Annotated in this window: 110 protein-coding genes and 3 tRNA genes (1 of these 113 cut by a window edge); 42 read left to right on the top strand and 71 right to left on the bottom strand. The window is 54.5% G+C overall.

Annotation, left to right across the window (positions count from 1 at the left end):
* The 4 genes from CNE01S_RS00560 to CNE01S_RS00545 form a co-directional block, all read left to right on the top strand.
* Positions 1-937, top strand: partial view of a PqiB family protein gene (locus CNE01S_RS00560; protein WP_061272232.1) — the 3' portion only. The gene continues 1,697 nt to the left of window position 1, outside the view; only the last 937 of its 2,634 coding nucleotides appear in the window; its start codon lies beyond the left edge, outside the window; the stop codon is at positions 935-937.
* A gap of 78 nt (positions 938-1,015) precedes the next feature.
* On the top strand, positions 1,016-2,464 hold the full coding sequence (rsmF, locus tag CNE01S_RS00555) for a 16S rRNA (cytosine(1407)-C(5))-methyltransferase RsmF (protein ID WP_061272230.1): 1,449 nt from the start codon (positions 1,016-1,018) through the stop codon (positions 2,462-2,464).
* 105 nt (positions 2,465-2,569) lie between these two features.
* Positions 2,570-2,809, top strand: a complete 240-nt coding sequence (locus CNE01S_RS00550) for a YebV family protein (protein WP_008453991.1) — start codon at positions 2,570-2,572, stop codon at positions 2,807-2,809.
* A 240-nt stretch (positions 2,810-3,049) separates the two neighbouring features.
* Positions 3,050-3,241, top strand: coding sequence for a YdfD/YebW family protein (locus CNE01S_RS00545; RefSeq protein WP_061272228.1), 192 nt, complete (start codon positions 3,050-3,052; stop codon positions 3,239-3,241).
* Positions 3,242-3,257: 16 nt separating this feature from the next.
* On the opposite strand, the gene CNE01S_RS00540 is transcribed toward CNE01S_RS00545, so the two are convergent.
* The 6 genes from CNE01S_RS00540 to yobA all read right to left on the bottom strand — a co-directional run bounded on the left by CNE01S_RS00540 (position 3,258) and on the right by yobA (position 8,975).
* Positions 3,258-3,791, bottom strand: coding sequence for a GNAT family N-acetyltransferase (locus CNE01S_RS00540; protein WP_174522169.1), 534 nt, complete (start codon positions 3,789-3,791; stop codon positions 3,258-3,260).
* 14 nt (positions 3,792-3,805) lie between these two features.
* The gene (locus CNE01S_RS00535) at positions 3,806-5,053 is read right to left on the bottom strand and encodes an MFS transporter (RefSeq protein WP_061272225.1); all 1,248 of its coding nucleotides are present in this window, start codon (positions 5,051-5,053) and stop codon (positions 3,806-3,808) included.
* Between the two features lie 255 nt (positions 5,054-5,308).
* Complete coding sequence (locus CNE01S_RS00530) at positions 5,309-6,805, bottom strand: SulP family inorganic anion transporter (RefSeq protein WP_061272312.1); 1,497 nt, start codon at positions 6,803-6,805, stop codon at positions 5,309-5,311.
* Positions 6,806-7,346: 541 nt separating this feature from the next.
* Complete coding sequence (locus CNE01S_RS00525; protein ID WP_061272222.1) at positions 7,347-7,691, bottom strand: YebY family protein; 345 nt, start codon at positions 7,689-7,691, stop codon at positions 7,347-7,349.
* A gap of 28 nt (positions 7,692-7,719) precedes the next feature.
* Entirely contained in the window at positions 7,720-8,595 is an 876-nt protein-coding gene (copD, locus tag CNE01S_RS00520; RefSeq protein WP_061272219.1) for a copper homeostasis membrane protein CopD, read from the bottom strand.
* 5 nt (positions 8,596-8,600) lie between these two features.
* Complete coding sequence (gene yobA / locus CNE01S_RS00515) at positions 8,601-8,975, bottom strand: CopC domain-containing protein YobA (RefSeq protein ID WP_061272218.1); 375 nt, start codon at positions 8,973-8,975, stop codon at positions 8,601-8,603.
* A gap of 141 nt (positions 8,976-9,116) precedes the next feature.
* On the opposite strand from yobA, the gene CNE01S_RS00510 reads away from it, so the two are divergent.
* From CNE01S_RS00510 to exoX, 3 genes are all read left to right on the top strand, one after another.
* Positions 9,117-9,347: a DNA polymerase III subunit theta gene (locus CNE01S_RS00510; protein WP_061272217.1), complete on the top strand. Its 231-nt coding sequence runs from the start codon at positions 9,117-9,119 to the stop codon at positions 9,345-9,347.
* Positions 9,348-9,476: 129 nt separating this feature from the next.
* Positions 9,477-10,205: a carbon-nitrogen hydrolase family protein gene (locus CNE01S_RS00505; protein WP_061272215.1), complete on the top strand. Its 729-nt coding sequence runs from the start codon at positions 9,477-9,479 to the stop codon at positions 10,203-10,205.
* Between the two features lie 29 nt (positions 10,206-10,234).
* Positions 10,235-10,906, top strand: a complete 672-nt coding sequence (gene exoX / locus CNE01S_RS00500) for an exodeoxyribonuclease X (RefSeq protein ID WP_061272213.1) — start codon at positions 10,235-10,237, stop codon at positions 10,904-10,906.
* On the opposite strand, the gene ptrB is transcribed toward exoX, so the two are convergent.
* From ptrB to CNE01S_RS00485, 3 genes are all read right to left on the bottom strand, one after another.
* Entirely contained in the window at positions 10,903-12,960 is a 2,058-nt protein-coding gene (ptrB, locus tag CNE01S_RS00495) for an oligopeptidase B (RefSeq protein WP_061272310.1), read from the bottom strand. The two genes, exoX and ptrB, sit on opposite strands and share 4 nt — an antisense overlap.
* Before the next feature lie 124 nt (positions 12,961-13,084).
* Positions 13,085-13,759: a tellurite resistance TerB family protein gene (locus CNE01S_RS00490; RefSeq protein ID WP_061272212.1), complete on the bottom strand. Its 675-nt coding sequence runs from the start codon at positions 13,757-13,759 to the stop codon at positions 13,085-13,087.
* A 123-nt stretch (positions 13,760-13,882) separates the two neighbouring features.
* On the bottom strand, positions 13,883-14,233 hold the full coding sequence (locus CNE01S_RS00485; protein ID WP_061272210.1) for a YebG family protein: 351 nt from the start codon (positions 14,231-14,233) through the stop codon (positions 13,883-13,885).
* Positions 14,234-14,369: 136 nt separating this feature from the next.
* Between CNE01S_RS00485 and purT the strand changes: the two genes are divergently transcribed.
* A complete protein-coding gene (purT, locus tag CNE01S_RS00480) occupies positions 14,370-15,548 on the top strand; it encodes a formate-dependent phosphoribosylglycinamide formyltransferase (RefSeq protein ID WP_061272209.1) in 1,179 nt (392 codons plus the stop codon).
* Positions 15,549-15,615: 67 nt separating this feature from the next.
* Here purT and kdgA read toward each other — a convergent pair whose 3' ends face one another.
* The 3 genes from kdgA to zwf form a co-directional block, all read right to left on the bottom strand.
* On the bottom strand, positions 15,616-16,257 hold the full coding sequence (gene kdgA, locus CNE01S_RS00475) for a bifunctional 4-hydroxy-2-oxoglutarate aldolase/2-dehydro-3-deoxy-phosphogluconate aldolase (protein ID WP_061272208.1): 642 nt from the start codon (positions 16,255-16,257) through the stop codon (positions 15,616-15,618).
* 53 nt (positions 16,258-16,310) lie between these two features.
* Positions 16,311-18,122 (bottom strand): phosphogluconate dehydratase, encoded by a 1,812-nt coding sequence (gene edd, locus CNE01S_RS00470; protein WP_061272206.1) that lies wholly within the window; start codon positions 18,120-18,122, stop codon positions 16,311-16,313.
* Between the two features lie 256 nt (positions 18,123-18,378).
* On the bottom strand, positions 18,379-19,854 hold the full coding sequence (gene zwf / locus CNE01S_RS00465; protein ID WP_008453964.1) for a glucose-6-phosphate dehydrogenase: 1,476 nt from the start codon (positions 19,852-19,854) through the stop codon (positions 18,379-18,381).
* Positions 19,855-20,230: 376 nt separating this feature from the next.
* Between zwf and CNE01S_RS00460 the strand changes: the two genes are divergently transcribed.
* The 8 genes from CNE01S_RS00460 (at position 20,231) to msrA (ending at position 30,405) form a co-directional block, all read left to right on the top strand.
* Positions 20,231-21,100 (top strand): MurR/RpiR family transcriptional regulator, encoded by an 870-nt coding sequence (locus CNE01S_RS00460; RefSeq protein WP_061272204.1) that lies wholly within the window; start codon positions 20,231-20,233, stop codon positions 21,098-21,100.
* 128 nt (positions 21,101-21,228) lie between these two features.
* Complete coding sequence (gene pyk, locus CNE01S_RS00455) at positions 21,229-22,671, top strand: pyruvate kinase (protein ID WP_061272202.1); 1,443 nt, start codon at positions 21,229-21,231, stop codon at positions 22,669-22,671.
* Between the two features lie 221 nt (positions 22,672-22,892).
* Positions 22,893-24,998 (top strand): TonB-dependent siderophore receptor, encoded by a 2,106-nt coding sequence (locus CNE01S_RS00450; protein ID WP_245874420.1) that lies wholly within the window; start codon positions 22,893-22,895, stop codon positions 24,996-24,998.
* Positions 24,989-25,963, top strand: coding sequence for an ABC transporter substrate-binding protein (locus CNE01S_RS00445; RefSeq protein WP_082763176.1), 975 nt, complete (start codon positions 24,989-24,991; stop codon positions 25,961-25,963). Before CNE01S_RS00450 ends, CNE01S_RS00445 begins: the two co-directional genes overlap by 10 nt.
* Positions 25,956-26,711: a class I SAM-dependent methyltransferase gene (locus tag CNE01S_RS00440; RefSeq protein WP_061272201.1), complete on the top strand. Its 756-nt coding sequence runs from the start codon at positions 25,956-25,958 to the stop codon at positions 26,709-26,711. Before CNE01S_RS00445 ends, CNE01S_RS00440 begins: the two co-directional genes overlap by 8 nt.
* A gap of 4 nt (positions 26,712-26,715) precedes the next feature.
* The gene (locus CNE01S_RS00435) at positions 26,716-27,711 is read left to right on the top strand and encodes a FecCD family ABC transporter permease (RefSeq protein ID WP_061272198.1); all 996 of its coding nucleotides are present in this window, start codon (positions 26,716-26,718) and stop codon (positions 27,709-27,711) included.
* A 197-nt stretch (positions 27,712-27,908) separates the two neighbouring features.
* Complete coding sequence (locus tag CNE01S_RS00430) at positions 27,909-29,669, top strand: cytochrome c biogenesis protein DipZ (protein ID WP_245874417.1); 1,761 nt, start codon at positions 27,909-27,911, stop codon at positions 29,667-29,669.
* Between the two features lie 16 nt (positions 29,670-29,685).
* Positions 29,686-30,405 carry a peptide-methionine (S)-S-oxide reductase MsrA gene (msrA, locus tag CNE01S_RS00425; RefSeq protein ID WP_061272197.1) on the top strand — a complete coding sequence of 240 codons (720 nt, stop codon included), beginning with the start codon at positions 29,686-29,688 and terminating at the stop codon, positions 30,403-30,405.
* Positions 30,406-30,460: 55 nt separating this feature from the next.
* Here the strand turns inward: msrA and lpxM are convergent, their stop codons facing one another.
* The 3 genes from lpxM to znuA form a co-directional block, all read right to left on the bottom strand.
* Positions 30,461-31,441 carry a lauroyl-Kdo(2)-lipid IV(A) myristoyltransferase gene (gene lpxM, locus CNE01S_RS00420; protein ID WP_061272196.1) on the bottom strand — a complete coding sequence of 327 codons (981 nt, stop codon included), beginning with the start codon at positions 31,439-31,441 and terminating at the stop codon, positions 30,461-30,463.
* A 123-nt stretch (positions 31,442-31,564) separates the two neighbouring features.
* Positions 31,565-32,887: a murein DD-endopeptidase MepM gene (gene mepM / locus CNE01S_RS00415; protein ID WP_072279067.1), complete on the bottom strand. Its 1,323-nt coding sequence runs from the start codon at positions 32,885-32,887 to the stop codon at positions 31,565-31,567.
* A 15-nt stretch (positions 32,888-32,902) separates the two neighbouring features.
* Positions 32,903-33,847: a zinc ABC transporter substrate-binding protein ZnuA gene (znuA, locus tag CNE01S_RS00410; protein ID WP_061272190.1), complete on the bottom strand. Its 945-nt coding sequence runs from the start codon at positions 33,845-33,847 to the stop codon at positions 32,903-32,905.
* 79 nt (positions 33,848-33,926) lie between these two features.
* On the opposite strand from znuA, the gene znuC reads away from it, so the two are divergent.
* Both znuC and znuB read left to right on the top strand, forming a co-directional pair.
* On the top strand, positions 33,927-34,679 hold the full coding sequence (gene znuC, locus CNE01S_RS00405) for a zinc ABC transporter ATP-binding protein ZnuC (protein WP_061272188.1): 753 nt from the start codon (positions 33,927-33,929) through the stop codon (positions 34,677-34,679).
* Positions 34,679-35,464: a zinc ABC transporter permease subunit ZnuB gene (gene znuB, locus CNE01S_RS00400; RefSeq protein WP_061272186.1), complete on the top strand. Its 786-nt coding sequence runs from the start codon at positions 34,679-34,681 to the stop codon at positions 35,462-35,464. The genes znuC and znuB overlap by 1 nt, the downstream gene beginning before the upstream one ends.
* Positions 35,465-35,519: 55 nt before the next feature.
* Here the strand turns inward: znuB and ruvB are convergent, their stop codons facing one another.
* From ruvB to aspS, 6 genes are all read right to left on the bottom strand, one after another.
* Positions 35,520-36,530, bottom strand: coding sequence for a Holliday junction branch migration DNA helicase RuvB (gene ruvB / locus CNE01S_RS00395; RefSeq protein ID WP_061272184.1), 1,011 nt, complete (start codon positions 36,528-36,530; stop codon positions 35,520-35,522).
* Positions 36,531-36,538: 8 nt separating this feature from the next.
* Entirely contained in the window at positions 36,539-37,150 is a 612-nt protein-coding gene (gene ruvA / locus CNE01S_RS00390) for a Holliday junction branch migration protein RuvA (protein WP_008453936.1), read from the bottom strand.
* An 82-nt stretch (positions 37,151-37,232) separates the two neighbouring features.
* Positions 37,233-37,754: a crossover junction endodeoxyribonuclease RuvC gene (gene ruvC, locus CNE01S_RS00385; protein WP_016536954.1), complete on the bottom strand. Its 522-nt coding sequence runs from the start codon at positions 37,752-37,754 to the stop codon at positions 37,233-37,235.
* Positions 37,755-37,904: 150 nt separating this feature from the next.
* Positions 37,905-38,645: a YebC/PmpR family DNA-binding transcriptional regulator gene (locus CNE01S_RS00380; protein WP_038481812.1), complete on the bottom strand. Its 741-nt coding sequence runs from the start codon at positions 38,643-38,645 to the stop codon at positions 37,905-37,907.
* A 23-nt stretch (positions 38,646-38,668) separates the two neighbouring features.
* Positions 38,669-39,112 (bottom strand): dihydroneopterin triphosphate diphosphatase, encoded by a 444-nt coding sequence (gene nudB, locus CNE01S_RS00375; protein WP_061272181.1) that lies wholly within the window; start codon positions 39,110-39,112, stop codon positions 38,669-38,671.
* Entirely contained in the window at positions 39,112-40,884 is a 1,773-nt protein-coding gene (gene aspS / locus CNE01S_RS00370; protein ID WP_061272179.1) for an aspartate--tRNA ligase, read from the bottom strand. The genes nudB and aspS overlap by 1 nt, the downstream gene beginning before the upstream one ends.
* Before the next feature lie 268 nt (positions 40,885-41,152).
* On the opposite strand from aspS, the gene CNE01S_RS00365 reads away from it, so the two are divergent.
* The 5 genes from CNE01S_RS00365 to cmoB all read left to right on the top strand — a co-directional run bounded on the left by CNE01S_RS00365 (position 41,153) and on the right by cmoB (position 44,751).
* Positions 41,153-41,719: a hydrolase gene (locus CNE01S_RS00365; RefSeq protein WP_061272177.1), complete on the top strand. Its 567-nt coding sequence runs from the start codon at positions 41,153-41,155 to the stop codon at positions 41,717-41,719.
* Complete coding sequence (locus CNE01S_RS00360) at positions 41,716-42,534, top strand: DUF72 domain-containing protein (RefSeq protein ID WP_061272175.1); 819 nt, start codon at positions 41,716-41,718, stop codon at positions 42,532-42,534. Before CNE01S_RS00365 ends, CNE01S_RS00360 begins: the two co-directional genes overlap by 4 nt.
* Positions 42,535-42,604: 70 nt before the next feature.
* Complete coding sequence (locus CNE01S_RS00355) at positions 42,605-43,000, top strand: MAPEG family protein (protein WP_061272173.1); 396 nt, start codon at positions 42,605-42,607, stop codon at positions 42,998-43,000.
* Positions 43,001-43,039: 39 nt separating this feature from the next.
* Positions 43,040-43,783, top strand: a complete 744-nt coding sequence (gene cmoA / locus CNE01S_RS00350) for a carboxy-S-adenosyl-L-methionine synthase CmoA (protein ID WP_061272171.1) — start codon at positions 43,040-43,042, stop codon at positions 43,781-43,783.
* Positions 43,780-44,751, top strand: coding sequence for a tRNA 5-methoxyuridine(34)/uridine 5-oxyacetic acid(34) synthase CmoB (gene cmoB / locus CNE01S_RS00345; RefSeq protein ID WP_061272169.1), 972 nt, complete (start codon positions 43,780-43,782; stop codon positions 44,749-44,751). The genes cmoA and cmoB overlap by 4 nt, the downstream gene beginning before the upstream one ends.
* Before the next feature lie 54 nt (positions 44,752-44,805).
* Here cmoB and CNE01S_RS00340 read toward each other — a convergent pair whose 3' ends face one another.
* Together CNE01S_RS00340 and cutC are read right to left on the bottom strand one after the other, a co-directional pair.
* Positions 44,806-45,084, bottom strand: coding sequence for a YdgH/BhsA/McbA family protein (locus CNE01S_RS00340; protein ID WP_061272167.1), 279 nt, complete (start codon positions 45,082-45,084; stop codon positions 44,806-44,808).
* A 225-nt stretch (positions 45,085-45,309) separates the two neighbouring features.
* Positions 45,310-46,059 carry a copper homeostasis protein CutC gene (cutC, locus tag CNE01S_RS00335; RefSeq protein WP_061272165.1) on the bottom strand — a complete coding sequence of 250 codons (750 nt, stop codon included), beginning with the start codon at positions 46,057-46,059 and terminating at the stop codon, positions 45,310-45,312.
* Positions 46,060-46,150: 91 nt separating this feature from the next.
* On the opposite strand from cutC, the gene CNE01S_RS00330 reads away from it, so the two are divergent.
* A complete protein-coding gene (locus tag CNE01S_RS00330) occupies positions 46,151-47,290 on the top strand; it encodes a MalY/PatB family protein (protein WP_061272162.1) in 1,140 nt (379 codons plus the stop codon).
* Here the strand turns inward: CNE01S_RS00330 and CNE01S_RS00325 are convergent, their stop codons facing one another.
* Positions 47,291-47,857: a VOC family protein gene (locus CNE01S_RS00325; protein WP_061272161.1), complete on the bottom strand. Its 567-nt coding sequence runs from the start codon at positions 47,855-47,857 to the stop codon at positions 47,291-47,293.
* 244 nt (positions 47,858-48,101) lie between these two features.
* Here CNE01S_RS00325 and argS point away from each other — a divergent pair, with 244 nt between their 5' ends.
* The gene (gene argS / locus CNE01S_RS00320) at positions 48,102-49,835 is read left to right on the top strand and encodes an arginine--tRNA ligase (RefSeq protein ID WP_061272158.1); all 1,734 of its coding nucleotides are present in this window, start codon (positions 48,102-48,104) and stop codon (positions 49,833-49,835) included.
* Positions 49,836-49,957: 122 nt separating this feature from the next.
* Here argS and flhE read toward each other — a convergent pair whose 3' ends face one another.
* The 13 genes from flhE to CNE01S_RS00255 all read right to left on the bottom strand — a co-directional run bounded on the left by flhE (position 49,958) and on the right by CNE01S_RS00255 (position 64,754).
* Positions 49,958-50,353, bottom strand: a complete 396-nt coding sequence (flhE, locus tag CNE01S_RS00315) for a flagellar protein FlhE (protein ID WP_061272157.1) — start codon at positions 50,351-50,353, stop codon at positions 49,958-49,960.
* A gap of 3 nt (positions 50,354-50,356) precedes the next feature.
* Complete coding sequence (gene flhA, locus CNE01S_RS00310) at positions 50,357-52,435, bottom strand: flagellar biosynthesis protein FlhA (protein ID WP_061272155.1); 2,079 nt, start codon at positions 52,433-52,435, stop codon at positions 50,357-50,359.
* Positions 52,428-53,579, bottom strand: a complete 1,152-nt coding sequence (gene flhB / locus CNE01S_RS00305) for a flagellar biosynthesis protein FlhB (protein WP_061272152.1) — start codon at positions 53,577-53,579, stop codon at positions 52,428-52,430. The genes flhA and flhB overlap by 8 nt, the downstream gene beginning before the upstream one ends.
* Before the next feature lie 142 nt (positions 53,580-53,721).
* Complete coding sequence (gene cheZ / locus CNE01S_RS00300) at positions 53,722-54,372, bottom strand: protein phosphatase CheZ (protein ID WP_039294603.1); 651 nt, start codon at positions 54,370-54,372, stop codon at positions 53,722-53,724.
* 10 nt (positions 54,373-54,382) lie between these two features.
* Complete coding sequence (gene cheY / locus CNE01S_RS00295; protein ID WP_008453900.1) at positions 54,383-54,772, bottom strand: chemotaxis response regulator CheY; 390 nt, start codon at positions 54,770-54,772, stop codon at positions 54,383-54,385.
* Between the two features lie 19 nt (positions 54,773-54,791).
* Positions 54,792-55,841 carry a protein-glutamate methylesterase/protein-glutamine glutaminase gene (locus CNE01S_RS00290; RefSeq protein ID WP_038481767.1) on the bottom strand — a complete coding sequence of 350 codons (1,050 nt, stop codon included), beginning with the start codon at positions 55,839-55,841 and terminating at the stop codon, positions 54,792-54,794.
* Positions 55,838-56,704 (bottom strand): protein-glutamate O-methyltransferase CheR, encoded by an 867-nt coding sequence (gene cheR, locus CNE01S_RS00285; protein WP_045782963.1) that lies wholly within the window; start codon positions 56,702-56,704, stop codon positions 55,838-55,840. The genes CNE01S_RS00290 and cheR overlap by 4 nt, the downstream gene beginning before the upstream one ends.
* 19 nt (positions 56,705-56,723) lie before the next feature.
* Positions 56,724-58,328: a methyl-accepting chemotaxis protein gene (locus tag CNE01S_RS00280; protein WP_061272150.1), complete on the bottom strand. Its 1,605-nt coding sequence runs from the start codon at positions 58,326-58,328 to the stop codon at positions 56,724-56,726.
* 42 nt (positions 58,329-58,370) lie between these two features.
* Positions 58,371-60,038 carry a methyl-accepting chemotaxis protein II gene (gene tar / locus CNE01S_RS00275; protein ID WP_061272148.1) on the bottom strand — a complete coding sequence of 556 codons (1,668 nt, stop codon included), beginning with the start codon at positions 60,036-60,038 and terminating at the stop codon, positions 58,371-58,373.
* Between the two features lie 124 nt (positions 60,039-60,162).
* Positions 60,163-61,119 (bottom strand): Csu type fimbrial protein, encoded by a 957-nt coding sequence (locus CNE01S_RS00270; protein ID WP_061272145.1) that lies wholly within the window; start codon positions 61,117-61,119, stop codon positions 60,163-60,165.
* Positions 61,120-61,154: 35 nt separating this feature from the next.
* Positions 61,155-63,434 carry a fimbria/pilus outer membrane usher protein gene (locus tag CNE01S_RS00265; protein ID WP_061272302.1) on the bottom strand — a complete coding sequence of 760 codons (2,280 nt, stop codon included), beginning with the start codon at positions 63,432-63,434 and terminating at the stop codon, positions 61,155-61,157.
* Between the two features lie 55 nt (positions 63,435-63,489).
* Positions 63,490-64,209 carry a fimbrial biogenesis chaperone gene (locus tag CNE01S_RS00260; RefSeq protein ID WP_061272144.1) on the bottom strand — a complete coding sequence of 240 codons (720 nt, stop codon included), beginning with the start codon at positions 64,207-64,209 and terminating at the stop codon, positions 63,490-63,492.
* A gap of 14 nt (positions 64,210-64,223) precedes the next feature.
* Positions 64,224-64,754, bottom strand: a complete 531-nt coding sequence (locus tag CNE01S_RS00255) for a Csu type fimbrial protein (RefSeq protein ID WP_061272140.1) — start codon at positions 64,752-64,754, stop codon at positions 64,224-64,226.
* Positions 64,755-65,410: 656 nt separating this feature from the next.
* Here CNE01S_RS00255 and CNE01S_RS00250 point away from each other — a divergent pair.
* Positions 65,411-66,676, top strand: a complete 1,266-nt coding sequence (locus CNE01S_RS00250; protein WP_061272138.1) for a dicarboxylate/amino acid:cation symporter — start codon at positions 65,411-65,413, stop codon at positions 66,674-66,676.
* A gap of 42 nt (positions 66,677-66,718) precedes the next feature.
* Here the strand turns inward: CNE01S_RS00250 and cheW are convergent, their stop codons facing one another.
* The 6 genes from cheW to flhD all read right to left on the bottom strand — a co-directional run bounded on the left by cheW (position 66,719) and on the right by flhD (position 72,145).
* Positions 66,719-67,213, bottom strand: coding sequence for a chemotaxis protein CheW (gene cheW, locus CNE01S_RS00245; RefSeq protein ID WP_016536985.1), 495 nt, complete (start codon positions 67,211-67,213; stop codon positions 66,719-66,721).
* A 28-nt stretch (positions 67,214-67,241) separates the two neighbouring features.
* Positions 67,242-69,260 (bottom strand): chemotaxis protein CheA, encoded by a 2,019-nt coding sequence (gene cheA / locus CNE01S_RS00240; RefSeq protein WP_061272136.1) that lies wholly within the window; start codon positions 69,258-69,260, stop codon positions 67,242-67,244.
* A 10-nt stretch (positions 69,261-69,270) separates the two neighbouring features.
* Positions 69,271-70,200, bottom strand: a complete 930-nt coding sequence (gene motB, locus CNE01S_RS00235) for a flagellar motor protein MotB (RefSeq protein ID WP_061272134.1) — start codon at positions 70,198-70,200, stop codon at positions 69,271-69,273.
* Positions 70,197-71,087, bottom strand: coding sequence for a flagellar motor stator protein MotA (motA, locus tag CNE01S_RS00230; protein WP_061272132.1), 891 nt, complete (start codon positions 71,085-71,087; stop codon positions 70,197-70,199). Before motA ends, motB begins: the two co-directional genes overlap by 4 nt.
* A gap of 125 nt (positions 71,088-71,212) precedes the next feature.
* Positions 71,213-71,791, bottom strand: a complete 579-nt coding sequence (gene flhC, locus CNE01S_RS00225) for a flagellar transcriptional regulator FlhC (RefSeq protein ID WP_039294634.1) — start codon at positions 71,789-71,791, stop codon at positions 71,213-71,215.
* A 3-nt stretch (positions 71,792-71,794) separates the two neighbouring features.
* Positions 71,795-72,145 carry a flagellar transcriptional regulator FlhD gene (flhD, locus tag CNE01S_RS00220; RefSeq protein ID WP_039294637.1) on the bottom strand — a complete coding sequence of 117 codons (351 nt, stop codon included), beginning with the start codon at positions 72,143-72,145 and terminating at the stop codon, positions 71,795-71,797.
* A 938-nt stretch (positions 72,146-73,083) separates the two neighbouring features.
* On the opposite strand from flhD, the gene uspC reads away from it, so the two are divergent.
* Entirely contained in the window at positions 73,084-73,503 is a 420-nt protein-coding gene (gene uspC, locus CNE01S_RS00215; RefSeq protein WP_061272131.1) for a universal stress protein UspC, read from the top strand.
* Positions 73,504-74,321: 818 nt separating this feature from the next.
* Complete coding sequence (locus CNE01S_RS00210; protein ID WP_061272129.1) at positions 74,322-74,825, top strand: non-heme ferritin-like protein; 504 nt, start codon at positions 74,322-74,324, stop codon at positions 74,823-74,825.
* 63 nt (positions 74,826-74,888) lie between these two features.
* On the opposite strand, the gene CNE01S_RS00205 is transcribed toward CNE01S_RS00210, so the two are convergent.
* The 7 genes from CNE01S_RS00205 to CNE01S_RS00175 form a co-directional block, all read right to left on the bottom strand.
* On the bottom strand, positions 74,889-75,140 hold the full coding sequence (locus tag CNE01S_RS00205; protein ID WP_008453864.1) for a DUF2766 family protein: 252 nt from the start codon (positions 75,138-75,140) through the stop codon (positions 74,889-74,891).
* Positions 75,141-75,248: 108 nt separating this feature from the next.
* Positions 75,249-76,223 (bottom strand): ABC transporter ATP-binding protein, encoded by a 975-nt coding sequence (locus tag CNE01S_RS00200; protein ID WP_061272127.1) that lies wholly within the window; start codon positions 76,221-76,223, stop codon positions 75,249-75,251.
* On the bottom strand, positions 76,216-77,193 hold the full coding sequence (locus CNE01S_RS00195; protein WP_061272126.1) for an ABC transporter ATP-binding protein: 978 nt from the start codon (positions 77,191-77,193) through the stop codon (positions 76,216-76,218). Before CNE01S_RS00195 ends, CNE01S_RS00200 begins: the two co-directional genes overlap by 8 nt.
* Complete coding sequence (locus CNE01S_RS00190) at positions 77,186-78,031, bottom strand: ABC transporter permease (RefSeq protein WP_061272123.1); 846 nt, start codon at positions 78,029-78,031, stop codon at positions 77,186-77,188. The genes CNE01S_RS00195 and CNE01S_RS00190 overlap by 8 nt, the downstream gene beginning before the upstream one ends.
* A 2-nt stretch (positions 78,032-78,033) precedes the next feature.
* Positions 78,034-78,987, bottom strand: coding sequence for an ABC transporter permease (locus tag CNE01S_RS00185; RefSeq protein WP_061272122.1), 954 nt, complete (start codon positions 78,985-78,987; stop codon positions 78,034-78,036).
* Between the two features lie 59 nt (positions 78,988-79,046).
* On the bottom strand, positions 79,047-80,636 hold the full coding sequence (locus CNE01S_RS00180; protein WP_061272120.1) for an ABC transporter substrate-binding protein: 1,590 nt from the start codon (positions 80,634-80,636) through the stop codon (positions 79,047-79,049).
* A gap of 234 nt (positions 80,637-80,870) precedes the next feature.
* Positions 80,871-82,022, bottom strand: a complete 1,152-nt coding sequence (locus CNE01S_RS00175; protein ID WP_061272117.1) for a methyl-accepting chemotaxis protein — start codon at positions 82,020-82,022, stop codon at positions 80,871-80,873.
* Between the two features lie 338 nt (positions 82,023-82,360).
* Here CNE01S_RS00175 and yecR point away from each other — a divergent pair, with 338 nt between their 5' ends.
* From yecR to CNE01S_RS00160, 3 genes are all read left to right on the top strand, one after another.
* The gene (yecR, locus tag CNE01S_RS00170) at positions 82,361-82,702 is read left to right on the top strand and encodes a YecR family lipoprotein (RefSeq protein ID WP_061272115.1); all 342 of its coding nucleotides are present in this window, start codon (positions 82,361-82,363) and stop codon (positions 82,700-82,702) included.
* Between the two features lie 140 nt (positions 82,703-82,842).
* Positions 82,843-84,117 (top strand): MFS transporter, encoded by a 1,275-nt coding sequence (locus CNE01S_RS00165; RefSeq protein WP_061272113.1) that lies wholly within the window; start codon positions 82,843-82,845, stop codon positions 84,115-84,117.
* Entirely contained in the window at positions 84,117-84,554 is a 438-nt protein-coding gene (locus CNE01S_RS00160) for a DUF3574 domain-containing protein (RefSeq protein WP_061272111.1), read from the top strand. The genes CNE01S_RS00165 and CNE01S_RS00160 overlap by 1 nt, the downstream gene beginning before the upstream one ends.
* A 47-nt stretch (positions 84,555-84,601) precedes the next feature.
* On the opposite strand, the gene CNE01S_RS00155 is transcribed toward CNE01S_RS00160, so the two are convergent.
* On the bottom strand, positions 84,602-85,783 hold the full coding sequence (locus CNE01S_RS00155) for a NupC/NupG family nucleoside CNT transporter (RefSeq protein WP_008453845.1): 1,182 nt from the start codon (positions 85,781-85,783) through the stop codon (positions 84,602-84,604).
* Positions 85,784-86,133: 350 nt separating this feature from the next.
* Between CNE01S_RS00155 and ftnA the strand changes: the two genes are divergently transcribed.
* Positions 86,134-86,631 carry a non-heme ferritin gene (gene ftnA, locus CNE01S_RS00150; protein WP_061272109.1) on the top strand — a complete coding sequence of 166 codons (498 nt, stop codon included), beginning with the start codon at positions 86,134-86,136 and terminating at the stop codon, positions 86,629-86,631.
* A 42-nt stretch (positions 86,632-86,673) separates the two neighbouring features.
* Here ftnA and CNE01S_RS00145 read toward each other — a convergent pair whose 3' ends face one another.
* The 3 genes from CNE01S_RS00145 to CNE01S_RS00135 form a co-directional block, all read right to left on the bottom strand.
* Entirely contained in the window at positions 86,674-87,249 is a 576-nt protein-coding gene (locus tag CNE01S_RS00145) for a UPF0149 family protein (protein WP_061272108.1), read from the bottom strand.
* A 73-nt stretch (positions 87,250-87,322) separates the two neighbouring features.
* Positions 87,323-88,081, bottom strand: coding sequence for an alpha/beta hydrolase family protein (locus CNE01S_RS00140; RefSeq protein WP_169799391.1), 759 nt, complete (start codon positions 88,079-88,081; stop codon positions 87,323-87,325).
* A gap of 22 nt (positions 88,082-88,103) precedes the next feature.
* Positions 88,104-88,544, bottom strand: a complete 441-nt coding sequence (locus CNE01S_RS00135; protein WP_061272105.1) for a lysozyme — start codon at positions 88,542-88,544, stop codon at positions 88,104-88,106.
* A gap of 148 nt (positions 88,545-88,692) precedes the next feature.
* On the opposite strand from CNE01S_RS00135, the gene CNE01S_RS00130 reads away from it, so the two are divergent.
* A complete protein-coding gene (locus CNE01S_RS00130; protein WP_061272103.1) occupies positions 88,693-89,568 on the top strand; it encodes a BRCT domain-containing protein in 876 nt (291 codons plus the stop codon).
* A 51-nt stretch (positions 89,569-89,619) separates the two neighbouring features.
* Positions 89,620-89,820 (top strand): hypothetical protein, encoded by a 201-nt coding sequence (locus CNE01S_RS24190; protein ID WP_072279065.1) that lies wholly within the window; start codon positions 89,620-89,622, stop codon positions 89,818-89,820.
* Here the strand turns inward: CNE01S_RS24190 and CNE01S_RS00125 are convergent.
* The 6 genes from CNE01S_RS00125 to uvrY all read right to left on the bottom strand — a co-directional run bounded on the left by CNE01S_RS00125 (position 89,783) and on the right by uvrY (position 93,334).
* Positions 89,783-89,868: transfer RNA gene (locus tag CNE01S_RS00125), tRNA-Leu, on the bottom strand. The genes CNE01S_RS24190 and CNE01S_RS00125 overlap by 38 nt on opposite strands.
* 12 nt (positions 89,869-89,880) lie before the next feature.
* A tRNA-Cys gene (locus tag CNE01S_RS00120) sits at positions 89,881-89,954 on the bottom strand.
* A gap of 49 nt (positions 89,955-90,003) precedes the next feature.
* Positions 90,004-90,079 (bottom strand) — tRNA-Gly (locus CNE01S_RS00115).
* Between the two features lie 167 nt (positions 90,080-90,246).
* On the bottom strand, positions 90,247-90,795 hold the full coding sequence (pgsA, locus tag CNE01S_RS00110) for a CDP-diacylglycerol--glycerol-3-phosphate 3-phosphatidyltransferase (protein ID WP_061272101.1): 549 nt from the start codon (positions 90,793-90,795) through the stop codon (positions 90,247-90,249).
* A 57-nt stretch (positions 90,796-90,852) separates the two neighbouring features.
* Positions 90,853-92,685, bottom strand: coding sequence for an excinuclease ABC subunit UvrC (gene uvrC, locus CNE01S_RS00105; RefSeq protein WP_061272100.1), 1,833 nt, complete (start codon positions 92,683-92,685; stop codon positions 90,853-90,855).
* On the bottom strand, positions 92,678-93,334 hold the full coding sequence (gene uvrY / locus CNE01S_RS00100) for a UvrY/SirA/GacA family response regulator transcription factor (protein WP_008453836.1): 657 nt from the start codon (positions 93,332-93,334) through the stop codon (positions 92,678-92,680). The genes uvrC and uvrY overlap by 8 nt, the downstream gene beginning before the upstream one ends.
* A 481-nt stretch (positions 93,335-93,815) precedes the next feature.
* Here uvrY and CNE01S_RS00095 point away from each other — a divergent pair, with 481 nt between their 5' ends.
* On the top strand, positions 93,816-94,040 hold the full coding sequence (locus tag CNE01S_RS00095) for a DUF2594 family protein (RefSeq protein ID WP_061272097.1): 225 nt from the start codon (positions 93,816-93,818) through the stop codon (positions 94,038-94,040).
* A 69-nt stretch (positions 94,041-94,109) separates the two neighbouring features.
* On the opposite strand, the gene sdiA is transcribed toward CNE01S_RS00095, so the two are convergent.
* The gene (gene sdiA, locus CNE01S_RS00090; RefSeq protein WP_061272095.1) at positions 94,110-94,832 is read right to left on the bottom strand and encodes a quorum-sensing transcriptional regulator SdiA; all 723 of its coding nucleotides are present in this window, start codon (positions 94,830-94,832) and stop codon (positions 94,110-94,112) included.
* Between the two features lie 153 nt (positions 94,833-94,985).
* On the opposite strand from sdiA, the gene CNE01S_RS00085 reads away from it, so the two are divergent.
* On the top strand, positions 94,986-96,347 hold the full coding sequence (locus CNE01S_RS00085) for a CoA transferase (RefSeq protein ID WP_061272092.1): 1,362 nt from the start codon (positions 94,986-94,988) through the stop codon (positions 96,345-96,347).
* Positions 96,348-96,368: 21 nt separating this feature from the next.
* Here the strand turns inward: CNE01S_RS00085 and tcyN are convergent, their stop codons facing one another.
* The 6 genes from tcyN to fliA form a co-directional block, all read right to left on the bottom strand.
* Positions 96,369-97,121, bottom strand: coding sequence for an L-cystine ABC transporter ATP-binding protein TcyN (tcyN, locus tag CNE01S_RS00080; RefSeq protein WP_061272090.1), 753 nt, complete (start codon positions 97,119-97,121; stop codon positions 96,369-96,371).
* A complete protein-coding gene (tcyL, locus tag CNE01S_RS00075; RefSeq protein ID WP_061272088.1) occupies positions 97,118-97,786 on the bottom strand; it encodes a cystine ABC transporter permease in 669 nt (222 codons plus the stop codon). Before tcyL ends, tcyN begins: the two co-directional genes overlap by 4 nt.
* 34 nt (positions 97,787-97,820) lie before the next feature.
* A complete protein-coding gene (dcyD, locus tag CNE01S_RS00070; RefSeq protein WP_061272086.1) occupies positions 97,821-98,807 on the bottom strand; it encodes a D-cysteine desulfhydrase in 987 nt (328 codons plus the stop codon).
* 118 nt (positions 98,808-98,925) lie between these two features.
* Positions 98,926-99,726 (bottom strand): cystine ABC transporter substrate-binding protein, encoded by an 801-nt coding sequence (gene tcyJ, locus CNE01S_RS00065; RefSeq protein ID WP_061272084.1) that lies wholly within the window; start codon positions 99,724-99,726, stop codon positions 98,926-98,928.
* 86 nt (positions 99,727-99,812) lie between these two features.
* A complete protein-coding gene (gene fliZ, locus CNE01S_RS00060; protein WP_038481662.1) occupies positions 99,813-100,358 on the bottom strand; it encodes a flagella biosynthesis regulatory protein FliZ in 546 nt (181 codons plus the stop codon).
* 38 nt (positions 100,359-100,396) lie between these two features.
* Entirely contained in the window at positions 100,397-101,116 is a 720-nt protein-coding gene (gene fliA / locus CNE01S_RS00055; protein WP_008453816.1) for an RNA polymerase sigma factor FliA, read from the bottom strand.
* Between the two features lie 387 nt (positions 101,117-101,503).
* Here fliA and CNE01S_RS00050 point away from each other — a divergent pair, with 387 nt between their 5' ends.
* Both CNE01S_RS00050 and CNE01S_RS00045 read left to right on the top strand, forming a co-directional pair.
* On the top strand, positions 101,504-102,460 hold the full coding sequence (locus CNE01S_RS00050) for an ATP-grasp domain-containing protein (RefSeq protein WP_061272082.1): 957 nt from the start codon (positions 101,504-101,506) through the stop codon (positions 102,458-102,460).
* Between the two features lie 4 nt (positions 102,461-102,464).
* Complete coding sequence (locus CNE01S_RS00045; protein ID WP_061272080.1) at positions 102,465-103,181, top strand: class I SAM-dependent methyltransferase; 717 nt, start codon at positions 102,465-102,467, stop codon at positions 103,179-103,181.
* 71 nt (positions 103,182-103,252) lie between these two features.
* On the opposite strand, the gene CNE01S_RS00040 is transcribed toward CNE01S_RS00045, so the two are convergent.
* The 4 genes from CNE01S_RS00040 to CNE01S_RS00025 all read right to left on the bottom strand — a co-directional run bounded on the left by CNE01S_RS00040 (position 103,253) and on the right by CNE01S_RS00025 (position 110,286).
* A complete protein-coding gene (locus tag CNE01S_RS00040; protein WP_061272079.1) occupies positions 103,253-104,380 on the bottom strand; it encodes a DegT/DnrJ/EryC1/StrS family aminotransferase in 1,128 nt (375 codons plus the stop codon).
* Between the two features lie 64 nt (positions 104,381-104,444).
* On the bottom strand, positions 104,445-107,801 hold the full coding sequence (locus CNE01S_RS00035; protein WP_342747923.1) for an O-linked N-acetylglucosamine transferase family protein: 3,357 nt from the start codon (positions 107,799-107,801) through the stop codon (positions 104,445-104,447).
* Between the two features lie 37 nt (positions 107,802-107,838).
* The gene (locus CNE01S_RS00030; RefSeq protein ID WP_061272075.1) at positions 107,839-109,251 is read right to left on the bottom strand and encodes a hypothetical protein; all 1,413 of its coding nucleotides are present in this window, start codon (positions 109,249-109,251) and stop codon (positions 107,839-107,841) included.
* A 201-nt stretch (positions 109,252-109,452) separates the two neighbouring features.
* The gene (locus tag CNE01S_RS00025) at positions 109,453-110,286 is read right to left on the bottom strand and encodes a flagellin N-terminal helical domain-containing protein (RefSeq protein WP_061272073.1); all 834 of its coding nucleotides are present in this window, start codon (positions 110,284-110,286) and stop codon (positions 109,453-109,455) included.
* 414 nt (positions 110,287-110,700) lie between these two features.
* Here CNE01S_RS00025 and fliD point away from each other — a divergent pair, with 414 nt between their 5' ends.
* The 4 genes from fliD (at position 110,701) to amyA (ending at position 114,461) form a co-directional block, all read left to right on the top strand.
* Positions 110,701-112,122, top strand: a complete 1,422-nt coding sequence (gene fliD, locus CNE01S_RS00020) for a flagellar filament capping protein FliD (RefSeq protein WP_061272071.1) — start codon at positions 110,701-110,703, stop codon at positions 112,120-112,122.
* Between the two features lie 9 nt (positions 112,123-112,131).
* The gene (fliS, locus tag CNE01S_RS00015) at positions 112,132-112,542 is read left to right on the top strand and encodes a flagellar export chaperone FliS (protein WP_061272069.1); all 411 of its coding nucleotides are present in this window, start codon (positions 112,132-112,134) and stop codon (positions 112,540-112,542) included.
* Positions 112,542-112,904, top strand: coding sequence for a flagella biosynthesis regulatory protein FliT (fliT, locus tag CNE01S_RS00010; protein WP_061272067.1), 363 nt, complete (start codon positions 112,542-112,544; stop codon positions 112,902-112,904). The genes fliS and fliT overlap by 1 nt, the downstream gene beginning before the upstream one ends.
* Before the next feature lie 69 nt (positions 112,905-112,973).
* The gene (amyA, locus tag CNE01S_RS00005; protein ID WP_061272065.1) at positions 112,974-114,461 is read left to right on the top strand and encodes an alpha-amylase; all 1,488 of its coding nucleotides are present in this window, start codon (positions 112,974-112,976) and stop codon (positions 114,459-114,461) included.
* Positions 114,462-114,601 lie beyond the last annotated feature (140 nt).

Genomic DNA, 114,601 nt, shown 5'->3' with positions numbered 1-114,601 from the left:
ACTGACGCCAAACACCGTATTTTGGGCTGAAGGTGGTGCGAAAGTTCAGCTCAACGGCAGCGGACTGACGGTTCAGGCCTCCCCGCTCTCTCGTGCACTCAAAGGGGCCATTAGCTTTGACAATATGAGCGGCGCGAGCGTGGGCCAGGTGAAAGGCGAAAAACGCGTGCTTTATGCTTCAGAAACCGCAGCGCGGGCCGTAGGCAGCCAGATAACGCTGCACACGTTTGATGCCGGGAAACTTTCAGCAGGCATGCCAATCCGCTACTTAGGTATCGATATTGGCCAGCTTGAATCACTGAATCTGACTCAATCGCGTAACGAAGTGGAAGCGAAAGCGGTGCTTTACCCTGAGTATGTTTCCACCTTCGCTCGCGTCGGCACCCGCTTCTCCGTTGTCACACCGCAGATCTCCGCGGCAGGCGTCGATCATCTCGATACCCTCCTCCAGCCATACATCAACGTTGAGCCTGGCAGAGGCGACCCGCGCCGCGACTTCGAGCTGCAGGAAGCGTCCATTACCGATTCCCGTTACTCCGACGGGCTCAACATCGTGCTGGAAGTGCCTGAAGCCGGTTCGCTCAGCATCGGCACGCCGGTACTCTTCCGTGGCATTGAAGTTGGCACGGTCACGGGCATGACGCTGGGCAATCTCTCTGACCGCGTAATGGTTGGCCTGCGCATAAGTAAGCGTTACCAGCATCTGGTCCGGGACAACTCCGTCTTCTGGCTGGCTTCCGGCTATAGCCTGGACTTTGGCTTAACCGGCGGCGTGGTGAAAACCGGCACCTTTAACCAGTTTATTCGCGGGGGTATTGCCTTTGCGACCCCGCCGGGGATCCCGCTCTCGCCGAAGGCCGAAGCCGGGAAGCACTTCCTGCTGCTGGAAAGCGAACCGAAAGAGTGGCGCCAGTGGGGAACCGCCCTGCCACGCTAAACCATAAGCCCGGGCGGTACGTCGCTCGGGCAATTCCGTGCTAAACTGCGCCCCTTCATTTTTTCAGGGGCGTTTTTCATGGCTCAATCTACTGCCGTTTATCTTCCGCAACCTTTTCTCGACGCGATTCGCGATGCGCTTCCCGCAGACCAGACGCTGGATAGCTTTATCGAATACTGCCAGATGCCGCTGCGCCGCAGCCTGCGCGTCAATACGCTGAAGATATCCGTGGCTGACTTTCTGACGCTCGTTGCGCCTTATCACTGGCGCTTAACGCCGGTGCCGTGGTGTGAAGAGGGTTTCTGGATTGAACGTGAAGATGAAGAAACCCTGCCGCTGGGCAGTAACGCAGAGCATCTGAGCGGCCTGTTCTATATTCAGGAAGCCAGTTCGATGCTGCCCGTTGCCGCCCTGTTTGCCGACGGTAACCAGCCTCAGCGCGTGATGGACGTCGCCGCCGCACCGGGCTCAAAAACGACCCAAATTGCCGCCCGTATGAATAACACCGGCGCAATTCTTGCCAATGAATATTCTGCCAGCCGGGTAAAAGTCCTGCATGCAAACATCAGCCGCTGCGGCATCAGCAACGTTGCGCTGACGCATTTTGATGGCCGCGTATTCGGTGCCGCTCTGCCTGAATCCTTCGACGCCATTCTGCTGGATGCACCCTGCTCCGGTGAAGGCGTTGTGCGAAAAGATCCCGATGCGCTGCGCAACTGGTCCCCTGAAAGCACGGCTGAGATAGCCAATACCCAGCGTGAACTGATCGAAAGCGCTTTTCACGCCCTTCGCCCTGGCGGCACCCTGGTCTACTCCACCTGCACGCTGAATCGCCAGGAAAATCAGGAAATCTGCCAGTGGCTGCTGGATACCTGGCCGGACGCGGTGGAAATTGCGCCCCTCAGCGACCTCTTCCCGGAGGCCACGCGAGCGCTGACGCCGGAAGGTTTCCTGCACGTCTTCCCGCAGATTTACGACTGTGAAGGCTTTTTCGTTGCACGCTTGCGCAAAACGGCCTCTATAGCGCCGCTGCCGGCCCCAAGCTATAAATTAGGGAAATTCCCCTTCGCGCCGATGAAAGGCAAAGCCGCAGCCGAAGTGACCGCCGCGGCGGCGAAATCGGGTCTTACCTGGGGCGATGAGCTCCGTCTGTGGCAGCGCGATAAAGAGATTTGGCTATTTCCGACCGATATTGAGCCGCTTATCGGCAAAGTACGTTTTTCTCGCATTGGCCTGAAGCTTGCCGAACAGCATAACAAAGGCTTCCGCTGGCAGCATGAAGCCACAATTGCGCTGGTAAAAAGTGACAACCCGCTTTGTTTCCCGCTGAGCGAAGCTGAAGCCGAAGAGTGGTATCGTGGCCGGGATATCTATCCAGAAGTGACACCGTCACGTGATGAGGTTGTTGTCACTTTCCAGGGGCAACCGCTTGGCCTGGCCCGTAAAGTTGGCTCGCGCCTGAAAAACAGCTACCCAAGGGAGTTGGTGCGCGACGGCAAGCTTTTCGCCGCACCGCAGGCTGGCTAAAAAAATAAGCACTTTTTAAGTTGGCTATTTGTGCTGCCTTGACTACGCTGAAATTGGGGTGATCGACTGGTCATACCACCCGCCGCAGATAACAAGGAGCCAAAGATGACAAAAACCAACGTCCGGATCGGCATCTTCGAGATCGATGATGCCGAATTACACGGTGAACAACAGGGGGATCGAACGTTAAGCATCCCCTGTAAGTCCGACCCTGACCTGTGCATGCAGCTGGATGCGTGGGATGGTGCAACCTCTATTCCCGCCGTGCTGGACGGCGAACATTCCGTACTTTACCTGCAACACTACGATCGCCAGCGCGATGCCTGGGTTATGCGCCTTGCATAATTCAAGATGAACCCGTCCCTGAGACGGGTTATATAGATGACAAACAGCCGAAAAACGTGGTTTTCAGCTGTTTGGAGTAGACCAGAGAAAATCATTCATTGCTTTTGTTAGACCCAGGTGCAGTTTTTAAATCAATGATTTTTGCCCGTACTTTCTCCGTCCACGAGACGGATTAATTATTTCCCCCACTCCCTTTCGCTCCCCTACACTTAAACCAAACGAAGCGGTTCTGAGGCGCTAATGTTTGCTTTGGTTTTATTTGTTTGTTACCTGGACGGCGGCTGCGACGATTTGGTGCTTGAGGTATTTACCAGCGAGCGCCAGTGCCTGAGCGCAATGAGTGAGCAGCGTATGCGCCACGGTGGATGTTACCCGGTAGAAGAGTTTATCGATGGATTCTGGCGGCCTGCCCAGGAGTACAGCGACTTCTGAGCAGGGCCAGGCGTGATTAGCGATTGTCCGGGCGAAGGAACATTCGTATTTGCTTCCCGTGGTACTCAACGTAGTGCTGGAAAGTAAAGCCGAAGCGCTCTGCCAGGCCAATAGAACGCTGATTATCGTCATCAATAATGCAGCATACCGGCCCGCTGAAATTGTTATCCGCCCAGTTCAAAACTGCGCTGAGTGCCTCCGCTGCATAGCCTTGACCATGTACCGCAGGAATAAGCGACCAGCCTGCCTCCGGGTGTTCCAAAGCCGGCGTGAGATTCCGTTTAACTTCCTGGAAACCAAACGACCCCACGAAACGCCCACTCTGTTTTTCAAACAGCGCCCAGTAACCGTAGCCCAGCGCCTGCCAGTGACCGATATAACGCATCAGGCGTGCCCAGCTCATCTCGCCATCCTGCGGTTTTCCACTGCCGATAAACTTCACCATCTCCGGGTCAGACCAACAGGCAACCAGCGCCTCATAGTCGTCCAGCGTAAAGTGGCGCAGGATAAGGCGTTCCGTTTCAAGACGTGGGGCTTCAGTAATCATCATGACTCCGCTCAGTATTACTCTTGTAGTCGTTGTTTAAGGCCGGATTTGCAGGCGTAAATGATAGCGCACAGCAGCAGGCTAAACAGCATAGTACCCAAAAATACGCCGGCACCGGTCAGGGTCAGCATCACGCCGCCAATTAACGGCCCAAGCGCAATACCTAACGTCGTCAGGGTCGATGCGCCCAGGTACGCGCCCCGATGCTCATCCGGCGCCAGCTGATCCAGCAGAATATTCAGGTTCGGCATCAGGATTGCCTCGCCGATGCTGAAAATAACCGTCACGCTCACCCACACCAGCGCATCCGGCGTGCGTACGGACCAGAACAATAGCTGCGAAAGCGCAAAGATAGCGCCCCCGAGCAAAATGCGGTTAGGCAGACTCACCTGGGCCAGAAAACGAACCAGGAAAAGCTGGGCGATAAGCACCGTACAGGCATTGGACACCAGAATCAGCGTAATCAGTTTTACGGCGGCCTCTGCGTCCAGCGTCAGCAAATAAAGCGGTACCACGGACTCATAATGAACGAAGACCACGGCGCACAACGTGCTGCACAGCAGCGCCGCGACAAACAGTTTGTCCCGGGCGATGATCAGCATAACGTCGCGTAATCTGACTCCGGTTTTTTGTTCACTTTCCTTTGCCACCAGCTTTCCGGCAGGAATAAACAGCAAGGTGTAAATAAGCAGCGGTAGATAGCTCAAGGCGGTGATCACGAAGGTGCCTTTCTGCGAAGTCAGCCCGAACGCAATACCAACCAGCGGCCCGGTAACCGCCGCCACATTCACCAAATAATAACGAATCTGCAGCGCCAGAGCGCGGCGGCGACGATCGCCCAGCAAGTCGCTCATTAGAGCACGCGTTGGCGGTTCTACCCACGCAAAACAGACGCCAACAATCATTAGACCAATGATAAATAACGCCATTCCCGTTGCCAGCCCAAGCAGAGCATACCCTACAAACGACAGCGCGCAGCCCAGGGAAAGCACGCCCCGGCGGCCTAATTTATCCGACAGTTGCCCGCCATACATTCCCAGCACCACCGCCAGAAGCGCGCTGCTGGTCATCGCCACACCCACGGAGATGGGGGAAAGATGATAATTACGGGTCATGATCACCGTCATAAACGGCCAGGCCATAAAATAGCTAAAGCGAATCACCAAGGTAAAAAACAGCAGCGCAATCACCGTAGCCGGGAAGGTTTTGACCGTCGGCCAAAAACCACGCGCAGCGTCCTCACGGACGGCATCGTTTGTCGTCATAAAGTATCCTGTTATTTATCGTTATAGTGGCGGCGGGGCCGCTTACGCTGAGTAAGCGGTTAAATAGTAATAAGTTATTCCGTATTGACTGGCAACGGAAATGTTACTGAAATGTTTATTTCACGAGCTTGTCGTTTAAACAGTCAGCCGGACAGCGGAAAGTAGTGGGAAATTGTGATGTACCGCTCAAAAAATGGCATTTCATGCTGAGAATGTTTAAGGAGAACCGGCAGCTGAACGCCGCCGGTATAATAGCTAAAGTTTTCCGCTTAGACGCTGATGGAAATCGGCGCTGTGGGTGTCCAGGCCAACAATTTCTACCTGCGTCTGATAGCGCTGATAACGCGTTTCTATGGCATCCAGCACGGCAACGGTGGAAGCATCCCAAATTTGTGCCTGGGTCAGATCGATCACCACCCGCGCCGGGTCGTCAGCATAGTGAAAATGCTCGACGAGGTCATTGCTGCTGGCAAAGAACAGCGGCCCACGTACCCGGTAAGTCACTTCGCTGCCGTCAGCCGCCAGTTGCCGCTCGGCACGCACAACATGCGCGATGCGACGGGCAAACAGCATCACTGCGAATATGACGCCGCCCAATACGCCAAGCGCAAGATTATCGGTATAAACCGTTATAGCGACGGTCGTGAGCATCACCAGCGTTTCCGGCACGGGCATACGGCGAAGCGTACCGGGAGAAATGCTATGCCAGTTCAGCGTTTTCACCGCCACAATCATCATGATCCCGGCCAGCACCACCATCGGAATTTTTGCCATCACTTCACTTAGCACGGTGACCAGCAGCAATAGCACCAGCGCTGCCGCCACGGTAGATAGCCGGGTACGCCCTCTTCCCAATTCAACGTTGACGATGGTTTGCCCGATCATTGCGCAGCCCGCAATGCCGCCATAAAAACCGGCGAAGATATTGGAAATGCCCAGTCCCCAGCATTCGCGCCGTTTGCTGGAGGGCGTATCGGTCAGATCATCCACCAGCTTCGCGGTCAGCAGCGATTCCATCAGCCCAACGAAAGCAATACTCAGCGCACAGGGCCAGATAATGCGCAGCGTCTCAAGGCTCAGCGGCACCTTCAGCTCAGTTAACCCAGGCAAACCGGCCTTCATCGGCCCACTGTCACCGACCGTGGGCAATACCCATCCCATGGCTATACTCAGGCCGGTCACCAGCACGATAGCCACCAGCGGTGAAGGCACTGATTTCAGTACCTTCGGCAACAGCAGCACGACGCCAAGCGTCACGGCAAACAGCCCCCAAACCAGCGGCGATTGCCCCCAGACATGAGGCACCTGAGCGAAGAAAATTAGTATGCCCAGGGCATTAACAAATCCGGTCATCACCGAAAGCGGTATATAACGCATCATGCGCGCCAGCCCGGTCACGCCGAACAGGATTTGGATCCCCCCGGCCAGCACCACCGCAGGCAGAATATAGCCAATTCCGTACTGATGAACCATCGGCCCAATCACCAGTGCGACTGACCCGGCCGCCGCAGTGACCATTGCCGGGCGGCCCCCCAGAATCGACATAGCAAAACAAAGCACAATAGACGCGATTAAGCTGACTTTCGGGTCAACGCCCGCAATCAGGGAAAAGGAGATAACTTCGGGGATCAAGGCCAGCGCGGTAACGACCCCGGCAAGCACTTCGCGCTGGATCAGCCGGGGGGAACGAAGCACGGTGCGCAGGCTGTTCTCATGCTCATGTCGAGCGGCAGGCTCAGTTTGGTTAGTCATAATGGGATGCAGGTCTGTTGTCATGAATGCCGCACTTCTCATGGAATGCGGTCAGCGAGGCCGAGAGTGTAACGTTGTCGCGGCAGTGATGCGAGTTTTCGTGACACGTATCACTAGTCTGGATACCTCGCCTGCTCAGCCCCTGCCTTTGCGCAACAAATAATTAACAAGTTGAGCAAAAAACGCTGGACGGCAAGCTATTAAGGTGTGGTATGGTCTTAGCGCAGAGGTCGAGCCAAAGCGTTATGGGAAACGCTTTACGCGCAAGCAGGCTGGCTGATTCCCGAATAAAAAAAAGACCGAACACGATTCCTGTATTCGGTCCAGGGAAATGGCTCTTGGGAGAGAGCCGTGCGCTAAAAGTTGGCATTAATGCAGGCTAAGTCGCCTTGCCTCTTAAGAATAGATTACCGGCGCAGGTTTTCCAGTCCGCAACAAAAGTGGTCAGAAAAAAGCCGCAATAAAGGTGACTATTTATGCAAAAACAGCAATATCCCGTTGAGGTTATTGCTGTTTTTTTATGGCAAAAAATGCGTACTTTTTATTCACCGCAAAGCTTTTGTGCCCGCTCAATGAAGGGATTGAGACTCATCTTCTGCCCAGGATGCTGCGGATCGTCCACCTGAATAACGCTGATTGGCTGCCCGCTCGTTTTACCGCTCTTGATCTGCTGTTCGGCAATGACGTTCAGCGGATACTGCATTAGCGTACTTGGGTTGATGGCAAACAGCGCATTCCCCGTTCTGCAGCTCAACATTACCTCTTCACGGTTGAACGCCCATTTGTCTTTACCCACCTCAAACCGACTCACGGTGATAATTTGCGGGGCAGCCAGCGCAGATCCAGCGCAGGCCAGCAGCAGTAAAGTCAAAATGCTCTTTTTCATGAATCTCTCATATAACCAGTTTGCGCCGTCAGAACGGCTCCCAGGTAGCATATATGCTGACAAGCAGCAGTACCCCTACCGATAAAATCACTTCCAGCCACGTAAGCTGAATGAATCTCCGCTGAGCATCGGCTTGAACAGCGTCAAAACGCGGCACCAGTATATAACGGTTGATCAGCGCCAGCGTAACCATCACAAGCACCAGCCCAACCTTTAGCGCCAGCAGTCGAAAATAACCACTTTCAAGCGGCAGCGTCCAGCCCAGGATCAGCAAGCTATTCACCACGCCGGTCACCAGCACCGCGGCCACTGCGAGATGCCCGTAACGCGAAAAGCGCATCATTGCCGTAATCGCCGGAGTACGCCAGCGCGGCTTATGCGCCATGGACATGCAAACCAGCAAAGGCAACAGTCCCCCCACCCACCAGGCCGCGCTCAGAAGATGAATCGCGTGATTGATCCTCTGAAAGGCGCCCAGCGCGCCGTCATGCATTGCGGCGTGCCCAACGCCAGCCAACATAATCAGCTGCGCGGAGGCTAACAGCAGCAATAAACCCGGCATTGCCCGGGGAGCGATAAACACAACGACCAGCGTGACCGCGCCCAGCAATAGCTGCCATATCCAGACCGAACCAAAACGAGTCGTTAACACCGCCTGCCAGACATCCGGCGAGAGGATATCGCGCCAGCCGTCACCCATCAGCCCGGCCTGAGCCATAAATAACAGGCAGGCGCTAATCAGTGACAGCCAGACAGCAGGCCGCCACTGCGCTTTGAGGCGGCGCATAAGCACGGTCTTAAACTGTTGTGGGGCAAGCAGCGAGCAACTGATGGCGCTGCCAAGCAGCACCATCAATGCGGTGAAATGGATAAAACGCAGCGCGATGTAAAACGCCGACAGCATGGCGATTATTTCACGGAGAAGTGATAGTTACCTTTGGTTTTGTGCCCATCGACTGACACAACATGCCAGTCCACGGAATAATCACCCGGTTTCAAGGCTTCTTCAACCGGCACAATCAGCTGTTTGTTGTCGCTCTCAGCGACCTTCACTTTCCCGGTCTTCACGGCTGATTTCTGCGGGCCGGTAACCGTCACGCCGCTGAAACCAGGCTCAACGCCTTCAGAGAAATTCAGGGTCAGCGCCTGCGGAGATGCGGTCACGGCAGAGTCTGCCGCCGGAGACTGCTGCTTAAGGTGCGCGTGTGCAAACACGGCTGGAGAAACGGCCATAGCAGCAACAAATGCCGCGACGGTTGCGATGCGGGAGGAGATGAACGCCATATTAACTATTCCTTTTTGTTATGTGATAAGGCCGAAAGAATAACCCCGGCCCGTGATCAAGTCGAGACGGGAAAAGCTATTGTTGCTTGTCATCCGGGGCGCAAAACAGTAACTTCAGCGCTGACATTGCAGGAGGATATGATGAGCTACAATCTCGCCGATTTGCCCCAGGAAGAAATGGATAAAGTTAACGTCGATCTGGCCGCTGCCGGCGTGGCGTTTAAAGAGCGCTATAACATGCCCGTCGTGGCCGAAATGGTGGAACGTGAGCAGCCTGAACACCTGCGGGCCTGGTTCCGTGAAAAGCTGATTGCCTATCGTCTGGCCTCGGTTAAACTTTCTCGTTTGCCGTATGAACCAAAGCAAAAATAAAAGCTTAAGAATTTTCTCTTTGATTCAAAACTAGTGCTACTCTCTTCCTTGTTCAGTTGACCACAAGCTTTGGCTCATCCCTCGCGATTGCAGGATGCAATCGTTGGATGAAAGATTAAGGAAGAACCTATGCCACGCTGGAATGTTGCCGCTGCGCAATACGGTGCTGTTGCCGGAAGTTATCAGGCCAACATCGACCACCACCTCGATTTCATTCGCTGTGCCGCCGAACAAGGCATTGACCTTCTGGTTTTCCCTCATCTCTCTTTATCCGGATTACGCCCCGATAACCACCCGCCAGCGTTCACGGATTCGCTGTTTGACCCACTAAGCGAGGCGGCCCGCCGCTACCCTATGACCGTGATCGTTGGCATGTCGCTCGGTGACGAGGCGCATAACATGGCCGGTATGGTGAGTTTTCTGCCGGACGGGTCACGTATCGCCTGCTGCAAACGTCCCGCAGAGGCTTTGGATGCGAAGGCTCAGCCGCCCGTCGCGCCACTGTTAGGGCAACGCTCCCGTAATATCGCCCTGGCCGTTTGCGCCCAAAGCGACGATGAAGCCTGGCCCAGAAGCGCCGCTGACATCGGTGCGGATCTTTACGCCACCGGCGCCGCGATGACAGAATTAAGCTATCAGCAAGATGAAATGTATATGCAACGCTGGGCGCACAAATATGGGCTCACCATTCTGCAGGCCAATTATGCCTGGTCCGGGGTAGAACCTCGCGCCGCTGGCCGCAGTGCCTGCTGGGATAATTTAGGCCAACTTGTCGTCAGAGCCGACCAGGGCGAGTTGCTGGCGATTGGCCGTCGGGACGAGAGAGGTTGGCACGGCGAGGTCATTCCTTTACGCTAGTCGCCTGAAGCCTGTTAACGGAGACTGCGATGCTGCGCATTATTGATACGGAAACCTGTGGATTACAGGGGGGCGTAGTGGAAGTTGCGTCGGTCGATATCATCGACGGCAAGATTGTAAACCCGATGAGCGATCTTGTCCGTCCTGACCGGCCGATAAGCCACCAGGCGATGGCCATCCACAAAATTACCGAAGACATGGTGGCCGATAAACCCTGGATTGAAGACGTAATCCCCCGCTACCTCGGGAGCCCTTATTACGTTGCGCACAACGCCAGTTTTGACAGCCGCATGCTGCCGGAAATGCAGGGGGACTGGATTTGCACGGTGAAACTGTCGCGCCGCCTGTGGCCGGGCATCAAATACAGCAATATGGGGCTGTATAAATCGCTAAAGCTGCACGTGGATACGCCAGCCGGGCTGCACCATCACCGCGCGTTGTTCGACTGCTATATCACCGCCGCCTTGCTGCTGAGAATTATGGATGTGTCGGGCTGGTCGCCGGAAGATATGGTCACGATCACCGGTCGCCCGGCGCTGGTGACCACCATGATGTTCGGCAAATACCGGGGCAAACGCATTGCGGAAATAGCCGAAGACGACCCGGGTTATCTTCGCTGGATGCTTAATAACATCAAGGAACTCACGCCGGATCTCCGCATGACGCTAAAACATTACCTGGCCGCCAGTTCGGCCGATTAATGCACGCGCCCTGGCAACGTCCCCTGAGCCAGGGCAATCAGAAATGCAAACTCCAGCGCTACGCCTTCGTAAGATTTAAAACGCCCCGACTTGCCGCCGTGCCCGGAATCCATGTCTGTGCAAAGCAGCAGTAAGGTCTCATCCCGTTTATAGTCGCGTAATTTGGCAACCCACTTAGCCGGCTCCCAATACTGTACCTGAGAATCATGCAGCCCGGTCGTCACCAGCAGATGGGGATAAGCCTGCTCGCGAACCTGGTCGTAAGGGCTGTATTGCTTCATGTAATGGTAATACTCTTCGTTCTGAGGGTTTCCCCACTCTTCAAACTCACCGGTTGTGAGCGGAATGGACTCATCAAGCATCGTCGTCACAACATCGACGAAAGGCACCTGGGCGACCACGCCATGGAATAACTCAGGACGCTGATTGATTGCAGTCCCCATCAACATACCGCCCGCGCTCCCCCCCATTCCATAAAGCAATTTCGGATCGCCATAGCCCAGCTTGAGCAGCTCGTCGCAGACGTCAAGATAGTCGTTAAAGGTATTCATCTTTTTCAGGTATTTACCGTCTTCGTACCATTTTTGACCCAGCTCACCGCCGCCTCGCACATGGGCAATGGCATAGACAAAACCTCTGTCCAGCAGACTCAAACGGCTGCTGCTAAAATCAGCATCCATACTGCTGCCGTAAGAGCCGTAGCCGTAGACCAGCAGCGGACTTTTGCCCTGGCGAAAATGCATGCGGTGATAAACCAGCGAAACCGGCACCTGAACGCCATCCCGCGCGGTCACCCACAAATGCTCGCTGCGGTAATTGTTAGCGTCAAACCCGGCAACCCTGGTTTGCTTGATAACCCGGCGCTCACCGCTGTTCATATCCAGTTCGAAAAGCGTATCCGGCGTGGTCATAGAAGAATAGCCGTAGCGCAAATGCGAGGTCTCCGGCTCAGGGTTGTAGCCAAGCCAGGTGACATAGGCCGGATCGTCAAAAGCAATCCCCGTGGACTCACGCGTATGGCGATTAATCTGACGCAGGCTGGTCAACCCTTGCTGTCGCTCGGCAACCACCAGCCAGTCGCGAAATAGCGTAAAGTCTTCAAGCATCACTTGATCCCGTGCGGCAATCAGCGTTTCCCACTGTTTTTCGTCCCGCACGGTGCTGCGGTAGAGGCCGAAATTTTTGCCGTCTTTATTAGAACGAATGTAGAACCCATGCTGGTAGTGATCGACCGTGTATTCATGATCTTTTCGGCGCGGGGAAAATACTTGCGGCTCGGCATCCGCCAGTTCTGCGTCCAGGAATAAAGCTTCACTTGTCGTCGCGCTGGCAAGATAGACGACAATAAAATGCTGAGAGGTTGTTTTATGCACGCTGACGTAAAAGGTGTCATCTTTTTCTTCATACACCAGTTGGTCATCGGCCACCGGGTGGCCAAGCGTGTGCCGCCAGACCTGATAAGGTAGTAAAGTTTTGGGATGCTTACGCACGTAGTAAAGCGTGACGGAGTCATTCGCCCACGCAAAACTCGTCGAAACGTTATCCAGCATCTCCGGATACCAGTTCCCGGTTTTCAAATTACGCAAACGAATGCCGAACTGGCGCCGAGAGAGATAGTCCTCCGCCAGTGCCATCACGGCGTTGTCCGGCGTAATGGCAAACCCACCCATCGTGTAGAACTCGCTGTGGGCTGCACGCTGGTTGGCATCAAGCAGAACATCCCACTCTGCCCACTCTTCTCTGACCGCAGATTGTCGCTGATAAATTGCGTACTCATTACCCTTTTCATAAACCTGACGGTAACGATAGCCATTCTTCACATACGGGGCGGAAACATCGTGAGGCGGAACGCGAGCAATCATCTCTTTTAGCAATTGATCCTGCAGCGCACGCTGGCTCTCCATGATCTTTTTACCGTAATCGTTTTCCAACTCGAGGTATTTCAGCACTTCGGGATCGGCGCGGTCATCATCCCGCAGCCAGTAATAGTTATCCGTGCGGGTATCGCCATGTAGTGTCATAGCGTGAGGAATTTTTTTGGCTTTTGGCGGCATCACTTTCATCATTTTCCGTTTTACACCCCGTAAGGGTGGCAAATTCAGCCGAGCTTGCAAGCGGAACATGAAGGATTAAAAGAAAATGCCGGGAGAAACCCGGCATAGCCTGATTACAGGAGGATTAAACCGGGAGGGGTTGTTTTTGCTGCTGAATATCTTGCTCAATACCGGAACGGACATCCTGCGGTATGTTTAACGCATCGCCCAGGGCGTTCAAATAGCTACGTTCCATAAAATGATCGATATCGATAGCCGTGCAGCTTAGGTAATAAAGCTCCAGCGCTTCCTCCTCGTTTCTTACGCCTTGCGCAAGCTGGTGAGGATCTAACGGCCTGTCGATAGCCCGTTCAACGAGCGCTTTGCCTTCACCGTCGATACCGACTTCACGTAATTGCTGCTCAATAAACTGCCGCTCTTTTGCATCGATGTGGCCGTCACTTTTCGCAGCAAAAACCAGCGCGGTAATTAATCTTTCGGTACGAACATCAACCGACGAGTGCGGCTCGCTCCAACCAGCGGAAACGGGCTGGTTCTGGCGGACCCGTTCCTTGTATTTATTCCATAACACGCTTCCCGCAACGGCGCCGCCACCAACCAGAAGAGCGCTGGTGCCGTATTTTGTTAACAGTTTACGGGAAGATTTACTCGCCAGCAGTAACCCGGCTAACCCGCCCAGCGCCCCCGGCACCAGAAGTTTACCGATCCCTTCGGGGCCATTACCGGCAGCAGGCTGTGAGGATTGAGGGGAAGTGGATTGCCCCAGTAGCGACTGAAGCTGCTGTAACCAGTTATTCATGACGGAGACCCTCTGTTGACTTAACTCGTCGAGAGTAGGCCACGGGACGTCAAGAAACGTCGAACAGCGCTAAAGAAGGGAAAAGAATCGCGCCGGCTGACCGGCGCTTACAGCAAATCCGTATTACGCGGCTTTGGTGCGTTTACGTCCAGGGTGCTCGCTGACGTTATCATCGGCAGCCGACGCTTGCTCAGACTCAACTGATTCTGTTTCTGGCTCAGCCGGGTTTAACTCAGGTTCCGGCAGCTTGCCGTTTTTCAATACACCCGCCAGCAGATCTTTGTTTTCCGCCATCCACATCGCCAGGGTATCGCTCTGCCCTTCATCCAGCGCAATCGGGCTTTGCTGCAGCCAGTCGCCGAGGACTTCGGCCAGATCCAGCATTTTGTCGTAAGCGTCAGCATCCTTTTTACTGGCAAAGGCCATTTTTTCTTGTCCCTCTCTCACCACAACATATTTAATCTCGACCGCCATTTTGCAGCTCCGTTTTACCTGTTTATTTATCCAGTATATCGCCAATCATTTTATCACACAAGCCGGAAAGCCGCTGCCAACGCAAACGTTTTCGTTTATACTTCCCCGGTCTTTTTCTTTGTTAAGGCTAAATCACATGTCAACGTTGGGAACAGCTCTGCGCCCGGCAGCTACGCGAGTTATGCTGCTGGGTTCCGGTGAATTGGGTAAAGAAGTGGCCATTGAGTGTCAGCGCCTCGGGGTAGAAGTTATCGCGGTCGATCGCTATGCAAATGCACCGGCGATGCACGTCGCACACCGCAGCCACGTGATCAACATGCTGGATGCCGCGGCGCTAAAAGCGCTTGTCGCCGCCGAAATGCCCGACTTTATCGTTCCTGAAATTGAAGCTATTGCCACTGACGCCCTGCTGGAGCTTGAAGCCCAGGGCCAGCGAGTAGTGCCATGCGCTCGTGCGACCAGGCTAACCATGAACCGCGAAGGTATTCGCCGTCTGGCCGCAGAAGAACTCCAGCTGCCTACTTCCAGCTACCGCTTCGCCGACAGTGAAGACGCTTTCCGCCAGGCCGTCCAGGAGATTGGCCTGCCTTGTATTGTCAAACCGGTGATGAGTTCCTCCGGCAAAGGCCAAAGCTTTATTCGCACCGCCGACCAGTTGGCTAAAGCCTGGGAATACGCCCAGCTTGGCGGGCGCGCCGGTAAAGGCCGGGTCATTGTCGAAGGCGTGGTCAATTTTGATTTTGAAATCACTTTGCTGACCACCAGCGCCGTCGACGGCGTGCATTTCTGCGCGCCTATCGGACACCGCCAGGAAGATGGCGACTACCGCGAGTCATGGCAGCCGCAGCAGATGAGCGACATCGCGCTGGCAAAATCGAAAGAGATTGCGGAGAAGGTCGTTACCGCGCTAGGCGGCCACGGCCTGTTCGGCGTTGAGCTGTTTGTCTGCGGCGATGAGGTCATTTTCAGTGAAGTCTCCCCTCGCCCGCACGACACCGGCATGGTGACGTTGATTTCGCAGGATCTTTCTGAGTTTGCCCTCCACGTTCGCGCCTTCCTCGGCCTGCCCGTCGGTGAAATTCGTCAGTATGGCCCTGCCGCGTCGGCGGTGATCTTGCCAGAGTTGCACAGCGATAACGTTAAGTTCGGCAACGTAGGTGCGGCGCTGGGCGGCGGTTTACAGGTTCGCCTGTTCGGTAAACCGGAAATTGCGGGTAAACGCCGTATGGGCGTCGCATTGGCGACCGGTAGCAGCGTCGATGAGGCGGTTGCCAGAGCCGTGGCATCTGCCGCGCAGGTGAAAGTTGAAGGATAAAAAAATCGCCCTCAGGTGAGAGCGATTTAATCATTGAGCCCCGCTAAACACGGGGCTTTTTTATGGCTTACAGCTTAGCGCCTTCCACGGCTTCACGGGCAAGCTTAGTGATACGGTCGTAGTCGCCCGCTTCCAGCGCATCGGCCGGTACCAGCCAGGAGCCGCCGATGCACAGCACGCTTTTCAGCGCCAGGTAATCGCGGTAGTTAGCCGGGGAGATACCACCGGTTGGGCAGAAACGCACCTGTGAGAACGGCCCGGCAATCGCCTGCAGCGCTTTGGTGCCGCCGTTGGCCTCCGCAGGGAAGAATTTAAACTCTTTCAGGCCGTAGTCCATACCCAGCATCAATTCAGAAACGGTGCTGATACCCGGAATCAGCGGAATGCTGCCTTCGGTCGCGGCTTTCAGCAGCGGTTCGGTCAGACCCGGGCTGATGGCAAACTGCGCGCCCGCTTCGGTCACTTCTGCCAGCTGCTGTGGGTTCAGCACGGTCCCCGCGCCGATGATAGCTTCAGGCACTTCTTTCGCAATCGCGCGAATGGCGTCGATAGCACAAGCTGTACGCAATGTGACTTCCAGCACGCGGACGCCACCGGCCACCAGCGCTTTCGCCATCGGCACAGCATGTTCCAGCTTGTTAACAACAATGACCGGCACAACCGGGCCGGTTTTCAGGATCTGTTCTGCTGTAGTTTTCCAATTTTTCATCTGAGCGCCTCTTAGCCACTTTTAATCTGTTCCGGGGCATTGCTGCCACGGGTTTAAAATTTAATGCAGGTTGCGCCTTGTTCAGCGCCTGAAAGCTGTTCGCGCAATGCGCCGAATAACTCCCGCCCCGTCCCTACGCGCTCGGCGCTGAGATCCGGGTGATAAGCAGTGCGCGCCGCAAGTACGGCTTCATCGACCAGCAACGTTAGCTCGCCCGTTTGGCCATTGACGCGAATCATATCGCCATCCTGCACCTTCGCCAGCAGCCCGCCGTCATACGCTTCCGGGGTAACATGGATTGCGGAAGGCACCTTGCCTGAAGCGCCGGACAGTCTTCCATCTGTCACCAGAGCAATTTTGAAACAGCGGTCCAATAATACTCCAAGCGGCGGCATAAGTTTATGCAATTCTGGCATGCCGTTCGCTTTTGGCCCCTGATGGCGCACCACGACAACGCAATCACGGTCCAGTTTACCGGCTTCAAACGCCGGTAAAACGTCGTGCTGGCTTTCAAAAATAACCGCAGGCGCTTCAATCACCTGGTTTTCTACCGGCACCGCTGAGGTTTTCATCACCGCACGGCCCAGGTTCCCGCTCAACACTTTCGTTCCGCCGTGGCGGGAGAACGGTTTTTCCATCGTGGCGATGACGTCGCCGTCCAGCGGCTCGCTGGCACCTTCACGCCAGGCAAGCTGGCCGTTGTCGAGCCACGGTTCCATGGTGTAATGATGCAGGCCAAAACCGGCCACGGTATTAACGTCTTCGTGCAGCAGGCCGCCTTTCAGCAACTCGCGCATCAGCACCGGTACGCCGCCCGCTGCCTGGAAGTGGTTAATGTCCGCCGGGCCATTCGGGTATAGACGCGCCAGCAGCGGCACAATTTCGGAGATCTCGGAGAAGTCGTCCCAGTTAATAATGATCCCGGCAGCACGAGCCATCGCCACGAGGTGCATGGTGTGGTTAGTCGAGCCGCCGGTTGCCAGCAGAGCAACAATACCGTTCACCACCACTTTCTCGTCGATCATTTTCCCGAGGGGCATCCATTCGTTGCCGTTGCCGGTCAGGCGAGTGACCTGACGTGCGGCGGCATCCGTCAGCGCGCGACGCAATTCAGCATCGGGCTGAACAAAAGAAGAACCCGGCAGCTGCATGCCCATAAACTCAACCACCATCTGGTTGGTGTTTGCCGTGCCGTAGAAGGTACAGGTGCCCGGTGCATGGTAAGAAGCGGCCTCGGCTTCCAGCAGTGCGAGACGGTCCACTTTACCTTCCGCATAAAGCTGGCGAATGCGGACCTTTTCTTTATTCGGCAGGCCGCTGGCCATCGGGCCTGATGGAACGAAAAGCGCAGGTAAATGACCAAACGACAGCGCGGCCATCGTCAGCCCCGGCACGATTTTGTCGCACACGCCAAGGTAGAGCGCGCCGTCAAACATATTATGGGAAAGCCCAACCGCGGTAGACATGGCAATCACTTCGCGGCTCAGCAGAGAAAGCTCCATACCATCCTGGCCCTGAGTCACCCCGTCGCACATCGCCGGAACGCCGCCGGCCACCTGCCCCACTGCGCCAACGGAATGCAGCGCCTTACGGATTTGCTCAGGATAATGTTCATACGGCTGATGGGCGGAGAGCATGTCGTTGTAGGAGGTGATGATCGCAATATTGTTACGCAACATGCTTTTCAGCGCCGCCTTATCGTCCGGCTGGCAGGCAGCAAAACCATGCGCAAGGTTACCGCAGGCAAGCTCCGAGCGGTGAACCGTGTTGCTCCTGGCTTTCTCAATGCGTGCCAGGTAGGCTTCGCGCGTTGGGCGGGAGCGTTCGATAATACGCGATGTTACCCGTAACAAATTTGGATGCATAGAAGTTCCTCAGAAAGTGGCTGTTCCCCCGCACTGATATCGTCATGTTCAGGGCTGCTGACACTAACCTGGTAGCCCATATAACTTGATGTCGGGAGCAAAAACGCTTCAGCTAGTGTAAATAAAAAAGCCCCGCGGGTGAATCCACGCGGGGCTATTATTCATAAAAAACTATGCCACTTCTGTGTTAGATCATGTTACCGGTAAAATGAGGAACATTTGTTAGTGACGTTTTACCGGTTATGTTCACGACCTGTTACTCAAATTCGTTCCATGAGTGACCGTCACGGGTAATCATCGCCACGGAAGCCACCGGCCCCCAGGTTCCGGCCTGGTATGGTTTTGGCGCATCGTTATCCGCAGCCCAGGCTTCGGTAATGGAGTCTACCCATTTCCACGCCTCTTCCACTTCATCACGACGAACAAACAGCGCCTGAATGCCCCGCATGGTTTCCAGCAGCAGACGTTCATAGGCATCCGCCAGATGAGACTCGTTGAAGGTCTCGGAGTAGCTCAGATCCAGCTTGGTGGTTTGCAGGTTATGCTTGTGCTCCAGGCCCGGGACTTTGTTCAGGATCTGGATATCCACGCCTTCATCCGGCTGCAGACGAATAGTCAGCTTGTTCTGCGGCAATTCCTGCCAGGAATCTTTAAACAGATTCAGTGCAGGGTTTTTGAAGTACACAACGACTTCTGAACATTTGGTCGGCAGACGTTTCCCGGTACGCAGATAGAACGGCACGCCGGCCCAGCGCCAGTTGTCGATATCTACGCGAATAGCCACGAAGGTTTCGGTGGCGCTGGATTTGTTCGCGCCCTCTTCTTCCAGGTAACCCGGCACTTTCTTGCCCTGCGCAAAGCCAGCGGTGTACTGACCGCGCACGGTTTTATCCCGCACATTGGTGCGATCAATGCGGCGCAGCGACTGCAGAACCTTCACCTTCTCATCGCGGATATGGTCAGCGGTCAGGTCAGACGGGGGAGACATGGCAATCATGCACAGGATTTGCAGCAGGTGGTTTTGAATCATGTCGCGCATCTGCCCGGCCTGATCGAAGTAACCCCAGCGGCCTTCAATCCCCACCTCTTCGGCCACGGTGATTTCTACGTGATCGATAGTGCGGTTGTCCCAGTTGTTCGCGAACAGGGAGTTGGCAAAACGCAGCGCCAGCAGGTTAAGAACGGTTTCTTTACCCAGGTAGTGGTCGATACGGTAAACCTGGCACTCTTCAAAGAACTCACCCACCTGATCGTTGATCTGCTGGGAAGTTTCCAGGGAAGTCCCGAGGGGTTTTTCCATGACGACACGAGCAGGCTTGGCGTTAAGTTTCGCTTTACCTAACCCTTTGCAGATGGCGCCAAAGGTGCTTGGCGGCATGGCGAAATAGTTGATAGTAACCCGATTCTGCTGGTCGAGCATTTTGCCCAGCTTAGTAAAAGCAGAGGTGTCATTGACGTCCAGGTTACAGAAATCCAGACGACCGCTTAGTTTGTCCCACAGGCTCTCGTCAATCTTCTCTTTCATGAAGGTTTCGAGGGCTTCGCGGACAACTTTGGTGTATGCCTCTTTATCCCACTCTGCGCGGCCAACACCCAGAATACGGGTCTCCGGGTGGATTTGACCTGCTTTTTCCAGCTGATACAGGGATGGCAACAGTTTCCGGCGCGCCAGGTCGCCTTTTGCACCGAAAATGACCAGATCGCACGCCTGGGCTGTTTGCGTTACCGCCATGTTTGTCTCCTCGTTTCGGATATCCCGGCTTTTACCGGCCCTCAGGGGCACGGATAGCATTAAGCCAGGCACGTCTTGTAATTTTATTACGCTGCAATGTACTGCTTTTGCTGAATTGAGGACAACCGTTAACCCCGGTTTGACCGCCTCAATTGCTAACTTTTCCCACAATGCCGCACTAAAGCGTCATTTAATGACGTTTTTTTGCGCGATGTAACCGTTGCCAAAGTTAGACACCGATCATGTAATGAAAAAAAACAACAACATTACTCCGGCGACTCGCCCTATCACATTTTAGCAAGAGTATATTCTTGCTAAATCGGCCCACGATTTCTTCTGTTGCTGAAATCGCTAAAACCCATGAGTGCCCGCCTTTATGAATATGCTGGAAAAAATCCAGTTACAGCTGGAACACCTTAGCAAATCGGAACGCAAAGTCGCAGAAGTGATTCTTGCTGCGCCTCAGGACGCCATTCACTCCAGTATCGCTACGCTTGCCCGCAGCGCTGACGTCAGCGAGCCCACCGTGAACCGCTTTTGCCGTCGTCTTGAAACCAAGGGCTTCCCAGATTTTAAACTGCACTTAGCTCAGAGTCTGGCGAATGGCACACCGTATGTAAACCGGAATGTTGATGAAGATGATAGCGTCGAGTCCTATACCGGTAAGATATTTGAATCCGCCATGGCGAGCCTTGATCGGGTTCGTCAGTCACTGGATATGTCTGCGGTGAACCGGGCCGTCGATTTGCTTACTCAGGCAAAGAAAATTGCCTTCTTTGGGCTCGGTTCTTCCGCTGCCGTCGCACATGACGCAACCAATAAGTTTTTCCGCTTTAATGTCCCGGTGATTTACTCAGATGACGTTGTTATGCAACGTATGAGTTGTATGAATTGTACCGAGCAGGATGTGGTGGTGCTTATCTCTCACACCGGCCGGACTAAAAATCTGGTTGAGCTGGCGCAGTTAGCCCGTGAAAACGATGCCATTGTGCTCGCCATCACCTCTGAGGGCAGCCCGCTTGCCCGTGAGGCGACGCTTTCTCTGCTGCTGGATGTGCCAGAAGATACTGATATTTATATGCCTATGGTGTCTCGCCTGGCGCAGCTTACCGTCATTGACGTGCTGGCGACGGGCTTTACTTTGCGTCGAGGGGCAAAATTCAGGGATAACTTGAAGCGAGTCAAGGAAGCGCTCAAAGAATCGCGCTTTGATAAAGAACGCCTTCTCTCAGGCGATCAACGTTAATTTTTGATAACAAAGTTGTAACTTATTAGGCTGTTCGGTTACGTTGTCATGGGTGTTCACAGCGCACCCTGACCTACCGAGTTTTTTGTTCACGCAACACCAAGTTGTTTCAGTCAACGGAGTAATACATGTCCAGACGGCTACGTAGAACCAAAATCGTTACCACCTTAGGCCCGGCAACCGACCGCGATAATAATTTAGAAAAAATTATTGCCGCCGGCGCTAACGTGGTGCGAATGAACTTCTCCCACGGTTCACCTGAAGATCACCAACTGCGTGCGGATAAAGTGCGTGAGATTGCCGCAAAACTGGGGCGTCATGTGGCGATCCTCGGCGATTTGCAAGGCCCTAAAATTCGCGTATCGACCTTTAAAGAAGGCAAAGTATTCCTCAACCTTGGCGATAAATTCCTGTTGGACGCCAACCTTGGAAAAGGCGAAGGCGACAAAGAGAAAGTGGGCATCGACTATAAAGGCCTGCCGGCCGACGTTGTGCCAGGAGACATTCTGCTGCTCGACGATGGTCGCGTGCAGCTCAAAGTGCTGGAAGTCCAGGGCCTGAAAGTGTTTACCGAAGTGACCGTAGGCGGCCCGCTATCCAACAACAAAGGGATCAACAAGCTGGGCGGCGGCCTGTCAGCCGAGGCGCTGACCGATAAAGACAAAGCGGACATCGTGACCGCGGCCAAAATCGGCGTTGATTATCTGGCCGTCTCCTTCCCACGCTGCGGTGAAGATTTGAACTACGCCCGTCGCCTGGCGCGTGATGCGGGCTGCGATGCGAAAATTGTGGCGAAAGTTGAGCGTGCGGAAGCCGTCTGCGACGAAGCCGCAATGGACGACATTATTCTCGCCTCTGACGTGGTGATGGTTGCCCGAGGTGACCTCGGCGTCGAAATCGGCGACCCGGAGCTGGTCGGCATCCAGAAAACCCTCATTCGCCGCGCGCGTAAGCTGAATCGCGCCGTGATCACCGCCACCCAGATGATGGAGTCGATGATCACCAACCCAATGCCAACCCGTGCGGAAGTCATGGACGTGGCAAACGCCGTGCTGGACGGCACCGATGCGGTGATGCTGTCTGCAGAAACTGCGGCAGGTCAGTACCCGGCAGAAACCGTGGCGGCAATGGCGCGCGTTTGCCTGGGTGCGGAAAAAATTCCAAGCATCAACGTGTCTAAACACCGCCTGGACGTGCAGTTCGATAACGTTGAAGAAGCCATCGCGATGTCCGCGATGTATGCCGCTAACCACCTCAAAGGGGTTACCGCCATCATTTCTATGACCGAGTCCGGCCGTACCGCGCTGATGACGTCTCGCATCAGCTCCGGCCTGCCTATCTTTGCGCTGTCCCGGCACGAACGTACGCTGAACCTGACCTCGCTGTACCGTGGCGTAACGCCGGTCTACTTTGATAGTGTGAACGAAGGCGTTGTCGCCGCCAACGATGCGGTAAACCTGCTGCGCGATAAGGGCTATCTGATCTCCGGCGACCTGGTCATCGTGACCCAGGGCGACGTGATGAGCACCATTGGCACCACCAACACTACCCGCATCCTCTGCGTGGAATAATCCACGCAAACCCTAACCGGGTAAACCCGACAAAGCCGCAACCTCCCGTTGCGGCTTTTTTATTTCCCGCACCAACACCCGCCAGTAAATCCACACTGAGTTCATCGTTTTAATTTTATAGCCACCCACAATGATACGTTATAACATAACAAACTGACATAATCAGACTTTCTATTTCGCCAATTTCTGAACAGGCACGTTCATTTTGAGTACCCACAGACATGATGAAAATCAAACGCAACCTCTTATATCCTGGCGTGTTTCTGGCGCTTATTTCTCATCCGCTTTTTGCCGCAGACTGCAAGACGGCATCGTGTGAAGAAAACATCACGGTAGTAAGCCAGGCCCCTGCGGAGCGGCCACCCGCCAGCGGCACGGCCTCACGCCTGGGCCTGACTGACAAAGAAACACCGCGGTATGTGGAAACCTTTTCACAAAAACAAATCGTCGCGCAGGGTGACCGCACGCTTGCCGAAACGGTCAGTCACGCCGCCGGGATGTCCGGCGTGGCCTCCCCTACGCTTTCCAACAGTTTTTCTCTGCGTGGTTTTATGCCCATAAGCTGGCTGCTGGACGGGCTGGAAATGCCCGGCAGTACGCTGCAACTTGGCAATCCAGCCCACTATCAGCAGGTGGATATTTTGCACGGCCCGGGTTCCGCGCTGAATGGCCTGAGCGCAACCGCCGGTAGCGTCAACCTTGTGTCACATCAACCCAGCTTTGTTGACTCCCCCGCCATGCTCCGCTACCAAGTGGGTAGTTACAGTACCCAGTCCTTGCAGGGCGGAGCGGGGGGGACGCTGATTGAGGACAAGGTAGCCTGGCGTCTTGATGCTTCGGGTAGCGAAGGGCACAGCCAGGTTCAGCATGAACGCAACCGGCAGTCCAGAGTCAGCGGCTCGCTGCTGTTCCGCCTTGCTGACGAAACCACTCTGACGCTTTACGGCGACAGAATGAATAACAGCAGCGACAACCCTTACTTCGGAACGCCGCTGATTGAAGGCAAGGCGCAGGAACGGCTGCGCGGTATTAACTATAACAATCTGACCGATGCCAGAATTGCCAGCCATGCTACTGCATTGCAGGCTGTGCTCGACACGACTATCGCCCCAGGCATAACCTTTAAGAACCACACCTGGTATTACAACGGCTATCGCTTCTGGCATAACGTTGAGCGCTATCGCTACAATGCAGCCTCTCCGGACACCGTCAATCGTGACTCCTGGGGTGACTTAAGTCATAAAAATACGCTGCTGGCCAACCGCTCAAGCGTCTCAATAGACCACACCTTACTGGGCCTTGATAACCGAATGGTCGGCGGAATTGAGCTGCAAACCAGCCGTTTCGACTACCAAAAAAACGGATTTCCCGGCTCGCAGGATGTCCCTTTATTCAATCCGCCACGTGAACCATTTAGCGCCGAAACAAGTATTAGCCGCGCCCCATGGAGCAAGGTCACCCAGCGCCAGTATGCGGTCTTTATAGAAGACAGCCTGCAACTGACCGACGGCCTCAGCCTGCTCAACCAGCTGCGATTTACGCGACTGGATATGGACTGGCATTACTTCGCTCCGGCTCGCAGCGAAAGTCAAAATCGCAGCTTCATTAACGCCGGTATCGGCCTGAACTGGGATATCAGCGACGATACAACGCTCTATGCCAGCTACGCCAACGGCAAGGAAGCTGGCAGCGACATTTTCTTCCTCAGTGCAGATCAAACTCATTTGCCGCTCACCCAGTCACAACAATGGGAAACCGGCATTAAGAGTCGGTTCTGGGATAATAAAGCATCCGTTAATCTTGCCCTCTACCAGTTGCGCAAGAAGAATCTCTTTACCCCTTCAGCCACCACGCCAGGCGAACTCCTGGCTATAGGGCAACAAACTTCACAGGGTATTGAGCTGTCAGCCACGGCCCGGCCAACCGATCGCTGGGAGGTGACGGGCAACGTGGCATGGACTCATGCAAGGTTCGATAGTTTTAGTGCAGGCTCCCCACCTGAAAACCTGGACGGCAACCAGCCCGCTTACGTCCCGACCTGGACCAGCAATCTGGCGCTGACCTGGCATCCCCTCGCTCCGCTCAGCTTGAGGAGTGATTTGCGCTACGTCGGCAGCAGCTACAACGACAGCCGCAATGCTAAAAAGATGGACGACTACATCACGCTGGATCTGGCGGCAGAATATCAGCTGACGCCCAAAGTTAGCCTGGGAACGCGGGTTCGCAACCTGACCGATACGTTCTACTCCTATCAGCGCACTTACGACGGCCAGGCCCTGATCGCCCCTTCACGCACCTGGGAAGGCTGGATAACGGTATGGTTCTAATGCTGAAGGCTTTTATGTTGGCGGCTGCAGGTCTTCTCTTTTCATCTGGTTCTTCGGCCGTCACGGTGACCAATTGCGGTGTGCCGCAAACAATGACCTCCGTACCCACGCGCATCGTCGTTTATGGCAATCCTGCTCTGGAAAACCTTCTGGCACTGGGCATACGCCAGGAAATTGTTGGCGTCGTGGGCTATGACCCGGCCAAAGATCCTATGGGCTTTTCTGCGCGTAATGCCCTGTCATTACCCGTCGTTGCCCGGACTGGGCTTATTTCCGCCGAGGCGCTGCTGATGCTGCGCCCCGAAATGATCTACTCCTCAAGCTGGTACTGGTTTTGGTCCCCGGAAGGGGCAAGCCGGGATCAAATCACAGGCTGGGGAATATCAAGCTGGCTCTCTCCCGGCGCCTGTAGCGGCCAGCAGAGCGCGCCGAAGGAAAGAATCAGCTTCGCCGTTTTGTTTCAAGAAATAAAAGATCTGGCCAAAATTATGCATTTTGAGGAACGGGGACAGGCGCTGGTTAGCCGGGAAGAAGAACACCTTGCAACCCTGCGCCAACGCGCCGCCAAATTGGCTCCGGCTCGCCTGCTCTGGTGGTATTCCGGCACCGACTCGCCGTATGTTGCAGGCTGCTGTGGCGTGCCGGACATGCTGAGCAAAGAAAGCGGCAACCGCAATATTTTCTCGGACATCTCTGCGCTATGGCCAAACGTCGCCTGGGAAGAAATAGCCCGTCGGGACCCGGATATTCTGGTGCTGGCCGATTTGCCTCGCGGCAGTACCGGTGACAGCGCTAAAGATAAAATAGCCTTCCTCGAACACTTTCCCCTGACCTCAGGCCTTCGCGCCGTGAAAGAAAAAAAATTTATCATCCTGCCAGGCTATGACATGGATCCCTCAATCCGCTCAGTGGACGCACTGGACAGGCTTATCACCTCACTTTCTACCAAGGAAAATCATGACTAACACCACATGGAATACTCTTGTCACCCTCTGGGACCAGCAGCAAAGCGCTTATATTGCCAGCAGGGAAGCTCGCTTCGACGCCCTGATGGATACGCTTGCCTTACAGTTCAAGGGAGAATTCTCGCTGCTCGAGCTTGGCTGTGGGCCTGGATCCCTTACAAAACGCCTTCTTGAAAGGTTTCCTGCAGCACACGTTACCGCCGTGGATGTTGATCCCGTGATGTTAGCCATCGCCCGCGAAACGCTTGCCGGTTATGACGATCGAGTGCGTATTCTTTCTGCCGACCTGGCCACACCAGCCTGGCAGGACAAAATAATTGGTCCTCGCCCGGATGCCATCGTCTCGAGCACGGCGCTGCACTGGCTTATGCCGGACAGACAGCACATCCTGCACGGTGAGATCCTGAAATTGCTTGCCGATAACGGCATATTTCTCAACGCTGACCACCAGCGCTTTAACCCGGCAGACGGCAATAAAAAAGCCGTCAGCGAGCGTCATGATGCCCGAACTCAACAGCTGGCATGGGATAAAGGCGTAGTTGACTGGGACAGATGGTTCACCCTTGCTAAAGAAATACCAGAAATTGCCGACCTGATCCCTGCCCGTGAAGCCGTTTTCGCAGGCCGCCCGGTTCCCCCCTCAACGACGCTGGCCTTTCAGTTGGCAAGCCTCAGTCAGGCTGGTTTCAGCGAAACAGGTACGCTGTGGCAGCTCATGGACGATTACCTGATTGCCGGTTGGAAATAAGCACATGCTGCCATTGCGCCTGCTGCTGTGCGGTGTGGCATCTCTGTTTGTGCTGATTTACAGCCTGCGCTTTGGGGCCGTGACGTTATCCCTGAGCGAAGTCATTCAGCTTCTACATTTGGCTCCCGTTGAAGAGCCGCGACTGGCGCTATACCAGAAGATAGTCTGGTCACTACGCTTGCCCAGAGCGCTGCTGGCGATGGTCTGCGGCGGCGGCCTGGCGCTCGCAGGCGCCGTACTTCAGACCCTGACCCGAAACCCGCTGGCCGACCCTTGGCTGCTGGGTATTTCTTCCGGAGCGGGTCTGGGGGCCGTCACCATTATCGCCCTCGGCGTTCAGCCGCTGCTAACGGCCATGCCCGGCGGGGCTTTTATCGGGGCTCTGGCAGCTTTTGGGCTGGTTTTGCTGCTCGCCGGACGAACCATTATGCAGCCGGCCCGGTTTATGCTCTCCGGCGTGGCGATTGGGCAATTGCTCAGCGCAATCACCTCATTAATCGTCTTCTGGCAAACCGATGCGACAACCTCGCGTGGCTTTACCTTCTGGCTACTGGGTGCGTTTGGACAAGCGACATGGCCACAGGTGGCTATCTGTGCCGCCGCGCTATTCTTTGTGGGGACGCTTTGCCTGGCGATGTCCCCAACGTTGAATGTTATGGCGCTGGGAAATTTGGCCGCTAAGGGCCTGGGCGTGAACGTTTTCGCCCTGCAAATATCACTCTACCTGGCCATCACGCTGCTCACTGCTACCCTGGTGTCGTTTTGCGGCGCAATTGGCTTTGTCGGACTGACCGTTCCCCACCTGGCAAAAATGATAATCGGCAATCGTCATCAATGGACTTTGCCCGCCAGCATTCTCTGTGGTGCGATGCTGACGCTAGTGTCCGATACGCTGGCTCGTACGCTATTTGCCCCCAGAGAACTTCCTCCCGGCGTCATCACGGCGCTTATCGGCGTGCCGGTATTTCTTTTAGCTCTTCGCCGTCGCCCGCCCCCTTAATTCTCCGCGCAGGATGGTTCCGGCCAGGCTGCGCTTTCCCCTGGGCACTTACGCTGCCACCGTTAAAGTTGTCACGAAATTGTTAACTCTTGAAGAGGATTTAGTGAGTATTCTCTTTATAAAGTGCAGGCATATATGCATGAGGAGCCCCGTCATTTCCGCCCGGCTCTCCGTTCTCTCTCTGATACAGGAACATCATGATGCTGGTCATTATTCTTGCTTATCTGGGCGGCCTGTTAACCATTGCCAGCCCTTGTATCCTGCCGGTACTGCCGTTTGTCTTCGCACGATCCGACCAGCCGTTTGTCCGCACAGGGCTTCCGCTTCTGGCGGGCATGGCGTTAACTTTCACGCTATTCGCTACTCTGGCAGCCGTCGGGGGCGGCTGGGTCGTCGCGGCTAACCAATATGGTCGCGGCATTGCACTGGTATTGATGGCCGTTTTCGGCATCACGCTGCTGTTTCCTCGCCTAGCCGAGCGCATAATGCACCCTCTGGTTAACGTGGGGAACTCACTCTCTAACCGTGTGGCTCCGGGCCAGCCAGCGGGTCCAGGCGCTTCATTTTTACTCGGCATTGCCACCGGGCTGCTTTGGGCACCCTGCGCTGGTCCCATTCTGGGGCTGGTGCTGACCGGCGCAGCCCTGCAGGGGGCAAACGTAGGTTCCACGCTGCTGCTGTTGGCCTATGCCGCAGGCGCGGCCACCTCGCTGGCGCTGGCGCTTCTGATCGGCGGCAAAGTATTCAGCGCCATGAAACGCTCTCTGGGCGTTGGGGAGTGGATCCGTCGAATTCTGGGCGCTGGGATGTTACTGGGCGTCGTCGCTATTTCCTTTGGCTTAGATACTGGCGTGCTGGCCCGGCTGTCAACGGCCTCCACCGGCGGCATTGAACAAGCGCTGGTGAAACGCCTCTCCCCGGACAGCACCACGGCCAATGCCCCCTCGCCCGCCTCCGTGGTGAAAACGTCAGATGACGACGCCATTCCAACCCTAACCGATGCTGGCGTAATGCCTTCGCTTAACGGCGCAACGCAGTGGCTAAACTCGCCTCCTCTCACCGCAGAATCGCTGAAAGGCAAAGTCGTCCTCGTGGATTTCTGGACTTACTCCTGCATTAACTGCCTGCGCTCGCTGCCTTATGTGAAAGCCTGGGCCGAAAAATACCGCGATCAGGGTCTGGTGGTGATTGGCGTCCACGCGCCGGAGTTTGCCTTTGAGCGTGACGTCAATAACGTCACCAAAGAGGCGAAAAAACTGGGGGTTACTTATCCCATCGCCATTGATAACGATTACAGCATCTGGCGGGCGTTCAATAACCAGTACTGGCCTGCGCACTACTTTATCGATGCCAGCGGCCACATTCGCTACGAGCACTTTGGCGAAGGCGATTATGCACAATCCGAACGCGTCATTCAGGAACTGCTGCGCCAGGCGGGCGCTAAAAATGTTAACAGCGGCATCAGCACCGTTTCTGCCAGCGGCGTAGAACAGGCGGCCAGCGGCCAGAATGACATCTCTCCAGAAACCTATCTCGGCTATATGCGGGCGCAGAACTTTGCCTCTGGCGAAGTCACCGGAGACAAACCGGCAGACTACAAAAAACCTTCCGCACTGCCTCTGGATAGCTGGGGACTCGAAGGTAACTGGACCATCGGCGGGGAGAACATCACGCTTAATCGTCCGAATGGCCGCATTGTTTACCAGTTCCATGCCCGCGATCTGCACCTCGTCCTCGGCCCGGGTGCAGAAGGCAAGCCGGTACATTTTAAAGTCACCCTCGACGGTCAGGCGCCAGGCAGCGTCCACGGGTCAGACATTGCCCCGGACGGCAGCGGCACGGTGACGGAACAGCGCCTTTACCAACTGATTCGCCAGTCGAGCGGCAGCGGCGAACATACCTTCAGCATTGAGTTTGAAGATGCGGGCGTGAACGCCTATGCCTTCACATTCGGTTAACCGGGAGAGCATCAAGATGAAAACGACACTATTTTCTTCCACCAGGCGCCGGGTAGCCTTGTTAAGCGCGCCCGTGCTTATCATTGCGGCGCTTGTCTTTCAGAATACGGCCTGGTCCGAAGCCGAGCGTGCGGTGGCGATTCCTGCGCCATTGCAGGACGAGTCAACCTCGGGCGCACATCTAGAAACCGCCGTCTTTGCCGGGGGGTGTTTCTGGGGTGTTCAGGGCGTATTTCAGCATGTAAAAGGCGTGACCAGCGCAATATCTGGCTATACGGGCGGTAAAGCACGGACGGCGAATTATGAAACTGTAAGCATGGGCATGACCGGGCACGCCGAATCCGTGCAGGTTATTTTTGACCCAACTAAAGTGACCTACGGCCAGCTATTGCAGGTCTTTTTTTCCGTCGCGCACAACCCAACGGAGCTAAACCATCAGGGGCCGGACTACGGGACACAATATCGCTCTACCGTTTTCCCGCTCAGCGAATCACAGGCGAAAGTCGCCAAAGCGTATATCACGCAGCTTAACGCCAGCCATAAGTTTGCTGCTCCGCTGGTCACCACGGTGGAAGAGCATGCTCAGTTCTACCCGGCGGAGAAATATCACCAGAATTTCCTCAATGACAACCCAAACTACCCTTACATCGCCATCAACGATATTCCGAAAGTAGAACAGCTTAAACAGCTCTTCCCGGCGCTATGGAACAAAGATCCGGTGCTGGTAAAAGGATGAAAAAAAACCGCGCCAGTAAAATACAGTGGCGCGGTTTTCCATTGCGCGGTAGGCGCTATTTTTTCTTTTTCGGGTAAAGCTCATCCCGGCAATATGGCTCTGTCTCGCCCTCTTTGCGGGTCTTCAGGAGTTTGAGGATCCAGGTATATTGCTCCGGATGCGGGCCCACCAGCAATTCCACTTCTTCGTTCATTCGCCGGGCGATGGTATGGTCATCGGCTTCCAGCAGGTCATCCATCGGCGGGCGGATAAAAATATCCAGCCGATGCGTGTCGCTGTTATAGACCGGGAACAGCGGGACGACTCGCGCACGACACACTTTCATCAGGCGGCCAATGGCCGGCAGCGTCGCCTTATAAGTGGCAAAGAAATCAACGAATTCGCTGTGTTCAGGCCCGTGATCCTGGTCCGGAAGATAGTAGCCCCAATAGCCCTGACGCACCGAGCTGATAAACGGTTTTATGCCGTCGTTACGGGCGTGCATACGGCCCCCAAAGCGGCGACGGACGGTATTCCAGACATAGTCGAACAGCTGGTTGCCCTGATTGTGGAACATCGCCGCCATTTTCTGGCCTTCGGAGGCCATCAGCATGGCCGGGATATCTACGGCCCAGCCGTGCGGCACCAGGAAAATCACGTTCTCGCCTTTCGCACGGATTTCGTCCACGATCTCTTTTCCGTGCCAGTCCACACGCGCCATGACCTTCTTCGGGTCGCGTAGCCCCAATTCAGCCATCAGCACCATTGCCTGTGGCGCGGTGGCAAACATACGGTCAATGATGGCCTCGCGCTGGTCTTCCGGTATTTCCGGGAAGCAGTACAACAGGTTAATTTGCGCCCGGCGTCGAGCGCTTTTGCCCAAACGGCCCGCTAAACGCCCAAGTTTACCCAGCAAAGGATCACGGAGCCCCGGAGGAAGAAGCGCCAGCCCGGCGAAGGCGCCAACGCCAAGCCATGCTCCCCAGTAACGCGGGTGCAAAAAGGCTTTTTGAAATTCAGGGATAAACTCACTGTGGTTTTTTTTTGCTTTTTCCATGCGGCTCTCAGTAGTTCGCCAGCAGGCTGACGAGACGAATTTATCGTTATTTTAGCGGGGCAGCGGCCGGCAGACAAAAGAAAAAGCCGGTCACAAGAACCGGCTTTTCGTCAAAGGACACAATCAGTCGATGCGCAGCTGCGGCAGAACCTCTTTCACCTGCGCCAGGTAATCACTGCGATCGGAGCCGGTCAGGCCTTCAGAACGCGGCAGCTTGGCCGTCAGCGGGTTAACCGCCTGCTGGTTGATCCACACTTCATAGTGCAGATGCGGGCCAGTAGAACGCCCGGTATTACCCGACAGAGCAATACGGTCACCGCGCTTCACTTTCTGACCAGGCTTCACCAACAGTTTCTTGAGGTGCATGTAGCGGGTGGTATAAGTGCGGCCATGGCGGATGGCAACAAAGAATCCGGCCGCACCGCTGCGCTTCGCCATGACAACTTCACCATCCCCGACGGCCAGCACCGGCGTTCCCTGTGGCATCGCAAAATCAACGCCTTTATGCGGCGCGACGCGACCAGTAACGGGATTAAGACGACGTGGATTGAAGTTCGACGACACGCGGAATTGCTTCACGGTAGGGAAGCGCATAAAGCCTTTGGCCAGGCCAGAGCCGTTACGATCGTAGAACTTGCCGTCTTCTGCACGAATGGCATAGTAATCTTTGCCGTCGCTGCGCAGGCGCACGCCAACCAGCTGGCTTTGCTCGCGCTTGCCGGCCAGCATTTCGCGGGACATCAGTACGGAGAACTCATCGCCCTTCTTGAGTTTACGGAAGTCCATCTGCCACTGCATCGCCTTGATAACAGAGCTTATTTCGGCGCTGGTCAAACCGGCATCGCGCGCGCTGGAAACAAAGCTTGCGCCCACCGTGCCCTTCAGCACGCTGTTAACCCAATCGCCCTGCTGGGTTTCGCTGGTCATTTTGAAACCGTTATCAGTACGATCGTAGGTGCGCGTTTCGCGGCGCGACATCTCCCACGTCAGACGCTGCAAATCACCATCGGCAGTCAGCGTCCAGGAGAGCTGCTGACCAATTTTCATGTTTCGCAGATCTTTATCAGCGGAAGCGAGCTGGCTGATGTCACCCATCTCGATACCATACTGATTAAGAATGCTGCTTAGCGTATCGCCTGTGGAAACAACATATTCATGAACGCCGGCTTCACCGGAGGTTTTATCGTCCAGCTCATCCTGAGGCAGGGTGTCATCTTCGGCGTCCGGGGACTGATCAAGGGGTTCGCTGGCTTCCGGCAGCAGCGAGTGAATTTCGCTTTTTTGAAGTTCGATAGTCTTGATTATCGGACTGGACTGCGGATGGTAAATTGACGGTCGCCATACCGCGACCGCCAGAGTGAGAACCGTAAGCGACCCCAGCATAACGCGATGGGGTCGTGATAGATTGTCAAATGCCATGGCGACAGAGCGGGCTATCTGTTGCACGTATTCACTTCCTCGTTAATCTCCTTTCAGGCAGCTCGCATACTGGTTCGCAAGGCTGGTCATAAACTGCATGTAGCTGTTTTTACCCAGTGCGACTTCAATTCCCAGAGGATCTAAGGTGCCGGAGCGAACGTTAGTGCCTCTGGCAACGGCGTTAATAACCGCTGGCCTGAATTGTGGCTCAGCAAAAACGCAAACCGCTTTATGCTCAACCAACTGTGTTCTAATTTCATGTAAACGCTGTGCACCAGGCTGTATTTCAGGGTTAACGGTAAAGTGGCCAAGCGGCGTTAAACCGTAATGCTTTTCAAAGTAGCCATAGGCGTCATGAAAAACGAAATACCCTTTTCCTTTCAGCGGTGCCAGCACGGAACCCACCTGTTTATCGGCGTCGGCTAAGCCTGACTCGAAATCTTTCAGGTTGGCGTCAAGTTTGGCTCGATTTTCGGGCATAAGTTCCACTAATTTATCGTGGATTGCAACCGCCGACAGCCGCGCCACCTCTGGGGAGAGCCAAATGTGCAAGTTGTATTCACCGTGATGGTGATCTGCGTCACTCTTTGCGCCATGATCGTGTTCATCACCGTGCTCATGGTCATCGTCATCACCGCCTTTCATTAGCAGCGGTTTCACGCCGGCAAGCGCCGCCAGTTCAAGCTGTTTTTGCTCGGGTAGCTGGCGCACGGACTTCTGCATAAAGGCTTCCATTTCAGGCCCAACCCAAACAACTAAGTCCGCGCCCTGTAAGCGTTTTACGTCGGAAGGACGCAGCGCGTAATCGTGTTCAGAGGCGCCATCAGGCAGCAATACTTCTGTGCTAGTCACCCCGTCAGCAATGGCGGAGGCGATAAAGCCCAGCGGTTTAATGGAGGCAACGACGGCGGCGTTGGCGCCGGTAACAGCAGAACCCCAAAGGGCGGCGGAAAATGCAGCGAAAAGAAGTGTCTTTTTATGTAACATAATGCAACTTATCATCGTGATAACCAGAATAATTGTGATATTATAACATCCGCTAACTTATGCAACCCTTGAAATTGTCATGACAAATTTGGTTGAACTGGAAAATATCTCGGTCTCTTTCGGCCAGCGACGAGTGCTGTCCGATATCTCACTTGCGCTAAAACCAGGCCGCATTCTTACGCTGCTGGGCCCAAACGGTGCCGGCAAATCCACCTTAGTTCGTGTCGTGCTCGGGCTGGTCACGCCCGATCATGGCGTCATTAAACGCGACCAGCATCTGCGCATCGGCTATGTGCCGCAAAAATTACACCTGGATGCCACGCTACCGCTGACGGTGAGTCGCTTCCTGCGACTCCGTCCGGGAGTAAAAAAAGCAGACATTCTTCCGGCGCTGAAACGCGTGCAGGCGGCGCACCTGGTTGATGCTCCAATGCAAAAACTTTCTGGCGGCGAAAATCAGCGCGTCCTGCTGGCGCGAGCGCTGCTTAATGAGCCTCATCTGCTGGTGCTGGATGAACCCACCCAGGGCGTGGACGTCAACGGTCAGCTCGCGCTTTACAATTTGATTGACCAGCTTCGTCAGGAGCTGAACTGCGCGGTGCTGATGGTTTCTCATGACCTTCACCTCGTTATGGCAAAAACAGATGAAGTGCTGTGTCTGAATCACCATATTTGCTGCTCCGGCACGCCTGAAGTCGTTTCCACCCACCCTGAATTTATCTCGATGTTTGGGCCAATCGGTGCCGAACAGTTGGGTATTTATCGCCACCATCATAATCATCGGCACGATCTGCAGGGTCGCATCGTTCTGCGCAGAGGGAATGGACAGTAATGCTTGAATTGTTGTTGCCCGGCTGGCTGGCCGGCATTTTGCTCGCCTGCGCGGCGGGGCCACTGGGTTCGTTTGTGGTCTGGCGCCGTATGTCCTACTTCGGCGACACGCTGGCACATGCTTCTCTGTTGGGCGTGGCGTTTGGCCTGCTGCTTAACGTTAATCCGTTCTATGCCGTTATCGCGGTGACGTTGTTGCTTGCCATTGGCCTGGTCTGGCTTGAAAAGCGCCCTCACCTCGCCATTGATACTCTGCTGGGTATTATGGCGCACAGCGCCCTGTCGCTCGGTCTGGTGGTGGTCAGCCTGATGTCTAACGTACGTGTCGACCTGATGGCCTACCTGTTCGGGGATTTACTGTCAGTTACGCCGCCGGACATTATCTCCATTGCCGCAGGCGTTGCCGTCGTGCTTGGCGTACTGGCATGGCAGTGGCGTAACCTGCTGGCAATGACCATCAGCCCGGACCTCGCCCACGTCGATGGCGTGAATCTGCAGCGAGTGAAAATGCTGCTGATGCTGGTGACGGCATTAACCATCGGTGTCGCAATGAAGTTTGTCGGGGCGCTGATCATTACCTCTTTACTGATTATCCCGGCGGCAACGGCACGTCGTTTCGCACGTACGCCTGAGCAAATGGCGGGCTTTGCGGTCCTGATTGGTATGATTGCCGTTACCGGTGGACTGGCTTTCTCGGCGCTTTACGATACCCCGGCCGGCCCGTCCGTTGTGCTGGCTGCTGCGGTACTGTTTATCCTCAGCATGGCAAAGAAACAGCCTGCATAAGGTTTGCTTTGAGACAAAAAAGGCGCCCAGGGCGCCTTTTTTATTAGGGTGAAAACTACGGCTGAGCCGGTGGCACAATGCCAAAGTGCGTCCAGGCGCGTGGCGTGGCGATACGTCCACGCGGCGTTCGCTGCAGAAAACCCTGCTGAATCAGGAAAGGCTCCAGCACGTCTTCAATCGTCTCACGCTCCTCACCGATGGCTGCGGCAAGGTTGTCCAGCCCAACCGGGCCGCCAAGGAACTTGTCGATAACCGCCAGCAGCAGCTTGCGGTCCATATAGTCGAAACCTTCGCTGTCGACGTTAAGCATATCCAGCGCCTGCGCCGCTATTTCTGCCGTAATCGCCCCGTCGTGCTTCACTTCGGCAAAGTCTCGCACGCGGCGCAGCAGGCGGTTAGCAATACGTGGCGTACCGCGTGCGCGGCGGGCAACCTCCAGGGCGCCATCATCGCTCATCTCCAGCCCAAGCACGCTGGCGCTGCGCCCGACAATATGCTGCAGATCGGCCACCTGATAAAACTCCAGCCGCTGCACAATGCCGAAACGGTCACGCAGCGGCGAAGTCAGAGAGCCCGCGCGCGTGGTGGCGCCAATCAGCGTAAACGGCGGCAGATCGATTTTAATCGAACGTGCTGCCGGGCCTTCGCCAATCATGATATCCAGCTGATAGTCCTCCATCGCCGGATACAGCACCTCTTCAACCACCGGAGAAAGACGGTGAATCTCATCGATAAACAGCACGTCATGGGGTTCAAGATTGGTCAGCATTGCCGCCAAATCACCGGCTTTTTCCAGCACCGGGCCAGACGTGGTGCGCAGGTTAACACCCATTTCGTTGGCAACGATGTTAGCCAGGGTGGTTTTCCCCAGCCCCGGAGGGCCAAAAATCAACAGGTGATCGAGCGCGTCGCCGCGCAGCTTGGCCGCCTGGATGAAAATTTCCATCTGCGAACGCACATGCGGCTGCCCGACATACTCTTCGAGCAGCTTCGGGCGGATCGCACGATCGATTAACTCGTCCGGGGTAATATTTCCTGGCGATACCAGGCGGTCTGCTTCAATCATCCTCTACCTCATAGCGCCGCGCGGAGCGCTTCGCGGATCAGGGTTTCGCTGTCGGCACCGGCACGGCCGACTTTGCTGACCATACGGCTTGCTTCCTGTGGTTTATAGCCCAGAGAAACGAGTGCGGCAACGGCTTCCTGTTCCGCGTCATCCGCCTGGCCGTTATCCGGCGAAGTCAGCACCAAATCTGCCGCCGGCGTAAACAGGTCGCCGTGCATGCCTTTGAAGCGGTCTTTCATCTCAACAATCAGGCGCTCGGCGGTTTTCTTACCCACGCCCGGTAGCTTGATCAGGGAGCCGATTTCTTCGCGTTCAACGGCATTCACGAACTGCTGAGCCGACATCCCGGAGAGAATAGCCAGCGCCAGCTTTGGCCCCACGCCGTTGACTTTAATCAGCTCGCGGAACAGCGTACGTTCCTGCTTATTGTTAAACCCGTAGAGCAGCTGAGCGTCTTCACGCACCACGAACTGAGTGAACACCACCGCTTCTTTGCCAATGTCCGGCAGCTCGTAGAAGCAGGTCATTGGCATATAAACCTCGTAGCCTACGCCGTTGGTTTCCAGCAATACCAGTGGGGGCTGCTTTTCCAGAACGATGCCTCTGAGTCGACCTATCACATTGTGCTCCTGCGTATTAGCGTTGATGCGCGAAAAATTCAGCCTATGATATAAAAAAGGCTGGATAGATATCCAGCCTTAATTATTTTAATCGTCCCCGCGCAAGGTTGAGCCGCGACTCGCTCATCTGGGCCGCGTTTTGCGTAACGTGGCAGTGCGTAATGGCGATGGCCAGCGCATCCGCCGCATCCGCCTGCGGGTTGGCCGGGAGCTTAAGCAACGTGCGCACCATGTGCTGCACCTGGCTTTTCTCCGCGCTGCCTATGCCCACCACGGTTTGCTTTACCTGACGCGCCGCGTACTCAAATACCGGCAGGTCAGCATTCACCGCAGCGACAATGGCCGCGCCGCGCGCCTGCCCCAGCTTAAGCGCGGAATCCGCGTTTTTCGCCATAAATACCTGCTCAATGGCAAAATACTCGGGCTGGAACTGGGTAATGATTTCGCTCACCCCCGCGTAGATAAGCTTCAGGCGCGAGGGCAAGTCGGCGACCTGCGTTCGGATGCAGCCGCTGCCCAGATAGGTTAGCTGCCGCCCGGTCTGGCGAATAACGCCATAACCTGTGACGCGTGACCCCGGGTCGATGCCGAGAATAATCGCCATTAAACCTCTCAATCAGGTAAAGACGATACCCTAAATATTTCAGCTCACAGAAAGGCGGCTACGCAGCGCATCCCCAGGAGCGTAGATAAACTACGTGACTGGGGTAAGCGAGGAGAGCCAACGCATCTGTGGGCTGAAAAATGACGGGTATTAAAGGAGAGCCGCCACCTCGTCGGAGATCTCACCATTGTGGTAAACCTCCTGCACGTCGTCGCAGTCTTCCAGCATGTCGATCAGACGCATCAGCTTAGGTGCGGTGTCCGCATCCATGTCTGCTTTGGTCGAAGGGATCATGGAGACTTCTGCGTTGTCAGCCTTCAGGCCAGCCGCTTCCAGAGCGTCTCTCACGGCACCCATTTCTTCCCAAGCGGTGTAAACGTCAATTGCGCCGTCGTCAAAGGTCACAACGTCTTCAGCACCGGCTTCCAGCGCCGCTTCCATGATCTGGTCTTCATCGCCCGCTTCGAAGGAGATAATGCCTTTCTTGCTGAACAGATAGGCGACGGAGCCGTCGGTGCCCAGGTTACCGCCGCATTTATTGAACGCGTGTCGCACTTCGGCCACGGTACGGTTGCGGTTGTCGCTCAGGCATTCAACCATGACGGCTGAACCGCCAGGACCGTAACCTTCATAAATGATGGTTTCCATGTTCGCGTCATCATCGCCACCCACGCCGCGTGCAATGGCACGGTTCAGGGTATCGCGCGTCATGTTGTTAGACAGCGCTTTATCGATAGCTGCGCGCAGACGCGGGTTAGACCCAGCGTCACCGCCGCCCAGACGGGCAGCCGTCACCAGCTCGCGAATAATTTTGGTGAAAATCTTACCGCGCTTGGCATCCTGTGCCGCTTTGCGGTGTTTCGTGTTGGCCCACTTACTATGACCTGCCATAACAATCTCCAAAAGCGCCTGTATCAGGCGGCATCAATTACAAACTCTTCAATCGCCTGCCGGTTGCTCCATGACTTGGTCATCAGGGCCGCCTCTTCGGCGGACACCCATTTCCAGGCCAGATGTTCGGTAATCGTAATCTGGCGTTCATGAGGCAGCGCAAGACAGAACCACGATTCCGTATTGCGCGTAATCCCCGGCGCATAGCGATGACGCAAATGAGTAAATATCTCAAACTCCACGCAGCGCTGGCAGTCAACTAGCGGCAGCGGCTCATTGAGCACGTCGATAGCGACCTCTTCCTTTACTTCACGCTGTGCGGCATGCAGCGCGCTTTCCCCTTCCTCCAGGCTGCCGGTAACCGACTGCCAGAAATCAGGATCGTCGCGCCGCTGTAACATCAGCACCCGCTTCGTATCTTCTGCGTAAATGACAACCAGAACCGAAACGGGACGCTTATAAGGCATCAGTTTTTCTCTGCCTTTTTGATGACTTCAATCCCCAACTCCGCGAGCGAAGCCGGGTTAGCGAAGCTTGGCGCTTCGGTCATCAGACAGGCGGCAGCCGTGGTTTTCGGGAAGGCAATAACGTCACGGATGTTGTCGGTGCCGGTCAGCAGCATGGTCAGGCGATCCAGACCAAACGCCAGGCCTGCATGAGGCGGCGTACCGTACTTCAGCGCGTCCAGCAGGAAGCCGAATTTCTCGCGCTGTTCCTGTTCGTTAATGCCCAGAATGCCGAACACGGTCTGCTGCATCTGGCCACGGTGGATACGCACGGACCCGCCGCCCACTTCGTAGCCGTTGATAACCATATCGTAGGCATTGGCAATCGCGGTTTCCGGCTGCGCCGCCAGTTCTTCCGGCGTCATGTCTTTCGGCGCGGTGAACGGGTGGTGCATCGCGGTCAGGCCGCCTTCACCGTTATCTTCAAACATTGGGAAGTCAACCACCCACAGCGGCGCCCATTTTTTCTCATCGGTAATCTGCAGGTCTTTACCGATTTTCAGGCGCAGCGCACCCAGCGCATCGGCAACGACTTTCTTGCTGTCAGCGCCGAAGAAGATCATGTCGCCGTCAGCGGCACCGGTACGGGCCAGGATAGCTTCTACGATGTCCGCGTTCAGGAATTTCGCCACCGGGCTGGTGATTCCTTCAATGCCTTTCGCACGTTCGTTAACCTTGATGTACGCCAGGCCACGAGCGCCGTAAATTTCAATGAACTTGCCGTAGTCGTCAATCTGTTTACGGCTAATCTGTGCGCCACCCGGCACACGCAGCGCGGCAACGCGGCCTTTCGCGTCGTTTGCCGGGCCGGAGAAGACTTTAAACTCAACGTCTTTAACCAGGTCAGCCACATCCACCAGCTCCAGCGGGTTACGCAGGTCCGGCTTGTCGGAACCATAGCGACGTTCAGCTTCGGCGAAAGTCATCACCGGGAAGTCGCCCAAGTCAACGTTAATGGTGTTGATCCACAGTTTGCGCACCAGATCTTCCATCACCTCACGCACCTGCGGCGCGGTCATGAAGGAAGTTTCTACGTCGATCTGGGTAAATTCTGGCTGACGGTCAGCACGCAGGTCTTCGTCACGGAAACACTTAACAATCTGATAGTAGCGGTCAAAACCGGACATCATCAGCAGCTGTTTGAACAGCTGAGGAGACTGCGGCAGCGCGTAGAACTTGCCTTTGTGTACGCGGGAAGGCACCAGATAGTCACGTGCGCCTTCAGGCGTGGCTTTGGTCAGCATCGGGGTTTCGATATCGAGGAAACCGTGGTCGTCCATAAAGCGGCGCACGAAGCTGGTAATTTTTGCGCGAGTTTTCAGGCGCTGAGCCATTTCTGGACGGCGAAGATCCAGGTAACGGTACTTCAGGCGCGCTTCTTCGGTATTAACGTGGTTGGAGTCCAGCGGCAGCACGTCAGAGCGGTTGATGATGGTCAGTTCGGTGGCAAACACTTCCACTTCGCCGGTCGCCATATCTTTATTAACGTTGCGCTCGTCGCGAGCACGCACGGTGCCAACAACCTGAATACAGAACTCATTACGCAGTTCAGAGGCGAGCTGGAACGCTTCCTGACGGTCCGGGTCGAAAAACACCTGCACGATGCCTTCACGATCGCGCATATCAATAAAGATAAGGCTACCGAGGTCACGGCGTCGATTGACCCACCCACTAAGCGTTACTTGCTGTCCCACATGGGATTGATTGAGCTGCCCGCAATATACTGTACGCATGAGATATCCCTTAATCAGCTGCACGCGACCCGCCACCTGCGACGGCAGGCGCTTTGGTGGCAGCTATTTCGACTGTCACAACTGGATGAAAAAAGGGGGCTATTATACTGGAAATAATGGCTGGCGATAACCCCGAAACCGCCGACTGGCGCGAATCACAGCGCCGGTATTGCAGATTCTCACAAAAATTAACAAAATTTGTAAACTCAGCAACCTGGCTTCCAGCGTAAGGTATTGACCCTAAACCCCCCTGTTAACCGGAGTCACAATGACACAACTCAACGCATCCCATACTGCCCTGGTGGTGATTGACCTGCAGGACGGCATTTTACCGTTTGCCGGTGGTCCCCACAGCGCCAGCGACGTCGTGGCTCGTGCAGCGCGACTGGCTGAGAAATTCCGCGCTAACGGCTCGCCGGTGGTGATGGTGCGCGTGGGCTGGTCGGCCGATTACGCCGAAGCCCTGAAACAACCTGTTGATGCCGCACCTCCGGGTCATGCCCTGCCAGAGAACTGGTGGAGCTATCCGGCCGCGCTCGGTAAAAAAGACAGCGACCTTGAAGTGACCAAACGCCAGTGGGGCGCGTTTTACGGCACCGATCTGGAGCTGCAGCTGCGCCGTCGCGGCATCGACACCATTGTCCTGTGCGGTATTTCAACCAACATTGGCGTCGAGTCTACCGCGCGCAACGCCTGGGAAATGGGCTTCTCACTGGTTCTGGCTGAAGATGCCTGCAGCGCCGCCAGCGCCGAGCAGCATAATCACAGCCTGAAGTTTATCTTCCCGCGTATTTCACGCATTCGCAGCACCGACGAGATAATCGCCTCGCTATGATTTACATCGGCCTTCCACAGTGGCAGCACCCGAAATGGAACCGGCTGGGCATCACTTCGCTGGAAGATTATGCCCGCCACTTCAACTGTGTGGAAGGCAATACCACGCTGTACGCTCTGCCGAAAGCGGAAATCGTACAGCGCTGGCGGGAAATGACAGGCGACAGTTTTCGCTTCTGTTTTAAATTTCCCGCCACCATTTCCCACACCGCCGCCCTTCGCAACTGTGGCGATCTCACCGCCGAGTTTTTCGACCGCATGTCACCGCTGACTGGCCGCATCGGGCAATACTGGCTTCAGTTACCGGCAGCGTTTGGGCCCGGCGATCTTCCCGCTTTGTGGCATTTCCTCGACGCGTTGCCGGCAGAATTTACCTATGGCGTTGAAGTTCGGCACCCGGCCTTTTTCGACAAAGGCGCGGATGAGCAGGCGCTGAACCGCGGCCTGCACGAACGCAAAGTGAACCGTGCAATCCTCGACAGCCGCCCTATTCATAGCGCCGTACCGCACAACGAAGCCGTGCGGGAAGCCCAACGCAAAAAGCCCAAAGTCCCGGTACACGCCATTGTCACGGCCAGTAATCCCCTGGTGCGGTTTATCGGCAGCGATAACATGGTGCAAAACGCCGCGCTGTTCGACGTCTGGTTAAAAAAGCTGCCGGAATGGGCGACAACAACAACGCCGTACCTTTTCCTCCACACTCCGGACATCGCCCAGGCGCCGGAACTGGTTCATACCCTGTGGCCCGCGCTACAGCACGCTTTTCCTGAATTAGGTGCTCCGCCCGCGATCCCGCAACAGGCCACACTTTTCTAACCACTAGCGACAGCACTCCGGTTGCGAGCTATCATAGCGTGAGCCGTAGCTATTTCGACATGGAGTTAATATGGTAAGCGCGCTATATGCGGTGCTGGCTGCTCTGCTGTTAATTAAGTTTTCGTTCGACGTTGTTCGCCTGCGCATGCAGTACCGCGTTTCTTACGGCGACGGCGGCTTTAGTGAACTCCAAAGCGCCATTCGTATTCACGGCAACGCGGTGGAATATATTCCCATTTCCCTTCTGCTTTTATTGCTGATGGAGATGGACGGCGCCGAAACCTGGATGGTACATATTTGCGGTATTATGCTGCTGGTCGGACGCCTGCTGCATTACTACGGATACCATCATCGTCTTATTCGCTGGCGCCGTTCCGGCATGGGTGCCACATGGTGTTCACTGCTGCTGATGGTATTAGCCAACTTATGGTATATGCCGTGGGAGTTGGTTTTCTCGCTCCATTAACGCAAAATACGCCCCTTTCGAATTTCCGGATTTAACGTTATGTCTGACCGCGATACGCTGTTTTCCGCCCCGATAGCCAAACTGGGCGACTGGACCTTTGATGAACGGGTAGCCGAAGTCTTCCCCGATATGATCCAGCGCTCGGTGCCAGGTTACTCCAATATCATCTCCATGATTGGCATGCTGGCGGAGCGCTTCGTGCAGCCCAACAGCCAGGTCTACGATCTTGGCTGCTCTTTGGGCGCGGCAACATTATCGGTACGACGCAACATCCATCACGATGGCTGCAAAATCATCGCCGTCGACAACTCACCGGCCATGGTCGAACGCTGTCGTCGCCATCTGGACGCCTTTAAAGCGCAGACGCCGGTTGAGGTTATCGAAGGCGACATTCGCCATATTGCGATTGAAAATGCCTCGATGGTGGTGCTGAACTTTACGCTTCAATTCCTTGAGCCCGACGATCGTCAACTGCTGCTGAATAAAATCTGGCAGGGCCTCAAGCCTGGCGGTGCGCTGGTGCTTTCGGAAAAATTCAGTTTTGAAGACGCCGAAGTCGGCGAGCTGCTGTTTAACATGCACCACGACTTCAAGCGTGCAAACGGCTACAGCGAACTTGAAATCAGCCAGAAGCGCAGCATGCTGGAAAACGTGATGCTGACCGACTCGGTTGAAACCCATAAAAAACGCCTTAAACAGGCGGGCTTTGAGCACGCCGAGCTATGGTTCCAGTGCTTTAACTTTGGCTCTCTGGTGGCCGTCAAATCCGGAGAAACAGCATGATTGATTTCGGTAATTTTTATCAGCTGATCGCCAAAAACCATCTTGCTCCGTGGCTGGAAACGCTGCCTGCGCAGATTGCCAGCTGGCAGCGCGAATCCCTGCACGGCCAGTTTAAGCACTGGTACAACACCGTAAATTACCTGCCGGAAATGACCCCGCACCGCCTAGACCTGCTGCACAGCGTGACGGCCGAGTCGGCTGCGCCGCTGAGCGAAGGCCAGCGGTTGGGCATTGAAAAGCTGCTGCGCAACCTGATGCCGTGGCGGAAAGGGCCTTATTCGCTGTATGGCGTAGATATCGACACCGAATGGCGCTCGGATCTTAAGTGGGATCGCGTCTTGCCGCATATTTCCCCGCTTGCCGGGCGTACCATCCTCGACGTGGGCTGCGGCAGCGGCTATCACCTGTGGCGGATGATTGGCGCAGGCGCGCAGCTTGCGGTTGGCATCGATCCAATGCAGCTGTTTATTTGCCAGTTCGAAGCCGTGCGCAAGCTGTTGGGTAACGATCAGCGTGCCCATGTTCTGCCGCTAGGCATTGAGCAGCTTCCGGAGCTGAACGCCTTTGATACCGTGTTCTCTATGGGCGTGCTTTACCATCGCCGCTCGCCGCTGGATCACCTCTGGCAGTTGAAGAATCAGCTGGTCAAAGAAGGCGAGCTGGTGCTGGAAACGCTGGTGGTGGAAGGCGATGAAAATACCGTTTTAGTGCCGGGCGAGCGCTACGCTCAGATGCGTAACGTGTACTACATTCCGTCCGCGCTGGCGTTAAAAAACTGGCTGGAGAAATGCGGTTTTGTCGACGTGAAGATTGTCGACCACTGCGTCACCACGCAGGAAGAACAGCGCCGCACTTCGTGGATGATCACAGAATCGCTGGGTGATTTCCTCGACCCGAACGACAACAGCAAAACCATTGAAGGCTACCCCGCCCCGCTGCGTGCCGTTCTGGTGGCCCGCAAGCCATAATCCGCAAACAAAAAACCCGGCGCTGAATGCCGGGTTTTTTGTCTTCGCTATCACTTAGCGATAGACCTGTGCGGTACCGCTCCACAGGCTGGAGTCGCTCGGTGTGCCAAGGCCGGTAATGTTAATTTTGCTGCCGCCGATTTTCTCGGCTTTGACCTGAAGCTGGTTGATAGCGTCATCGGTGCTGCCGCGAACGCCGTTGACGGAAACCACCCCAATTTGCTCCTCACCCACGGCGCTGCCGTTAAGCACCTGAGGCAGTGGTGCGGCAAAAGCGGCAGATGCAAAGACGGATGACAGAGCCAGGATCACAGTTGCAGTTATTTTTTTCATTTTTAATTCCCTCTAACATTGATAGTTGTCGGAGAGGATTATTCACAATGGGGTGTTTTGTAACGTAAGTGACTGGCAAACGATGTTAAACAATGTGTGCAAAAAAAGCAGAACCAGTTACATAACGCTTCACGGATTACAAAATAAAAAAAGCCCCAGCAATCCGCCGGGGCCTGGTACGAGCAAGCATCATATTGGGCGACATGATGCGCGGTAGAAATCTTTTCAGTGCGACGGGTTTGATCCCGCCAGCGCGTTTTTCATGGCCGCTACTACGTCTGCATCCACGCAGTAACGATTAAATTCATCGGCTTCAGCATCGGCGCTCATCGAAACCCCTGCTTTGCGGTAGCGCATCGGGGAAGGCACCGAACGCCCCGCCGAGCTGTGCAACTCTTCAATACCGTTTGCAACAAACTTACTAACGTTGCTCAAACGCACGCCTGCGCCAGCCATAATAATTGGAGCACGGGAATGCTGTTTTAGTTCCCGAAGAAGTGAGATTCCCGTTTCGGCCGTTTGCTGCTGTCCTGAAGTCAGTATTCTCGCAACGCCTAATGCCGCCAGCTGTTCGAACGCCTGCAGCGGATGATGGCACATATCAAAGGCGCGGTGGAACGTCACGGCCATCCCTTCGGCGGCCTGCATCACCTGCTCCATACGCGGCAAATCAATATTGCCGTCCTCATCAAGCATGCCGATCACCAGCCCAGGGAAACCGAGCTCTCGTACAAAAGCGATATCCTCGAGCATGGTGGCAAATTCGCCGTCGGTGTAACAAAAGTCACCGCCGCGCGGGCGAATAATCGGATGCACCGGAATCGACACTTTTTGTCTTACCTGGCGCAACACGCCAGCGGAGGGCGTCAGCCCGCCTTCTTTAGGCGCCGAGCAGAGTTCAATTCTGTCCGCGCCGGCCTGTTCTGCAGTCACAGCACAATCTATTCCATAACAGCATATTTCAAGTAAAGCCATTGATTACTCCTGATAAAACCTGCAGTTCGCCGGTTGTGTCCCCGTCACGGAATGATAATCTGAAAAGAGGTCCACAAAAAGGTAGCGTACTATGGCATTCAATTTTGATGAAGGGATCGACAGGCGTCACAGCGACAGCTCGAAGTGGAATAAATTTTCTGAAAACGTGCTGCCAATGTGGGTTGCTGATATGGATTTTCGCTCGCCGCCCTGCATCCTCGATGCGCTACACGCGCGCGTCCAGCACGGCGTATTTGGCTATGGTGCGCGCCCGCATGAGCTGATTGACGTCATCATAAAAAGGCTCGCCGAACGCTATCAGTGGCACATCAAATCCGAATGGCTGGTCTTTTTGCCCGGCGTAGTCGCTGGCCTGAATTTATGCGTTCGAGCCTTTACCGCTGATTCAGAAGCGACGATAGCCCCCACGCCTATCTACCCACCGTTTCGCAAAGCCTCCCTGCTTGCCCGCCGGGCACAGATTAATGCCCCACTCAGGCTGAAAGAAAAACGCTGGATTATCGACCTTGATTCATTAGCGGCTAGCATGAGGGGCAATGAAAAACTGTTGTTGCTCTGTAACCCGCAAAATCCTGGCGGTACGGTTTACCGCCGTGACGAACTGGAACAGCATCTGGCCTTTGCCCGGCGCCACGATTTAGTCGTTTGTTCCGATGAGATCCACTGCGATTTATTGCTTGAGCCTGGCGCAAAACACATTCCTTTCGCGACGTTAGGCGAAGACGCGGCGCAGCGTTCCATTACCCTGCTCTCTCCGTCCAAAACCTTTAATATTGCCGGGCTTGGCGCGTCGGTGGCCGTTATTCCCAATCCTGAACTGCGGCGTAAGTTCAAAGCGGCTCGCACAGGCATTGTGCCTGAAGTCGATGTCCTTGCTCTGACGGCGGCGCAAGCGGCCTGGCGAGACGGCGAGGCGTGGCTGCAGGCACTGCTGGTTTATCTGCGCGCTAACCGTGACAAGCTGGTCACCGCGGTAAACAACATTCCAGGTTTGAATATGCAGTCCCCGGAAGCCACGTACCTCGGCTGGGTTGATGCCAGCGGATTAGGCGTAGAGAACCCGGCTGAGTTCTTTCTTGATGCCGGTCTGGGTTTCTCGCCCGGAGCAGATTTCGGCGAGAAGCAGTTTGTAAGAATTAACTTTGGCTGTACGGCGGCGGTGCTTGATGAAGCCATCCGTCGCCTGCAAAACGCGGTGAAGCAGCGTTAATCACTCTGCCCGTTCACTGGCGACGATCTGCTCGATGCTCCAGGGGTGGAATTTTATCGTCACTTTACCGTCGGTCACCGCAAGCGTTGGGTTAGGCAACCTTTCACGCTCTCCTTTCGGTGAACTGGTTTTCACCGAAATTCCCGTTTCACGCAGCCCGGCGTCGGACAGCAAATCCAGCGCCCGCGCGTTAAGCGTTTCCGGCTCGCCCGGGAGCACAATTTCAACGTGCTCCCAGCCTTCGTGTGGGTAACGCTTTTCGCCCGGCCAGGGCAGCTCCACCACCGTAAACTGCCAGTGCTCAACGCACACCGGCTCATCCAGCTTGAATAAGCAAATCGGGCGACCGTTAATCACATTTTCACTCAGCAACGTGCCGCATTTTTCCAGCCCCGCACGCCAGCGGTCGGCGGTTGCGTTCTGGTGGCAGCGCAAAGAAATGTGATCGGCATCAAGCGGAGCAATTTCCAGCCCGAGTCGAGTGGCAAGTTCTGTTAACGCTTTCGTAAATCTCGGCAGATCTGCCGAAATATCATGCAGTTCATCTACCGCCTGCCAGTTTGCCATGCCGTCATCCTCTTTTTCAGAAAGCGCGTAATCTACCCTGTTCCTGAGAGCGAGCCAACTCCCCGCCGGGGCCAAAATCCGATGAATGGTTATTCATTGCGCCGTTAATAATAATTGCACGGCCCGTGAGCGAGGCTTTTGCTGACGCCAGGCCGCAAATAACGTTATACTCACGCCCTGTTTCGTTCCTCATTTTCAGGCTGCCCTTGATGCGGCGGCCCAGTACAAATTGTAAGGTATCCCGGTGAATATTCAGTCTCTTCTCTCAGAAAAAGTCAGCCAGGCGCTGATTGCTGCAGGCGCACCAGCGGACTGCGAGCCGCAGGTTCGTCAGTCGGCAAAAGTCCAGTTCGGCGACTACCAGGCCAATGGCGTGATGTCCGTTGCTAAAACGCTGGGTATGCCGCCGCGACAGGTCGCAGAGAAGGTCATCGCCAACCTCGATCTGACCGGGATCGCCAGCAAAGTTGAAATTGCAGGCCCAGGCTTTATCAATATTTTCCTCGACCCGGCATTCCTCGCTAAAAACGTCGATCAAGCCGTGGCGTCTGACCGCGTGGGCGTCAGCGTGTCTGAACCGCAAACTATCGTGGTGGACTATTCCGCGCCGAATGTTGCCAAAGAGATGCACGTGGGCCATATCCGCTCCACCATCATTGGCGATGCCGCCGTACGTACCCTGGAATTCCTGGGCCACAAAGTCATCCGCGCGAACCACGTCGGCGACTGGGGTACCCAGTTCGGCATGCTCATCGCCTTCCTGGAAAAACAGCAGCAGGAAAACGCCGGCGAAATGGCCCTGGCTGACCTGGAAGAGTTTTACCGCGCCGCCAAAAAGCACTACGACGAAGACGAAGCCTTTGCCGAGCGTGCACGCGGCTACGTCGTTAAGCTGCAGGGCGGCGACGAATACTGTCGTGAGATGTGGCGCAAGCTGGTCGACATCACCATGACGCAGAACCAGAAAACCTATCAGCGCCTCAACGTGACGCTGACCCGCGATGACGTCATGGGTGAAAGCCTTTACAACCCAATGCTGCCAGGAATTGTTGCCGACCTGAAAGAGAAAGGTCTGGCGGTAGAAAGCGAAGGCGCGACCGTGGTGTTCCTTGACGAGTTCAAGAACAAAGACGGCGACCCGATGGGCGTGATCATCCAGAAGAAAGACGGCGGTTATCTGTACACCACCACCGACATCGCCTGCGCGAAATACCGCTACGAAACCCTGCATGCCGACCGCGTGCTGTACTTCATCGACTCCCGCCAGCACCAGCACCTGATGCAGGCGTGGACCATCGTGCGCAAAGCAGGTTACGTGCCTGAGTCCGTCACGCTGGAGCATCAGATGTTCGGCATGATGCTGGGCAAAGACGGCAAACCGTTCAAAACCCGCTCCGGCGGCACCGTGAAGTTAACCGATCTGCTAGATGAAGCGATGGAACGCGCCCGCGGCTTGGTTGCGGCGAAAAACCCGGACATGCCTGCGGACGAACTGGAAAATCTGGCAAAAGCGGTAGGTATTGGCGCGGTGAAATACGCTGACCTGTCCAAGAGTCGTACCACGGACTACATCTTCGACTGGGACAACATGCTGGCCTTTGAAGGCAATACCGCGCCATATATGCAATACGCCTACACCCGCGTGCTGTCCGTGTTCCGCAAGGCAAACCTCGGCGAAGCCGAACTGCTGAAAGCCAAAGTTGTGATTGCCGAAGATCGTGAGGCCCAGCTGGCCGCTCGCCTGCTGCAGTTTGAAGAGACGCTGAACGTGGTTGCTCGCGACGGTACCCCGCACGTCATGTGCGCTTACCTTTACGATGTAGCAGGCCTGTTCTCCGGCTTCTACGAACACTGCCCGATTCTCAGCGCCGCCGATGAAGCGACCCGCAATAGCCGCCTGAAGCTGGCGCTGCTCACCGCGAAGACCCTGAAGCTGGGTCTGGATACGTTGGGTATCGAAACCGTAGAGCGTATGTAAGTCTCAGACGTAGAAACAACAAACCCGGCCAGTGTGCCGGGTTTTCTTTTTTAGACGAATCAGACATTGTCAGGAGAACAATGCATTAACACGCATACAGACCGGTTGACGAAACCAGAGGCTTACTGGACGTAGTTAACAATAACCTGATTACTGCGCACCCGCAGCGGCGGGTACATCGAGCCGCCGCCCGGCACTTCCCAGACAAACCGCAAAGGCTGATTCGCATCGGTGTTGGTCAGGCCGCGTGTGGTGCCGTTATCGCCCTCGAGAGGCGTGCAATTGGTTGGCGAGCAAAGTTTGACCGTCAGTCCGGCAGGCGTCGGGCCATCCAGCACATAGGTCCAGGCAATCAGCGTCATTCTGCCGGTCACGGGCTGCATCGGTTTCAGCGGCCGGGACGATGCCGTCACGCCACGGTTGCTCAGCGTTACGCCGATACCGCTGTCCTGCCATGAGCCCTCACCTAACGCCAGCGCACCAAACGGCACCAGCAGCATCAAAAGTAACGCTTTCATTCTTTATTTCGCTCCGATTGTGGCCGTCATACGGATGTTACGGTTGTCAGACAGCTCGAGGCTCGACAGGACCACCAGCTGAGGCAGCGTTCTGCGTAAGAAACGCGCCAGCAGCGGACGCAGGGCGTGGTTCACCAACAGAACCGGCGGCGCACCCAACATCTCCTGACGCTGTAACGCATCCTGAGTCTGTTCCAGCAGGCGATCGGCCAGCCCCGGCTCAAGGCCGCCACCGCCCTGCAATGCCTGCAGCAGCAGACGCTCAAGCGAGGCATCCAGCCCAATGACCTGAACTTCGCCGGTGCCTGGGAACCATTGCTGCGTGATAGCCCTGCCCAGCGCCACGCGAACCACGGCGGTCAATTCATGCGGATCGCTCTGAATAGGCGCATGCTCCGCCAGCGTTTCGAGAATGGTACGCATATCGCGGATCGGCACCTTCTCTTCAAGCAAGTTTTGCAACACTTTATGCAGCGTGGTCAGCGTCACCACCGCTGGGATCAGGTCTTCGGTCAGCTTAGGCATTTCCTGCGTGACGCGATCAAGCAGCTGCTGCGCTTCCTGGCGGCCAAAAAGCTCCGGCGCAAACTGCCCGATAAGGTGGTTCAGGTGCGTTGCCACCACGGTACTCGCTTCAACCACGGTGAAGCCCTGAATCTGCGCCTGCTCTTTCAATGCGCTTTCAATCCAGATAGCCGCAAGGCCAAAGGCCGGATCAATTGTCGCCTCGCCCGGTAACGTCCCGGCGGCCGTGCCGGGGTTAATTGCCAGCCAGCGGCCCGGGTAAGCATCCCCGCTGCCGATTTCTACGCCCTTCATCAGAATACGGTAACGTGCAGGAGGCAGATCCATATTGTCGCGGATATGCACCACCGGCGGCAGGAACCCCATCTCCTGAGCGAATTTTTTACGAATACTGCGAATACGGCCCAGCAGCTCGCCGTCCTGCTGGAAATCGACCATCGGAATCAGGCGATAGCCCACTTCCATGCCCAGCGGATCTTCCAGCTGCACGTCATTCCAGGTCGCTTCCACGGCCTGATTATTATCCGGCATTTTCACCGGCTGAGGCGCTTCCGGCGCGGCCATCTGGCGACCACGCATCCACCAGGCTAAGCCCAGCAGTGCGGCGGTAAACAGCAGGAAAACAAAGTTCGGCATCCCCGGCACCATGCCGAGCAGCCCCAGCACGCCAGCGGCCAGCAGCATTACGCGCGGATTATTGAACAGCTGGGTGACCATCTGCTCACCGACGTCCTGGTCAGTCGCCACGCGGGTAACGATCACGCCCGCAGCGGTGGAGATCACCAGCGCGGGGATCTGCGCCACCAGGCCGTCACCGATGGTCAGCAGCGTATAGCTTTGTGCCGCCGCGCCCATCGCCATATCGTGCTGGATAACGCCGACCATCAGGCCGCCGACCACGTTAATCACCATGATGATAAGCCCGGCCACGGCGTCGCCGCGCACAAACTTACTTGCCCCGTCCATTGAGCCGTAGAAGTCAGCCTCCTGGGTCACTTCAGAACGGCGTTTTTTCGCTTCCTCTTCGCCAATGATCCCGGCGTTCAGGTCGGCATCGATAGCCATCTGTTTACCCGGCATCCCGTCCAGCACAAAACGCGCGCCCACTTCGGCGATACGCCCTGCACCCTTGGTGATAACCATAAAGTTGATGATAACCAGGATGATAAACACCACGATACCGATGGCAAAGTTACCGCCCACCAGGAAGTGGCCAAACGCCTCAACCACTTTACCCGCCGCCGCGGCACCGGTATGCCCTTCCAGCAGGATAATACGGGTAGAGGCGACGTTCAGCGCCAGGCGCAGCAAAGTGGTAAACAGCAGAATGGTAGGGAAAGCCGCGAAGTCCAGCGTGCGCTGGGTGAACATCGCCACCAGCAACACCATGATCGACAGCGCGATGTTAAAGGTAAACAGCAGGTCGAGGACAAACGGCGGCAGCGGCAGCACCATCATCGACAGAATCAGCAGGATCAGTACCGGTCCCGCAAGAATTTGCCATTGCCCAGATTTCATGTTGCCCGGCAGGCGCAACATCGCAGCCAGATTAGCCATCGGAGTCCTTCTCGTTTGCAAAGTCCAGCGCCTCAGGCACCGGCAGATTTTCAGGTTTCTTCGGAATTAAGCCGCCCGCCACGCGCCAGCGGCGCAGCTGCCAGACCCAGGCCAGCACTTCCGCCACGGCAGAATAAAGCTGGCCGGGGATCTGTTGGCCTATTTCCGCATGGCGGTACAGCGCACGCGCCAGCGGAGGGGCTTCCAGCATCGGGATGCGGTTTTCATTGCCAATTTCTTTAATGCGCTGAGCGATCAGTCCGGCGCCTTTCGCCAGGACTTTGGGCGCACTCATTTTGTTTTCGTCGTACTGCAGGGCTACCGCATAGTGGGTCGGGTTCGTCACGATAACGTCAGCTTTTGGCACATCTGCCATCATGCGGCGGCGCGCGATCGCTCTCTGCTGCTGACGAATACGCCCTTTAATGTGCGGATCGCCCTCGTTCTGTTTGTACTCGTCACGAATATCCTGACGGGTCATGCGTAACTTTTTAATGTGGCTGTAAATCTGGAAGAAGACGTCAAAGCCCACCATCGGGATGAGGCCCAGAATCACCAGCAGGGCGCAAAGCGCTACCATGTTGAGCGCGCTGGCAAGCGCGGTCACCGGGGACTCACTCATCAGGCGCATCATCGCCGGCCAGTTGTGCCACAAATACCAGCCGGCCACGCAGCCCACCAGAACCGCTTTCAGCATTGCTTTCAGCAGTTCCGCCGCCGTCTGCATGGAAAACATCCGCTTAATCCCGGTAATCGGATTGAGCTTGCCGAGATTAAACTGAATAGCTTTTGAGCTGAAATTCACCCCGCCCAACAGCATCGGCGCGGCTATCGCCACAATAACCAGGCCGGAAATCAGCGGCAGCAGCGCCATCACGGCAAGCTTTATCAAGTGGCTAATCTGATTCACAACCAGGCTGGGGTCGTTGATGATTTTATGGTCAAAGTGCAGGCCATCGGACAGCATCGCACCGAGCATCTTGCCCAGCGAAGCCCCGCCCATCCAGATAATGCACAGCCCCACCAGCAACATCAGCAGGGAAGTCAGTTCACGGGAACGCGGGATCTGCCCCTCTTCACGCGCCTTTTCAAGTCGATGGGCCGTGGGGGCTTCTGTTTTTTCCTGATCGCTATCTTCAGACACCGCAACAATCTCGTGGCCGCATTTTCAAGGACAGCATGCCAGAGCCCGGTTGGGCTAATAGAGGAATTACAAACGTTTTTGTACGTTTATTTTGACGTTAAGCGGCGGCCTCCCCCACGCACGCGAGAGGCCGCCGGTGTTTTTAAAACCCTAAGCTGTCCAGCAAATCATCAACCTGATCCTGGCTTGCCACCACGCCTGCGGCGGTAGCATCAAGCTGTGGGCCGTTCAGCAAGCCTTCGTTCACGCGCTTAGCGCGAGCGTCTGGCTCCGGCATGTTTTCCAGCAGCACCATCAACAGCTGGCGTTCAATCTCCTGGATAACGTCCATCATACGCTTGATAACCTGACCGGTAAGGTCCTGGAAATCCTGTGCCATCATGATTTCCAGCAGCTGGGCGTTGGTGAAGCTGGTGTGCTCCGGGACGCCTGACAGGTAGCTGCGGGTATCGGTCACCAGTTCACGCGCATCTTTCAGCTCGATCGGATTTTCAAACCATGCATCCCAACGGCCGCTCAGCGCTTTTGCTTCGCTTTCCAGCTGGTTCTGGTGAGGCTGAGACAGCTCCACGCAGTTCAGGGCACGCTCAGCGGCCTGCGCGGTCATCTGCACGACATAGTCCAGGCGATCGCGGGCGTCAGGAATAGCTTCGGCCGCTTCAGCGATGGCCTGATCGAGCCCCAGCTCACGCAGGCTGTCACGCAGCATGCGGGTCAGGCTGCCGATACGTGCAATGATATCGGTCGGTGAATGCTCGTGTATCTCTGTTGCCGGGTTTGTTGATGAGTGCATTTGCGCCTCCTTACATGCCGAGCTTTTCGAAAATTTTGCCCAGTTTCTCTTCCAGTGTTGCCGCCGTGAATGGCTTAACGACGTAGCCGCTTGCCCCGGCCTGTGCGGCTGCAATGATGTTTTCTTTCTTGGCTTCTGCCGTGACCATCAGCACCGGCATCGCTGACATCGCGCCGTCGGCACGAATGGTTTTCAGCAGTTCCAGACCGTCCATGTTCGGCATGTTCCAGTCAGAGATAACAAAGCCAAAACCACCGGCCTGCAGTTTGTTCAGCGCGTCTACGCCGTCTTCCGCTTCTTCAACGTTATTAAAACCCAGCTCTTTAAGCAGGTTGCGCACGATGCGGCGCATGGTTGAAAAGTCGTCTACGACCAGAAACTTGAGTTCTTTGTCCGCCATAAAATCCGGGCTCCTTCAGTTAAATACGTATTGCCTGTCCGGCACTAATTTTCGCCAGCATCTGCTGGCTAACCTGGCTTAAATCGACCACTTCGCTGACGCCACCAGAATTGATGGCCTCACGCGGCATGCCGAACACCACACAACTTGCTTCGTTTTGGGCGATGGTCCACGCCCCTGCCTGGTGCATCGCCAGCATCCCGGCGGCACCGTCATTACCCATCCCGGTGAGGATCACACCCACGGCGTTACGCCCCGCGTGTTTCGCCACCGAATGGAACAGCACATCCACGGCCGGGCGATGCCGGTTCACGGGTGGGCCGTCATGTAATTTGATTTGATAGTTCGCGCCGCTGCGCGCCAGCTCCATGTGCTTATCGCCAGGAGCGATATAGGCATGGCCCGGCAGCACGCGTTCGCCGTCTTCCGCCTCTTTGACGCTTATCTGACAGAGCTTATTCAGGCGCTCGGCAAACGACCGGGTAAAACCAGGCGGCATATGCTGGGTTATCAGCAGCGCCGGGCTGGAAAGCGGCAGCGGCTGCAGCACGTGGCGGATGGCTTCGGTACCACCGGTTGAAGCCCCAATCGCAATCAATTTTTCCGAGCTAAGCAGCGGCCCGGCTTTCAGCGTCGCAGGCACCGCGGTTGGCGCATGCGCGGCAATCTTAGCCCTGGCGGCCGTTCGCACTTTTTCGGCAATCATTTCGCTGTAGGCCAGCATCCCTTCGCGGATGCCCAACTGCGGCTTGGTCACGAAGTCGATAGCCCCCAGTTCCAGCGCGCGCAGCGTCACCTCAGAGCCTTTACCGGTCAGCGAGGAAACCATCACCACCGGCATAGGCCTCAGGCGCATCAGCTTCTCCAGGAAGTCGAGGCCGTCCATGCGCGGCATTTCGACATCCAGCGTTAACACATCCGGATTGAACTTTTTAATCAGATCGCGCGCCACCAGCGGGTCCGGGGCGGTAGCAACCATTTCCATATCGCTATGACTGTTGATAATTTCCGTCATTATCTGCCGCATCAGCGCAGAGTCATCGACCGATAAGACACGTATTTTCGTCATGTTCTTTCCTTACTCAGGCCATAGACCGTCTGACCACGCAGCCAGAAGTCACGGCTGAGGTTACTGAAGTTCTCCGAATGCCCGGCAAACAGCAATCCGCCGGGTTTCAGCAGCGGAACAAAGCGCTGCAAAATCGCCTGCTGTGTAGGTTTATCGAAATAAATCATCACATTGCGGCAAAAAATGGCGTCAAATGGCCCCGGCACCGGCGCCTGCTTGTCCAGCAGGTTGATCGGCGCAAAATCAATATGATTCGACAGCTCGCTTCGCACGCGAACCAGCCCTTCATGCGGCCCCGTGCCGCGCATGAAGTAGCGCTGCATCTGTACCGGCGAAAGCGTCTTCAATTCTTCCTGGCGATAAACACCGCTCTGCGCTTTCTCCAGCACCTGCGTGTCGATGTCGCTGGCAAAAACCTTCCAGCGACCAGCCCCGCCCCCCAGCACATCCGCCAGTGTAATGGCGATGGAATAAGGCTCCTCACCTGTCGAAGCCGCCGCGCTCCAGACTTTATAGTCCCCGGCACGTTTGCGGGCGTGTTCCGCAAGGATCGGGAAATGGTGTCCTTCGCGAAAAAAAGCGGTCAGGTTAGTGGTCAGCGAGTTGATAAACGCCTGCCACTCGGCGCTGCTGGAGTTGGCCTCCAGCATGCCTAAGTAGCGGCCAAAATCATCCAGCCCCAGCAGACGCAGGCGGCGAACCAAACGGTTGTAAACCATGTCTCGTTTGTGGTCGGCCAGCACGATTCCCGCGCGCTGGTAAATCAACTGGCATATCCGACGAAAATGCGCGTCGGAGAGCGGCAGACGCTGTGTCATCTGTAGCATTAATGACTGTTGCCCCGTGGGCGTCGATGATGTCATAGCGCCTTCTTCATTCCATTCAAGATGTTACCCATTCTCCGGAAGCGACAAATTCACTGGCGGAGGGCTGCGGTTCGGCGCCGCTCAGGTTAAATACGGCCACCACGCCGGAGAGATATTCGGCCTGGCCCGCCAGCGCATCGGTGGCACCGGCGGCTTCTTCAACCAGCGCGGCGTTTTGCTGTGTCACCTGATCCATCTGGCTTACCGCCTGGGCGACCTGTTCGATGCCACGACGCTGTTCATCAGACGCCGAGGCAATTTCGCCCATAATGTCGTTGACCTGCGTGACCGAACGGACAATTTCAGCCATCGTTGTCGCCGCCGTATCTACCAGCTTCGACCCTTGCTGCACGCGGTCAACGGACTCTTCAATTAAGACTTTGATCTCTTTGGCCGCCTGGGCGCTGCGGCTGGCAAGGTTGCGAACTTCTCCGGCAACCACCGCAAAACCACGCCCCTGCTCCCCGGCACGCGCAGCTTCTACCGCCGCGTTCAGCGCGAGGATATTGGTCTGGAACGCAATGCCGTCAATCACGCTGGTAATATCGCTAATTTTCTGCGAACTGCCGGCGATGTCGCGCATGGTGTTTGCCACATTCGCTGCCTGTTGTCCGCCCTGCTTCGCGGTATCGGCCGCGCTACGGGAAAGTTGAGCCGCCTGGCGAGCGTTATCCGCGTTCTGCCCCACGGTTGCCGTAAGCTGCTCCATGCTGGCAGCGGTCTCGGCCAGCGAAGCCGCCTGCTGCTCGGTGCGCGCAGACAAATCGCTGTTGCCTGCGGCAATCTCGCCGATACCGGCGTGCATTGAGCGAGTGCCGCTGCGCACCTGGCTGACCGTCTCTTTTAACGCCGTCTGCATGTTTTTCAGGCTGGCGAATATCTCCGAGATCTCATTACGCCCAAAAACCGAAATGGGCTTCGCCAGGTCCCCGGCGGCAATGCTGTCAAAGTGGCTACGGACAATCGCCAGCGGCTGAACAATCATCTTGCGCGACCACGCCAGAGAGCCGAGCAGCAGCACCACGGCGATAATCGTCACCGTGGTGAAAATTACCGCAGAGATATGGTAATTCTTCTGGCTGTCGCCGCTCGCGGTTTGCACAATCTGATTAATGCTCTGCTGCCAGGCATTGAAGTTCGCGTCAAAAACGCCCTGCGATTTCTGCACCGGCGCGGTCATAAAGTCGGAAAGCTGGTTGTTCTCGAGCCACGTAGCCTGATGCTGGAGATCGTCCCGGAACGCCGCATAGCTCTCTTTCGTCGACGCCATCATTTTCTCGACATCGCCGCCCGTCTGCGGAACCTCGAGGAACTGGTTAAACAGCATATCCGCCTGCTTCAGGCTGCTGCGGGCCTCCGCCATCAGCCGTTTGATATCATCCGGTGGATAGCTGAGCGCCGTCAGCGTGCCCGCCCGGTTTAAGGCATTGCTGGCCTGCAGTAACGCGGCCCGGCTTTGGGTTAACGCATCGCGCTGCTGATTGCTAACCTCAACCCTTTTCAGGTTCTGGAAATCGTCACGAAAAGCCCAGAAAGACAACCCATTACTGCCAATCTGCAAAACGCCGCAGACAATCAAAATCAGGAAAAGCGTGGTCGAGATCCGGATACGGTTTAACATCAAAGCTTCCCTCTGCCGGCCAGCAGGCCGGTATTCATCTGATCAGAAAGTTTCCCAGTTTTCGTCATCCCCGGCCCGGGCCGGAGTACGCGGGGCATGAACCACAGGGCTTTGCGCTACCGGCGCGGCCGCTGCAGGTTTTTTACTACCCGCATTCCCTTGCAAACGGAACGTCGCGACCGACTGAGTCAGGCGGCTAGCCTGCTCCTCCAGCGCGGCGGCCGCGGCAGCAGACTCTTCCACCAGGGAGGCGTTCTGCTGCGTCACTCTGTCCATCTCAGACACGGCCAGGGCGACCTGGTCGATCCCCCGGCTTTGCTCATCAGAGGCGGAGGCGATTTCCCCCATGATGTCCGTGACCCGCGTAACCGCGTTCACGATGTCGCTCATGGTTTCCCCTGCGCTTTCAACCAGCACGGAGCCCGTGTCCACGCGTGAAACGGAATCTTCAATCAGTGACTTAATCTCTTTTGCAGCCTGTGCGCTGCGGCTGGCTAAGTTACGCACTTCCCCGGCCACCACCGCAAAACCGCGCCCCTGTTCACCGGCACGCGCAGCTTCTACCGCCGCGTTCAGCGCCAGGATGTTGGTCTGGAAGGCTATCCCGTCAATCACGCTGATGATGTCGGCAATTTTCTTCGAGGAGCCCGCGATGTCATGCATGGTTTTCACTACGCCATCCACCACCTTGCCGCCGCGCTGAGCGGTTTCAGACGCATTCAGCGCAAGCTGCGAAGCCTGACGTGCGTTTTCGGCGTTCTGTTTTACAGTGGCGGTGAGCTGCTCCATGCTGGCGGCGGTTTCTTCCAGAGACGCCGCCTGTTGCTCGGTACGGGATGAAAGATCGTTATTACCTGCGGCAATTTCGGTGGTGCCGCTGTAAATGGCATCCGATCCTTCACGCACGCTGCTGACCGTGGTAATCAGCTCCTGCTGCATGTGCTGTACGCTGGAGGCAAGCTGAGTCAGCTCGTTTTTTCCTTCAACGTTGATTTTTTCCGTCAGGTTACCGGCGGCGATTTCGCGAATATGGCCAATCACCACGTTCAGCGGCTTAAGGAGAATCTGACGCATACCGACCCAGACCAGCAGAATAACTGCGGCCAGCGCCAGGGCTAAAATGCCAAGCTGCCAGATGGCAAAGGTATAACCGTCGCGGCTGTCGACGTACGAGGCTTCGTACATGCGATCGTTCAGCGCCAGGTAGCCGTCGTAGGCTTTTTCAAGCGCATTCTGCATGCCCTGGGTCGACTGGCCGAAATAGGCATCCATGTTGCCGCTTTCCAGGTAGCCAATCAGCTCCGCAAGCGCCTGATGATAAGCCTGGTAATCCCCGTCTATATCTTTCACCACGGTGTTCATTTCGGCGGAAATGGGCGCAACCTGTTTGAAGTTGTTGTAGTGTTGCTCGGCGCTGGCGAGGGATTTCTTCGCATTGTTCAGCAGATCGGTTTTGGCTGCGCTCTGGCTATTGGCCGGATCCATCATCATGCGTGCGGCAGAGCGGCTCAGGTTAATGCGCGTGTGCAACATCAGGATCCATGCCTGATTTAATTCGGCCTGCTGCACCCGCAATTCGCGGGAGACTTTGAAGTTATCATTATTGTTTTTTAACGAATTAAAGAACATTCCACCGGAAATGATTTGCAGCAGCGCGAACACCACCAGCACCATCATCAGCATGGTGACAACGCGAATACGCTTTAACATAGGACGCCCTTTTAACGACTTGTTCCCGAGGTTATCGGCACGGCCAGCGGGAACTTTACGTTAAGTCACAGGGAAATTAACCGGTTGCACTATGGCAACCGGCTATCTGTCAGGCGGGGAACGATCAATAGGTTACGGTAATTGTCACCGTGTCAGCATAGTCATCTGGCGTGTAGTTGGTGCTGGGAATAGTGACATAGACCGGGTATTGCTGCGTACTCCCGGTACCGGTACTGGACGGCATGTTCTGCGCCGTGTTGCCCCACACCGCCCCCGATGTTCCGGTGGCTTGTCTTAGCTGATAAGGCACCTGGTCAGTATTCGCTCCCGTCCCTTTTAACGCCCCAGTGCCGCCCGTGTTGCCGTTGGATGGCGTCAGGCCAACGGTGTAAAGCGTGCCGTTGGTGCAGGCAATACCGAGCGTATTACTCGACGCCAGATTGCTTTGCATAGCCGCCACCTGCCCGAAGCTCACGTTATTGGCGTAGCTGACGTTGCACTGCTTGCTCACGGTTGCCATCACGTTGAAGGGAAAGTTCGTTGCCACACCCGTGCCGCAGTTTGCGGGTGGGGCCAGCAGGCCGGTATTCATTGTGACGGTAGTCATGCCGCTGGTGTAAATATCCTGATACCCCCCTGGCGCTGCAGACACTTGGGGCAGCGTCATTTGGGCGTAGACCGTCAGGCTGCCGGTGACGGGCGTTAAGTTAAGCAAATTGAGCTGCACCACCGGGTAGGTTGTTCCCGACTGGAACTGGCTCCCCCATGCCCCCCCGCTTAAAGTTCCCTGATAAAGCTCATAGGGCAGCGTGCTGGCCGGTGGCCCGGCAAAAGACATTTTGTGGTTCCCTACCCCGGCCCCGTCAATATTAAAGCAGAGCGTCACCCCGGCCAGTAGATCCCCCAATTGTTTGGAGCAGCTGTAGTCGAAGGTCATCGATGTGTTGGGGGTGCCTGTCGCCAGCGGGTTGACGGTGCCAAAGTTAACCGTTTGTACATTGCTCACCGAGCAAACTACCGCATGGCTAATCCCGGGAGACAGCAAGAGCACCGCCAGCAGCAATAATTGTTTTATTCTCATGCGGATAACTCCTGTCTCAAAACGCCACGGATACGCTATTGGCACACAACAGGACCAATAGTCGGCACGCTTTTCTGATTCTGTGGATAGTCAAACTCAGCCACGCAAATACCGTTCTCTGTCGTCACTCTGAGCTGATTGTGCAGCTCAAGTGCATCGAAATAGGCCAGGCCATCAAACCCGACAACCGAGTTCTGCCCAATACCGGACATCAACCTGATTGGGCTGCCTTCGGCGATAGCCTTGCCTTTAGTATCAACCAGGCTTACCTGCGCGGCGCGAACCGGCTTGATATCAAAATTCACCAGAGTACCGGAGCGGTCGGCTGGGGTAGCGTTCAGGCTGACGCTGCGGATCCGCATATTGGCCGGCAGGTTCATAGGATCGATACTGATCAGGTTGTTCTGATAGCTGTTGAGCGGCGTCACTAGCAGCCGTCCGCTGCTGTCGCTGTTGCCCACCAGATTATGCTGCAGCTTGACCGGTACATCCGGGATCCCGTCCGTAGAAACCACGGCAAAACCGTTGTTGATCTCCCGGGCGGCGAACACACCGCCGCCCATCATCACCAGCGACCCTGTCGCCCCCGCATAGCCGTAATTGTTGTCAGGAATGCTGCGGAAGCCGGTATATACGCGGCCATAGCGCCCCAGGTAACCCACTTCGCCCTGCCCGGTTTGCTGTGAACTCTGCTGGCTGGCGGCCACGTTCCAGCCCACCCCGCCTTCGGACGGCGGACTCTGGCTGGCATTAAGCTGGTAACCCATCTTGTCGCCGGTACGCTGCACCGTCGCGCCGGCAGTCAGGCTATTGCTGGTACTGACGGTCAACATCAGATAAACGCTGCGGTCGCGGGTGTTATCAATATTTTGGTTAAAGCTGGCGCTTAAGGAGACGTTTTCGGTGATGGATTTAAACCAGCTGGCGTTGGCGTAACGAATAGCGCTTTGGTCAGGGTAGCGAAACTGCAGGTAACTCAGACTGAGATTCCCGCCCACACCAAAGTTATATCCCACCACCGCGCTGCCGCTGAAGGCAGGCGGCGGGGCACCATACCTCGTCGCAACATCGTGATAGTCACCGGACGTGGCCGTCGCGCTGGAGCTAAAGTTGAAGCGCCCGCCGGACCAACGGTAGCCCAGGCTATACAAATAGCCGTTCTCCCCGGCATCAGAACTTGCTGCCAGCGCAGTTGAAATCGTTCCGGACTGGCTCCAGGGGATCCAGTCACTGCCAATCCCGCCGTTGACCAGACTGTCGCTGGCTTCCATATGGCCGCCGGCGGTCAGGCTGTTGCTGAAGCCCCGCCGCCAGGTGCCGCTTAGGGCAGGCTCACTGGCGTAGTCGAAGGAGGAATAACCGTAGTTTTTTCTCACCACGCCCAGCTCAAGCGACCAGTCCGTCAACCCTTCCCTTAGCAGAAGCTGATCGTTGTAAAAAGAGAAGTTCTGCACGCTGGTTCTGCCCAAGGCATCGGTCATCATCACCTGAGCATTCCCTGCGCCGGTGATGTTTGGCAGCGTATTTAACTGGAAGCTGCCCGCAGGAACCTCGCCGTTATAGTATTTAACCCCGTTGACATACAGCTCAACGCTGGAGGGCAGCGTTGCCGAGCCCAGAAACGCGGGAAGCGGCGTCGTTGGCATGTAAGGATTGAGGCCAAAATCCGTCCCGATTTTCACCCCGGCAATGCGAGTCTGACGAGACCATGAAAGCGAGCTGGTGAGCGTGTCGCCGAGAGTCACCGCCAGCATTTTGTCGGGAAAGGAGGAGCGCCAGCTGGTGTCCAGGCGGCTAAAGGACTGATTGTTATTCTGTTCCGTGCTGTAACGGGTTAGCTGGGTCGAACTCAGCACGCCTGCCGAATTAAACGCCCTGAACTCACTGAATGTGTTGAAGTTGCTATTCTTACCGCTGTCGGCGTAGAGGTCGTAATTCAGCAGTGCCCCAAAGGCGTTAGCCGCCTTCGGCGAGGACATATCGGATTGATTGAGCTGGGTGGTTTTCAGGTCTAACAGGCTCAGCGGCGCGGTCAGTGCCAGAGTTTGTTGCTGGACGTTATAGTCAACCGTGACCTGAGCAATGTCATTCAGATAAAACGGCGGCTGCGCTTTTTCCGGCAGGTGAAATCCCAACTGACGCAGAGCCATTGCGTCGCCGTAGAGTTTTCCCTGCGCGTAGCCAAGATGAACCAGACCCACGGCATTCCCGTTCACCGTCGTGTCCAGATATAAATCCACGCCTACAGGCTGAGCTGTATCATTGCTGGCCGCATTCTGAGGTAAGTCATTATTAGTATTTTGTGCTGCTGTCATGCCTGAGAAAAATAAACCATTAAGCAATACAATATTTACCAAAGAATATGGCCAGTCATAGATTTTGTTCTGTTTTTTGACCATTGATAGTGACTTCAACCTTTCCACTGTGATAAGCATCACTGGCAGACGAAGATATTATCCACCGCATAGTTGAACCGGGAAGAACATAGCCTAACAGGCCTGGAGTAATCGTTTTTCGTGCACCATTAGTTTGAATAAATGTCATGGCAGAAAGCTGGGCGTGGCTGTTTCCCTGATTACTCACATCGATAAATGTTTTGCCATCGGTTTGCACTAGTGCCCATTTAAGTTTCGCGGTGTTTTCAGCCTGCCCCACAGGCTGCAAAAACACCGGGACAGAATAGCGCATAACAAATTGAAGGGTATTTTGCTGCACTTTGGCAGGCGGCAGCTCATCAATAAACAAACGATAGGCCTGCTCTACCTGATTGGTCGCAGGCGTCGTGCGGATCACGCGGACAAGCTGACGCTCCCCGGCGGGCAGCGTCACGATGGGTGGGCTAATGACCAGCCCCTGAGAGGTTGACAGCCTGTCGGCATTGCCGCTTTGCTGCCAGTTGAAAACCCGTACCTGTGCGTTGAGCGGCGCAGTCCCTTCATTACTTAACCATATACCGTCCGCATTTTGTGTGGCGCTCAACGTCAGGTTAACCGGCGATATCTGCAGGCCACCGGCCAACGCATTATGTCCCACGACCAGCGCCAGCAACAGGCACGCGCAGGCAGGGCGTCCGCCTAATTTCATTTTCATCCGTTGTCCTGAAATCAGTAGTTAACGTTGACGGTCACGGTATCCGCATAGCTGTCTGGCGTGTAGTTGGCGCTCGCTGCAGTGGCATAAACCGTATACGTTATAGCCAGTCCTGTGCCTAAGCCCGCCACGCCGTTACCCACAGTCGTTGTGGTGGCGGTGTTACCCCAAACCGGCCCGGTAGCCGAGGTTTGGTTCAACTGATAAGGGACTTTGTCGGTGTTGGTTGCCGCGTTAAGCACGGACGACATTGCCCCCGACCCGGTGGTGGTTCCGCCGTTGGCCGCAGAAGGTGCAAGGCCGATAAAATAAGGCGTTGCCTTTGAGCAGTTAACGGTGAACGTATTACTTTGCGAGGTGTTTACTGCGCTGGCTGCCACCGACCCAAGGTTAATATTCGAGCCCGTGCCAGCCGTCACTGCACAGGATTTTGTAATCGTGATGAGGACCTGAAATGTACCGTTTGCCACCGCCGCATTAGCCGATGGAATAATCGCAAACGCAGTACAAGAGAGAATTAAGCGTGCTGCAGTGGCTGAATTCATATCCTTACCCTCATTCAAATGACTCAATCATGCTTCGTGAATATACAGCGAAGCGGCACGGGATGATTTAACGTTAGTCTATATTCCGCTTTAATAAAGAAGGCGGACGCCATAACTTGTCGTTGATATAATTCGTCATGAAGCCAAAGACCAGCCTCTTAAATACCGACCCGGTCTCAGAAAACATAATTCCGCCCTCGCATTAAGCCCAATCGCTCAATTTACAAGCAGGAAAACAGTTTCCGTTCGCAACCTTTACCGACCGGTTGGTAAGAAAAAAATCAGTACGTTACGCCATCACTTAGTTGAAATTTAGTTTAGAGAATGGGAAATAACCAGACCACGCCAAAAAATTCACCTCAGCGGTCGATTGACACATTATTGCCAATAAAAACAAACCGTTAACCACCAGGCGACTCAAGCACTTGCAAAGTGAAAAGAATATATCCGCTATTTTGTGACACCAATCACAAATAATGATTAAGTGCTGCTTAATTAACAATTAACAGAATTTATAAAAAAGAGTTGTATATCGGCGCGGTTTGATTCAATTTATGCTCCGCACATTTACGGCCCGGAAACAATAATTATATAGGGGTCAGTAAGTTACAAAAAAACACACATTAACTACAGTCAACTACGGGGTTACTAAGTCAGTGGCAAGTTCAAACAAACTCACGCTATTCATCATTTTGTTCATGATAGCGGGGATCTTCACCGGCGCGGCCATCCACGAATATGCCGCCGCCGACGTAATCAAAAGCTACGCCGATAACATCACGCTGTTTACCGACATCTTCCTGCGACTGATCAAGATGGTGATTGCGCCGTTGGTCTTTAGCACCCTGACGGTCGGTATCATGAAGCTGGGCGAAACCTCCACCATTGGCCGCGTTGGCGGCAAAGCGATGATCTGGTTTGTCTCTTCTTCCGTGCTGTCTATCCTGGTCGGCCTGTTTATCGTTACCCTGGAGCATCCGGGTGCAGGCATGAACCTGGAAGTTCCGGCCGAAGCCGTGCAGACCGGCCTGGCCGTCAGCGGGATGACGCTAAAAGCCTTTATTTCTCATACCATCCCAACCAGCATCGCCGGCGCGATGTCGGACAACGAGATCCTGCAAATTGTGGTGTTCTCCATGTTCTTCGCTATTGCCGGTGCCTCTTTGGGCGAGAAATTTAACGCCCCACTGGTCAGCGCGCTGGACGTTGTGTCCCACATTATGCTGAAAGTCACCGGCTACGTGATGTATGTCGCGCCGCTGGCCATTTTCGCCGCCATCTCTTCGGTGATTGCGACCCAGGGCCTGGGGATCCTGCTCAACTATGCGTCCTTCATCGGCGGCTACTATGTGGCTATCGTTTTGACCTGCATCGTGCTGATTAGCGTCGGCTATATGGTGCTGAAACGTGATGTGTTCCGCCTGTTGGCGATGCTGAAAGATCCTGTTCTGGTGGCCTTTACCACCAGCAGCTCTGAAGCGGCCTATCCGAAAACGCTGGATCAGCTGACCCGCTTTGGCTGCTCCCGCAACATCGCCTCGTTTGTCTTGCCAATCGGTTACTCCTTTAACCTGGTCGGGTCGATGGTCTACTGCTCCTTCGCCTCCATGTTTATTGCCCAGGCGTACAACGTGCACCTCTCCTTCTCTGAGATTGCCGTGCTGATGCTAACGCTGATGCTTGCGTCCAAAGGGATTGCCGGCGTGCCTCGCTCCGCGCTTGTTGTGCTGGCAGCGACCATTCCAAGCTTCAATATTCCGGTGGCGGGCATCCTGCTGCTGATGGGTATCGATCACTTCCTGGATATGGGCCGCTCGGCGATCAACGTATTGGGTAACGGCGTAGCAACCGCGATGCTGTCCAAGAACGAAGGTATGCTGGAAGAAACCGGCACCGTGCCGGTGGAAGAAGTTAAGGCATAAAAAAAGGGCTACCCTCGGGTAGCCCTTTTTCTTTCGGTTCGATTAAGCAACCGCAGAATCCAGCAGCTCCATCTCTTCGCTGTTCAGCAGCTTCTCGATGTTCACCAGAATCAGCATACGCTCACCCAGCGCGCCCAGGCCCGTCAGGTATTCAGTCGACAGCGTAACGGCAAACTCCGGCGCAGGGCGAATCTGATCGGCCGTCAGCGACAGCACATCGGACACGCCGTCAACCACAATCCCGACCACGCGTTTTTCCAGGTTCAACACAATAACCACGGTATTGTCGTTATATTCCACGCCATCCTGCTCAAACTTCAGGCGCAGATCGATAATCGGCACGATTACGCCGCGCAGGTTGGTTACGCCTTTGATAAAAGCAGGCGTGTTGGCGATACGCGTCACCTGATCGTAACCGCGGATCTCCTGCACCTTCAGGATATCAATACCGTACTCTTCATCGCCGAGGGTAAACACCAGGAACTCCTGGCCTACGTTTTCCCCGGTCAGTTTTGTCACATTAGTTAGTGCAGTCATTTGCGTACCTATTCTTTTAAGCGGTTAATCAGGCGACGGTTAGCGCCAGACGTTGTTCACGGTTTAGCCCCTGCAGCGCAGAAACATCGACGATCAGCGCCACGCTGCCGTCACCTAAAATGGTGGCTGCAGAGATGCCCGGCACCTTGCGGTAGTTGCTTTCAAGGTTTTTAACCACCACCTGATGCTGGCCAATCAGCTGATCGACCAGCAGCGCGTAGCGACGTCCTGCGCTTTGCAGGATCACAACAATGCCCTGCGTGGCTTCAGTTTTCGCGCCCTGAACGTCAAAGACTTTCCAAAGCTCAACCAGCGGCAGATACTCCCCGCGCACTTCCAGGACACGCTCACCGCCCGCCAGCGGGTGCAGATCTTCTTCCTGCGGCTGCAGAGATTCCATCACCGCGTTCAGCGGCAGGATAAAGACTTCGTCGCTCACCTTAACCGACATCCCATCCAGGATAGCGAGCGTCAGCGGCAGCAGGATGCGAATGGTTGTCCCTGCTCCGGCTTTCGACTGGATTTCAACGTGGCCGCCCATTTCCTGGATATTACGTTTCACCACGTCCATGCCCACACCACGGCCTGACACGTCGGTGACCTGCTCGGCGGTGGAGAAGCCTGGCGCGAAGATAAGCATCCCGACTTCATCATCGGTCATGCTTTCGCTGACCGGCATCCCCTGGGAAATGGCCTTCGCCAGAATGCGTTCGCGGTTAAGCCCTGCCCCGTCATCGGTCACTTCGATACAAATATTGCCGCCCTGATGTTCAGCAGACAGAATCAGGTTGCCGACTTCGGACTTCCCGGCTGCCCGGCGTTTTTCCGGTGACTCGATACCGTGATCCAGGCTGTTACGCACCAGGTGCGTTAGCGGATCGATAATGCGCTCAATCAGGCTCTTATCCAGCTCGGTGGAGCTGCCCATCAGCGTCAGTTCCACCTGCTTGTTCAGCTTGCCGGCCAGATCGCGGACCAGACGCGGGAAGCGGCTGAAGACGTATTCCATCGGCATCATACGAATAGACATCACCGACTCCTGGAGGTCGCGTGCGTTACGCTGCAGCTGCCCCATGCTGGTGATCAAATCGCCGTGGTTGACCGGATCAAGCTCGTTAGAGCGCTGGGCCAGCATTGACTGGGTGATCACCAGTTCACCGACCAGGTTGATCAGTTGGTCAACTTTCTCTACCGCCACGCGAATGCTGGTAGACTCGGATGCACGCGCGGCTGGCTTATCACGCTCAACGCGCCCTGTCGCCGGGGTTAACGGCTCGGGCAAACCGGCTTTTTGCACGGCGACAGCCGTTTGGGCAGGTGCTTCAGGCACCGCCACCGTCGTGTTTTCTGCCACCGCTGGCGCGCTGGCTGAGGTAACAGGCACAAAGCTGATTTGCTCAGGCTCAATCACGAAGCAAAGTACGGCAGTAATATCATCTTCGCTGACGCTGGTTTCCAGCGTCGCCGTCACGGAAGCGGTATCTTTGACCACCTCACTCAGCGTCCCCAGGTTCCCCAGCTCTTCGAGCATCAGGTCACGTTCTGCCTCTTTCAACCCATCAATCACTACGCGCAGCTTGCCGCCGCTGTCGGCAGTGGTGGACGCCGGCTGCTCGGTTTCTACTACGGAGAGTTTGGCCGGCGCCGATGGAGCCTCGCCTTTGGCTTCCAGGGCAAGCTGACGCAGCGCTTTGCAGATGTAGTCGAAGCTTGCGGCATCCGGCTCTTCAGAGTTTTTATAGGCGTCCAACTGTTCCTGCATAATATCCTTGGTTTCCAAAAACAGGTTGATGATATCGGTGTTGAGCTGCATCTCACCGCGCCGCGCTTCGTCGAGCAGGTTCTCCATCAGGTGAGTCGTTTCCTGCAGGATGGAGAAGCCAAACGTGCCGGCCCCGCCCTTGATGGAGTGAGCCGCACGGAAAATAGCGTTCAACTGTTCAGAATCCGGCGCCTCAGGCACCAAATCCAGGAGATGCTGCTCCATATCGGCCAACAGTTCGTCGGCTTCGTCAAAAAATGTCTGGTAAAAATCGCTAATATCCATGCTCACGCTATCACCTCGTGCCTGGTTGTGGCGCAACTGTGTTATTCGCCGGAGCCGCCGTTGGATCCTGCTGCAGAACGCTGAGAGGCTGGTTCTCGCTCTCGGAGTTCTCATGCATGATGGCGTCTTCGGTCTGTTTATTAAGCACCAGCAAACTGATGCGACGGTTAATGGCGTCACCGCCTCCGCGTTTGGAGAGGCTCATCTGCGAGGACATCCCGATGACGCGCAGCACTTTGCCATCGTCGAGGCCGCCGGCCACCAGCTCACGGCGGGAAGCATTCGCGCGGTCGGCAGAAAGCTCCCAGTTACTGTAGCCACGCTCGCCGTTGGCATAAGGCAGGTCATCGGTATGACCAGACAGACTGATTTTGTTAGGAATACCGTTCAGCACCGGAGCGATCTTGCGCAAAATATCGCGCATGTAAGGCTCCACTTCCGCGCTGCCGTTTTTAAACATCGGGCGGTTCTGGCTGTCGATAATCTGAATACGTAACCCTTCCTGAACGAGGTCAATTTGCAGGTGCGGGCGCAGCGCGCGCAGCTTGGGGTCGGACTCAATAAGCTGGTCCAAATCCCCTTTGATGCGCTTCAGGCGGTTGGCTTCCATCCGCTTGCGCAGCTCTTCGATGTTGGGCTGTTTTTTCACTTCGCCCTGCTGCTGGGTGACGTCGTCGCCCCCACCGGGAATAGGACTTTCGCTGTCAGCGATACGCTGCCCCCCGGTAATGGCCTGGGCCAACGGGGTACGGAAATAGTCAGCAATTTGCGCCAGCTCTTTCGGACTAGAGATGGAAATCAGCCACATAACGAGGAAGAAAGCCATCATCGCGGTCATAAAGTCCGCGTAGGCAATTTTCCAGGAGCCGTGGGCCGCCCCGCCGTGTCCCTTGTGCTTGCGGCGCTTTACGACAACGATGGGATGGGACTGATTTTTCATACTTCTTCTTCCGTCGCGCGCTGCGCGTTCGGGGAACGTACCGATCTGACGTGCTCTTCCAGTTCAATGAACGAAGGACGCTCGCTGGAGTAAAGCGTTTTACGGCCGAATTCCACCGCGATTGGCGGCGCATAACCGTTGAGGCTAGAGAGTAAAGTGACCTTCACGCACTGCATCATTTTAGTCGTCTCAGCACTTTTTTGGCGCAGTACGCTCGCTAATGGGGAAATAAAACCGTAGGCCAGTAAAATACCGAGGAAAGTTCCCACCATTGCGTGCGCAATTAATGCGCCTAATTCCGCGGCGGGACGGTCGGCGGATGCCAGAGCGTGCACAACCCCCATTACCGCAGCAACGATACCGAAGGCCGGTAATGAATCACCCATTAACGCAAGGCTGTTAGCGGGTATTTCCGCTTCGCTTTCATGGGTCTCGATTTCTTCATCCATCAGCGCTTCAATTTCGAATGTATTCATATTTCCGCTGATGATTAAACGCAAATAATCGACAATAAAATCAAGCATCATGGCGTCCGCTAAAATACGCGGATAGCTGGCGAAGATTTCGCTTTCTTTAGGGTTTTCAATGTCTCTTTCGAGTGAAAACATACCCTGCTGACGCGACTTAGCCATCAGACGATAAAGCAATGCCATCAAGTCCATATACATGCTTTTGGTATATTTTGAGCGCCTGAAGAGCAGCGGCAGCGCTTTTAAGGTTCCCTTAATCGCCTTGCCGTTATTCCCTACAATAAACGCCCCAATACCCGCCCCACCAATGATCACAAATTCAGCAGGTTGATAAAGTGCGCCAAGGTGGCCGCCGGTCAACATGTAACCGCCGAACACTGTCCCTAAAACAACCAGGTAACCTATTAAAATCAGCACGAGATCATCCTTACGCCGTTGAGTGTAGCGAGGATGCCCAGGAGGCAGGTGCAGCGTCGTGTTTGGGCATAAAAAAAGCAGCGGTAATCTCTCACCGCTGCTGGAATACGCAAACACAGAACCTGTTACACAGCCTGTTCCACCTGGTCATCCAGCAGTTGTGGAATAATATCGGCAGCATTCTGGGAAAGTTTACGTCTTTTTACCGCCCGCGACGGCGGCTGGCACAGACTGCAGGCAAAGCTGCCCACCGGCTGGTGTGCGTGGGTAATAAAATTGCCTCCACAGCAGTTACACTGACTCAGCTGGAGCATACCGCTCTCAACAAAACGAACCAGCGTCCACGCGCGAGTCAGCGCCAGAAGCGGGCCGTCAGACTGGGAGGGACATTGTTCAAGGTAGAGTCGATAGGCTTTAATCACCGCATCAACGCCGGTGCATAGCCCACTACGAAGTAAAAACTGCCAGGCATTACAGAACATGGAAGCATGAATATTTTGCTCCCAGGTCATAAACCAATCAGTAGAGAAAGGCAGCATCCCTTTTGGAGGAGGACTTCCACGGAGTTCTTTGTAGAGTTTGATCAGGCGACCACGGCTCAACTGCGTTTCGCTTTCCAGCATTTGCAGTCGGGCACCCAGTGTTATCAGCTCCATAGCGAGCTGAATGTCGCGAGCTTCCTGGACAATACTTTTCTCGCTCATTTGTTATGCCCTTTTTTTCTTAGGTGCCTCGGCAGGCGTCGACACCTCATTCAATAAACGGGTAGATAACAAAATACCGGTATGAATTTGTTGTAAATCATCCACACGGGAGTCTTGTGTTAAGCGAGTAATTGCCTGACTTTCGCTAAAACGGAACTGACAAACTAATTGGTTAGTTTCTGCCAATTTCACCATTTGAGGCAACGTAAGTTCCCCAAGTGTATTTGCCATATCTTCAGCGATACCTAAGCGAAACATCGCTGAGGCTTTGTCCTGACTAATAAGACGCTGTGCAAGCAATAAGTACGACAAATTGATGTCGTAAATATGTTTTAGCAACTCGGAAGTATGCATTTTTTCCATCCCGAATAACCAACTATTATTGTATGCGGCCCAGCCTAAATATGTCGGATGACAGTAACGTGTCAGCGCGAGTAAATTCTCCAGAAACTTACGGTTGTAAGAAGCCGAAGCGCATGTCTCGCGCCATTACTGTTTTCTGAACTATTAGGGGGTTGTTACCGCACCCCGCGATGTCGCCGGGTCGCCCCGGTTAAATTAAAACAATCGTTACGGCCAAAATGCACGGATAAATCTTTAGCTCTGACTAAACCCCTTCGCATCCCACAGAAGAAGCCCTTTCCCTGACAGAGCCCGAACGCCTGTTGTCGTTCATCATTTTATTACAAAAAACTAAGATTTTTCCTAATTCGGGCAAACTCTACTCGCAGCCCCTGGCACATACAATGCAGCCACCTGCGATTTTGGAATTTATGTGACGCAGATCACATAAATACATCATCCTTCGGAGTGAAAAGCATCAGAATCGCTTTTCATTTGCTTACTTTTTCATCTGATTGAGAATTTTACCTAAGCCGACGGACGAATAGTGACACGGAAAGATCACAACTCTATGAGTTGTCATTGCTTTTTATCCGATACCGGCGGCCAGGAATGCCTTAGCGATCACACCTTGCGAAAGCTATTGGGAGTAATCTGCTGTTATTCATGGACTTAAGTTAAATTATAGCGGCATTTTAACCGACCGTTATGATTTCAAAAGCGTCGGTTACCGAAAGTTATCGCGCGATCCAGGTTCTCAAATTAATCCGTTCGCCTGATGGAAAATTTTTACATTTCGTCTACGAAACAATGTTGCAAATTCGTTTCATAAGAATAACTAAACAATTTCTATGAGTCGCTTCACATTTCGTATCGCGACAAGCGTTGCGCCTCGGGCACAACTGGTGTAAGAAAATGTTAACAATTCACACTGAATGTGGAGGGGTTATATGAGCTATCGTCATGTGCTGGTTGCCGTTGCTATCACGCCTGAAAGCCATCGTCTGGTGCAAAAGGCCGTCTCCATCGTCAAACCCGTCAACGGAAAAATTACCCTCGTCACGCTCGCCTCAGATCCCGAACTGTATAACCAGCTTGCCGCCCCTATGCTGGAAAATTTGCGCGATCTGATGCTGGAAGAAACCCATCTTTTTCTCGATGAGCTAAAAGAGAAAGCGCAATATCCTGTTGAAAAGGTAATTATTTCCACAGGGGAACTAAGCGAGCACATTCTGGATATCTGCGAAAAGCACGACGTCGATTTAGTCCTTTGCGGTAATCATAATCAGAGTTTTTTCGGCAAAGTAATGTGTTCAGCCAAGGCTGTCGTGGCTTCCAGCCGGGTCGATGTGCTGCTAGTCCCGCTTTAAATCATGCTCTGGCAGAAAGCGGAGCCTGCTCCGCTTTTTCACCCTCAGCTCCGCTGCTTTTTCCGTTATTCCACAGCGACTAATCATGCCAGTTTTTCAAAAGTTGCGTTTTTATCCTGCATTTTTACTGCGGTCTGAATGAAGAAAGGCCCCGCACAAATAAACGGCAATATTTTTAAGTTTCGTCATAGCGAATGAGGGACAACATCCTTCAGGCGCACTTCACATGCAGGCTACAGATTCCCTTGAGCGGCATAATCTCCTCCCCCAGGCATACTTTTTTGCTATAAATAAAAAAATCAATTCATTAGCCGTGTCAGCGGATTCTGGCGTTTCACCGGTCCCGGAATGGCCGTTTTTTTATACTCTCCGTCTGTTCTTGCACAACAGCGGCTCACCTTCGCCGCGGAACACCTTAGCCCCAGGGAGCAAAACTTTTGTTCGAAACCCGGATGTTCAAACTCCTGCCAAAGATGCAAAACACACAAACATGATCTCGATGCGCATAAACTAAATTTTAAAAAGACAACCAAAGAAATAAAAAATGATTCACATTGAAAATAATCAATAAGCCCAACTAATCACACTTTTGACTCAGCCCCAAAGGGATAACACCACGTTAACATGATAAATATATTTTATATCAAATACAGTAAGTTACAGCCTGATAGTCAAAAACAAAAAATCCAAGTGACCTTATCTTAAATAAAATTAAATAAATGAAAAATAGCTCAACTTAGGACTTTTCTCATCCATGATAGCGGCGTATGTTTATTTTTACCCCTTGGTAAAATTGCTCATGAAATAAGGATATTTTTATGCCCACTGCCAGCATGATCCAGAAGCTTAATGCGCAAATTAATCGTGAATTCTACGCCTCTCATTTGTGTCTGCACCTCAGCGCCTGGTGTGCCAAACATAGCCTGACAGGGAGTGCGAATTTCTTACGCAGCCAGGCACAAAATAACGTGACCCACATGATGCGGGTCTTCAATTTTATGAAGCAATCCGGCGGTATGCCCAGCGTCGGCACCATGTCCCCACCTGACTGCCACTGCCTGACGCTAGAAGAACTGTTTCAACAAACGCTGGATGACTATCATCTCAGGCATGAAACGCTGACCACGCTTAAGGAAGAAGCTAAAGCCGTCAATGCCGGTAAGATAGTGAGTTTTTTGATGGCGCTAGGCCTGGAACAGGATCGAGAGGGAGAGCGGCTGCAAACGATTCTTGAAGAAGTGCGCGATGCCAAAAAAGCGGGCCTGTGCATGAACCAGACCGACAGGCGCGTGCTCAGCTTTGTCGAACGCGAGTTTCATTAAGCCGTTTCTGCGCAGGTAAAAAAGCACCGCATATAGCGGTGCTTGACGTGGCTGACAACGGCCTCAGTGTGCTTCTTTCTGCTGAGTAAATTTCAACTCAATCAGAGCGATGGCTTTTTGAATCGCCCGGCGCGTGACAGGATCAACGGCCGCTGGATGGGTGGTAAAATCGATGGTTTTCAGCTGTTCCGCCATCTTGTCGCGGACTTCAACGGGCGCAATCACATCAATCACGTCGAGAATTTGTTTAATCACTAACTGGCACGCCACGACATCGGAAACCAGTTCCTGATCGGCAGAGAGTTGTTCGGCCATTTTAATCTCCTGTTTTATTTGCGCGACAGTCTACCTGCGCGCCTCTGCACGAGGCAACAGCCCATTCGCCGGAATAGAAGGAAGCGGGAGCAAAATGCCCCCGTCGACTCATTTTTCGAACTGCCAGCAGGCCACGCGATGCCCCGGCGCGATCTCCTGCATCCGGGGAGGTTGCCGCTGACACTGGCCCATAGCTCGCGGGCAGCGGCTGGCAAACTTGCAGCCTGTGTTTTCCCCTGCATCACCGCCTATTTCCCCCTTTAACCCGCCCTGCTCAAGCATCTGAACATGCGGATCGGCGACGGGAATAGAAGCCAGCAGCGCCCGGGTGTAGGGATGAGCGGGCTGGTTATACAGCGTTTCCGCCGGGGCTTCCTCCACCAGCGACCCAAGATACATCACCCCAATGCGGTCAGAAATATGGCGAACCATCGACAAATCGTGGGCGATAAAAAGATAAGTCAGCCCGAATGCCTGCTGCAAATCCTGCAGGATATTCACCACCTGTGCCTGCACAGAAACATCGAGGGCAGACAGCGGCTCATCGCAAAGAATAAATTCGGGACTCACCGACAGCGCCCGGGCAATGCTGATTCGCTGCCGTTGGCCGCCGCTGAACTCATGGGGAAAACGGTCCAGGTGCTCCTGATTTAAACCCACCTGCCCGAGCAGTTCCAGGGTGCGGGCCTTCCGCCGTGTCACATCATAACCGTGAATACGCATTGGCTCAGCGATCAGTTGCGCCACCGTCATGCCGGGGTTTAACGACGAATACGGATCCTGGAAAACGGCCTGCATCCGGCGGCGAACAGGCTTCAGCTGGCGCTCGTTAAGCACCGCAATATTTTGTCCGTCGAATTCGATTTCCCCGTCGGTCACCTCAAACAGCCGCAATAAGCTTCGCCCAAGGGTTGATTTACCGCAGCCTGACTCCCCCACCAGGCCATAAGTTTCGCCCGGATAAATGTCGAAGCTCACGCCATCCACGGCCTTTACCGTGGTCCCCGGCCCGAACCAGCCCCGATGAGCGGTGAAATGTTTATGCAGATTACGCACGCGAATCAAAGGAGTAATGTCAGGCATGAGCGGCCTCTTTTTCCCACAGCCAGCAGTTGACTTCATGGCCGTCGGCAAGCGTGTGTTTGGGTGCCGCCGTGTCGCAAATGGCCATGCGCTGCGGGCAACGCGCGGCAAAAGGACAGCCGGGCGGCGGGTTGAGCAGACCCGGCGGGCTGCCCTCAATCGGCGATAACCGCGCCTCACTGCCGTCAGGACGCGGCAGCGACGCCAGCAAACCCCGCGTGTAGGGATGAGCGGGCCGGTAAAAAATCGCCTCAACGCTTCCCTGCTCCATCACCAGTCCACCATACATCACCACTACCCGGGAACAGACCTGCGCCACCACGCCCAGGTCGTGCGTGATCAATAGAATGGCGGTGTCCGTTTGCTGCTGAAGGTGTTTCAGCAGGCGCAGAATTTGCGCCTGAATGGTCACGTCCAGCGCGGTTGTCGGCTCGTCGGCAATCAGCAATGACGGATGGCACGATAGCGCGATGGCGATCATCACCCGCTGGCGCATCCCGCCGCTAAACTCATGCGGGTACTGGTCATAACGTTTCTCCGGCAGGCTGATGCCTACCTGTCCAAGCATCGCGATAGCCTTTTCTTTCGCCGCCTTCTTGCTTAAACGCTGGTGGCGAATAAGGATCTCGCTCATCTGCCGCCCGATGGTCAGCACCGGGTTTAATGCCGTCATGGGATCCTGGAAAATCATCGCGATTTCGCTGCCGCGAAGGTGGCGCATTTGCTCTGCCGTTTTACGCGCCAGGTCTTCTCCCTGAAAACGGATATGGCCTCCCACAACCTTGCCGTGGCTACCCAGCAAACTGATTACCGATTTACAGGTGACGCTTTTGCCGCAGCCAGACTCGCCCACAATGCCCACGACCTCTCCCCGCTGCACGCTGAAGGTGACGCCGCGTACCGCCTGAACTTCCCCCTCGCGAGTAAAGAAAGAGGTTTTCAGGTTATCGATTTCCAGCAAATTACGCATCGCGATTTGCCCCCGGCTCAAAAGCGGTACGGAACACATCCCCGAGCACGTTAAAGCTCAGCACCGTCAGCAGGATCAGCACGCCCGGGAACATGGCAAGCCAGGAGGCTTCCCCTATATAAGACTGAGCGTTATTCAGCATGCTGCCCCAGGAGGCATCCGGCTGCTGTACGCCAAGGCCGAGAAAGCTCAAGGTTGACTCCATTAAAATCGCCGAGGCGATATTCAAAGTGGCCGCCACAATAATCGTCGGCAAAATATTCGGAATGATGTGCCGGGCGATAATCCTCAGCGGATGCTCCCCGGAGGCCCGGGCATAAATCACGTATTCCCGCTCTTTTAGCGTCAACGTTTCTGCCCGCACCAGCCGCGACATATTCATCCAGGTCAGCGCGCTGATAATCAAAATGATGTTTGCGATGCCGGGCTTCAGGTAGGCATTGAGCACCAGCAGCAGGAAAAAAGCCGGGATCGACATTAAGATGTCCACCAGCCTCATCAGCAAGTTATCAATTTTGCCGCCAAAGTAGCCGCTGACGGTACCCACCAGCGTGCCAATCAGCGTGGAAAACAGCATGGCTAAAAATCCGACCATCAGGGAAATTTGCCCGCCGTAAAGCGCGCGCGTGAAGTAGTCCCGGCCATATTCATCCGTGCCAAACCAGTGGCTCACACCCGGCGGCAGCATCCTCCCCTGAAGCGACATCTGATTGGGATCCCACGGGCTTATAAAGGCCGATAATGACGCCAGCGCAAAAATCACCAGCACCGCCAGAGAAAGCTGTGCCGGGCGGCTGTGCTTCAGGCCTTGTTTAACCTGATTCCCTCTTCTGCTCATGGTTACCTCAATGCCTTAATACGCGGATCTGCCACGCGATACAGAAGATCGGCCAGCAGATTCCCCACGATCAGCATCAACGCTGAGAGCAGAATAATGGCCATGATCAGCGGGTAATCGAGGGAGGTGATGGCCTGGATCCCCAGCAGCCCCATCCCCGGCCAGGAAAAGACGCTTTCCGTCACGTAGGCGCCCACCACCAGTTCGCCAAAAGAGAGGCCAAACAGCGTGATCACCGGCAACAGCACGTTCTTCAGCACATGCCGGAACAAAATGGTGCGGCGGGTCGCCCCGTAGGCCAACTGGGTTTGCACATAGTCGGCTGACAGCTGGCTGATGGTATTCGAACGGATGTAGCGCACGTAGCTGGCGAGGTTGTAAAACGTCAGCGCGATGCAGGGCAAAATGCCGTGACGAATCACATCGAGCCAGGAGTCTGCCACGCCGATGGTTCTCATTCCCATGCTCGGCAGCCAGTTCAGCTGCACCGAAAACACGGTAATCAGCAAGATCCCAAACCAGAAAATCGGCACCGAGATCCCCACATAAGCGAACAGGTTCAAAACATGGTCGAGCCAGCGGTGTTTGAACGCGCCCGCCAGCAACCCCAGCGGGATCGCCAGCAGGATAGCCAACAACAGCGACGCCCCCATCAGGCCAAGCGTGGCAGGGATACGCTCGACGATCATCGTCAGCACCGGGCGATGGTAAATCAGGGAATAGCCAAGATCGCCCTGCAGCAGATTTTTCAGCCACAGCAGGTACTGCACCGGCAACGGTTTATCCAGCCCCATGCTCTGGCGGATTCGGTCAATATCATCCGGGCTCATGCGCGGGGTGATATACGCCTGCACCGGATCGCCAGGAGCCAGCTTCACCAGTAAAAAAGAGACCAGCGAGATAAAAAGCAGCATCGGAAGCAGCTGCAGTAAGCGCCGGAAAAGAAGGTTATTCATAGTTTCGCCTTCCTCAGCCTGACCAGTGCAACACAGGCCGGGCTGAGGGTCACTCATTGTTATTGTTGATAAATCTTCGACAAGTCCTGGAACATATAGACCGGCTTAGGTTCTGCTTCTTTCGTGCCGCCAAAACGTTTGTCCACCGCCACCACCGCGTTGGTGTAGGCAATCGGATACCAGGCCATATCGTTGGCGACGGTTTGCTGGATCTGCTTATAGATGGCCGCGCGCTTCGCCGCATCCGTTTCGGTCGCGCCCTGCTCCCACAGCGCGTCAAACGCCGGGTTTTTATAGTGCGCGTAGTTATAGGCTTCGTTGCTCATGTACAGCGACTTGTAGGCGTCCGGCTCCGAGCCCATGATGTAACCGCCCAGGCTTAACTCATACGCAGTGTTTTTCATGTCCTGACTGCGCTGAGACATCGCGTTTGCATCCAGAGGCAGCAATTCAACGTTAATGCCTATTGCCTTCAGCTGCTGCTGAATATAGAGCCCCATACTTTCCTGGGTTTTATTGCTGTTGATGTAGGCCAGACGCAGCTTCAGGCCTTCCGGCTGCCCGGACGCTTTAAACAACGCTTTGGCTTTGTCGGGATCGAACTTGTACGGTTCCACATCGCTGGTCTGGTAGAGGGTATCTGGCGTCAGAATAGAAGCCGCCGGTTTGGCGTAATCGAGGGAGGTGAACGCAGTTTGCACAAGGTCATCTTTGTTCAGCGCGTACGCGATGGCCTGACGCAGGTCTTTGTTCTTCATGCTGTCAACGTTCTGGTTGAACGTCATGTAGGCCAGGCGGCCTTCCGGGTAAATAACAAAATCAAATTTACCGGTGGCTTTCAGGCGCGAAACATCCTGCGGATCGACCATCTTGAGATTGATTTCACCGTTCTGCAGCGCGAGGTTGGCCGAGTTGGCATCCTTGGCGAAGCGGTAGGTTACCGAGTCGAGTTTCGGCTTACCGTTCCAGTAGTCATCAAATCGCGTCAGGGCGTAGTACTGACCCGCCCGATACTCTTTAAATTTGAACGGGCCGGAGCCAACGGGTGCATCATTGCGGGTACTCTTTTCCAGGTCGCCTGCTTCGTTATCGAAGATATGCTGTGGGATCGGGAAGATTTGCACCAGCGTACCGGCAAAGGCAGCGCTGACCTGCGGCAGCGTAAACTTAACCGTGAGCGGATCCACTTTGCTCACGCTCAGGGGCTTGTTGCCATAAACAAACATGCTGCGGAAGAAACTATGCTGCTTTTCATCCAGCAGTTTATTAAAGGTGAACACCACGTCATCTGCGGTAATCGGCTGCCCATCCTGCCATTTCAGGTCAGGCTTGAGTTTCAGCGTCCAGGTGAGGTTGTCGGCCGATGGCGTCAGGCTTTCCGCCAGGCCCCATTCGATCTTGTCGCCGTTGTAGCTGTACAGCGGCGAGTAAAGCGCCTGCATGATGGTTAACGTAGTACGATCGCTGGCGTACAGCGGGTTCATGGCCAGCGGATCGCCGGAGGTAATACCGATTATCAGGCTGCCACCCTGCTGCGCTTCTTTTGCCGGGGCAGGTGTCGCCGCGGTCTCTTTTTTAGCGTCATCACAGCCGCTTAAGGCCAGGGCCAGCGCAGCGACCAGCGCCGACAATACCAGAGGTTTACGCATTGCTTCAGAAACTCCTTGCTCAATAAGAGCCCGCATAGTGCGACACTCGCTATCGCTTGTAAATGTGTCTAAAAAGCATAAGCTTAGCCGAATTTTAACTATCCGCATGGTGCCTGACGCCCCTGTCCGCGGGGAATATTATTTACCCCACCTGCGTCACATAATTTTCTTTTCCCAATCTGCTCAGCGCATAAAAAAAGCAGCCCGGAGGCTGCTTTATCACTTGTGTTATTTTCAGATGGCGTTGAGACGGAACATCGCCACCGCATCATGCAGATGGTGCGCCTGCTTCTCCAGTTCAACGGAAGACAGCACCGACCTCTGGACCAGGTTTACGTTTTGCTGCGTCACGCTGTCCATTTCCCGAACGGCGATCCCAACCTGCCCGATGCCCTGGCTTTGCTCAAGGGAGGCGCTGGCAATCTCGCCCATGATGTCGTTGACCTGTTTCACGGCGCGGAGAATTTCATCCATTGCCTCCCCCGCTTTTCGCACCTGCTGTGACCCGGTATGAATATTGCTGACAGAGTCGTTGAGCAGCGTTTCAATCTCTTTCGCGGCCCCGGCGCTCCGGCTGGCCAGATTGCGCACCTCGCTGGCGACGACCGCAAAGCCTTTGCCTTGCTCACCCGCCCTTGCCGCCTCCACCGCGGCGTTCAGCGCCAAAATGTTGGTCTGGAACGCGATGCTGTTAATCACCGTGGTGATATCGACAATTTTATTCGCGCTGCTGGCAATCACGTCCATTGTCCTCACCACCTGCTTCACAGAATCCCCGCCGTTTACCGCCGTGTTGGTGGCATTCTGCGCGAGGTGGCTGGCGTGATTCGCATTGTCGGCGTTCAGCTTCACCGTGCTGTTCAGCTGAGCCATGCTGGCGCTGGTCTGCTCCAGCGCGGCGGCCTGCTGCTCCGAACGGGATGACAGGTCGGTATTCACCCCGGAAACTTCGGTCGCGTTGGTGCGAATCGCCTCAGCGCTGTCCCGGATCCGGCTCACCGCCCTTTGCCAGTTTTCCTGCATTTTTTGAATGGGCGGCACCATCAGCCCAATACAGTTACGCCCCAAATCGGGCAACGAAGCCGCCAGTTCGCCCTGCGCCAGGACATGCATGTGGTGGCGGATCGTATTGACCGGCTTCACCAGGCAAAACCACAGGTAGCGTTCGGTAAAAATGACGATCGCAATGCTGATGGCGATGGAGATCATCAGCATCAGTTGAGCCGTGTTAATCCACGCCTGCTGCTCCTGGCTCAGCGTAAGCTGTTGTTTGAGATTATGTAACAGCCATAGCGTCGCGCCCGCCACGCCTATCCACGCCAGCGTTGAAAAGATTTGTATCAGCACCACCATCGCGCGAATTTTTATATTGCGAATAATGTTCATTCTCTGGTTCCCCGGTAAAAATAAAATGCACTTCCTGTGCGGCTTTAGCGACGCAAGTCCTGATTTATTCCCTCGTATATCTGCATAAGTGAAATTAAATCGCGCCGTAGCGCTATTGTCGGCACGGTTCAGCAAAACTTGACGCGTATTTGATCAAAAAATCGCCGCGCATTTTGTGGGGAATTTACGTTAGGTAAGGCGTTTTTATTTCGTAATTTGAATTAGGGATTATTTAAAATTCGAAATTTATGGAATTTACGGCCCTCATAATCGAACAGGCTTTTCTGCCCGCCACGCGTGCTACCATGAAGGCGGTTAAGTATGAGGTATGAATAAAGATGAAGCGTATTTATCTGGCCGTTACCGCCCTGTTGCTGGGCGGATGCACCGTAAGCAAAACGCCTGTTCCGCTCAATACTAATGAGCCTGCCGGTGTTGTTCGCCTCGCCTATAGCCTGCCGCCGCTGCAAACCGCCAAAGTGGATAAATTCCTTGCCCAGTCCACCGCGTCGCGCCAGTGCCAGCAATGGGGCTATGCCAGCGCAATCCCTTACGGCAGCGACATCAAGACCTGTACCACCTACAGCGGTAGCCTTTGCCTGAACACGCAGGTGGTGCTGGAGTACCAGTGCCGTGGCGTGACCGGGCCACAGTATGCTGGCGTCACCAGTAACTGGTAATTTGTGAATTTTCCTCTATTTTTAGTGACACCTGCGCAAAGAGAAGCCTGACGCCAATGTAACCCGTTCCTGACGATAAATATCTCGCGCTGCCGTTTTCCCACGGCGGCTTGACTCTATTTTTTCATCAGGAACTTAACATGCTTCTTTTATTGCTCCGCGCCCTGCGTCAGCACCGCTGGTTCACCTGGCTCGGGCTGGCGCTTTTGTTTTCGTCCATTGGCAACGGCCTGACTTACGTGCTGGTTTTTAGCCAGCTGTTAAACAGCCACGCTACGCCCACCTGGCTTTCTCTCGCTTATGTCCTCGCACTTGCGCCCGGCTTACCAGCTAGTTTTGTTGGCGTGTGGTTATTAAAACGCTGGCCGGCATTTTCTGTGCTGCTTCTCGGTGAAGTGTTCGGTCTTACAGGTTTGGTTCTGCCGTGCCTTGCGCTGCTGAGTGACCACCCGGCCATGCTGTTGCTGAGCCAGGCCGCAGCCGCCTTTAGCACCGGTATGACGGTGCCGGTACTGAGTCAGCTCTTCAAACAAGGCTTGTCCAAAACGCTAATGCCCGCCGCCGCGGGTATTGAAACGCTGGTGTTTGCCGCCAACGTTATCTTCGGCGTGGGGCTTGGGACATTATTATATGGCCACGTTAGTCTCTGGCTGATGCTGTTTCTGGATGCACTCAGTTTCACCTTTGCTATAGGGTTACTCTGGCGCGCCTCAGCACTCTTTGTTGTGACGGGAGAAGAAGACAACGCCCCCGGCGAAAGCAAAGAATTTAGCTGGCGGAACGTTACCCCGGTGCAAAAGCGCAGCCTGCTGCTGCTGCCCAGTCTTGCCCTTGTGGGCGCACCGGTGATGGCTTTGCTCCCGGCTCTGGCCCCTGCGTTACCTGGGGATAACACCGCCAATGGCCTGGCGCTGTTGTTTGCCCGCAGCGTTGGGCAGCTCCTGGCCCCACTCCTTCTGAGCGAAAAGCAGGTACGCAACCGGGCGGGTAATAACCTCCCGCTGATGCTGGCACTCCTGCTTTTCACTTTCTGTTATTTCGCAGTGGCGTACTCGGGCTCTTTGTGGCTGGCCGTGCCGCTCATCGTTATCGCTCATTTGTTCAGTAACTGGTTCTATCTGGTCGCCACACTCAACGTGATGGACAGTTTCCCCGGCCCGCAGGTTGGCGCGGCAATGGCGGCAACCTGGCGACTGCAGCTTGGCATTACGTTAATCGCCCCGCTGGTAACGGGGACGATTGCCGGATACTTCCCCGCGCAGTGGGTCCTGCCCGGCAGCGGCATCTGCGGGATTATTCTTGCCCTGTTGATGCTCGGTGACTTGCGAAAAGTGCAGAATTGTAATTTGATATCGCGGCGGAATAATTCCGCATTTAATTTTAATAATGATGATGACAGTAAGACAGGTGGATAATGGTATTTTATAAAGCAACACTTGCAGGGGCATTAGCTCTGGCTCTGGCGGGCTGTGTCGCGCCAGCGAAAACCACGTCGGTAGTCACCGCGCCGGCTAAACAGTGCCAGGTCGGCGATGCAATGACGCAAACCACGCTCTATTTCGGCATCAGCCGTCCATCCGGCGCGATAATTACCGCGAACGAGTGGCGTAGCTTTGTGGATAAAGACGTGACCCCACGCTTCCGCGAAGGGCTGACCGAATATGACGCCAAAGGCCAATGGCTGAACGCTAAGGGTGAAGTGACCCACGAGCCGAGCAAAGCGATTATGCTGATTCGCGGCAGCGATGCGGAGAGCAGCAAAAAGGTAGACGAACTGCGCTCTATCTATAAAACCCGCTTTGCGCAGGAATCCGTGATGCGCGTTGACCAGCCGGTCTGCGCCGCGTTCTGATGATTTTGCGTTAAAAAAAACGGCGGGTTTCCCCGCCGTTTTTATTTTTACAGAACCAGCCCGGCAAACGCCGCAGAGAGCAGACTAACCAGCGTCGCACCGTACACCAGGCGAAGGCCAAAGCGAGACACCACGTTCCCCTGCTTTTCGTTCAGCCCTTTGATGGCGCCAGCTACGATCCCGATGGAAGCAAAGTTAGCGAACGACACCAGGAAGACCGACAGGATCCCAAGCCCGCGCGGCGACAACGTGGCCATGATCTTCTGCAGCTCAATCATCGCCACAAATTCGTTAGCGACGAGCTTGGTGGCCATAATCCCGGCCGCTTTCAGCGCGTCCGCCTGCGGAATACCGACCAGCCACGCAAATGGATAGAACACATAGCCAAGAATTTGCTGGAAGCTCAGGCCGAAGACGGTAGCAAACAACGCATTAATGGCGCTGATCAGCGCGATAAAACCAATCAGCATGGCCAGAATAATCATCGCCACCTTGAAGCCCGCAAGGATGTACTCCCCCAGCATTTCGAAGAAGCTTTGGGATTCGTGCAGCTTCTCAAGCTTGATTTCTGGCTCAGCGCCCGGGCGGGTCGGGTTAATGATCGACAGAATAATGAACGTGCTGAACATATTCAGGATCAGCGCCGCAACCACGTACTTCGGCTCGAGCATCGTCATGTAAGCCCCGACGATGGACAGTGAAACCGTGGACATTGCCGTCGCGGCCATGGTGAACAGGCGGCGAGAGCTAAGGTCGCCCAGCACGCCTTTGTAGGCGATGAAGTTTTCTGACTGACCGAGAATCAACGAGCTGACGGCGTTAAACGATTCCAGCTTGCCCATGCCGTTCACTTTTGAAAGCAACGTACCGACAATACGAATAATAATCGGCAGAATACGGAAGTGCTGCAGGATACCGATCAGCGCCGAAATAAAGATTATCGGACACAGCACGCCAAGGAAGATAAAGGCCAGGCCCGCTTTACTCATCCCACCGAAGACGAAATCGCTGCCCTGCCCGGCGAAGGTCAGCAGGTGGCCAAAGAAACCGGACACGCCGTTAATCACCCACAACCCGCTGTCGGAGTGCAGGAAGAAGAACGCCAGCAGGCCTTCAATGACGACAAGTTGTAACAAATAGCGGATTCGGATGGTTTTACGATCGAAGCTCACCAGCCACGCCAGTCCCATGATGACAAAAAGTGCGAGAAGAAAATGAAGAATGTTCATGTGCAGTCTAATTTTGAAAGAAACGTATTTAGCCACAGCTCCCGCGTCAGGTAAATGGTGGTCATAAGAATATTTAGCCATAAGATTTTCCAATGACAACATAAACTTACTCTTAGCATGGTTACCATTTTATTCGGCAAAATATGACTGATTTATTACGCCGGTCGGGGCAATAAAATAGCGAAGCGGAACAAGATTAATTCTCATTATTAATTCATTTTGTCACAAATAAAATAATAGTAACAACCATTCTCATTACACTAATATAATTAACAATTTCTTTGCATTATAGAAAATTAATAATTAAAGTAGCGCCATATTAACGCCCCTCAAAAAATATGGAGCCTGTGATGCTGAAGACGGAAATGATTGAAAAACTGAACGAGCAGATGAACCTTGAACTCTACTCCTCCCTGCTTTATCAGCAGATGAGCGCCTGGTGCAGCTATCACAGCTTCGAAGGGGCTGCCGCGTTCCTGCGCCGCCACGCGCAGGAAGAGATGGAGCACATGCAGCGTCTGTTTGCTTATTTAAATGATACCGGGAGCATGCCGCGCATTAACGCCATTCAGTCCCCATTTTTAGAATACGCTTCACTGGACGAATTATTTAAAGCGACTTACGAGCACGAGCAGTTAATTACTCGTCAGATTAATGCCCTGGCGCATTCCGCCATGACCTCTCAGGATTATCCAACCTTTAATTTCCTGCAGTGGTATGTTGCCGAGCAGCATGAAGAAGAAAAACTGTTTAAATCGGTGCTGGATAAACTCAGCCTGGTGGGCAAAAGCGGTGAAGGCCTGTACTTTGTCGATAAAGAGCTGGCCACGCTGGACGCTCAGGCTTAATTGCCGCAGATGAGCAGGCCATTACGGCCTGCTATTTTCATTTTAGTGCAGTGCTCCGCCGTTTCGCTGGCTGTGCCAGTAACCGTATAACGCCAGTGCCGCAGGTTTAATCGCCTCAATGCTCGCCAGAAACGCTTCCGGAGTCAGGCTCTCAAACTTCGCTTCATTCTCCTCAAGCCCATGCAGGGCAATCGCGTCCAGCTCCGGCTGAAGCTCTGCCGGCAGTGCAGGCCAGCTTTCCAACGCCGCGCCGCGCATGTAGCCATAGCACCACTCTTCGACAATAGTGATTTCGCGGTTATCCACTTCGCTGGTGCCAAACAGCGGCTCAAACTGCCCCGGATACTCCGCCAGGCGTTCGGCAATATCGTTCATATGCTGGAACACCAGCACGCTAAAGCGGGTCAGCTCTTCTTTGCTTTCCCATTCTGGCTCAACATCACCGCCCCATACCGCTCGCAGCACGGTGGCGGGTTCAGTCACCTTTGGCCCCGAAAGCAGCGCCGTGAGTAGCCCGTCCAGCTCGGCCACATCAATCACCGAATGTGCCGTGCCATACTTCAGCAGGATGTCATCCAGCCAGATAATTTCGTCTTCGTTCAGCGGTCCCTGGGTCATTTTTGGATTCCTCGTCTCGCGTTTTGAATAAAATTTTGCGTAGTGTACCCGTTCCACGCGCAACGAGTCATTTTCATTCCGTTTTAGTCAGGCATTCCATCAGCAATTGGCAGGTTTTTTCGTACAGCGGTGGGTCACGCTGCAGCACCTGCCAGACGCTGTTGTGGTCGGCATCCGGCACGGTGAGCAAAGCTTGCTTGCCCTTCTCCGGGGCCGAATCATAAAGCCGCAGAGGGATTTCGGCCGGGATCACCCGATCCTCAGCCGCGGCAATCACCAGGACATTGCCGCTAAATTCAGCCACAGCCTGCCAGGCGTCGCTTTCGGCCCAGCTTCGCGGCTGGCGGATAATGGCAGAAAATTCAGGCCCGAAGTTTACCTGATATGCAGAAGGGTGATACACGCCCGGCACCATCAGGATAAGGGAACGCAGAGACACGGATTTGCTCAGTTGCAAAGCATTGTAGGCCCCCATGCTGACGCCCATACAGCCAGTCAGTTGAGAACCTAAATGTTCGGCAACTGCCAAAGCCTGCTCCGTGCGGCTGATTAAAGATGAGTGAGAGAGATCGCCGCCAGTTTCCCCGTGGCCGATGCAATCGAAAGCCGTGCTGCCAAAGCCCAGCTCCGCCAGCAGGTGCCGATAGCGAAAGCTTGCCTGACGGTCTTTTGAACCTCCGTGAATCATCAGTACATGGCCTTTACTGGCGAAAATACTGTCAGCCTTGAGCGTGTGGTGGTGGAAAGCGACGTCAAATAGATGTCTGGCGGGAGTATTCATGGTTGCCTGATAGAGTGTCTGCCGATGGCTTAGCATCGCATGCTTTATCATTCTCGGGCCAGCAACAACCTTCTCATGACAAAAATAGCGTGCGCTCTGCGGCCCTTCGCTCAACCAGACCGCGGAGAACTTTACCCCCAGCCTTGTTCCACTTAGGGAACTCATCTGCTGCGCCCGCCAGGTCGCCCGCGTTGAGCTTTTTCAGCAGCGTAGAACTTTTCAGCGCTCCGGGGCCAAGATTATAGGCAAAGTCAACCAGGGCATCGAACTGGTTCTGGTTCACATCTACGCTTATCAGCCCCGCCACCTCTTTTTCATACTGCATGATACCGCTGGACAACAGCCTATCGGCAACGTCCTGAGTAATAACCATCTCACCAGCAACCGGCAGACCATCAACGGGCTTTGTCCAGCCATAACCTATCGTCCAGACGCCCACGGGATCCTGATAAGCCGCGAGTTCGCAACCTTCAAATCTTGTCAGCAAAGCAAAACCTTTTTTGCTCATTCTCATTTTTTATTCTCCCATGACTAATGTCATAAGCATATGAGCCAATGAACGGCAATATATTGTGATCCATCAAGGAACAACGAAAAACACCCTTGGTATAATCACGCCAGTAAAATGCTAATGACAGTTAATATATAGGGAAGAAATAAAAATGAGTGAGCACTCTCGATTTCATTATTTTAAAAACAGGGACAAAGCATTCGCTAATTTAATTAGCATTATCGATGGTTTACTTAGCGATGGTCACCTTGATCAAAAAGAAATACTCTATTTAGATACGTGGTTACTCGACTCTGAAGAAATCAGTGATAACCATTGCGTAAAAGCCATACGCCGTAGAATCGCAGATATACTGGCCGATGGCGTGATTGCCCCCTCAGAAATCAAATCGCTTAAGGCAGACTTGCTTAAGATCCAGAAGGAACTCATAGACCTTCCCTGGCTCAACCTGGACTCCATTGAATCAGACCGGCACCTGCTCGAAGGGCTGTGCAAAGGGATGCTTGCGAACAACCAGCTCACTGATGCCGAGATAAAGTATTTAAGATGGTTTCTCTCCGTCAATGGCGCGCTTAAAAATAACTATCCCGGCAAAGAACTTTATACCCTTATAGAAGATATTTTGGCCGATGGACTCATCACAGAAGATGAACGAGAATTGCTCAGGCAGGCCCTTATTTCATTTACGGGCTGTGACATGGCGTCTGGTATTGTTGATGGTCTGTCAACACAACTGCCGATTGATAATATCGATGCTTTAGATTTTACAGGTGCTACCGTTTGCCTTACCGGTGAGTTTATTTATGGCAAGCGAAGTTTGTGTGAAGCTGAACTTCGCCTGCAGGGCGCGAATGTCATCAGCAATATAACTCAAAAACTCGACTATCTCATTATTGGTACACTTAGCTCCCGTGACTGGCAATACAAAGCACACGGCAGGAAGATAGAAAAAGCGGTGTCATACAGAGATGAAAAGGGGATCCCGCTAAAAATTATTAGCGAAGAGCAATGGAAGAACTTTTCCTGATCGGCGCTGGGCGATGCTCTCAGGTCATCAAGATTTCAGGGTAAACGGGTGATGAGCGGGCATCGCTTCTGGCTATCCACGACGGCGCCGCAGCGCTTTGCGGCGTTCATTGTTTACGAAGGTAAGAGCAGCGCCAAATCGCAGGCAATAAAAAACCACCCGAAGGTGGTTTACACGACACTGCTTATCATTGATTTTATTCTTTTTATTCCCATGGTACCCGGAGCGGGACTTGAACCCGCACAGCCATAAGCCGAGGGATTTTAAATCCCTTGTGTCTACCGATTTCACCATCCGGGCTCGGGAAGAAATTGGAGGCGCGTTCCGGAGTCGAACCGGACTAGACGGATTTGCAATCCGCTACATAACCGCTTTGCTAACGCGCCAAAATCTTTTGCCTTTTCAGGCGGTAACAGAAATTCTATTACCTGAATTTGGAGCGGGAAACGAGACTCGAACTCGCGACCCCGACCTTGGCAAGGTCGTGCTCTACCAACTGAGCTATTCCCGCTTTTTGTACAAGTGACTGTTGGTGGCTATTAAGCTAATCACTTGATTTTATTATCTTCCGGCTAACGTTGCTGCCTTTCGATGCGTTGCATTCTACTTACCTGACGCAATGAGTCAATGAAATTTTCTAACACCACGAATCGTTTGCTGAATTTTACGCCGGATAGATCACGGTTCGAGCAAATCACCCCGTGCAGCAGCTAAATATTGGAACATGGACCAGAACGTCAGCACCGCCGCGACAAAGAAAAGCGCAATGCCCGCGTACTCAATCCACATATTCGGCCGCCACAGCATGCCGATCAGCGCCAGCATTTGGGCCATCGTTTTAGTTTTACCTATCCAGGAAACCGCCACGCGGCTGCGTTTGCCGATTTCCGCCATCCATTCACGCAGCGCTGAAATAATAATTTCGCGGGCGATCATCGTGGCCGCCGGCAGGGTCACCCACCAGGCATGATAGTGTTCCGCCACCAAAACCAGCGCCACAACCACCATCACCTTATCGGCAACAGGGTCGAGGAACGCGCCAAAACGGGTACTCTGGTTCCAGCGACGCGCCAGAAAACCGTCAAACCAGTCGGTGATGGCCGCCAGCCAAAAAATGAAGGCGCAAAGGAAAGGAGCCCAGTTGAACGGCAGATAAAACGCCAGCACAAAGAACGGGATAAGGATGACACGAAACAGCGTGAGCAGTGTTGGGATATTGAATCGCATAGTGCCAGTTAACTATCTGTCATAAGTGGAAATTGTCTCTATGTTGCTACAGAGCCCTTAATGTTTCAACGAGTAGTAGATCTTTTCTGCCAATGCCTGCGAGATGCCCGGCACTTTTGCGATCTCCTCGATGGAGGCGTTGATTAACGGTTGCAATCCGCCCATATACTTCAGCAACATCTGGCGGCGTTTGGGTCCAATGCCCTCAATGGTCTCCAGCGAGCTGGTACTTTTCACCTTCGCACGTTTTTTACGGTGCCCGGAGATCGCGTGATCGTGGGAATCATCGCGAATGTGCTGGATCACATGCAGCGCCGGCGAATCCGGCGGCAAAGAGAACCCCTCACCTTCCGGTTCAAAGAACAATGTTTCCAGCCCGGCTTTGCGATCGCTACCTTTGGCTACGCCAAGCAATAAAGGATGGTGTTTATCCCAGGGCACATCCAGCTCGGCAAACACCGTCTTTGCTTGCCCCAGCTGCCCCTTCCCGCCGTCGATCAGAATCACGTCGGGGATTTTGCTTTCTTCTATTGCTTTACCGTAGCGGCGGCGCAGCACCTGGTTCATGGCTGCATAATCATCGCCCGGCGTAATGCCGGTAATATTGTAGCGGCGATATTCAGACCGCAGCGGGCCGTTACTGTCGAACACCACGCAGGAGGCGACGGTTTGCTCCCCCATCGTATGGCTGATATCAAAACACTCCATCCGCTTTACTTCCGGAAGTTTTAACACTTCGGCCAGCGCTTTCAGGCGCTGCTGAATGGTGGACTGTTGGGAAAGCTTTGTCACCAGCGCCGTTGCCGCGTTGGTACGGGCAAGCTTCAGGTAACGCGCCCTGTCGCCGCGAGGTTTGGTCTGGACATTCACTTTACGCCCTGCCAGCTCACTCAACGAATCTGCCAGCAGAGATTTGTCCGCCAGCGCGAAGTCGAGCAGAATTTCAGAAGGCAGCGTACGCATCTGGCTGCCCTGCAGGTAGAACTGCCCGACAAACGTCTCCACTACTTCGCTCAGCTCCGTTCCTGCCGGCACTTTCGGGAAGTAGCTGCGGCTGCCGAGCACCTTGCCCTGGCGAATGAACAAAACGTGCACGCAGGCCATGCCCGCATCAAACGAGACGCCAATGACGTCCAGATCGTCGCCGGTATTGGAGACAAACTGTTTCTCAGTAATACGGCGGACGGCCTGAATTTGGTCGCGGACCCTCGCCGCTTCTTCAAACTCAAGATTTTTGCTCGCCTCTTCCATACGGGAAATAAGCTGCGTGAGCACCTGATCGTCCTTCCCTGCTAAAAACAGACGAACATAATCCACCTGCCGGGCATAGTCTTCTTCGGTGACCAGGCCTGAAACACAGGGACCAAGGCAACGCCCGATTTGATACTGAAGGCAAGGCCGCGAGCGGTTGCGATAGACGCTGTTTTCACACTGGCGAACAGGAAAGACTTTCTGCAGCAGCGCCAGCGTTTCCCGCACGGCATAGCCGTTAGGAAACGGGCCAAAGTACTCGCCCTTCGCGTGCTTCGCGCCGCGGTGCATCGCCAGCCGAGGATGGCTATCGGCGCTCAGGAATATAAAGGGATAGGATTTATCGTCTCGCAGCAGCACATTGTAGCGAGGCTGATAGAGCTTAATGTAGTTGTGCTCAAGCAGCAGAGCCTCGGTTTCCGTGTGGGTCACCGTGACATCAATATGCTGGATCAACGCCACCAGCGCCTCTGTTTTACGGCTGGACAGATTTGTGCGGAAGTAGCTGGAGAGGCGTTTTTTCAGGTCTTTAGCTTTGCCGACATAGATAACCGTGCCGCCGGCATCGTACATGCGGTAGACGCCGGGCTTGCTGGTTACCGTCTTAAGAAAAGCCCGGGAATCAAAAGGTTCACTCACTGCTGATTAACGTCTCCGCATTGAATAACCCGTGGCGAATTGCCAGGTGCGTTAGCTCCACGTCACCGCTGATATTCAGTTTACTAAACATGCGATAGCGGTAGCTGTTCACCGTTTTAGGGCTGAGATTAAGCTGTTCAGAGATCTCATTGACCTTCTGGCCTTTAGTGATCATCAGCATAATCTGTAATTCTCGCTCAGACAAACTGGCGAACGGGGATTCCGCTTCCGGCGCTATCTGGCTTAAGGCCATCTGTTGAGCAATATCTGAAGCGATGTAACGCTGGCCCGCATTGACGGAACGGATAGCGTTCACCACGTCCTGAGGCGCCGCGCCCTTGCTTAAATACCCAGCCGCACCCGCCTGCATCACTTTCGCAGGCAGCGGGTTCTCCGTGTGGATAGTCAACATGATAACTTTGATATCTGAAGAGTAGCGGGCAATTTTACGGGTGGCTTCCAGGCCGCCGATCCCCGGCATATTCATATCCATTAACACGACATCGACCGGGTTACTGCGGCACCATTTGATGGCATCCTCACCGCAGTTCACTTCACCCGAGACTTTGATGCCTTTAATCTCTTCAAGAATGCGTCGTATCCCTGCGCGCACCAGTTCGTGGTCATCAACAAGAAGAACGTTGATCAAAGGGCTATTCTCCAGAAAGGGATAACGCTGCTGATAGCTAATTGGCCATATATTAACGTTTTTCCGGCAACATTAAAATCCAAATTGCTGCCAGCACATTCTGTTAACATCAAAGAAGAATATATCTTTACTTTCAGGTCTGTTTCTGCGGAGTACGTCAAGTTTCAACCTTCGGCACGAGCGCTATTATTCGCTGACTAAAAAACAGCTAATAATCAAAATGCGACGACCATCAAGAATAAAAAACTTATTCGCTCGCCATATTTAACGTTAGTTAAACGAGAGTGAAACAATTTGTTTTTAATTCTTCCCACTGTCCCGTGAATAACCTCTGGCTATATTGTTTATTACGGTAAACGTTTGGGCGCATTCTTACCCGCCGAACATGAATAATTCTGGCGAATGTTATGGTATACTCCGCCGCCTTATGAATATCACTGTGCATAATGGCAGCGTACTAACTAAGCATTGAGGAAAGTAAATGAGCACTCCAGATTTTTCCACCGCCGAAAACACCCGTGAACTGGCACAAGAAGTCACCTGTCTGAAGACGCTGTTAACCCTGATGCTGCAGGCTATGGGCCAGGCTGATGCGGGCCGCGTTATCCTGAAAATGGAAAAGCAAATCGCTCAACTGGAAGACCCTTCTCAGGCTGAAGTATTCAGTAATACCGTTAAGCAAATTAAACAGGCTTACCGTCAATAATCCGGGGGCGGCTGGCAGAATCCGGGTTCGCCAGCCGTCAGCGCCACACGCAACACCCGCCCCTCAGGTTCAGATAATCCCCATCGCCGCCGCATAACAGGCTATCTGCGTCTTGTTTGGCGCGTTGAATTTCTTCTGCATATTCTTCTGATGGAAGTTCACCGTATTCTCAGAAATGGACAGAATTATCGCAATTTCTGCCGACGTTTTCCCTTCTCCCGTCCACTGGAGAATCTCTCTTTCGCGCTTGCTCAGCTTCATGTCGATCATTTCGACCGACGGGTCATCCAGGCGGTTTAACGTCGCCATACTCAGCTCAGCAAGGTAGCCCAGCCGCAGCCCAAGCTCATCTTCCGAAACAATTTCCGTGCGGATATTTGAGCGCGAAACGGAAAGAAAACCAGCCGTGCGGTTAGGTGCCATGACGCAATGCGTCCGCCCTGATGCAAGACCGTGATCGCGAGCAGCATCCCACAGCTCACGAGCTTCAGCAAACAAAGCATCGCTCCAGATTATTTCACCGCGCATGAAATTAGATTGTTTCAATACCGGGTCAATAGCGAAATAGTTTTCTGTGACGTACCACTCTAGCCATTTTTGCGGGTAAGAACTCTGCAAGGATAATTTAGGCCGCGTGAAAGGCACCGGATGCCGAACACACAGTGAAAAATAATCAAAACCCAGGCATTGAGTTTGTTGTTGAACTAAAGTTTGTAATTCGCTGGCTTCAGTAATTGACAGGAAAAGTTCGAGTGCTTCCCGTCGCCAGCTAAAAAAGTCACGTTCCAGCATTATATCTGGCGTCTCTCCTGGCGCTAAAAAGTAATTCATTAATAGAATGTAATAAGCTAACACATTTATTAAAGTAATTAATGTGATTTATTGTTTTTCCGCCACAATTCTTCGGTTTTTACATATGTCAGGAAAAATTTACTGGAGCTCTGTATGGTTAAATCTTCGTTATCGCCCCTCCTTACCACAATGATCCAAGACCTGGGGCTGGAAATGCCCCAGCCGCCCGTGAGCGTGATGGGTCGGGGTGAGCTCAGTTCCCGTTTTCCTGTGACCGAAGTCGCCACGGCCAGCCTGGCGACGGCGGGTTGTGCCCTGAGAGCGCTGCTTTCTCGCCCAGATACGCCGCTTTATATAGACCAGCGGCTGGCCTCATATTGGTTTTCAGCCAGCCATTACCCCGTAAACCGTCCCCCCGCCGCGCTGTGGGATGAGTTTGCCGGGGATTACGCCACGCGAGACGGCTGGATCCGCCTGTACACAAATGCGCCGCATCACCGCCAGGCGATGGAAAGCGTGCTGGGCGTCAGCAAGGATAAAACAGCGCTCGCCCAGCGAGTTAGCGCGCGGGGTAAAACCGAACTTGAAGCCGCGATCGTTGCCGCAGGCGGATGTGCGGCGGCGATGCTAACCCACGATGAATGGCTGAAACATCCGCACGGGAAAACCGTTGCGGCAGAGCCGTTGTTCTGGCAACAGTTCCATGCCGAAGCGCCTCGCACAACGCTGGCACTGCCACCTGCACGCCCGCTGGCAGGCATCCGGGTTCTGGATCTCACCCGCATTATTGCCGGCCCGGCCGCCACCCGATTTTTGGCCGGGCTGGGGGCGCAGGTGTTACGCCTTGATCCCCCCGAATGGGAGGAGCCTACGCTTGCCGAGGAAATCACTCTCGGGAAAAAATGCGCAAGGATCGATCTCAGGTCTGCCGCAGGCAGAGAGCAATTCAAAATCCTGCTTGCCGACGCGGATGTCCTGGTGCACGGCTACCGCGCGGACGCGCTGGAATCATTAGGTTTTGATACCGAAACCCTGCAGGCTATATCTCCGGGGCTGGTAGACGTTTCGCTCAACGCCTGGGGATGGCGAGGGCCGTGGCGAAACCGCAGAGGTTTCGACAGCCTGGTGCAGATGTCCAGCGGTATCGCCGAAGCGGGAATGCGCTGGAAAAAAGCCGGACGACCTTACCCGCTTCCCGTTCAGGCTCTGGATCACGCCACGGGTTACCTTATCGCGGCGGCAGTGCTAAAAGGTCTAAACGTTCGGCATGTGCAAAATCAAGGCTATAGCGCACGCCTGTCCCTCGCCCGCACGGCCGCTTTATTAATGTCGCACCCGGCTGGAGAACAATCAGAGCTTGCCGCTATCGGCCCGCATGATTTCCAGCCGGGGATGGAATGGTCTGCCTTTGGGTTGGGAAACCGGTTGAAATTCCCGCTGAGGCTGGCAGGTACGCAGGTTCTCTGGGCGACGCCACCGGTACCTCTCGGCTCGGCGGCCGCCGCCTGGGGATGAAACCGGCGTAATCTGTGCGGCTTACTGGGTCAGAAACTTCTCGAGGAACTGCCGGGTACGCGGCTGCTGTGGGCTGGTGAAAAGCGCTTTTGCCGGCCCCTGCTCCACAATTTTGCCCTGATCCATGAAGATTGCGCGGTCGGCCACGTCGCGGGCGAAGCTCATTTCATGGGTCACAATCACCATCGTGCGCTTCTCATCGGCCAGTTGGCGGATAGTATTCAGCACTTCCCCCACCAGCTCCGGATCGAGCGCCGAGGTCGGTTCATCGAACAAAATGACTTCCGGGCGCATAGCCAGCGCGCGGGCAATCGCCACCCGCTGCTGCTGCCCGCCCGACAAGCGACGCGGGTAGCTGTTCTCTTTCCCGCTTAAGCCCACTTTCACCAGCAGTTCACGCGCGCGGGCCACGGCTTCTTCTTTCGGCTCACCCTTAACGATGACCGGGCCTTCAATAATATTTTCCAGCACCGTGCGGTGCGGAAACAGATTGAAGCTCTGAAACACAAACCCCACCTGCTGGCGCAGCGCACGAATTTTCTCTTTCTGCTTTGCCAGCGGCTGCCCGGCATCGATCGTGATATCACCCACCTGAATCGTGCCGCTGTCCGGCTCTTCCAGCAGGTTAATACTGCGCAACAGCGTGGTTTTCCCCGACCCACTCGGGCCGATGATAGCCACCACTTCGCCGGGCTTAACGTCCAGATCAATGCCGTGCAGCACCGTCTGCCCGTGGAATTTCTTCACCAGTTTTTTTACGTCAATGGCGCTCATTTCGGCTCCCTGTCCTGGCGATTAAGCTGGTTTTCAAAATAGTTCTGTAACGTGGAGAGCACCGTCGCCATCACCCAGTACACCAGCGACGCCGCAAGATACATGGTAAACACTTCCAGCGTGCGGGAGGTGATAAGCTGCGCCTGGCGGAACAGCTCCGGCACCTGAATGGTGGCCGCTAGCGAGGTGTCCTTCACCAGGCTGATAAAGCTGTTTCCCAGAGGCGGCAGCGCCACCCGGGCCGACTGCGGCAGAATCGCGCGGCGCAGCGTTTGCCAGCGTGTCATCCCGATACTGGCCGCAGCTTCCCACTGGCCTTTATCAATAGAGGCAATGGCCGCCCGCAGCGTTTCAGACGCATAAGCCGCCGTGTTTAACGACAGGCCAATCATCGCCGACGGGATCGGATCCAGCTCAATGCCAAACTGCGGCAGCCCGTAATAAATCATAAAGAGCTGGGCGATAAGCGGCGTGCCACGAAAAATTGAGACATAGAAACGCGACAGCAGCGAAAAGGGCAAAAACGCCGACAGGCGCATCAGCGCCAGCATAAACCCGAGGATCAGGCCAAAAAACATCCCGCCGATACTCAGCTGGAGCGTAAAGACCGCCCCTTTAAGCAGATACGGTGCTGAGTCCAGCACCAGTTGCAAACTTTCTTGCATGGTGATTCCCGATGATTAAAACCAGACCCGCGCCTTACAGATGCGGGTGGTAGGCAAATAGCGCGGGTGCCCCGCCGGTGTGAATAAAGGCGATTGGCCCCTGATCCTTGAATCTCTTTTGCGCCACGCCGTCAATAAGCCCGGCCATCGCTTTGCCGGTGTATACCGGGTCAAGCAGAATGCCTTCTAGTCTGGCCAGCAGCTTCACCGCTTCCATACCCTCTTCATTCGGTGTGCCATAACCCGGCGCAAAATAGTCATCCCACAGGATAATCTCGCTGGTTGCGCTCACCTCAAGAGACTGCGCCACGGCCTGTTGCAGGGCGACAACTTTTGGCTTTTGCTGCGCCACGGTTCTGGAAACCGTAACGCCAATCAGCTCCACGTCCGGCATCAGTTGCTCAAGACCGACCGCCAGGCCAGCATGTGTCCCCGCGCTGCCGGAGGCCACGACCACGGAGGACAGGCTGACGGCATCCTCGCACTGCTGGGCAATTTCCAGCGCGCTTTCAACGTAGCCCAGTGCACCAAGCGCATTCGAGCCGCCGACCGGAATAACATAAGGTCGGAATCCCTGCGCTTCCAGACGCGTGGCGACCGCTTCAAGCTGCTTGTCCGGGGCGTTCAGCGCCTCGCACATCTCGACTTCGACATTAAACAAATCAAGCAGCAGACGGTTACCGTTGGTCAGATAGTTTTCCGCGCGGGTACCGATAGGGTTTTCAAGCAGCGCCACGCAATGGAGCCCGAGTTTTGCCGCCACGGCTGCCGTCTGGCGAACGTGGTTAGACTGGATTGCCCCGGCGGTCACCAGCGTATCGGCCCCTTCCCGCAGCGCATCGGCGGCTAAAAACTCAAGCTTGCGCAGCTTGTTGCCGCCCATCGCCATCGGCGTCACGTCATCACGTTTAATATAAATTTCACGACCAAGATAGTCCGAAAAGCGCGGCAAATACTCCAGCGGCGTTGGCGCGCCAATAAATTCAAGACGAGGAAAACGCGTTAGGTGATGCAGTGACATAGGGCCTCCTGAGCCGATATCGATATCCAGTTTCATTATGCACCAGAGTGGCGGTTTCCCTCTCTGCGATAAATAAAAAAAGGTGCTGAAATCAGCACCTTTTCACTGTAATACCGCGTTACTTAGTGACGTCCGCACCGAACCATTTATCGGACAGCTTAGCCAGAGAGCCGTCTTTCTGCATCTCAGCGATGGCTGCGTCGATAGCTTTCAGCAGATCCTCATTGCCTTTACGCACGGCAACGCCAGCTTCCTGACGGGAGAACGCATCCCCCGCTACCGCCAGCGTATTGTTGGTTTTCTTCACCAGATCCAGCGCGGCGAGACGGTCGACCAGAATCGCGTCAATACGGCCCACGCGCAGATCCTGATATTTAGTTGGGTCATCATCATAGGTACGGATATCTACGCCAGGGACGTTTTCACGCAGCCACTGCTCGTAGTTAGTCCCGAGGCCCACGCCGACTTTTTTACCCTTAAGGTCAGCCGCAGTTTTGATGCCGCCTTCATTGCCTTTTTTCACCAGGGCCTGAATACCGGAAATGGTGTAAGGGGTCGAGAAGTCATATTTTTTCTTACGTTCGTCGGAAATAGTGACCTGGTTAATCACCACGTCAATACGTTTAGAATCTAAAGACGCCAGCATGCCGTCCCATTTGGTCGGCTTCAGCGCCGCTTTGACGCCAAGGTGCTGAGCCAATTGCTCGGCAAACTCAACTTCAAAGCCGGTCAGCTTACCGTCATCACCCTGGAAGCTGAACGGCGGATACGTGCCTTCCAGCCCGACCAGCAGCGTGCCGCGCTCTTTCACTTTAGTCAGCAAATTCTCAGCCGCGAAGGTTTTCACGCTTGCACCGGCCACCAGAGCAACGGCCAGCACGCCCATCAGCGCCTGACGCCCCATCATTTTTAATTTCATGTTTACCCCGATTATTTACATTTTTTTGTAGTGTAGCGGGCGGATCCGGGATATATCAAAACCAGTCCGCTACAACTTATGCAAATTTAGTATATATCGGAGGTTGCGCTAATTTCCTGGCGCGGGATCGCATGTCCCTGCACCTGAAATTGCCAGTATTTGCGTAACGCAATGCGGTAATTATTGGTGCTGGTGCGGGGCAGCCAGGCGTCCAGCGTCTCGTCCAGCAAGCCTTGCAGAGAGCCGGGAAGCGGGACTTTATGCTCGCTCAGATGGTTACCCAGGCGGCGCAGACGAACCACGTATTCACGAATCGTCCCGTGGCTCATTTCGGTCTGCTCAAACAGATACTGTTTAAAGCCAATAATATCGAAGTAGTTGTTTTGTTCTTTGCAGTGCAAATCACCGCAAAAACGACACAGCGCCATCCACTCTTTCTGCTCGATAAGCCAGGTGGCTTCATCAATAAGCGTATCAAGTTGAGCAATGGTGGCTTTATTGATGATCACCCCGCTGCGCGTGAGCGTGATGCGGTCGAGCAGCTTACTGCAATGTGCACAATGTGTCTGGGTGTGTTTGAAATCTTTGAGATAGCGGCTTAATGGCCGTCTTTTTGACTGCTGCACCGTCATGATAATTCCCAGGTCGTCAGATAATTGTGCGGCACTCCCTACAACTTACCCAGCTTGGTGCGCAAACGCTTGATCGCCTGGCTATGCAACTGGCTAACCCGTGACTCACCCACATCAAGCACCGCGCCAATCTCTTTGAGATTCAGCTCTTCCTGGTAATAAAGCGTCAGCACCAGTTGTTCGCGTTCCGGCAAAGCTTCAATCGCTTCCATTACGCGCTGGCGTAGATTGCTGTCCAGTAATTGCTGTAGCGGGTTTGCCTGCTGGTGCTCCTCGGTGACCAGTTCAATGCTATCGCCATGCTCTTCCCGCCACTCGTCATAAGAGAAGAGTTGGCTGTTATTGGTGTCGAGCAACATCTGGCGATACTCTTCGAGCGGGATGTCCAGTCGCTCCGCGACTTCCGTCTCGGTAGCGTTACGCCCCAGCTCTTGCTCCAGTTGACCAATCGCCTGTGCCACACCGCGAGCGTTACGCCTGACGCTTCGCGGCACCCAATCACGGCTGCGCAACTCATCAAGCATCGCCCCACGGATGCGCTGCACCGCGTAGGTAGTAAATGCCGTTCCCTGCAGGGCATCGTAACGTTCGACTGCATTCAACAACCCGATGCCGCCTGCCTGTAGCAGATCGTCGAGTTCCACACTCGCCGGCAGACGTACCTGCAGGCGCAATGCTTCGTGACGCACAAGCGGTACATAACGCTGCCACAGCGAGTGTTTATCCATTACACCTTCAGCGGTATACAGTGAATTCACGATAAACAGCCCTGCGTTAGTTGAGTTATCGGCATGATTATCCGTTTCTGCAGGGGTTTTAATCGGATGAATAGTGGGTGAAATGGGGGGTTATTTGGAGGTTATGAAGAAATAAACCCGTCGAAATTTAACCATAATGTATGGCAAATCATGTTCCGGCTTACTTAAAAGTATCAATTGGTTGTTAAATATTAACGCCACATACTATAGCCAAACCTGAGAAATTAAGCCGCAGAATCTATCCGGTAAAAAAAGGATAAAATCATCTGTTATTCCAGGCCTGATCTCCGTCCGGGTTGTCATACAGTGATAAATATACGCGTCGTTTCTCTGCGGCAAACTCCCCCCTGCAGTCAGGCGAACCCGATTACAAGACAGGTCATTTACATGAACATTTTAATTACGGCTATTGGGTCGATGTCTGCGCCAGCCGTGATAGATGCGCTGAAACGTGCATCCCACACCATCATCGGGTGTGATATCTACCCCGAGCAATGGGTGTATGCCTCTCGCCTGGTCGACAATTTTGTTCAGGTTCCCCGTGCAACGGATACCCAGGCCTTTATAGAAAGTATCAATACCATTTGCGACCAGCATCGCATCGACGCCATCATTCCACTCACCGATGTCGAAGTTGATACGCTTTCTGATTCCCGTGACAAGCTGCGTTCGCCTTCGACGCTGGCGCTGATGGCCGCAGACTCCATCACGCTTGCCAGAGATAAGCTGGCCTGGAGCAAACAATTTGCTGATAACGGCATTTTTCTCCCGCTGCCATCCATCGCACTTGCCGACGCCCACACGCTTTCCTTTGGTTTTCCGCTCATTCTCAAACAAAGGCATGGCCGCAGCAGTGAAGGCCTCCGCCGCGTTGAGACCGAATCCGAGCTTCGCGAATTACGCGAGCGGCTCAACGGCGACGAGTGGATTGTCCAGCCCTGGCTGCCGGGGGATGTTCACGTCATTGATATTGTCCGGCAGCGCGAGACCGGCGAATGGGCGGGCGTTACCCGCAAAGAGCTATTGCGCACCGCTAACGGCGCCGGACTAACCGTTGAAATTCTCCAGGATGATGCGTTGGTTGCCAAAGCGGCTGAAGTTGCCCGCCTGCTCGACCTCAACGGCTGCATCAATATTGAGTTTATGCGCCATTCGACCGGGGATTACCTGATGGACATAAACCCCCGCTTCTCCGCTGGGGTCGAATTTTCGCTAATGGCAGGCTACGACATGATTACCAACCATCTTCATTGTTTCAGCCGCCAGCCTATACAACCCGCTGTTGCCGTACAAAACGCCCTCTTTACGCGCCACTACGTCGCTGAAAAATCAATCACAGGATAGAGATATGAGCCAAACTACAGGGCCTGAAAAGCTCACCACGGCCGAGGAATGGGACCATAAATGGCAGGGCATTTTCGATCATTATCAAAACGATATTCGCCACGCCTACTATATTGATGCGGTCAGAAAAAGCAGTGAAAAACAGGTGTTAGAAATCGCCGCAGGCAGCTTCCGCGATATCGTTCAGTTAACAAAGCGTGGCGTTGAGGGGCACGGCATTGACTTCTCTCCTGAGTCGGTGGGCATGGCGAAAAAGCTTTATCCGTCTTTGCAGGATCGCTTTTCCGTGATGAATGCCTTCAACCTGGAATATCCGGACAAACATTTTGACCTGACCTACCACAACGGATTCTGGGTACTTTTCTCCGACGAAGACATTCAGAAGATGGCTCAGGAACAGGCCAGAATCACTCGCGGCAGAATGATAGTCACGGTACATAACGCCCATAACCAGTCGTTCGTTGATTATTTTGACTCAAAAAAAGAGACCGACTCGCTGTTTAACATTCGCTTCTTTAGCGTCGACCAGATGCAGGAGATCCTCGGAAAAGTCGCCCGTAAAGTGACTATTATTCCCGTCGGCAAAGGCAAGAAGACGCACGAGGACTGGCTGATACGCCACGGCCTGCATAATCCGCTATTGATTAACGGCATGTTCAAATTGTCCGGCCAGCGCTACCTTGAACGTAGCGAACGTTTGATGTGTATCGCCGAGTTATAGCGGCACCGCCGAAACAACAAAAAGGGCCTTGTCGCAAGACAAAGCCCTTTTTTATTCACGCCCCCGCACGGTTATGCGGCGACGCTTTGCCCCTTAGCAATCCGCCTGACCGCCGCGATGATACGCTGCTGCTCCTCGTCTGCAAGATCCGGGAATATCGGCAAACAGAGCACCTTATTAGCCAGATCGTTGGCCACCGGCAGATGCTCCGCCGCGGAGGAAGGCAGATGCCGATACATCGCGAAGGAGCTGATGAGCGGATAGAAGTAACGCCGGGTATAAATGCCCTCTTCTTTTAACGCGTCGTAAAGCACATCGCGGCTCACCGGGAAACGATCATCTATCAGCACGGGATAGTAGGCGTGGTTCCACTCGAAATCGCTTTTCTGGGTATAAAACTCAAGGCCTGGAATATCGGCCAGGCCTTCACAATAACGCTGATAAATGTCGGCACGAGCGCTTAAGGCGCCGTCGATATGCTGGAGTTGCAGCAGGCCAAACGCCGCCTGCACCTCATTCATTTTCGCGTTAATGCCCGGCGCAATCACCGTCGTTTCGTCCGCAAAACCAAAGTTTTTCAGGTAATCGATGCGCTTTTTGGTTCGGGCATCCGGGCAGATAATCGCCCCGCCTTCGATGGTGTTAAATACCTTGGTGGCATGGAAGCTGAGGATAGAAAGATCGCCGCAGTTCAGAATGCTGCTGCCGTTCTGCTTCACGCCAAAAGCGTGCGCCGCATCGTAAATCACCTTCAGCCCGTAGGTGTCGGCGATACGCTGAATTTTATCCACATCGCAGGGAATACCATAACAGTGCACCGGCATAATGGCCGTCGTTTGCGGGGTGATAAGCGCCTCAATCGCGTCGGCGTCAATATTGAACGTCTGCGGGTCAATATCGGCAAATACCGGCGTCAGGCCATTCCACAGCAGGCTGTGCGACGTTGCCACAAACGAGTACGGCGTCGTTATCACTTCGCCGCTCAGCCGCAGCGTCTGGAATGCCGTCAGCAGCGCCAGCGTGCCGTTAGAAAACAGCGAGAGATGTTTTACGCCCAAATAGTCGGCCAGCGCCTGCTCAAGCTGCTGATGAAAAGGCCCGTTGTTGGTCAGATGTTTATTCCCCCAAATTTGCTCGAGGTAAGGAACAAACTCCTCCAGCGGCGGGAGCAACGGACTGGTGACAAAGATATTTTTCATAGAACACCTCTTAATAGCGTTCACGCGAAGTGCTGCCGGCGGTTTCACCTCCGCCGCAGACACCTCACTCTAAAACGGTAAAAGTACGAGCCGCTTCACCCGCGCAGTACATACGCCAGGCTTCCTGTAGCGCCTGTTCAAAAGTTCCGGCCACGTTAAATCCGCGCTCATTCTCTGTGGGGATCTTGCCCCGCATTCCCACGCGGATTTCATTCAGTTCATCGAAATGTTCGCGCCAGCCGATGGCCTTACTGATGTAATCTGCTTCACTGAAGGCCACAAACTGTTCCAGCCCGTAGGAGCGCATAATATCCACGCCCTGCCGGCCCGCCATGGTTGCACCGCAGAGGGTCAATGTCGGCACGCCCATCCAACAGCCATGGTTGCTTGTGGTTCCCCCCGTATACGGGAAGGCATCCAGCAAAATATCGATTTCGTGGTGGTAGGAAAGGTACTCAATAAGCCCAGCCCGACGCTTAAAACTCAGCTGAGAAGCCTGCGCACCGAAGCTCACCAGTTTCTCACTGAGTGTCTCAATCATTTTTTCATCGACCATGAAGCCAATAATTAATTTCGACTCCGGGTAGCGCACCAGAATCGAAGCCCAGACGCGCAGCACCTCGTCATTGATTTTTTTCGGGCGATTAAAGCTGCCAAAAGTGATGTAGCCGTTACGCAACGCAGGCAACGTATTTACCGGCGGGCTATCAGCGTGAGGCTCAAAAACCTTCCGCATTTCGATAAACATAATGTTTTCGGTCAGCTGCTGCTCAAGCCCTGCGGGTTCCCGCTGGGTATGCATTAACACGCGGTAGTCCATGGTGCTCAGCCCCGTCGTGCCGGGATAGCCAATCCATGAAATTTGCACCGGCGCCGGGCGTAAGGCGAAAGCGGGCAGCCGGTTAAAGGTTGTATGGCCAGATAAATCAAACAGGATGTCGATGCGGTCCTGGTTAATCTGGCGGGCCAGTTCCACATCATCCAGCGCGTAGACTTCGCGCCATAACACCGCACCGGCCTTTAGATACTCGGTCATTTCGTCTTTAGCGAACGAGGCGCTATAGCCCACCAGCTCGAAGCGGTCGCGGTTCAGCCCATCCCAGAACGGCAGCAGGAACTGGCTCACCGGGTGGTTGCGCAAATCCCCGGAAACAAAACCTACGCGCAGTTTCTTCTCAGGGTTTTTCTCCCCCTTAAAGCTCAGCCGAAGCCCGGTTTTGGCCGCCCATTGACTCACAATCCGGCCATATTCACGGTGCTTCTCGAACAGCGCCGGGGCACTTACCGCAGAGTCATGGGTCATCACAAACAGCAGGCTGGTAAAATAGTCGAGGTTTTGGCTATCCAGCTGCTGCGCTTTCTCAAGGAAGTAGCGCGCCTCTTCCAGCTGCTGGTTGTCACTTAAAATCACCCCCATCATCGCCAGATGCTTAGGATCGGGTTTGCGGGTGCGCAGCGATTCACGGCAGCATTTTTCTGCCATGACTATCTCACCGCTGTGGTGATAAATAGCGGCCAGAACATGCCAGTACTCAACGTTGTTCGGGGATAAACGCAGCAGCGCATGGAGAATTTTACTGGCGGGAACGAACGTTTTCAGTTTCTGGAAGACGATCGCCAGATCGTAAAAAATCTCCTGGCTGGAGAAATAGTGCCCCATCAGGCGGCACAGGGTGGACAGCGCCTCTTCGGTATCGCCGGTCAAAATACAGCAGCGCGAATAACTGCGCAGCGCCGAAACATCGTCAGGATGAGCGAGTAATAGCTGCCCGGCCAATGCTTTGGCCTGCTCCGGCTTTCTGGCGACGATCAGCCGGTTAACATCGTTATAGAGCGCGTCGTTGACTCTCTTCACCGTCTTCTGCGGCTCATGCCCTGTTCCGGCAGCCAACAGCCCGCCCTGATCGACGGAAACGCTCAGCAACAGCAGGCTGTCGAGCAAATCCTCCAGGTAGTTGGCATTGCCCTCCAGCAGGAAGCGCTGATAATGTTTTTTCCACGCCTGCGGGGAACCGCTCAATGCGCCTTTCAGCCGCAGAGAGATAAAACAGCCCCAGGAAGCTTCATCCGTCCCGAGCATATCCCCGGCCAGGTAGCGCCACTCCTCGGCGGTGAGCGCGCAAGACTCCCCCCAGTGATTACACACGGTGACGGCTTTGTTTTCCTCTAAAATCAGCGCCAGCGGATTAACCGTCGCCCTGAGAGACGGTGAAACATCCTGATTGTAAGCCCCTGGGGAAGTAGTCCAGTAAAGCCCCGGCAGCTGGTTCACATAAAGCGTGGTCAACACGGCCAGAACCTGCTCGCGCACATCGGCAGACTGCCCTGGCGTACGGGCGTTAAACACTAACTGTTCCAGGCTGAGGCTTAGCGGCCAGGCCGCACCTAACAGATCAAGCACCCGCAGGGTAAGGGGATCGGCATGAATAGCCACCTCGCCCTGACCATTAATGTGGGCGGTGACGGCCAGCCCTTCTTCATTCACCATGCGCCGGAAGTTACCCGCCCAGTGGAATTGCCCCAAAAGGCTAAGGTCAGGCTGAGGCGGAGGGGTATGTTCCCCCTGCACGGCGCTTAGCAGGCTAAAACGTTGGGATCGGCCAAGGAGGTTATCCAGGTGCTGTTGGTTAACCGTCCTGGATTGATCCACACTCTCACGACAGGCAGCCTCAATCTCATCGCCGTAATGCTGGGGCAGTTCATACTGCGGGATCACGTCCCCGACATAGTGCAGCCCATTTTCGCTGACCAGCGCACAGAAATGGCTAAAGTCCAGCGGCTCGCCCGCCTGCCCAAGATAACGAAGCGTCAGGATAAGATCGCTCTCCCGCAGAGCCTCTTCAACTTTTGCTTTCAGCTCACCGGCCGGCAACTCGGCAAGCAAGAGCGCCAGTTTCGCCCGGGCAGCCGCAACCTGCGCGTCCACACCCTGCGCACCGGACTGCACGACAAGGGATTGCAGGATCTGCCGCAGTTCCACGGCATGATGTTCGCCGGGTAAAGTCTGCCATTGCAGAGCAATCACCCCTGAGGCTGACAAATTCTGGCGGCACCATTGCAGCAGCGCGGCGCGTTCCTCCCCGGCAAGCAGAGAAAATACGCCGCCGATAGTGATGTAATCAAACGCCCCGCCTTCAATGGCAAGGATGTCCCCCAGCCCGGCGCAAAAAAGCTCAACGTTAGCGAGCCCCAGTGCCTGAACATAGCGCTGACCAGCGGCAATACCCGTCTCATCAATATCAATCCCGATGGCCACGCTTTCAGGCCAGGCCAGCGCGTGGGCCACGATCCCCTTCGCTTCTCCGCAGCCGATATCGAGAATACGGGCGTGCGGAGGCGCCACCGTATTCAGATGGTTAAGCTGCGCGGCGCTCTGCATTGCCACGGGAGAGATTCGATGATCCGGGTAAGGCTGACTCACTTTATGCTATCCATTATTTTCAGTTGGTTATGTCTTTTCACTCAACCAGCGCGCGATACTTCTCGCGCAGCGCGGTTTTATGCTGCTGCCATTTGTCACGGTGAACGGAATCCTGAATAAAGGCCCAGCTAAAGGCATTTTCTGAATAACCGGCATCGGACACTCGCGCCAGCGGCTCCCGGCCAACGGCCATCTGCTCTACCGCGCTAAGTTCATTCAGGGAACAGGCCAGGGCAATCTGCCCCAGAAACAGTTCGGCGTTGCCGCTTGCCAGGTTGCCGTCGATAAAGCTCGCCACCCGCGCAAAGTATTTCTTCGCCAGCTCCCCCCCCTCGGTGTAAATGAAACTGGCCTTAAACTCTTCCCAGAACGGGGCACCATCGCGCCAGGCAATCGCCAGTTCTTTATGGTTCAGCGAGGCCAACAACAGGGGCAACGAGCCAATCACCAGGCTGTCCGCATCCAGCATCAATAGCGGGCCGTGGAATTTTTCCAGCGCGTGAGGCATAAACGCGAGCCGGCGGCTGGCGTAATGCACCTTGTGGCTTTTATCCGTGGTGAAAACTTCGCTGCTGTGAGAGATAGCCAACTCAGGGAAGGCGTTACGCAGACTCACCACGTCGGCTTCCAGCTGGCTGTCGCTGTTATAGATATGGAAATGCACGTTCAGGCTGTCGCGGTTGGTGTCGTAAATTGACAGCAGCAGCGGCACGCCATGCTCGTAGAAATAAGCCTTATCGCAGCCGATCACCGCCGTGGTTTTATCGTTTTGGGTTGGATGAATCAGCCAGCGGTAGCGCGACGCATCGGCCTGAAATGCCGTATTGGTCAGCGGGCGAAAATCAATAAAGGAATCGGGCATGCCGCCCAGCTTATAAATGGCGCAGATCACCATCACCAGCGTCAGCGGATCTTCGCCGATCAAATCTGAGTTGGAGGTAAGCTGCTGAATCACCACGTAAGCCTGGTTGTAATCCTCTTCCATCAGGCAGATAAGCAGTAAAATTTTCAGCGCGACCTGAGCGTTTTCCAACTCAGAGAGATTATTGGATATCAGGAAAACGGCAGAATTAACTTCATTAATACGGAACAGGATCTGGACGGCGGCAATCAGGAAGTTTTTGTTTTGGCTCAGCTGCAGCGCCTCAACCACTAACTGAGTGACGGTCTGCGCTTTTTCAGCCTCGAAGGGGGCCGGATTGTTCAACGCGCCGTTGGCAAGAATAATGGCACGCATCAGCAGCTTCAGCGCCCTTTCCTGCTCCGGGGGATAATCCGTTTGTGCCGCATTTATTTTTTCTTCAAGCGCGACGATATCCGTGCTGTGAAAATTAAGCACTTCCGCTACCAGATGGGCGGGTAAAGCATCAGCTTCCGGCAAATATAGGGTACTCGTGTAAACATCACGATAAAGCTGTGGCATTAACCGGGTACGCTCGAAGGTATTCATTGATAGTGTTGCCCTGTTTTTTCCTCATCATGAGGATGAGTGAAATGCTAACATTCGCCCCGTCAGCATAATGACGTGAACAAAACCTAAATTAGGGGCCTTTCCGCCATATTGAGAAGCGCCTTGCCGCCGCTTTTGGCTGGGCCAAAAACAAAAAAAGGCTGCTGTTTCCAGCAACCTTTTTTGTACTTTTCTGCGAAATTAACGCAGCAGGGACAGCATAGACTGTGGAACCTGGTTTGCCTGAGACAGTACAGAAGTACCAGCCTGCTGCAGGATCTGCGCACGGCTCATGTTGGAAACTTCGGTAGCGTAGTCAGCATCCTGGATACGAGACTGAGCAGCAGACAGGTTGTTGATAGAGTTGTTCAGGTTGTTGATGGTAGATTCGAAACGGTTCTGAATCGCACCCATGTTAGAACGAGCAGTATCCACTTTGTCGATTGCAGCTGCAGCCGCGTTGATAACAGCCTGTGCTGAGGAGTTATCGGTGATGTTGCCAGCCAGACCGGTGCTCAGGGTCGCAGATTTAGCGTTAATCAGCGCGGTGCTGTCGATGGTGATAACGTCGTTAGCAGAAGTCCCTGCACCAACCTGAATTTTCAGAGAGGTAGTAGTACCATCCAGCAGGTTTTTGCCGTTGAAGTTTGCACCACCAGCGATACGGTCGATTTCAGACAGACGCTGAGTGATTTCAGTGTTGATGGAAGTCAGGTCGCTGGTGCCGTTGGTGTCGTTTGCAGCCTGAGTAGCCAGCTCACGGATACGCTGTAAGTTGGTGTTGATTTCGTTCAGGTTGCCTTCAGCGGTCTGAACCAGAGAGATACCGTCGTTGGCGTTACGGCCAGCCTGAGTCATCCCTTTGATCTGAGAAGTCATACGGTTAGCAATCGCCTGACCAGCAGCATCGTCTTTAGCGCTGTTGATACGCAGGCCGGAAGACAGACGCTCGATAGCAGTACCCAGAGAAGACTGAGATTTGTTCAGGTTGTTCTGAGTAGTCAGGGACAGCAGGTTAGTATTGATTACGGACATAGTATTAATTCCTTAAAAAATTGGGTTTAGGTTCGGTGCCTAACACTCACGGCGTCTCTCACCGTCAACAAGGTTATCGACGTCCTCTGTGCCAACTTTAGAATTAATCATAAAAAAATTTCAACGCATTGAATAATAAGAAAATTAAAGTCGATATATTCTTTTTAGTTTCACTTACGTGAAGATTTAACCGCAATAACGTATATCGAAGTACGCCCGGCGAAATAATTCCCTGCCAGGTGACTTAACGTAAACCCGCTACTCTATTAATGAAGAACCTCTATCCCACAATCGAGTTATAAGGCGGATTCCCACCCGGCTATTCGGCTGATTATTTTTTTCACTCAAGAGTAAACTTTTTGAGAAGTCCGCCGATAAGTAGTGAAACCACCAGCGACTTAAAGGAAGACATCAATGGCATCGATCTCTAGCCTTGGAGCAGGCACTTCCCTGAATCTCCAGGACACTTACGATAAGCTTTACGCGGCAGAACAGACAAAATTAACAATTTTTGATACGCAGACCAAAACTTATCAAGCTCAGTTTAGTGCCTTTGGCCAGTTGAAGAATGCGTTGTCCAGTCTTGAAACCGCTACCGCAGCGCTGACGAAATCAGGTGCTCTGCTTTCTACTTCTGTGAGCACCACGAACACAGCGTTCAGCGCCACAACAACCAGTGACGCGCTGCTTGGCGATTACACAGTTAACGTAAAACAGGTTGCTAAAGCCCAAATGTTGACGACTGGCAGCATTGCCAGCAACACGGCTCAGCAAGGCAATACGACTGGCGGCACGCGTACCGTGACGATCACTCAGCCGGGCACAAAAACCCCGCTGACGGTGACGCTGTCTGATTCAGATACCTCTTTAAACGGTATCGCTAAGGCCATTAACGGCGCCAACGGCAACGTTTCTGCCTCCGTGGTGAAAGCCAGCGACGGCGATTATCGCCTGATGTTGTCTTCGAAAACCACCGGTACGCAGTCTGATATGACTATTGCCGTGACCGGTGATGACAAGCTGCAGGCGCTGATTGGCTATGACTCAACCAGCAAAACCGGCGCGCTAACGGTACAAACGCAGTCACAGAATGCACAGATGACGGTAAACGGGGTTGATATTGAGCGTCAAATCAACTCAATTTCTGACGCCGTCCCAGGGGTGACTTTTAACCTGAAGGCGAAAAGCACCGCCGACGAAACGCTGACCGTATCGCGCTCTACTGACGCCAGCAAAAAAGTAATTACCGACTGGGTGAAGGCCTACAACTCGCTGCAGTCAACCATTGCTACCGTCACTAAGTACGTAAAAGTTGACCCGGGCACGGCCCAGGACAGCAGCAACGGCGCGCTGGTAGGCGATAGCACCGTTCGCAGTATTCAGGCAGACGTGCGCAGCATGCTGACCAACGTTCAAAGCGGCAGCTACGCGATCATGGCTCAGTTGGGTATTACCCAGGATCCTGTGCTGGCGCCGGACGGCTCAAGCCAGTTAAAAGTCGACGATACCAAGCTGACTCAGGCGCTGACTAACAACCCGCAGGGCGTGATCAACTACTTTGCCGGCGACGGTAAAACGACCGGTTTCGCGACCCAGCTGGATACGAAGCTGAACAACATGTTAAGCACCAGCTCAATCAACTCTGGCGTGATTAAAAATGCGCAAGACGGCATCAACAGTACGCTGAAAACGATTGGCGATCGCAAACAGGCGATGAGCGACAGCATTGACGCCACGATGGCGCGCTACAAGACGCAGTTTACCTCACTGGCAAGCCTTGTAAGCTCGATGACCAACATGGGGAACTATCTGGCGCAGCAGTTCAACAAAAGCTAAGGATTTCATATGTACAAGAGTTCTGGTGTACAAGCCTATCAACAGGTCGGTCTGGAAAGCGCCGTCATGAGTGCCAGTCCACACCAGCTCGTGGTGATGTTGTTCGATGGGGCACTCAGTGCCCTGGTTCGGGCACGTCTGTTCCTTGAACAGGGGCAAATGCCACAAAAAGGAGAGGCGCTCTCCAAAGCCATTAATATTATTGATAATGGACTAAAAGCAGGACTGAATATGGATATCGGAGGGGAACTGCCAGGTAACCTTGCGAATCTTTATGACTATATGGTGCGACGCCTCCTGTACGCTAATTTGCGCAACGATGCAGAAGCGATTAGCGAAGTAGAGCGTTTGCTTACCAATATTGCAGATGCATGGAAACAAATCGGTCCCTCTCCCTCAACACTTCAGGATGCTATCTGATGAATGATTTCATCTCATCCCTCAATGAGTGGTATGCCCTGCATGCGCTCAGCCAAACTATGCTTGACCTTGCCCATTCCGGGCAATGGGATGAGCTGATAGAACAAGAAGTGAAATACGTTCAACTGGTAGAGGCGATTGCCAATAACCCGATTGCGCAGTCAAGCCACAGAAGTCAGGAAGAAGCCAAGGCACTGCTCGATATGATTCTCGCCAATGAAAATCAGATCAAAGGGCTGCTTAACAGCCGCCTGAGTGAACTGCGCGATCTGATTGACCAAAGCGGCCGTCAAAAATCGCTGAACAACACCTATGGTTTCCTCTCCGGCAACGTGTTAACGCCGAGCGATTTGAACCAGTAAACCTGCCGTATTTCGCATCTTATTCCATACTCCAGAGGTCAGCTAAATGACTTCTGGAGCGCGGACAAGATGACGAACCCCACCCTGTTACAGTTTTTCCACTGGTACACCCCCGGCAACGGCACACTTTGGTCAGAAGTTGCGGACCGGGCGGCCAGCCTCAGCGACATCGGCATCAACATGGTTTGGCTTCCCCCTGCTTATAAAGGCAGCGCGGGCGGTTATTCGGTGGGCTACGACAGTTACGATCTCTTCGACCTCGGAGAGTTTGACCAGAAAGGCAGCGTTGCCACCAAGTACGGAGATAAAACACAGCTGCTGGCGGCGATACAATCCCTGAGGGATAACGGCGTTTCGGTGCTGCTGGACGTTGTCGTCAACCATAAAATGGGCGCCGACGAAAAAGAACACATCCGCGTCAACCGGGTGAACGCCGATAACCGCAACGATATCTCCCCTGAGGTCATCGACTGCGAGGCCTGGACGCGCTACACCTTCCCCGCCCGCGCCGGGCAATACTCAGCCTTCATCTGGGACTACAAATGCTTTAGCGGCGTGGATCATATTGAAAACCCGGATGAAGACGGCATTTTCAAAATCGTCAATGACTACACCGGCGAAGGCTGGAACGACCAGGTAGACGACGAGCTGGGGAATTTCGATTATCTGATGGGGGCCAATATCGACTTCCGCAACCATGCGGTGACCGAGGAGCTGAAATACTGGGCGCGCTGGGTGATGGCCGAGACGCAGTGTAACGGCTTCCGGCTCGATGCCGTCAAACATATCCCGGCCTGGTTTTATAAAGCATGGATTGAGCACGTACAGGAAGTGGCGGAAACGCCGCTGTTTATCGTGGCGGAATACTGGTCCCATGAAGTGGACAAACTGCAGGAATATATTGCCCAGGTAGAAGGCAAAACAATGCTGTTTGATGCCCCTTTGCAGATGAAATTCCATGAGGCGTCGCGGCTTGGGCGTGACTATGACATGAGCCAGATTTTCACCGGCACGCTGGTTGAGGCCGACCCGTTCCACGCCGTCACGCTGGTGGCTAACCACGACACCCAGCCGCTACAGGCGCTTGAAGCCCCCGTGGAGGCCTGGTTTAAACCGCTGGCCTATGCGCTAATTCTACTGAGTGAAAACGGCGTGCCGTCGGTGTTTTACCCGGATCTTTTCGGCGCGAGCTACGACGATGAAGGCGGCGACGGGCAAAACTACCATATTGATATGCCGGTCATTGAGCAGTTGGACGATCTGATCCACGCCCGGGAGCGTTTTGCCCACGGCGTGCAGACTTTGTGGTTCGATCACCCTAACTGCATTGGCTTTAGCCGCAGCGGCACGGCAGAAGCCCCGGGCTGCGTGGTTATCATGTCCAACGGTGATGACGGCGAAAAGCACGTCACCTTAGGTGAAAATTTCGCTGAGAAGAGCTGGCGTGATTATCTCGGCAATCGCGAGGAGACGGTACACACGGATGCTGACGGGAGCGCAACCTTTACCTGTAACGGCGGCAGCGTCAGCGTTTGGGTGCTGGAGGATGTGTTGTGATTTAGCTTCACCTGGCGCACTGCCACATAATCGTTAATTCCCACGATTATGTGGCGCTGGATAAAGATTCCGTTCACTTCCAGTCCTGTTTTATATGCAGTCACCGCACAGGTGAACGTCTCAGGGGAGCCACCGTCGCT

It is taken from the genome of Cedecea neteri NBRC 105707 = ATCC 33855, assembly GCF_001571265.1.
Taxonomy (GTDB): Bacteria; Pseudomonadota; Gammaproteobacteria; order Enterobacterales; family Enterobacteriaceae; genus Cedecea; species Cedecea neteri.
The sequence above is the reverse complement of the archived record's forward strand: the minus strand, read 5'-3'. Positions and strand labels throughout refer to the sequence as shown.

Coding starts and splice junctions, on each gene's coding strand:
- CNE01S_RS00185 (WP_061272122.1), bottom strand. CDS start 78,987: ATGAATAACCTTCTTTTCCGGCGCTTACTGCAGCTGCTTCCGATGCTG.
- CNE01S_RS00360 (WP_061272175.1), top strand. CDS start 41,716: ATGATTTACATCGGCCTTCCACAGTGGCAGCACCCGAAATGGAACCGG.
- CNE01S_RS00270 (WP_061272145.1), bottom strand. CDS start 61,119: ATGAGAATAAAACAATTATTGCTGCTGGCGGTGCTCTTGCTGTCTCCC.
- CNE01S_RS00280 (WP_061272150.1), bottom strand. CDS start 58,328: ATGTTAAACCGTATCCGGATCTCGACCACGCTTTTCCTGATTTTGATT.
- rsmF (WP_061272230.1), top strand. CDS start 1,016: ATGGCTCAATCTACTGCCGTTTATCTTCCGCAACCTTTTCTCGACGCG.
- CNE01S_RS00190 (WP_061272123.1), bottom strand. CDS start 78,031: ATGAGCAGAAGAGGGAATCAGGTTAAACAAGGCCTGAAGCACAGCCGC.
- CNE01S_RS00460 (WP_061272204.1), top strand. CDS start 20,231: ATGAATATGCTGGAAAAAATCCAGTTACAGCTGGAACACCTTAGCAAA.
- kdgA (WP_061272208.1), bottom strand. CDS start 16,257: ATGAAAAATTGGAAAACTACAGCAGAACAGATCCTGAAAACCGGCCCG.
- CNE01S_RS00165 (WP_061272113.1), top strand. CDS start 82,843: ATGCTTCTTTTATTGCTCCGCGCCCTGCGTCAGCACCGCTGGTTCACC.
- yobA (WP_061272218.1), bottom strand. CDS start 8,975: ATGGCGTTCATCTCCTCCCGCATCGCAACCGTCGCGGCATTTGTTGCT.
- CNE01S_RS00155 (WP_008453845.1), bottom strand. CDS start 85,783: ATGAACATTCTTCATTTTCTTCTCGCACTTTTTGTCATCATGGGACTG.
- pyk (WP_061272202.1), top strand. CDS start 21,229: ATGTCCAGACGGCTACGTAGAACCAAAATCGTTACCACCTTAGGCCCG.
- ruvB (WP_061272184.1), bottom strand. CDS start 36,530: ATGATTGAAGCAGACCGCCTGGTATCGCCAGGAAATATTACCCCGGAC.
- CNE01S_RS00545 (WP_061272228.1), top strand. CDS start 3,050: ATGTTTGCTTTGGTTTTATTTGTTTGTTACCTGGACGGCGGCTGCGAC.
- fliT (WP_061272067.1), top strand. CDS start 112,542: ATGAATGATTTCATCTCATCCCTCAATGAGTGGTATGCCCTGCATGCG.
- CNE01S_RS00260 (WP_061272144.1), bottom strand. CDS start 64,209: ATGAAAATGAAATTAGGCGGACGCCCTGCCTGCGCGTGCCTGTTGCTG.
- fliS (WP_061272069.1), top strand. CDS start 112,132: ATGTACAAGAGTTCTGGTGTACAAGCCTATCAACAGGTCGGTCTGGAA.
- CNE01S_RS00265 (WP_061272302.1), bottom strand. CDS start 63,434: ATGACAGCAGCACAAAATACTAATAATGACTTACCTCAGAATGCGGCC.
- tcyJ (WP_061272084.1), bottom strand. CDS start 99,726: ATGAAATTAAAAATGATGGGGCGTCAGGCGCTGATGGGCGTGCTGGCC.
- CNE01S_RS00535 (WP_061272225.1), bottom strand. CDS start 5,053: ATGACGACAAACGATGCCGTCCGTGAGGACGCTGCGCGTGGTTTTTGG.
- cheA (WP_061272136.1), bottom strand. CDS start 69,260: ATGGATATTAGCGATTTTTACCAGACATTTTTTGACGAAGCCGACGAA.
- copD (WP_061272219.1), bottom strand. CDS start 8,595: ATGCTGTCGGCGTTTTACATCGCGCTGCGTTTTATCCATTTCACCGCA.
- lpxM (WP_061272196.1), bottom strand. CDS start 31,441: ATGGAAAAAGCAAAAAAAAACCACAGTGAGTTTATCCCTGAATTTCAA.
- cheR (WP_045782963.1), bottom strand. CDS start 56,704: ATGACATCATCGACGCCCACGGGGCAACAGTCATTAATGCTACAGATG.
- CNE01S_RS00145 (WP_061272108.1), bottom strand. CDS start 87,249: ATGACCCAGGGACCGCTGAACGAAGACGAAATTATCTGGCTGGATGAC.
- CNE01S_RS00175 (WP_061272117.1), bottom strand. CDS start 82,022: ATGAACATTATTCGCAATATAAAAATTCGCGCGATGGTGGTGCTGATA.
- CNE01S_RS00355 (WP_061272173.1), top strand. CDS start 42,605: ATGGTAAGCGCGCTATATGCGGTGCTGGCTGCTCTGCTGTTAATTAAG.
- tcyL (WP_061272088.1), bottom strand. CDS start 97,786: ATGCAAGAAAGTTTGCAACTGGTGCTGGACTCAGCACCGTATCTGCTT.
- CNE01S_RS00340 (WP_061272167.1), bottom strand. CDS start 45,084: ATGAAAAAAATAACTGCAACTGTGATCCTGGCTCTGTCATCCGTCTTT.
- fliD (WP_061272071.1), top strand. CDS start 110,701: ATGGCATCGATCTCTAGCCTTGGAGCAGGCACTTCCCTGAATCTCCAG.
- CNE01S_RS00135 (WP_061272105.1), bottom strand. CDS start 88,544: ATGAGAATGAGCAAAAAAGGTTTTGCTTTGCTGACAAGATTTGAAGGT.
- CNE01S_RS00530 (WP_061272312.1), bottom strand. CDS start 6,805: ATGACTAACCAAACTGAGCCTGCCGCTCGACATGAGCATGAGAACAGC.
- yecR (WP_061272115.1), top strand. CDS start 82,361: ATGAAGCGTATTTATCTGGCCGTTACCGCCCTGTTGCTGGGCGGATGC.
- CNE01S_RS00140 (WP_169799391.1), bottom strand. CDS start 88,081: ATGATAAAGCATGCGATGCTAAGCCATCGGCAGACACTCTATCAGGCA.
- CNE01S_RS00095 (WP_061272097.1), top strand. CDS start 93,816: ATGAGCACTCCAGATTTTTCCACCGCCGAAAACACCCGTGAACTGGCA.
- znuC (WP_061272188.1), top strand. CDS start 33,927: ATGACAAATTTGGTTGAACTGGAAAATATCTCGGTCTCTTTCGGCCAG.
- CNE01S_RS00450 (WP_245874420.1), top strand. CDS start 22,893: ATGATGAAAATCAAACGCAACCTCTTATATCCTGGCGTGTTTCTGGCG.
- CNE01S_RS00045 (WP_061272080.1), top strand. CDS start 102,465: ATGAGCCAAACTACAGGGCCTGAAAAGCTCACCACGGCCGAGGAATGG.
- CNE01S_RS00325 (WP_061272161.1), bottom strand. CDS start 47,857: ATGGCAAACTGGCAGGCGGTAGATGAACTGCATGATATTTCGGCAGAT.
- exoX (WP_061272213.1), top strand. CDS start 10,235: ATGCTGCGCATTATTGATACGGAAACCTGTGGATTACAGGGGGGCGTA.
- CNE01S_RS00040 (WP_061272079.1), bottom strand. CDS start 104,380: ATGAAAAATATCTTTGTCACCAGTCCGTTGCTCCCGCCGCTGGAGGAG.
- CNE01S_RS00255 (WP_061272140.1), bottom strand. CDS start 64,754: ATGAATTCAGCCACTGCAGCACGCTTAATTCTCTCTTGTACTGCGTTT.
- edd (WP_061272206.1), bottom strand. CDS start 18,122: ATGCATCCAAATTTGTTACGGGTAACATCGCGTATTATCGAACGCTCC.
- CNE01S_RS00435 (WP_061272198.1), top strand. CDS start 26,716: ATGCTGCCATTGCGCCTGCTGCTGTGCGGTGTGGCATCTCTGTTTGTG.
- CNE01S_RS24190 (WP_072279065.1), top strand. CDS start 89,620: ATGAGCGGGCATCGCTTCTGGCTATCCACGACGGCGCCGCAGCGCTTT.
- amyA (WP_061272065.1), top strand. CDS start 112,974: ATGACGAACCCCACCCTGTTACAGTTTTTCCACTGGTACACCCCCGGC.
- CNE01S_RS00485 (WP_061272210.1), bottom strand. CDS start 14,233: ATGGCGGTCGAGATTAAATATGTTGTGGTGAGAGAGGGACAAGAAAAA.
- CNE01S_RS00130 (WP_061272103.1), top strand. CDS start 88,693: ATGAGTGAGCACTCTCGATTTCATTATTTTAAAAACAGGGACAAAGCA.
- pgsA (WP_061272101.1), bottom strand. CDS start 90,795: ATGCGATTCAATATCCCAACACTGCTCACGCTGTTTCGTGTCATCCTT.
- flhD (WP_039294637.1), bottom strand. CDS start 72,145: ATGCATACTTCCGAGTTGCTAAAACATATTTACGACATCAATTTGTCG.
- fliZ (WP_038481662.1), bottom strand. CDS start 100,358: ATGACGGTGCAGCAGTCAAAAAGACGGCCATTAAGCCGCTATCTCAAA.
- uspC (WP_061272131.1), top strand. CDS start 73,084: ATGAGCTATCGTCATGTGCTGGTTGCCGTTGCTATCACGCCTGAAAGC.
- CNE01S_RS00490 (WP_061272212.1), bottom strand. CDS start 13,759: ATGAATAACTGGTTACAGCAGCTTCAGTCGCTACTGGGGCAATCCACT.
- CNE01S_RS00200 (WP_061272127.1), bottom strand. CDS start 76,223: ATGCCTGACATTACTCCTTTGATTCGCGTGCGTAATCTGCATAAACAT.
- CNE01S_RS00445 (WP_082763176.1), top strand. CDS start 24,989: ATGGTTCTAATGCTGAAGGCTTTTATGTTGGCGGCTGCAGGTCTTCTC.
- cheZ (WP_039294603.1), bottom strand. CDS start 54,372: ATGCACTCATCAACAAACCCGGCAACAGAGATACACGAGCATTCACCG.
- cmoB (WP_061272169.1), top strand. CDS start 43,780: ATGATTGATTTCGGTAATTTTTATCAGCTGATCGCCAAAAACCATCTT.
- CNE01S_RS00085 (WP_061272092.1), top strand. CDS start 94,986: ATGGTTAAATCTTCGTTATCGCCCCTCCTTACCACAATGATCCAAGAC.
- CNE01S_RS00180 (WP_061272120.1), bottom strand. CDS start 80,636: ATGCGTAAACCTCTGGTATTGTCGGCGCTGGTCGCTGCGCTGGCCCTG.
- cutC (WP_061272165.1), bottom strand. CDS start 46,059: ATGGCTTTACTTGAAATATGCTGTTATGGAATAGATTGTGCTGTGACT.
- CNE01S_RS00525 (WP_061272222.1), bottom strand. CDS start 7,691: ATGAAAAAGAGCATTTTGACTTTACTGCTGCTGGCCTGCGCTGGATCT.
- cheY (WP_008453900.1), bottom strand. CDS start 54,772: ATGGCGGACAAAGAACTCAAGTTTCTGGTCGTAGACGACTTTTCAACC.
- cmoA (WP_061272171.1), top strand. CDS start 43,040: ATGTCTGACCGCGATACGCTGTTTTCCGCCCCGATAGCCAAACTGGGC.
- CNE01S_RS00380 (WP_038481812.1), bottom strand. CDS start 38,645: ATGGCAGGTCATAGTAAGTGGGCCAACACGAAACACCGCAAAGCGGCA.
- CNE01S_RS00025 (WP_061272073.1), bottom strand. CDS start 110,286: ATGTCCGTAATCAATACTAACCTGCTGTCCCTGACTACTCAGAACAAC.
- CNE01S_RS00510 (WP_061272217.1), top strand. CDS start 9,117: ATGAGCTACAATCTCGCCGATTTGCCCCAGGAAGAAATGGATAAAGTT.
- zwf (WP_008453964.1), bottom strand. CDS start 19,854: ATGGCGGTAACGCAAACAGCCCAGGCGTGCGATCTGGTCATTTTCGGT.
- CNE01S_RS00365 (WP_061272177.1), top strand. CDS start 41,153: ATGACACAACTCAACGCATCCCATACTGCCCTGGTGGTGATTGACCTG.
- CNE01S_RS00195 (WP_061272126.1), bottom strand. CDS start 77,193: ATGCGTAATTTGCTGGAAATCGATAACCTGAAAACCTCTTTCTTTACT.
- CNE01S_RS00205 (WP_008453864.1), bottom strand. CDS start 75,140: ATGGCCGAACAACTCTCTGCCGATCAGGAACTGGTTTCCGATGTCGTG.
- ruvC (WP_016536954.1), bottom strand. CDS start 37,754: ATGGCGATTATTCTCGGCATCGACCCGGGGTCACGCGTCACAGGTTAT.
- CNE01S_RS00330 (WP_061272162.1), top strand. CDS start 46,151: ATGGCATTCAATTTTGATGAAGGGATCGACAGGCGTCACAGCGACAGC.
- CNE01S_RS00050 (WP_061272082.1), top strand. CDS start 101,504: ATGAACATTTTAATTACGGCTATTGGGTCGATGTCTGCGCCAGCCGTG.
- purT (WP_061272209.1), top strand. CDS start 14,370: ATGTCAACGTTGGGAACAGCTCTGCGCCCGGCAGCTACGCGAGTTATG.
- flhE (WP_061272157.1), bottom strand. CDS start 50,353: ATGAAAGCGTTACTTTTGATGCTGCTGGTGCCGTTTGGTGCGCTGGCG.
- tar (WP_061272148.1), bottom strand. CDS start 60,038: ATGTTAAAGCGTATTCGCGTTGTCACCATGCTGATGATGGTGCTGGTG.
- CNE01S_RS00505 (WP_061272215.1), top strand. CDS start 9,477: ATGCCACGCTGGAATGTTGCCGCTGCGCAATACGGTGCTGTTGCCGGA.
- CNE01S_RS00160 (WP_061272111.1), top strand. CDS start 84,117: ATGGTATTTTATAAAGCAACACTTGCAGGGGCATTAGCTCTGGCTCTG.
- flhC (WP_039294634.1), bottom strand. CDS start 71,791: ATGAGCGAGAAAAGTATTGTCCAGGAAGCTCGCGACATTCAGCTCGCT.
- CNE01S_RS00290 (WP_038481767.1), bottom strand. CDS start 55,841: ATGACGAAAATACGTGTCTTATCGGTCGATGACTCTGCGCTGATGCGG.
- znuA (WP_061272190.1), bottom strand. CDS start 33,847: ATGTTACATAAAAAGACACTTCTTTTCGCTGCATTTTCCGCCGCCCTT.
- flhA (WP_061272155.1), bottom strand. CDS start 52,435: ATGGCTAATCTGGCTGCGATGTTGCGCCTGCCGGGCAACATGAAATCT.
- CNE01S_RS00030 (WP_061272075.1), bottom strand. CDS start 109,251: ATGAATACCTTCGAGCGTACCCGGTTAATGCCACAGCTTTATCGTGAT.
- motB (WP_061272134.1), bottom strand. CDS start 70,200: ATGAAAAATCAGTCCCATCCCATCGTTGTCGTAAAGCGCCGCAAGCAC.
- CNE01S_RS00430 (WP_245874417.1), top strand. CDS start 27,909: ATGATGCTGGTCATTATTCTTGCTTATCTGGGCGGCCTGTTAACCATT.
- CNE01S_RS00550 (WP_008453991.1), top strand. CDS start 2,570: ATGACAAAAACCAACGTCCGGATCGGCATCTTCGAGATCGATGATGCC.
- nudB (WP_061272181.1), bottom strand. CDS start 39,112: ATGCCTTATAAGCGTCCCGTTTCGGTTCTGGTTGTCATTTACGCAGAA.
- aspS (WP_061272179.1), bottom strand. CDS start 40,884: ATGCGTACAGTATATTGCGGGCAGCTCAATCAATCCCATGTGGGACAG.
- sdiA (WP_061272095.1), bottom strand. CDS start 94,832: ATGCTGGAACGTGACTTTTTTAGCTGGCGACGGGAAGCACTCGAACTT.
- tcyN (WP_061272090.1), bottom strand. CDS start 97,121: ATGAGCGCCATTGACGTAAAAAAACTGGTGAAGAAATTCCACGGGCAG.
- CNE01S_RS00210 (WP_061272129.1), top strand. CDS start 74,322: ATGCCCACTGCCAGCATGATCCAGAAGCTTAATGCGCAAATTAATCGT.
- ptrB (WP_061272310.1), bottom strand. CDS start 12,960: ATGCCGCCAAAAGCCAAAAAAATTCCTCACGCTATGACACTACATGGC.
- znuB (WP_061272186.1), top strand. CDS start 34,679: ATGCTTGAATTGTTGTTGCCCGGCTGGCTGGCCGGCATTTTGCTCGCC.
- ftnA (WP_061272109.1), top strand. CDS start 86,134: ATGCTGAAGACGGAAATGATTGAAAAACTGAACGAGCAGATGAACCTT.
- CNE01S_RS00440 (WP_061272201.1), top strand. CDS start 25,956: ATGACTAACACCACATGGAATACTCTTGTCACCCTCTGGGACCAGCAG.
- CNE01S_RS00540 (WP_174522169.1), bottom strand. CDS start 3,791: ATGATGATTACTGAAGCCCCACGTCTTGAAACGGAACGCCTTATCCTG.
- dcyD (WP_061272086.1), bottom strand. CDS start 98,807: ATGTCACTGCATCACCTAACGCGTTTTCCTCGTCTTGAATTTATTGGC.
- cheW (WP_016536985.1), bottom strand. CDS start 67,213: ATGACTGCACTAACTAATGTGACAAAACTGACCGGGGAAAACGTAGGC.
- msrA (WP_061272197.1), top strand. CDS start 29,686: ATGAAAACGACACTATTTTCTTCCACCAGGCGCCGGGTAGCCTTGTTA.